Origin of the sequence: Longimicrobium sp. (assembly GCF_048594345.1) — a bacterium.
In the GTDB taxonomy this organism is placed as follows: Bacteria; Gemmatimonadota; Gemmatimonadetes; order Longimicrobiales; family Longimicrobiaceae; genus Longimicrobium.
This window is the reverse complement of sequence record NZ_JBMDXM010000109.1, coordinates 1-115,343: the sequence shown is the minus strand read 5'-3', so window position 1 is coordinate 115,343 and position 115,343 is coordinate 1. Positions and strand designations below refer to the sequence as shown.

Genomic DNA, 115,343 nt, shown 5'->3' with positions numbered 1-115,343 from the left:
CTCCGCGCGGCGCATCTCCTCTACGCGTACGGCCAGCCTCGCCACCGTGGGCCCCTCGAATAGCGCCCGCAGCGGCAGCTCCACCCCGAACAGCTCGCGCACCCGCGACACCACCCGCGTGGCCAGCAGCGAGTGTCCGCCCAGGTTGAAGAAGCTTTCCTCCACGCCCACGCGGTCCAGCCGCAGCACCTCTGCCCAGATCCCCGCCAGCACCTCTTCCACCGGCGTGCGGGGCGCTACGTACGCCTCCTCCGCCGGCGCGAAGTCCGGTGCCGGCAGCGCCTTGCGGTCCAGCTTTCCGTTCGGCGTCAGCGGCAGCGCGTCCAGCGGAACGAAGGCGGACGGCACCATGTAATCCGGCAGACCACGGCCCACGTGCGCCCGCAGCGCGTCCGCGTCCGCCGCGCCCACGACGTACGCCACCAGGCGCGTGTCCCCCGCCCCGGCCGTGCGCGCGACGACCGCGCAGTCCGCGACGCCGGGCGCCTGGCGCAGCACCGCCTCGATCTCACCCGGCTCGATGCGGAAGCCGCGCACCTTTACCTGGACGTCCAGGCGGCCCAGGTACTCCAGCACACCCTCCGCCGTCCACCGAGCGCGGTCGCCCGTGCGGTACAGCCGCGCGCCCGGTCGCGCCGAGAACGCGTCCGGCACGAAGCGCTCTGCCGTCAGGCCGGGCCGCCCCAGGTAGCCCCGCGTCACGCCGTGGCCGCCGATGAACAGCTCGCCCGGCACGCCCACCGGCTGCGGGCGCAGGGCCGCATCCAGCACGTACACGCGTGTGTTCGCGATCGGGCGGCCGATGGGGATCAGCCCGTCCGCGGCTTCGACCGCGTGGGTGGTGGACCAGACCGTCGTCTCCGTCGGCCCGTACATGTTGACCAGGCCGTCCGGCAGCGCGGCCGTGATCTGCGCCGCCAGGTCCGAGGGCAGCGCCTCGCCGCCCAGCAGGATGCGCTGCAGGCCCGACAGCGCTCCGATCCCGCTTTCCGCGATCAGCATCGCCGCGAGTGACGGCGTGCACTGCAGGTGCGTGACCGCATGGCGGCGGATCTGCTCCGCAATGGACTCTCCGTCACGCGCCTGCTCCACCTCCGGCTGGACGACGACCTTGAAGCCGCGCGCCAGCGTCCACAGCAACTCCAGCACGTGGATGTCGAAGGAGATGCGCGTCACCGCCAGCCAGGTGCCCGGCATCGGCCCGCCCACCCGCTCGTCCATCCCGGCGAAGAAGCTCACCGCGTTTCCGTGCGTCACCTGCACGCCCTTGGGCCGGCCCGTGGAGCCGGAGGTATAGATGACGTATGCCGCGTTCGCCGCATCCACCGGGGTCTGCGGCGCAGCGGCGGAACGGGATGCGATCGCGGCCGCGTCCTCATCCACCGAGACGATCCGCACGCCGTCCGCCGGCAGCAGGCCGCGCAGCGAATCCTGCGTCACCAGCAGCGGCGCGCCGGAATCCATCAGCATGTACGCCAGGCGATCCGCCGGATACGACGGATCCAGCGGCAGGTACGCGGCGCCGGACTTCAGAACGGCCAGCATCGCCACCACCATCTCCGCCGAGCGATGGACGCAGATGCCCACGCGCGCCTCCGGCCCGGCGCCCAACTCCAACAGGTGGTGCGCCAGGCGATTGGCCCGCGCATCCAGCTCCCCGTAGGTCAGCGACGCGTCCGCAAAGACGACGGCCACAGCGTCCGGCGTCCGCGCGGCCTGCGCCTCGACCAGCTGGTGAATGCAGCGGTCCGCCGGATATTCCGCCTCCGTGCGGTTCCAGGCCTCCACCACCAGGCCGCGCTCGTCCCCCGAGAGCAGGTCCAGCTCCGAAAGCCGCACGTCCGCATCCGCGGCGGCCTGCTGCAGCACCCGCTCCAGGTGCCCCAGCATCCGCGCGATCGTGGCGCGGTCGAAGAGGTCGGTGCTGTACTCCAGTACGCCGCCGACGCCGCCGTCGTGCGGGATAGCGGTAAGCGACAGGTCGAACCGGGTGGTCTCCACCTCCGCCGCCACCCCCTCCATCCGCAGCCCCGCCAGGCCGGAGCTGGAGCGGTCGGCGTTCTGCAGCGCGAACATCACCTGAAAGACCGGCGCGTGGCTCAGGGAGCGCTCCGGCTGCAGCTCGGCCACCAGCCGCTCGAACGGCACCTCCTGGTGCTCGTACGCCCCCAGCGTCCCCTCGCGCACCCGCCCCAGCAGCTGGCGGAAAGTGGGATCGGCCGAAAGGTCGGTGCGCAGGACGAGCGTGTTGGCAAAGAAGCCAATCAGCTCCTCCACCTCCTTCCGCGTGCGTCCCGCGATCGGTGATCCGACGACCACGTCCTCGCTCCCGCTGTACTTCGACAGCAGCAGCTGAAAGGCAGAGAGCATCACCATGTACAGCGTGGCGCCCTCGCCGCGGCCCAGCGCCTGGAGCCTGTCCAGCAGCGCGCGCGGCAGGGTGAACATCTCGCGCGCGCCGCGGTGTGACTGTACGGGCGGCCGGGGACGGTCCGTCGGCAGCTCCAGCAGCACCGGCGCGTCCGCAAGCCGCGCCTTCCAGTACGCCAGCTGCCGATCCAGGACCTCGCCTTCCAGCTGCTCGCGCTGCCACACGGCGAAATCCGCGTACTGCACCGCCAGCTCGGAGAGCGGAGACTCCTCGCCCTGGTGGTACGCCGCGTACAGCGCGCCCAGCTCGCGAAAGAGCACGCCCGACGACCAGCCGTCAAAGACGATGTGGTGGATGCACAGCAGCAGGACGTGCTCCTCGTCCGCCAGCCGCAGCAGCGCGGCGCGGATGAGCGGCCCCCCGGTGAGATCGAACGGACGCGCCGCATCCTCCCGCGCGCGCCGCCGCACCGCCGCCTCGCGCGCCGTCTCGTCCAGCCCCGTCAGGTCGTCGAGCGGGAGCGCAAAGCCGGCGAAGGGGGCGATCACCTGCACCGCCCTTTCATCCACCTCGCGGAACACGGTCCGCAGCGACTCGTGACGGCGCACGATCTCGCCGAACGCACGCTCCAGCGCCGCGGCGTCCAGCGCGCCGGTCAGGCGCAGCGCGGCGGCCAGGTTGTACGCGCTTCCGCCCTCCAGCCGGTCCAGGAACCAGAGGCGCTCCTGGGCGAACGAGAGCGGAAGGGGACGATCACGATCCACGCGCACGACGGGCGGCAGCGCCGGCAGCCCCGCGCGGCGTACCTCCTCCACGCGCGCGGCCAGCTCCGCCACCGTGGGCCCCTCGAACAGCGCGCGCAGCGGAAGGACCACGCCCAGTGCGTTCTGCACCCGCGCCAGCAGCCGCGTCGCCAGCAGCGAGTGCCCGCCCAGCGCGAAGAAGTCGTCGTCCACCCCGACGGTTTCCGTGCGGAGGACCTCGGCCCAGATCTGCGCCAGGATCTCCTCCGTCGGCGTGCGCGGCGCGGCGGGGCGGGTTTCCTCCGCCGAGATCACCGGCTCCGGCAGCGCCCGGCGGTCCAGCTTGCCGTTGGCCGTAAGCGGAAGCCCGTCCAAGCGCACGTAGGCGGACGGAACCATGTACTCCGGCAGCAGCGCCTTCAGGTGCGTCCGCAGCTCGGCGGGATCCGGGCGCGCGGCGTTGTCCGCCGGGACCCAGTACGCCACCAGCCGCCGGTCGCCCGCGTCCGCCTCGCGCGCCAGCACGGCGGCTTCCTTGATGGCCGGATGCGACGCCAGGGCGCTTTCCACCTCGCCCAGCTCCACGCGAAAGCCGCGCACCTTGACCTGCTGGTCGGCGCGGCCCATGGGCTCCACCTCGCCGTCCGGGCGGTAGCGGCCCAGGTCACCGGTGCGGTACAGCCGGTCGCGCGGCGCGCCCGTCCACGGGTTGACGAGGAACCGCTCGGCCGAGAGCACAGGGTCGTTCAGGTAGCCGGCGGCCAGGTGCGGCGAGCGCATCCAGATCTCGCCCACTTCGCCGATACCGGCCCGCTCGCCCGCGGCGTTGCGGACGAGGAGCTGCACCCCGGGAATGCCGCGTCCCAGGGGGATGATCTCCTTCTGCTCGGCGTCGGGATCGACCACGTGGTACGAGACGGCGCGCTGCGTCTCGGTGGACCCGTAGTAGTTGAAGACGCGCAGGTTGGGCGCGAGCGCGACGAGCCGCTGCACGTCCGCGCGACGCAGCACGTCGCCCACAAAGAAGGCGCGGCGCAGTGAATCGATCCGCTCACCCTCGGCCGCGTCGGCCAGCAGCTGGCCCATGGCCGGGGTCAGGTGCGCCACGGTAACGCCTGCCTCGCGCATCCACCGCGCAAGGTAGCCAGGCGTCCCCGTCTCGTCCGGCAGCGGCGCCACGACGGCGGCGCCCAGCTGAAGCGGGGTGAATACGTCGCGGTGCAGCGGGTCGTGCGCCAGGCCGCTCAGCAGGCTGAAGCGGTCACCCGCCCCCAGCCCGAAGCTGCTCGCCAGCCACGGCGTAAAGTGCGTGAGCGCGGAGTGGCGCCCCATCACCGCCTTGGGCGTCCCCGTGGTCCCCGAGGTAAAGGAGAGATAGGCCAGCGTATCCGGCCCCACTTCCACAGCCACGGGGGATGTGGACGCCGCGATGCCGTCCACCTCCTCCGCCGCCGCGTCGCCACGCGGGTGGAGGACGATGCGCGTACGGATCGTCTCCGCCAGCAGCGCCGCCACCTCGCCGGGCAGATCGGCCGCGGCGGCGAGGTGCAGGTGCGCGGCGGGGCGGGCGATGCGGACGTAATCGCCCAGGCGCGCGGAGGGATACGACGGATCCAGCACCAGAAAGGCGGCGCCGCTCTTCATCGTCCCCAGCAGCGCGCGGACCAGCGCCGCGCTCCGGTGGCCGGTGATGGCGACGACATCCCCCACGCCCACCCCGGCATCCGCCAGCGCGCGGGCCAGGCGGTCCGTCGCCGCGTCCAGCTCGGCGTACGTCCACCGCTCGCGCGGGTCCTCGACGGCCAGCGCGTCCGGCGTCTCCATCGCCCGCGCGGCGAACACCTCGTGCACGGCGCCGCGCCAGCTTTCGTCCAGCGGCTCGGCCGGATCGGGAAGGACGCCGTGCGCCGCTTCCGTGGTCAGCGACAGCGCGCCCACACGGGTTTCCGGCGCGGCCGCGGCCTGGCGCAGCACGCCTTCCAGCTGCGCCAGGAGAACGCGCATCCGCGGCGCGTCATAGAGGTCGGCGGCGTAGACCAGGTTGACGAAGATCTCCCCGCCCCGCTCCCCCACGTAGAGCGTCAGGTCGAACTTGCTGGACACCTCGCCGCCCGGACCGGCCCCCGCCACCTCCAGCCCCTCACCGCGAAAGGCGCCGCCCTGGAAGTTGAGGAGGTTGAGCATCACCTGGAACACGGGCGCGTGCGCCAGGCTGCGCTCGGGACGCACTTCCTCCCGCACCCGCTCGAACGGAAGCTCCTGGTGCGCGTACGCGGCCAGCGTGGTCTCGCGCACCCGCCCCAGCAGCTCGCGGAACGACGGATCGCCCGAAAGGTCGGTCCGCAGCGCCAGCGAGTTGAGGAACAGGCCCACCATCCGGTCCGTCTCCGCCCGCGTGCGCCCCGCGATCGGGGTCCCGATGACCACGTCTTCCTGCCCGGCGAGCCGGCCCAGGACTACGTCCAGCGCGGCCAGGAGCACCATGAACAGCGTGGCGCCTTCGCGGCGCGCCAGCGCCTGCACGTCCGCCGTCAGCCCGGACGAAACGACCAGGTGCTCCACCGCGCCGCGGTGCGTTTCCACCGGCGGACGCGGACGGTCCGTCGGCAGTTCCAGCAGCGCCGGCGCGCCGTCCAGCGCCTGCCGCCAGAACTCCACCTGCCGCTCCAGCGCGGCGCCGGACAGCTGCTCGCGCTGCCACACAGCGTAGTCCGCGTACTGCAGCGCCGGCTGGGCCAGCGGCGACGGCTCGCCGCGCGAAAAGGCGCCGTAGAGCGTGGAAAGCTCCTCCAGCAGCACCCCCAGCGCCCACCCGTCACCGATGGCGTGATGGAGGTTGAGCAGGAGCTGGTGCTCGTCGTCGGCGACACGGACCAGCGACGCGCGGAAGAGCGGCCCGGCCGCCAGGTCAAAGCGGTGCTGCGAGGCTTCGGCCGCCAGCCGGCCCGCTTCGGCCGGGCGCTCGTCCTCCGGCAGGTGCCGCAGGTCGGCGACGGTCAGGTCAAAGTCGGCCGGGGGCGCGGCGATGCGCTGCACGGGGACGCCGTCCACGGAGGGCAGCGTGGTGCGCAGCGGCTCGTGGCGGCGCACCAGCTCGGCCAGCGCGCGGCGCAGCGCGTCGTCGTCCAGGGCGCCGGCGATGCGGTAGGAGAACGGGATGGCGTACGCCGGGCTTCCCGGATCCAGCGCATCCACGAACCACAGCCGCTCCTGCGCAAACGTCACCGGCAGGTCGCCCTCGCGCGCCGCGGGGACGATGGCGTCGGCGCCGACGGCGCCGGTGCCGCGCAGACGGTCGATCTCGGCCGCGAGCTGGGAGAGGAGCGGCCGCTCGAACACGGAGCGGAGCGGAAGGTCCACGCCCAGCACCTCGCGGACGCGCGCGGCGACGCGAGTCGCGAGCAGCGAGTGCCCGCCCAGCTCGAAGAAGCTGTCCTCCGCGCCCACCCGCTCGCGTCCCAGCATCTCCCCCCATACGCCCGCCAGCATCTCCTCCGACGGCGTGCGCGGCGCGATGTACGACGCTTCGGGCGGCGCCAGATCCGGCGCGGGAAGCGCCTTGCGGTCCAGCTTGCCGTTGGGCGTCAGCGGCAGCGCGTCCAGCGGGACGAACGCGGTCGGCACCATGTACTCCGGCAGGCTCCGCCGCAGCTGCTCCCGCAGCGCGTCCGCTTCGGCACCGCCGACCACGTACGCCACCAGCCGCCGGTCACCCGTCCCGTCCTCGCGCGCGAGCACGGCGCTGTCCACCACGCCGGGCGCCCCGCGCAGCGCCGCCTCGATCTCCCCCAGCTCGATGCGGAAGCCGCGCACCTTCACCTGCTCGTCAAGCCGGCCCAGGTACTCGATCGTCCCATCCGCCAGCCACCGCACCTTGTCGCCCGAGCGGTACAGCCGCGCGCCGCCTTCCGCCGAGAACGGATCGGGGACGAAGCGCTCCGCCGTCAGTCCAGGGCGGTTCAGGTATCCGCGCGCCACCTGCGCCCCGCCGATGCACAGTTCGCCGGGCACGCCAACCGGCAGCGGCCGCAGCCCCGCGTCCAGCACGTAGACGCGGGTGCTCTCGATCGGCCCGCCGATGGATGGCGCCCGCGCGCCCTCCGCCTCCACCACGCCCGACGTGGCGACGACCGTGCATTCGGTGGGTCCGTAGTTGTTGGCGAGCGCGAACGGCATCCCCGCGCGGGGGCGCGCCCGCAGCCGGTCGCCGCCCGTCAGCATCCACCGCAGCGCCGTGTCCGCCGGCCACTCCAGCGCCAGCATGGGCTCCGCGACGGGGGTGGGGATAAAGGAGACGGTGATCGCGTGCTGCACCAGCCAGTCCCGCAGCGCCGGAGGATCGGCGCGCACCTCCTCGGAGACCACGTGCACCGACGCGCCGCAGGTGAGGTACGGCCACACCTCCCACACCGCCGCGTCAAAGCCCGGGCTAGCCACCTGCGTCGCGCGGTCCGCCGCGGTCACGCCAAAGGCGCGCACGTGCCAGGCGCACAGGGCGCCCAGCGACGCGTGCTCCACCGCCACGCCCTTGGGTGTCCCCGTGCTCCCGGAGGTGTAGACCACGTAGGCCGCGTTGCGCGCCGCCGCGCGGCCCGGCAGGTCGTCCGCGCTCTCCGCCGCCCACGCGTGGGCGTCCCGGTCTACCCGCACCACGTGCACGCCGTCCTGCTCCACCGGCGCGGCGCCCCGTCCGTCCGTCAGCAGCACCGCCGCGCCGGAATCGCGCAGCATCAGCTCCAGCCGCGCGGGGGGATAGGCGGGGTCCATGGCCACGTACGCCCCGCCGGCCTTGAGGGTCGCCAGGGTGCAGACCATCAGCTCCGGCCCGCGCTCCAGGCACACGCCCACGCGCGTCTCCGGGCCCACGCCCAGGCGCACCAGGTGGCGCGCCAGGCGGTTGGCACGCGCGTTCAGCTCGGCGTAGGTCAGGGTGACGGTCCCGCCCGTGGCCGCGACCGCCTCCGGGGCCCGCGCGGCCTGCTCCTGGAACAGCTCGTGGATGCTGTGGTCCGCCGGGTACTCGGCCTCCGTACGGTTCCACGCCTCCAGCACCCGCGCGCGCTCCGCATCCCCGATCAGCCCCAGCCGCGAAAGCCGCACGTCCGCGTCCTCGGCGACCTGCTCCAGCACGCGCTCCAGGTGGCCGAGCATCCGCTCCACCGTGCCGCGCTCAAAGAGGTCCGTGCTGTAGTTCAGTCCGCCGCGCAGGCCGTGGGGCGTCGGCGCGAGCACCAGGGAAAGATCGAAGTTGGCGCTCGCGCGCTCGGCACCGGCTCCGCGCACGCTCAACCCCGGCAGCGGTTCTCCCCCGCCTCCGCCGCCGCCTCGGCCCGCGGCGTCCTGCACCGTGAACATCACCTGAAACAGGGGCGAGTGGCTCAGGCTGCGCTCCGGCCGCAGCTCGGCCACCAGCTTTTCGAACGGAAGCTCCTGGTGCGCGTAGGCGCCCAGCGTCGCTTCCCGCACCCGCCGCAGGGTTTCGCGGAACGACGGATCTCCCGAAAGGTCCGTCCGCAGCACCAGCGTGTTGACGAAAAAGCCGATCAGCTCCTCCACCTCGCCACGCGTGCGCCCGGCGATCGGGCTGCCCACCACCACGTCCTCGCTCCCCCCATACTTCGCGAGCAGCACCTGGAACGCGGAAAGCAGCACCATGTACAGCGTCGCCCCCTCGCCGCGTCCCAGCGCCTGCAGCCGCTCCAGCAGATCGAGGGAGAACTCCACCGGCGCCATCGCGCCCCGGAACGTCTGCACCGGCGGGCGGGGATGGTCCGTCGGCAGTTCAAGCAGCTCCGGCGCACCCGCCAGCCGCTCGCGCCAGTACGCCAGCTGCTTCTCCAGCGCCTCACCCGACAGCTGCGCGCGCTGCCACACCGCGAAATCCGCGTACTGCACCGGCAGCTCGGCGAGCGGCGACTCACGCCCCTCGCGGTACGCCGTGTCCAGCGCCGACAGCTCGCGCAACAGCACCCCCGTGCTCCACTCGTCGCCGACGATGTGGTGCATCGTCAGCAGCAGCACGTGGTCTTCCTGGCCCAGCCGCAGCAGCGTGGCGCGGAAAAGGGGTCCCGCGGCAAGGTCGAACCCGCGCCGCGCCTCTTCCCCAACCCGGCGCCCGACCGCTGCCTCGCGATCCGCCTCGCCCAGCCCCGACAGGTCCTCCACCGGCAGGGCGAACCCGTCGAAGGGCGCGATCGCCTGAACCGGCGAGCCGTCCACCTCCGCGAAGACCGTCCGCAGCGCCTCGTGGCGCCGGACGATCTCGCCCAGCGCCCGCTGCAGCGCCACCTGGTGCAGGGTCCCTTCCAGGCGCCATGCGATGGGGATGTTGTAGACGGCGGCTCCCGGCTCCAGCCGGTCGATGAACCACAGCCGCTCCTGCGCAAAGGAAAGCGGCAGCCGCCCGCCCCGCTCCACCGGCACGATCGCAGAGATCCTGGGCGCGCTCCGCTGCAGCCTCGCGGCGCGCGCCATCTCCAGGATCCGTTCGCGTTCGGCGTTCGACAGCGTGGTGCTCATTGGCTCTGCGGGCAGTTCATTGCGGCGATGGAAAGCGGCTGATGGGTCATCCCATCTCGGCGGCGCGGGCCAGCGCAAGCAGCTCCTGGATCTCGTCCGGATCGAACTCGGCGAGCTGTGCGTCCAGAAGGTGCTGGGCCAGCAGGGAAAGCTCGGACTTTTCGAAAATGTCGCGCACCGAAAGCTCCACGTCCATCTCCCTCCTGATCTGGAACACCAGACGGGTGGCCAGCAGGGAGTTGCCGCCCAGTTGAAAGAAGTCGTCGTGGCGGCCCACCCGCTCCACCCCCAGAAGGCCGGCCCAGATGGCCGCGACCGCCTCCTCCGTGGCACCGGCGGGCGCCTCGTACCCGCGCGCGGCGAACGCGTCACCACCCGGGGCGGGCAGCGCCCGGCGGTCGGTCTTGCCGCTGGGCGTAAGCGGATAGGCCTGCATCCACACGTACGCCGCCGGCACCATGTACCCCGGCAGGCGATCGGCAAGGTGCGCCTTCAGCGTGTCCACGGCGACCGCCTCGTCCGCCAGGTAGTACGCCACCAGCCGCCGGTCGCCCGGCGCGTCCTCGCGCGCCATGACCAGCGCATCGCGCACCGCGTCGTGGCTCCCGAGCGCCGCCTCGATCTCGCCCAGCTCGATGCGGAAGCCGCGGATCTTTACCTGGAAGTCGGTGCGTCCCATGAACTCCAGCGTTCCGTCCGCCTTCCAGCGGCCCAGGTCGCCGGTGCGGTACATCCGCGCGCCGCCTTCCGTCGAGAACGGATCGGGGACGAAGCGCTCTGCCGTCAGCGCGGCGCGCCCCAGGTAGCCGCGCGCCACACCGGCCCCGCCCACGTACATCTCGCCCGCCACCCCCACCGGCGCCGCCGAGCCGCGCGCGTCCAGCACGTAGATCCGCGCGTTGGCGATCGGCCGCCCGATGGCGGGCGCGCGGCCGTCCACGGCGCACACGTGCGAGGTGGAATCGATGGTCGCTTCGGTGGGACCGTACAGGTTCACCACCTCACCCACACCCGCCGCGCGGGCTTCCTCCACCAGCGCCGCCGAAAGCGCCTCGCCGCCGCAGAAGAGGATACGGCAGGGAAGCGACCCGCCCTCCGGGAGCGCGCCGAGCACCGCCTGCAGAAGGGTCGGGACGAACTGGGCGATGGTGACCCCGCCCTCCGCGACGGCGCGCCCCATGGCCTCCGGATCCTTTGCCGCGTCGGAGGAAAGAAGCAGCATCCGCGCGCCGGTGGACAGCGGCGTCCACAGCTCCCACACCGACGCGTCGAACGAGATGGACGTGCGCTGCAGCACCGTATCACCCGCGCCGATGCCGAATGCCGTGGCCTGCCACGCAGTGTGGTTCACCAGGCTGCGGTGCGCGACCATCACGCCCTTGGGTCGGCCCGTGGAGCCGGAGGTGTAGATGACGTACGCCAGGTGGCCAGGCGTGAGCCCCGCGCGCACGGGGTTCGTATCCGGCCCCTCCGTCCAGGCGCGGGCGTCGAGGTCCACCACCGGGACGTCCAGCCCCGCGAACGTGCCGGCCAGCGACGACTGCGTGATGAGCGCCGCCGGGGCGCTATCCTCCAGCATGTAACGCAGCCGGTCGGCGGGGTACGCCGGATCCAGCGGCACGTAGGCACCGCCCGCCTTGAGGATGGCCAGCAGGGCGGCGACCATTTCCGGCCCCCGCTCCACGCAGACCCCCACTCGCGCATCCGGGCCGACGCCCAGCGAGCGGAGGTGGTGCGCCAGCCGGTTGGCCCGCGCGTTCAGCTCCGCGTAGGTGAGACGATCCTCTTCGAACGACACCGCCACCGCATCGGGCGTGCGCTCCACCTGGGCTTCGAACAGCTGGTGGATGCACAGGTCTGCGGGAACCTCCGCGTCCGTGCGGTTCCACGCCTCCAGCACCAGCGCGCGCTCCGTCTGCGGAAGCACTTCGATGGTTTCCAGTGTCCGCTCGGGCGCGTTCTCCAGCGCCTCGATCAAGCCGGCGAGCGCCGTGTGCATCAGCGCGCACACCCGCTCCGCCCCCACCTCGGCCTCCACCTGCACCGACAGGGAGAACTCATCCCCCCAGTCGTTCACGGCCAGGTTGAGCGGGTAGTTCGAACGCTCCATCACCTGCAAGGCCTGGCTGGGCCCGCGCGCGCCGCTTCTTCCGCCCCCACCGCCCACATGCCGGTAGTTGAAGAGCGATGAGAACAGCGGCTCCGGCGCCGGCACCCCGCTCATCTGCTGCGCCAGCGCCAGGGAGGCGTGCTCGTGCCGCACCAGGCTGGCCAGCAGCGCCTGGGCCTGACGCACGCTCGCCGCCGCGCCTTCGTCCGCCACGCGAATGCGCACCGGCAGCGTGTTGATGAACGGCCCCAGCACCCGGTCCGCGCCCTCCGCCCCCTGCATGCGTCCGAACAGCACGGTGCCAAAGACCACGTCGCTGCGGCCCGAAACCCGCGCCAGCACCTGCGCCCACGCCACGTGGCACACGGCCGCCACGCTCACGCCCAGCGTCCGCGCCCGTTCCCGCAGCCGCACGCCCAGGCCTTCCTCCACCCGCAGCATTCCCGGCTCCAGCCCCAGCCCGTCTCCCCGCACCTCGCGCAGCCCGAACGGAGCCGTCGGCTCGTCCACGTCGCCCAGCAACTCGCGGAAGAACGTCTCGTGCTCCGCGCGGCTCACCCCCAGCCGCGCCTGCGCCACGTAGTTGCGAAACGGCAGCGGGGCCGGCAGCTGCGCCGCGCGACCTTCCAGGTGCGCCTCCATCTCCTCGCGCAGCACGTCGGCCGTGGTATGGTCGCTCACCATGTGGTGCAGCAGCAGCAGCAACCCCCAGCGCCCCGCCACGGCCTCACGGCCCACGTATGCGCGCAGCATGGGAGCGCGGCTCAGGTCGACCCGCTGATTCAGTGGATCGACGCGCTCGTACAGGTGCCACGCCGCATCGCTCGCGGCCGCGTCCACCTCCACCTCTTCGATGGAGAGCGGAGCGTGGCGCCAGACCACCTGCACCGCCTCGGCAAGCCCATCCCACACCACCGACGTGCGCAGGATGTCGTGCCGCGCGATGACCGCCTGCAGCGCGGCCAGGTAGGCATCCCGCTGCTTGCGGCTCTCGAAGGAGAACGGCTGCGGGAGCAGATACGGGTCGTTCTCCGGGTTGAGGAGGTGATGGAAAAGGATTCCCTCCTGCAGCGGCGCCAGCGGATAGATGTCCTGCACGTTCTCCGCGCCACCCGGCACGCCGGCGACGATGCCGTCGATCTCCGCCTGCGTAAGCTCCACCAGCGGCAGCATCTGCGGCGTAATGGCCACGGCACCGGCCGAAATCCGGTTCGGCGGGACCTGCACCTCGGACCCGGGACCTTCCACCGCGGCGGCAAGCTCCGCCACCGTGGGCGTGGTGAACAGGGCACGCACGTCCGCGCGCACGCCGCGCCGCCGCATCCGCTCGACGAGGGCGACCGCCAGCAGGGAGTGGCCGCCCAGGGTGAAGAAATTGTCGTGCACCCCCACCCGGTCGACCTTGAGCACCTCCGCCCAGATCCCCGCAATCTGCTCCTCGGCAGGCGTGCGCGGCGCCACGTAGCGGTCCGCGTCCGCCGCGTACTCCGGCGCGGGAAGCGCCTTGCGGTCCAGCTTTCCGTTCGGCGTCAGCGGCAGTGCCTCCAGCGCGACGAACGCCGCCGGGACCATGTACTCCGGCAGGCTCCCCCGCAGGTGCTCCCGCAGCTCTTCCGCCTCCACGTCACCGACGACGTACGCCACCAGCCGCCGGTCGCCGGGCACGTCCTCGCGGGCCACGACCACGCAGTCGGTGACGCTCTCATGGCCGCGCAGCAGGGCCTCGATCTCGCCGGGCTCGATGCGGAAGCCGCGGATCTTCACCTGCGCGTCCACCCGGCCCAGGAACTCCAGCGTTCCGTCCGCCCGCCAGCGCGCCCGGTCGCCCGTCCGATACAGCCGCGCGCCGGGCTCCGCGCCAAACGCATCGGGAACGAACCGCTCCGCCGTCAGCTCCGGCCGTCCCAGATAGCCGCGCGCCACCCCCGCCCCGCCGATCAGCAGCTCGCCCGGGACGCCCGCCGGCTGCGCGTTCCCGATCGCATCGCAGACGTACAGGCGCACGTTGCCCAGCGGCCGGCCGATCGGGTGCCCGTCCACCATCCCGTCCGCCGGCACCGGGTGCGTGGAGGCCAGGATGGTCCCTTCGGTGGGGCCGTACAGGACGTGCGATTCCGCCTCGGAAAGCGTCTCCCGCATCTCCGCCAGCAGATCGGCCGCGACCTGATCGCCGCCCACAAAGGCGCGCCGCAGCCGCCCCAGTCGGGGCGTCTCGCGCTCCGACTCGACGATCTGCCGCATCAGCGCGGGGACGGCGTGGACGAGCGTGGCGTCGGCAATCTCCTCCGCCAGCGCGGGTACATCCATCACCCGCTCGCGCTCCACCAGGCGCACTGCGGCCCCGGAAGTGAGCGGCAGCAGCGCCTCGAAGAGCCAGATGTCGAACGCGTACGACGCCAGCGCCGGCATCACGTCGTCCGCGACGACACCAAACGCCTCGCGCGTGGCCGCCAGCAGGTTCGACAGTGATCCGTGCTGCACCTGCACGCCCTTAGGCCGGCCGGTAGAGCCGGAGGTGTAGATGACGTACGCCAGGCTCGCGTGGGATGCCGGCAGCTCCGGTGCCGCATCCGCCGCGTCCGGAAGCTGGTCCACCCGCACGAGGGTCGCCCCGTGCTCCGGCAGCACCCCGGCCGTGCTCTCCGCGACAACCACCACCGGAAGCGCCGCGTCGCTGATCATCCACCCCAGCCGCTCCGCCGGGTAACCCGGATCCAGCGGGACGTACGCGCCACCCGCCTTCCAGATCCCCAGGACGCCGACCAGCAGTTCGGGCGTGCGCTCCATGCACAGCCCAACCGGCGTCTCGGATCCGACACCCAAGTCGCGCAGGTGCCGGGCGAGGATGGATGCACGCCGATCCAACTCTCCGTACGTCACCGCTTCGATGCCGGCCAGGAGAGCGGTCGCCTGCGGAGCGCGGCGCGCCCAGTGGGCGAAGAGCACGTGGGCCGGGGGATCGGAGTATCCGCGCTCCGTCTGGTTCCACGTCCCCAGCACCTGCTCGCGCTCCGCCGCGCCTAACAGGTCCAGGTGCGACAGGCGAACGTCCACGTCCGCGGCGACCTGCTCCAGCACCCGCTCCAGGTGGCCCAGCATCCGCGCGATCGTGCCGGGCTCAAAAAGGTCGGTGCTGTAGTTAAGCCCCCCGCGCAGGCCCTGCCGCGTCGCAATGAAGGTGAGCGACAGGTCGAACTTGGCCTGGGCGAAATCCGGGGTGGCGACCCCTTCGGTGCTCAGCTCGGCCAGACCACTCCCCGGCTCCTCCACGTCCTGCAGCGTGAACGACACCTGAAAGAGGGGCGAGTGGCTGAGGCTGCGCTCCGGCTGCAGCTCCGCTACCAGCCGCTCGAACGGCACCTCCTGGTGCTCGTAGGCGCCCAGCGTAGCCGCCCGCACCCGCCGCAGGGTCTCGCGAAAGCTCGGGTTTCCGGAAAGATCGGTCCGCAGCACCAGCGTGTTGACGAAGAAGCCGATCAGGTTCTCCACCTCGCGCCGCGTGCGCCCCGCGATCGGGCTGCCGACGACCACGTCCTCGCTCCCGCTGTACCTGGACAGCAGCAGCTGAAAGGCACCCAGCACCACCATGTACAGCGTCGCGCCCTCGTTGCGTCCCAGCGCCTGCAGCCGCTCCAGCAGCGCACCGGAAAGCTCGATCCGCTCGACCGCCCCCCGGAACGACTGCACGGCCGGCCGCGCGTGGTCGGTGGGCAGCTCCAGCAGCCCCGGCGCTCCCGAAAGGCGCTGCTTCCAGTACGCCAGCTGCCGGTCCAGCACCTCGCCCTCCAGCTGCGCGCGCTGCCACACCGCATAGTCAGCGTACTGCACCGCCAGCTCCGGCAGCGGCGATTCGCGCCCCTCGCGGTACGCCGCGTAGAGCGCCGAAAGCTCCCGGAAGAGCACCCCCATGCTCCATCCGTCGCTGACGATGTGGTGCATCGACAGCAGCAGCACGTGGTCTTCGTCACCCAGCCGCAGCAGCGCCGCGCGGAAGAGCGGGCCCGCCGCCAGGTCGAACCCCCGCCCGGCTTCCTCCCCGGCGCGCCGGCTGACCGCCGCCTCGCGATCCGCCTCGTCCAGCCCCGACAGGTCCTCCACCGGTAGCGCGAACCCGCCAAAGGGCACGATCACCTGCACCGGCGAGCCGCCCGCCTGGGCGAAGACCGTCCGCAGCGCCTCGTGGCGCCGGACGATCTCGCCCAGCGCACGCTCCAGCGCCCTCTGGTCCAGCGCGCCCGCCAGGCGCAGCGCGGCGGGGATGTTGTACGTGGCGCTCCCCGGCTCCAGCTGGTCGATGAACCAGAGCCGCTCCTGCGCAAACGACAGCGGCAGCGCCCCCGTGCGCTCCACCGGCACCACGGCGGGGAGCGCGGGCGCCCCGGCGCGGCGCATCTCCTCCACGCGCCCGGCCAGCTTGGCCACCGTAGGTGCCTCAAAGAGCACCCGCAGCGGCAGCTCCACGCCAAACAGCTCGCGCACCTGCGACACCACCCGCGTGGCCAGCAGCGAGTGCCCGCCCAGGTCAAAGAAGTTGTCGTTCGCGCCCACCCGCTCCAGGCGCAGCACCTCGGCCCAGATCCCCGCCAGCACCTCCTCCACCGGGGTGCGCGGCGCTACGTACCTGTCGCGCGCCGACGCAAGCTCCGGCGCCGGCAGCGCCTTGCGGTCCACCTTGCCGTTGGGGGTAAGCGGAAGCGCGTCCAGAAAGACGAACGCGGACGGGACCATGTGCTCCGGCAGCCGCTCGCGCCCCAGCTCGCGCAGGTCGCGCGTAAAGGCCGACGGGGTGCTCCAGCGCCGCGCCGGGGCTGCCTCCACGGCCGGCTCCACGGCCGCCGCCCCGGGCCGCACCGCGTAGACGGCGTGCAGCCCGGTTCCCTTCAGATCGTGCTCCTGCTCGACCGCCACCGCAAAGCCGTGCCGGGCCAGCAGCTCCGTCACCCGCTCCAGGTCCTGGTCGTGGGCTTCGGCCACCACCTGCGAGATCCTGTCCCAGTGCTCGGCTTCGATCCCGGCGAGCACGTCGTACTCGCCCCCTTCCACGTCCACCTTCAGCAGGTCGATCCGCTGCACCCCCTGCTCGCGGATCACCTGGGAGAGGGTGCGGATCTCGGCGGTCACCTGTTCGGTGTCCAGGCGCGCCTCCAGCATTTCCTCGAGCATCGCCCCGTCCATCCCCGCGGCATCCCCGGCGCCGGGGTCCTGCTCGTTGAGCACGTAGGAGCGCACCACCGAGCGTGCTTCGTCGGCGTCCACCTGCCGCCCCGACAGCACCGACGCGTGGGGGTAGTAGGTGAACGTTTCCGTGCCGGCCGTGCTCCCCACGCCGCAGTTGAACAGCCGCGCGTCCACGCCGTGGATGCGCGCGTTGGTCTCCAGCGCCTGGAACACGGGGGGGATCGGCTCGAACGCGTATACCGTCACGTCCGGTCGCAGCGTGCCGGCAAAGAGGGTAAAGAGGCCGATGTTGGCGCCCACGTCAAACACGCAGGCGCCGTCGCCCAGCGCCACCCCGTGCCGCAGGTAGCTGCGCTCCTCGAAGATTTCGCGGTACAGGAACCGGGTTTCGGCCGCGTTCAGGTGCGCGATCCCCATCCCGTTGGGAAGCTCGAACGCGCGTGGCCCCGCCTCCGCGGCTTCCCGCTCCAGGCGCTGGAGCTCCAGCACCCCCGCCGCGTGGGTCCGGTCGGGGACCAGGTACGCCACCAGCCGCGGATCACCCGAAACGTCCTCGCGCGCCAGCACCACGCCGTCGCGCACGCCCGGGTGGCCCAGGAGCACGGTCTCGATCTCGCCCAGCTCGATGCGGAAGCCGCGCACCTTGACCTGAAAGTCCAGCCGCCCCAGGTACTCGATGGCGCCGTCCGCCCGCCAGCGCGCCCGGTCGCCCGTGCGGTACAGCCGTGCGCCCGGCTCCGTCGAGAACGGATCGGGGATGAAGCGCTCCGCCGTGAGCCCCGCACGTCCCTGGTAGCCGCGCGCCACTTGCACGCCGCCGATGTACAGCTCGCCCGGCACGCCCACGGGTACGGGCTTGAGCGCCGCGTCCAGCACGTACAGCTGCGTGTTCCACACCGGCCGGCCGATCGGCACCACGTCCGCTGCTTCGTCGCGCGGGCAGGTCCACCAGCTCACGTCCACGGCCGCTTCCGTCGGTCCGTAGAGGTTCGTGAGCACCACCGGACCGGCGAACCGGTCGTAGAAGCGCCGCACCAGCGCCGGCGGCAGCGCCTCGCCGCTGCAGACCACGTGGCGGAGCGAGCCGCAGCGGCCGGCCTCCACCGCCTCCACGAACGGCTGCAGCATGGAGGGGACAAAGTGCAGCGTCGTCACGCCCTCGCGCTCGATCACGTCGCGCAGGTAGGCGGGATCGCGGTGCCCGTCCGGGCGCGCCATCACCAGTCGCGCACCCTGCTGCAGCGGCCAGAAGAACTCCCACACCGACACGTCAAAGGAGGACGGCGTCTTCTGCAGCACCACGTCGTCCGGGCCGATGCCGAAGTGCGCCTGCATCCACACCAGCCGGTTCACCACGCCCCGGTGCTGGTTCATCACCCCCTTGGGACGGCCCGTGGAGCCGGAGGTGTAGATGACGTACGCCACGTTCGACGGCGTCACGGCAGGCGCGAGGTTCTCCGCGCTCTCCCCCGCGACCGAATCCCACGCCCCATCCACGTCCAGCACCGGCACTTCGGAGGCGGGGAGGATGCCGCGCAGCCGCTCCTGGGTAAGCAGCACGGCCACGCCCGAATCCTCCAGCATGTACGCCAGCCGCTCGGCGGGGAGGCCCGGGTCCAGCGGCACGTAGCCGCCCCCGGCCTTGAGGATGGCCAGGAGGGAAACCATCATCTCCAGGCTGCGCTCCATCAGCACGCCCACGCGGACCTCCGGCCCCACACCGCGGCCGCGCAGGTGGTGGGCGAGCTGGTTGGCGCGGGCGTTCAGCTGCGCGTACGTGAGCGACGCGTCCTCGAAGACGACGGCGACAGCCTCCGGCGTGCGCGCCGCCTGCGCCTCGAACAGCTGGTGGATGCACCGGTCCGCCGGAACCCCCGCCCCCGTCCGGTTCCATTCCTCCACCACCAGGCCGCGCTCGTCCGCCGAGAGCAGGTCCAGCTCCGAGAGCCGCGCCTCCGGCCGGGCCGCGGCCTGTTCCAGCACCCGCTCCAGGTGCCCCAGCATCCGCCGGACGGTGGCGCGGTCAAAGAGGTCGGTGCTGTACTCCACCACGCCGCTGACGCCGCCGTCATGCGGGACGGCGGTGAGCGCCATGTCGAAGCGGGTGGTCTCCGACTCCGCGGCCACCCCCTCCATCCGCAGCCCCTCCAGGCCAACGCCGGAGCGGTCGGCGTTCTGCAGCACGAACATCACCTGGACCAGCGGCGCGTGGCTCAGCGAGCGCTGGGGCTGCAGCTCGGCCACCAGCCGCTCGAACGGCACTTCCTGGTGCTCGTACGCGCCCAGCGTCCCCTCGCGCACCCGGGCCAGCAGCTCGCGGAAGGTGGGGTCGGCCGAAAGGTCGGTGCGCAGGACGAGGGTGTTGGCGAAGAAGCCGATCAGATCCTCCACCTCGCGCCGCGTGCGCCCGGCGATGGGGCTGCCCACGACGACGTCGTCGCTGCCGCTGTACCTGGACAGCAGCAGCTGAAAGGCGGCCAGCATCACCATGTACAGCGTGGCCCCCTCGCCGCGGCCCAGCGCCTGAAGGCGGTCCAGCAGCGCGCGCGGCAGCTCGAACGTCTCCCGCGCGCCGCGGTTGGACTGCACCGGCGGCCGGGGCCGGTCGGTGGGCAGCTCCAGCAGCGCCGGCGCCCCCGCCAGCCGCGCCTTCCAGTAGCCGATCTGGCGGTCCAGCGTTTCGCCCCGCAGCTGCTCGCGCTGCCACGCGGCGAAATCCGCGTACTGCACGGGCAGCTCCGGCAGCGGCGACTCCCCGCCCTCCCGGTACGCCGCGTACAGCGCCGACAGCTCGCGCAAAAGGACGCCGCTGCTCCACCCGTCGCTGACGATGTGGTGGATGCACAGCAGCAGGACGTGCTCCTCGTCCGCCAGCCGCAGCAGCGCGGCGCGGAACAGCGGGCCCACGGTGAGGTTGAACGGACGCGCCGCATCCTCCCGCGCGCGCCGCCGCGCCTCCGTCTCGCGATCCGCCTCGCCCAGCCCCGAAAGGTCGTCCACCGGCAGCGCGAAGCCGGCGAAGGGCGCGATCACCTGCACCGTGCCTTCGTCCAACTCGCGGAACACGGTCCGCAGCGACTCGTGGCGGCGGACGATCTCGCCCAGGCTCCGCTCCAGCGCGCCCACGTCCAGCGCGCCGGAAAGGCGCATCGCGGCGGGAATGTTGTACGCCGCGCTCCCGCCTTCCAGCCGGTCCAGGAACCAGAGGCGTTCCTGGGCGAACGACAGCGGGAGGGGACGATGACGATCCACACGAACGATCGGCGCCAGCACGCGCGCGCCGCCCCGCCGCAGCGCATCCACCCGCGCGGCCAGCTCCGCCACCGTGGGTCCCTCGAACAGCGCGCGCAGCGGAAGCACGACGGCCAGCGCGTTCTGCACCCGCGCCAGCAGCCGCGTCGCCAGCAGCGAATGGCCACCCAGCGCGAAGAAGTCGTCGTCCACGCCCACGGCTTCCGTGCGCAGGACCTCGGCCCAGATCCCCGCCAGGATCTCCTCCGTCTGCGTGCGCGGCGCGGTGCGGCGGGCCGCGTCCGCCGAGATCTCCGGCTCCGGCAGCGCCCGGCGGTCCAGCTTGCCGTTCTGCGTCAGCGGCAGGCGGTCCAGCCGCACGTAGGCGGACGGGACCATGTACTCCGGCAGCAGCCCCTTCAGGTGCGCCCGCAGCGCGGCCGCGTCGGGCACGGCCGACCCCTCCACGGGAACCCAGTACGCGACGAGGCGGCGGTCGCCGCCTTCCATCTCCCGCGCCAGCACGGCGGCTTCCTTGATGGCCGGATGCGACGCCAGGGCGCTCTCCACCTCGCCCAGCTCCACGCGAAAGCCACGCACCTGTACCTGCTGGTCGGCGCGGCCCATGGGCTCCACCTCGCCGTCGGGCCGGTAGCGGCCCAGGTCGCCGGTGCGGTACAGCCGGTCGCGCGCCTGGCCCGTCCACGGGTTCACCAGGAACCGCTCCGCCGCCAGCGCCGGGTCGTTCAGGTACCCGGCGGCAAGGTGCGGCGAGCGCATCCAGATCTCGCCCACCTCGCCGATGCCCGCCAGCGCGCCCGCGGCGTTGCACACCAGCAGCTGCACCCCGGGAATGCCGCGGCCCAGGGGGATGATCTCCTTCTGCTCGGCGTCGGGGTCGACCACGTGATACGAGACGGCGCGCTGTGTCTCGGTAGACCCGTAGTAGTTGATGACACGGAGGTTGGGCGCGAGCGCCGCCAGCCGCTGCACGTCGCCGCGGCGCAGCACGTCGCCCACGAAGAAGGCGCGGCGCAGGGAGTCGATGCGCTCGCCCTCGGCCGCGTCGGCCAGCACCTGGCCCATCGCCGGCGTAAGGTGCGCCACCGTGATCCCCGCCTCGCGCATCCACCGCGCCAGGTAGCCGGGCGTCCCCGTCTCGTCCGGCAGCGGCGCCACGACGGCGGCGCCCAGCTGCAGCGGCGTAAAGACGTCGCGGTGCAGCGGGTCGTGCGCCAGGCCGCTCAGCAGGCTGAAGCGGTCCGCCGCGGAAAGCTCGAACTCCGACGCCAGCCAGGGCGTAAAGTGCGTGAGCGCGGAGTGGCGCCCCATCACCGCCTTGGGCACCCCCGTGGTCCCCGAGGTGAACGACAGGTACGCCAGCGTGTCCGGCCCCACCGTGACGCCGAGCGGATCGCCGGAATCCTCCAGCGCCTCCGCGGACTCTTCGCTCCGCGGGTGGATGACGACGGTGGTGCGGATGGATTCCGCGAGCCCGTCCATCGCCTCGCGCGGCAGGCCGCCCGCGGCGGACAGGTGGAGGTGCGCGGCGGGGCGCGCGATGCGGACGTACTCCGCCAGGCGCGCCGCGGGATACGACGGATCCAGCACCAGGAAGGCCGCGCCGCTCTTCATCGTCCCCAGCAGCGCGCGGACCAGCGCGGCGCCGCGGTGTCCGGTGATGGCGACGACATCCCCCGCGCCCACGCCGTGCGCCACCAGCCGGCGCGCGATGGCGTCCGTGGCGGCGTGCAGCTCCGCGTACGTCCAGCGCTCGCGCGGGTCCTCCACGGCCAGCGCATCCGGCGTCGCCATCGCGCGCGCGGCGAACACCTCGTGCACGGCGCCGCGCCAGGTGTCGTCCAGCGGCGCGGCGGGGTCGGGGAGCACGGCGCGGGCGGCGTCCGTGGCCAGCGCCAGCGCGCCGATGCGGGTTTCCGGCGCCTCCGCCGCCTGGCGCAGCACGCCCTGCAGCTGCGCCAGCATCTCGCGCATCCGCGGCGCGTCGAACAGGTCCGCGGCGTAGGCCAGCTGGATGTCGATCCCGCCGTCCCGCTCGGCCACGTACAGCGTCAGGTCGAACTTGCTGGTCAGCTCGCCGCCGCCGCCCAGCTCCGTCACCTCGAGCCCGCCGGCCTGGAGCGCGGCGACCTCGAAGTTCAGCAGGTTGAGCATCACCTGGAACACGGGCGCGTGCGCCATGCTGCGCTCCGGCCGCACCTCTTCCAGCACCCGCTCGAAGGGAAGGTCCTGGTGTGCGTACGCGGCCAGCGTGGTCTCGCGAACCCGCGCCAGCAGCTCGCGGAACGACGGATCGCCGGAAAGGTCGGTCCGCAGCGCCAGCGAGTTCAGGAACAGGCCCACCATGCGGTCGGTCTCGGCCCGCGTGCGCCCGGCGATCGGGGTGCCGACGACGACGTCCTCCTGCCCGGCGAGGCGTCCGAGCACCACGTCCAGCGCGGCGAGCAGGACCATGAACAGCGTGGCGCCCTCGCGCCGGGCCAGCGCGTGGATCCCCTTCGCCAGCTCCGCGGGAACGGCCAGCTGCTCCACGGCGCCGCGGTGCGACTCCACCGGCGGACGGGGACGGTCGGTGGGCAGCTCCAGCAGCGCGGGGGCGCCGTCCAGGGTGCGCCGCCAGAACTCCACCTGCCCCTCCAGCGCCGTGCCGGACAGGCGCGCGCGCTGCCACATGGCGAAGTCGGCGTACTGCAGCGCCGGCTGTGGCAGCGGCGACGCTTCACCGCGCGCAAAGGCGCCGTACAGCGCGGAAAGCTCCTCCAGCAGCACCCCCACCGACCAGCCGTCGCCCACGGCGTGGTGCATGTTCAGCAGCAGCAGGTGCTCGGCGTCGCCCACGCGCACCAGCTCCGCGCGAAAGAGCGGCCCGCGCGCCAGGTCAAAGCGGTGCCCGGCGGCGGCGGCCATCCGGCGCGCGGCTTCCGCGGGGCGCGCGTCGTCGGGCAGGTGCCGCAGGTCGGCGACGGGCAGATCGACCTCCGCCGGGGGCGGGGCGATGCGCTGCACGGGAACGCCGTCCACGGCCGGCAGCGTGGTGCGCAGGGGCTCGTGGCGGCGCACCAGCTCGGCGAGCGCGCGGCGGAGCGCGTCTTCATCCAGCGCGCCGGTGAGGCGGTAGGAGAAGGGGATGGCGTACGCCGGGCTTCCCGGGTCCAGCGCGTCCACGAACCAGAGCCGCTCCTGCGCGAACGTCATCGGCAGGTCGCCCTCGCGCGCGGCGGGGGCGATGGCGTCGGCGCCGGCGGCCGCACCGGTGCCGCGGAGACGGTCGATCTCGGCCGCCAGCGCGGAAAGGACCGACCGCTCGAAGACGGCGCGGATCGGCAGGTCCACGCCAAACACCTCGCGGACGCGCGCGGCCACGCGGGTCGCCAGCAGCGAGTGCCCGCCCAGGTCAAAGAAGCTCGCCTCCGCGCCCACCCGCTCCAGCCGCAGCATCTCCGCCCACAGCCCCGCCAGCACCTCCTCCGTGGGCGTGCGCGGCGCCACGTAGCGGTCCGCGTCGGCCGCGTACTCCGGCGCGGGGAGCGCCTTGCGGTCCAGCTTGCCGTTGGGCGTCAGCGGCAGCGCCTCAAGCACCACGAACGCCGACGGAACCATGTACTCCGGCAGGCTGCGCCGCACGTGCGCGCGCAGCTCCTCCGCCTCCACGCCGCCGGCCACGTACGCCACCAGCCGCGGCTCGCCGGACGCATCCGCCCAGACGATCACCCGCGCCTCCCGCACCTCCGCGTGCGCCGACAGCACGGCCTCGATCTCGCCCGGCTCGATGCGGAAGCCGCGCACCTTCACCTGCTCATCCACCCGCCCCAGGAACTCCAGCTCGCCCCGCGCCGACCACCGCACCCGGTCGCCCGTGCGATACAGCCGCGCCCCCGTCTCGCCGCCGAAGGGATCGGGGACGAACCGCTCCGCCGTCAGCCCCGGCCGGCCCAGGTAGCCGCGTGCGACGCCTACGCCGCCCACGTACAGCTCGCCGGGGATGCCGACCGGCGCCGGCCGGCCGGCCGCATCCAGCACGTACACCCGCACGTTCTCCAGCGGGCGGCCGATCGTCGGCCCACGCCCGTCCGCCTCGCACGACGCGGAGGTCGCGCAGACCGTCGTCTCCGTGGGCCCGTACGCGTTCACGAAGGTGCGCCCCGCGCTCCACCGCTGCACCGTGGCGGCGTCCACCGCCTCGCCCGCGCTCACCACCGTGCGCAGCTCCGGCAGGTCCTCCGGCGAAAGCACGGCCAGCACCGACGGCGGCAGCGTGGCCACGGTGACGCGCCCGCGGCGCAGCGTCTCCAGCAGCCCCGCGCCGGGCAGCAGCGCATCGCGCGGCGCCATCACCAGCGTGGCCCCGGCCAGCAGCGTGTCGAACAGCTCCGCCACCGCCGCGTCGAAGGAAAACGAAGCGAACTGCAGGACGCGGCTGCTGCCGTCGATGCCGAAGCGGCGGGCCTGCGCGTACGCCAGGTTCGGCACGCCCCGGTGCGGGACCATTACGCCCTTGGGGCGGCCCGTGCTTCCGGACGTGTAGATGACGTACGCCAACTGGTCCGGCGAAACGCGGCGCGCCGGGTTCTCCGCGGACTCGGCCGCGATCCGCGCGCCGTCTCCGTCCACGCTCACCAGGGCGACGCCGTCGCCGGCGGGGAGCGCCGCGCGCAACGACTCCTGCGTCACAAGCACGGGCACGGCCGCGTCCGCCAGCATGAAGGCCAGCCGCTCCGCGGGATAGGCGGGGTCCAGCGGTACGTACCCGCCGCCGGCCTTGAGCACGGCCAGGGCGGAGACGACCATCTCCGGCCCCCGCTCCAGGCAGATCCCCACCCGCACCTCCGGCCCGACACCCAGCCCGGCGAGGTGGTGCGCCAGCCGGTTCGCCCGCTCGTTCAGCGCACGGTAGCTGAAGGTTTTGCCGTCGAACTCAACCGCCGCGGCGTCCGGCGTCCGCGCCGCCTGGGCTTCGAACAGTTCGTGGATGCAGCGGTCCGCCGGATACGCGGCCTCCGTCTGGTTCCACTCCTCCAGCACCCGCGCGCGCTCCGTCTCGCCGACCAGCTCCAGCTGCGAAAGCCGCACGTCCGCGTCCGCGGCCACCTGCTCCAGCACCCGCTCCAGGTGGCCCAGCATCCGCTCGATGGTGTCCCGCTCGAACAGGTCCGTGACGTAGCCCAGGGCTCCCCGCAGGCCCTGCGGGGTCGGCCCAAGGCCCAGGGAAAGGTCGAACTTGGCGCTCGCGAGCTCCATGTCGACACCGCCCACGCTCAGCCCCGGCAGCGTGGCTTCGCCGCCCTCGGCGTCCTGCACCAGGAACACCACCTGGAACAGGGGCGAGTGGCTCAGGCTGCGCTCCGGCCGCAGCTCGGCCACCAGCGTCTCGAACGGAAGCTCCTGGTGCGCGTACGCGCCCAGCGTCGTCTCCCGCACCCGCCGCAGGGTTTCGCGGAACGACGGATCTCCCGAAAGGTCCGTGCGCAGCACCAGCGTGTTGACAAAGAAGCCGATCAGCTCCTCCGCCTCCGCGCGCGTGCGCCCGGCGATGGGGCTGCCCACGACGATGTCGTCGCTGCCGCTGTACTTCGACAGCAGCACCTGGAACGCGGCCAGCAGCACCATGTACAGCGTCGCGCCTTCGCTGCGTCCCAGCGCCTGCAGCCGCTCCTGGATCTCGAGGGAGAATTCCACCGCGACCGTCGAGCCCCGGAACGTCTGCACCGCCGGGCGCGGACGGTCCGTCGGCAGCTCCAGCAGCTCCGGCGCGCCGGCCAGCCGCTCGCGCCAGTACGCCAGCTGCTTGTCCAGCGCCTCGCCCGACAGCTGCTCGCGCTGCCATACCGCGAAATCCGCGTACTGCACCGGCAGTTCCGGCAGCGGCGACTCACGCCCCTCGCGGTACGCCGCGTACAGCGCCGACAGCTCGCGGAACAGCACGCCCGTGCTCCACTCGTCGCCGACAATGTGGTGCATCGACAGCAGCAGCACGTGATCCTCGGCGCCCAGCCGCAGCAGCGCCGCGCGAAAGAGCGGTCCCGCCGCTAGGTCGAACGCCCGTGATGCTTCCTCTTCGACGCGCCGCCTGACCGCCGCTTCGCGATCCGCCTCACCCAGCCCCGAAAGGTCCTCCACCGGCAGGGCAAAGCCGCTGAACGGCGCGATCACCTGCACCGGCGAGCCGTCCACCTCGGCAAAGACGGTCCGCAGCACCTCGTGGCGCCGGACGATCTCGCCCACGCTCCGCTCCAGCGCCGCAACGTCCAGGGCACCAGCCAGGCGCCAGGGGATGGGCATGTTGTAGACGGCGCTTCCCGGCTCCAGCCGGTCGATGAACCACAGCCGCTGCTGCGCAAACGACAGCGGCAGCGGCCCGCCCCGCTCCACCGGCACGATGGGAGAGCGCTTCGGCGTGCTACGCTCCAGGCTGGCGGCGCGCGCCAGCTTGAGGAGGCGTTCACGTTCCGTGGCAGACAGCGTCGGGTTCATCGGCTCTGCGGGCGGTTCATTGCGACGATGGAAAACGGCTGATCGTTCATCCCGCGTCCGTGGCGCGGGCCAGCGCGAGCAGCTCCTGCAGCTGCTCCGGATCGAAATCGGCCAGCTGCACCTCGACCAGGTGCTGGGCCAGCAGGAAAAGCTCAGGCTTTGCGAAGACGTCGCTCACGGAGAGCTCCACGTCCATCTCCCGCCTGATGCGGAACACCAGCCGGGTGGCCAGCAAGGAGTTGCCGCCCAGCTGGAAGAAGTCGTCGTGGCGGCCTACCCGCTCCACCCGAAGGAGGTCGGCCCAGATCGCCGCGACCGCCTCTTCGGTCTCGCCGTCGGGCGCCTCGTAGCCGCGCGCGGCGAACGCGTCGCCCCCCGGCGCGGGAAGCGCTCTGCGGTCAAGCTTTCCGTTCGGCGTCTGTGGATACTCAGCCATCCACACGTACGCCGCCGGCACCATGTACCCCGGCAGGCGATCGGCGAGGTGCGATTTCAAGGCGTCCACCGCGACCGGCTCATCCGACTGGTAGTACGCCACCAGCCGCCGGTCGCCGGGCACATCCTCGCGCACCAGGACGACCGGGGCGCGCACGCCCGGATGCTCCGCGAGCCGCGCCTCGATCTCACCCAGTTCGATGCGGTAGCCGCGCACCTTTACCTGGAAGTCGGTGCGGCCCAGGTACTCCAGCACGGCGGTGCGGGAGTCCGCGGGCACGGAATCAACGCCCCGACTCTCCCGCCAGCGGATGCGGTCCATCACCCGGTACATCCGCGCTCCCGGCGCGCCGAACGGGCAGGGGACAAAGCGCTCCGCCGTCATCGCCGGACGGTTCGCGTACCCGCGCGACAGCCCGGCGCCCGACAGGTAGAGTTCGCCTACCGCACCGGCCGGCACGGGCTGCAGATGGTGATCGAGGACGTACGCCTGCGTGTTCGCCACCGGCGTGCCGACCAGCACCTGGTCCGCGCCGCGCGGAACGACGTAATAGGTCGAGTACGTCGTGTCTTCCGTCGGTCCGTACAGGTTGCCGACCTTCTCCACCGTCCCCAGTTCGTACAGCCCCTGCGCCAGCGCGTTCGGCAGTGCCTCGCCACCCAGGTTCAGCGTCTTTACGCTCGCCGGAATGCCGCCGCTGCGCAGCAGCTCCGCCGCCGCGCTGGGCACCATGCTGACGTGCACCACGGGTTCGTCCAGCGTCGCCAGCTCCAGCGCGTTCTCGGCGATCACCAGCTTTCCGCCCCACGCCAGCGTGCCGAACACCTCGGCTATGGAGACGTCGAAGTTGATGGAGGTGGAAAATAACACCGATGAGCGCTCCTCGTCCGTAACGTTCTCCCGCAGCCAGTGCAGAAGGACGACGGTCGAGGAGTGGCGGATCATTACCCCCTTGGGCCGGCCGGTAGACCCGGAGGTGAAGATGACGTGCGACAGGTTCTCCGGCAGCACGCCACTTTCCGGCGCAGCGGCGGATTCCGTTGCGATCGCGTCGCGCTCACGGTCGAGCAGCAGCACCCCGGCCACGTTTTCGGGCAGGCGATCCGCCAGGCTCGACTCGGTGATGACGAGAGTGACCCCCGCATCCTCGAGCATGTAGCCCAGACGCTCGCGCGGGTACGCCGGGTCCAGCGGCACGTATGCGCCACCGGCCTTCAGCACGCCCAGCATCGCGGCCGCCAGCTCCGGCGTGCGCGGCAGGCAGATGCCCACGCGCACCTCCGGCCCCACGCCGCGCCGCCGCAGCGCGTTCGCCAACTGGTTCGCCCGCGCCTCCAGCTGCGCGTACGTCCATCGTTCGTCGTGCCAGGAGAGCGCGACGGACTCCGGCGTCCGCGCCGCCTGCGCGCCGAACAGGTCGTGGACGCAGGCGCCAGCGGGGTACCCGGCGTCGGTGTCGTTCCACGCCTCCACCACCATGCGCCGCTCGGCCGCGGAAAGCAGGTCCAGCCGGTCCACGGGCGTGGAGTCGTCGGCGGCCATCTCTTCCAACACGCGGCGCAGGTAACCCACGTGCCGCTCCACTGTCGCCCGCTCAAACAGGGCAGTGGCGTACTCCACCACCCCGTCAATCCGCCCGCCATCCTCCCAGAGCGTCAGCGACAGGTCGAACTTCGAGGTCGCCCGCGACGACGCGTCCTCGGAATCCAGGTCGTCCAGGGGAGCCAGTGCCAGCCCCGGCAGCTCCAGGCCGTCCCCAGGCGCGTTCTGCCAGGCGAACAGCACCTGAAAAATCGGGGTGTGCGCCATGCTGCGCGCCGGCTGCACCCGATCCACCACCTGCTCGAAGGGGATGTCCTGGTTCTGCTGCGCTTCCATCGCGCGCGCTTTCACGCGCCCCAGCACCTCCGCCACCGTCGGCGCGCCGGAAAGGTCCACGCGCACCGGCAGCGTGTTGATGAAGAAGCCAATTAGATCCTCCACCTCCGCGCGGCCACGGTTGGCGCTCGGTGTGCCGATCACCACGTCGTCCTGCCCCGAAAGCCGCGCGAGCACCGCCGCCCAGCCGGCGAGCAGCGTCATGTAGAGCGTGGTGCCGTGCCGCTGCGACAGCGTCCGGAGCGCCGCCGCCAGCCCCTCGTCCAGATCCACGCCGACCAGCCCGCCGGCAAAGTCCTGCTTCGCCGGGCGCGCATGATCCGTCGGCAGCTCCAGCAGCTCGGGGGCGCCCGCCAGCGTCTGGGTCCAGTATTCCGCCTGGGCTTCCAGCACGGGGCCTTCCACCCAGCGGCGGTGCCACACGGCGTAGTCCGCGTACTGGATGGGAAGCGGCGGCAGCGGATCGGGCTCGCCACGCGCAAAGGCGGCGTACAGCATACCAACCTCGCGGTGCAGCACGCCGGCCGACCAGCCGTCGCTGACGATGTGGTGCATCGTCAGCAGCAGCACGTTGTCGTCCGCCGCCATCCGGATCAGGCGGCCGCGGAACAGCGGCCCCCGCGCCAGGTCGAAGGGCGCGTTCGTCTCCTCCTGCACCAGGCGCCGCAGTTCGTCCTCTGCGTCCGGCGAGGCGCGGAGGTCATGCTCCACCAGACGGAACCCGCTCTCCCCCGCCGGGGCGATGTGCTGCACCGGCTCCTCATCCACCGTGGGGAAGGAGGTGCGCAGCGCCTCGTGGCGGGCGACGATGCGATCCAGCGCGCGGACCAGAGCACCGCGGTCCAGCTCGCCCCGCAACCGCAGGCGCAGCGGCATGTGGTAGGTGCTGCCCAGGTTCCCCAGCTGCTCCAGGAACCACAGACGCTGCTGCGCGAACGACAGCGGAATCGGCGCGGTCCGATCTACCTGTGTGATCGCCGTCGCGTCCGCGCGCGCGGCCGTCTCCAACCCACGCGCGAAGTCCGCCAGCACCGGCCGCTCGAACACGTCGCGCGCCGAGACCTCCACGCCCAGCGCCTGACGAACGCGCGAGATGACGCGCACCGCCAGCAGCGAGTGTCCGCCCAACTCGAAGAAGTGGTCACGCCTACCCACGCGCTCCGTGCCCAGCAGCTCCGACCAGATCGCCGCGACCGCCTGCTCGGCCTGGCCCACCGGGGCTTCGTACTCGTGGGCCGCGTACGCGTCACCTTCCGGCGCGGGGAGCGCCTTGCGATCAACCTTGCCGTTCGGCGTCAGCGGCAGCGCGTCCAGCCGCACGTAGGCGGCGGGGACCATGTACTCGGGAAGGCGTTCCGAGAGATGTGCCCGCAGCACGTCCGCTGCGGCCGTCTCGTCACCCGCCACGTATGCCACCAGCCGCTTCTCGCCCGGCGCGTCTTCGCGCACCAGCACCACCGCTTCGCGCACGCCGGGGTGCTCCGCCAGCCGCGCCTCGATCTCGCCGGGTTCGATGCGGAAGCCGCGCACTTTCACCTGGAAATCGGTCCGGCCCAGGAACTCCAGCGACCCGTCCGCCAGCCAGCGCACCCGGTCGCCCGTCCGATAGAGCCGCGCCCCTGGCTGGGCCGAGAAGGGATCGGGGGCGAAGCGCTCCGCCGTCAGCTCCGGCCGACCCAGGTAGTCGCGCGCCACGCTGGCGCCGCCCAGCCACAACTCGCCAGCGACGCCGACCGGCGCCACATGCCCGCCAGTATCCACCACGTACAGCGCGGCGTTGCCCAGCGGCCGTCCCACCATCTGCCGCGCCGCAGTTTCGCCACCCAGCCGGTGCGAGGCGCAGATGATCGCCGCCTCCGTAGGCCCGTACAGCACGTGGATCGCGGCCGCCGGGAAGGCGATGCGCATCTCCTCCAGCAGGTCGGGCGCGACCGCGTCACCGCCCACGAAGGCGTGGCGCAGGCTGCCCAGCACTCCCTGCGGCGTGGCGCGCACTTCTTCCACGATGCGGCGCATCAGCGCAGGCACCGCGTGCACCGTGGTGCAGGACGCCAGGTCCTCCACCAGCCGCGGCACGTCCACGACGCGGTCGCGCGGGACCAGCCGCACGGTGCCGCCCCTCAGCAGCGGGAGCAGCGTCTCGAAGATCCAGATGTCGAAGGCGAACGAAGCCAGCGAGGGCACGCGGTCGTCTGCATCGAACCCAAACGCATCACCCGCAACGGCCAGCGTCGCGGCAACGCTCCCGTGCGGCACGCGTACGCCCTTGGGGCGGCCGGTGGAGCCAGAGGTGTAGATCACGTACGCCAGGTGATCCGCCGTCAGCCCATCGCGGCCTGGGTTCGTCGCGGGGAGCGAAGCCCACGCGTGCGACGCGGCGTCCAGTTCGACTACCGGCACGTCTGCACTCTCGACACGATCACGCAGATGCGTCTGCACGAGCACCGCCGCGGGGGCGCTGTCCGCAAGCATGTACGCCAGGCGCTCCGCCGGGTAGCCCGGATCAAGCGGCACGTACGCGCCGCCTGCCTTCAGGATGCCCAACACCCCCACCACCATCTCGGGGCTCCGCTCCACGCAGAGCCCCACCCGCGTCTCCAGCCCGATGCCGAGCGAGCGCAGGTGGTGCGCGAGGCGGTTCGCGCGGGCGTTCAGCTCCGCGTACGTGAGCGACTCCTCCTCGAAGCGCACGGCCACCGCGTTCGGTGTACGCGCAGCCTGGGATTCGAACCGCTCATGGATGCACCGGTCGGCCGGAGCTTCGGCCGCCGTCCGGTTCCACGCCTCAAGTATCTGCCGCCGCTCGGCCTCCGGAAGCACCTCGATGCGCGCCACCGGCCTCTCCGGCGCCGTCTCCAGTGCCTCGACCAGTCCCGCCAGCGCCGTGTTCATCAGCGCGCACACCCGCTCCGCGCCCACACCGGGCTGCACCTGCACCGTCAGGGAGAACCGGTCTTCCAGGTCGTTCACCGAGAGAATGAGCGGGTAGTTCGACCGCTCCCTTACCTCGACTTCCAGGGCGGCGCCGCTGGACGCTGGCCGCTGCTCTTCGCGATCCACGCCGTGCCGGTAGTTCAGAACCGCCGAAAACAGCGGCTCCGGGGCCTGAACCCCGCTCATCTGCTGCGCCAGCGCGAGCGAGGCGTGCTCGTGGCGCACCAGACTGGCCAGCAGCGCCTGCGCGCGGCGCACATTCGTCACCGCGCCCTCCTCCGCCACCTGGATGCGAACGGGCAACGTGTTGATGAACGGCCCCAGCACCTGGTCCGCGCCCTCCCCGCCCTGCATCCGCCCCAAGAGCACGGTGCCGAAAACCACGTCGCTCCGGCCAGAGACCCGCGCCAGCACCTGCGCCCACGCCACGTGGCACACGGCCGCCGCGCTCACCCCCAGCGCCCGCGCACGATCCCGCAGACGGACGCCCAGCCCCTCCTCCAGCTCCAGCGTCCCTTCCTCCAGCCCCAGCCCATCCCCGTGCACGTCGCGCAATCCGAACGGCGCCGTCGGCTCGTCGACGTCGCCCAGCAGCTCGCCGAAGAACGCCTCGTGCTCCGCGCGGCTCGCCCCCAGCCGCGCCTGCGCCACGTAGTTGCGGAAGGGCAGCGGCGCCGGCAGCTGGTCCGCGCGCCCCTCCAGGTGCGCGTCGATCTCGGCCCGCAGCACGTCCAGCGAAGTGTGGTCGCTCGTCATGTGGTGCTGCAGCAGCAACAGCACCCAGCGATCCTCGGCCACGTCACGGGTGACATACGCCCGCAGCATGGGCGCGCGGCCCAGATCGATCCGGTGATGCCGCGGATCGAAGCGCTCGTACAGCTGCCGCGCCGCATCGCCCGCCGCGGGGTCCGTCTCCACCTCCTCGACGGAGAGCGGAGCCTGACGCCAGACCACCTGCACCGGCTCCGACAGCCCCTCCCACACCACTGCGGTACGCAGGACGTCGTGCCGCGCGATCACCGCCTGCAAAGCAGCCAGGTAGGCATCCACCTGCTCGCGGCGCTCGAACGCGAACGGCATGTAGAGCAGGTAGGGGTCGCCCTCCCGCGTGAGCAGGTGGTGGAAGAGAATCCCCTCCTGCAAGGGCGCCAGGGGATAGATGTCCTGCACGTTCGCCGCGCCACCGGGCACCGCACCCACGATGCGGTCGATCCCCGCCTGCGTAAGCTCCACCAGCGGAAGCATCTGCGGCGTGATGGCATCGCAGCCGGCCAAGATGCGGTTCGGCGGGATGGCGATCTCGTTGAAGCGTCCGCCCGCCGCCGCGGCGAGCTCCGCCACCGTTGGCGTGGCGAACAGGGCACGTACGTCCGCACGCACACCGCGGCGCCGCATCCGTTCCACGAGGGTGACCGCCAGCAGCGAGTGTCCGCCCAGGGTGAAGAAGTTGTCCTGCACCCCCACCCGGTCGACCTTCAGCACCTCCGCCCAGACCGCCGCAATCACCTCCTCGGCCGGCGTGCGCGGCGCCACGTAGCTGTCCGCGTCCGCCGCGTACTCCGGCGCAGGCAGCGCCTTGCGGTCCAGCTTGCCGTTGGTCGTCAGCGGCAGCTCGTCCAGGAACACGAACGCGGACGGGATCATGTACTCCGGCAGGCCCTGGCGCACGTGCGCGCGCAACGCATCCGCCTCCACCTCGCCCACGACGTACGCCACCAGCCGCTGATCGCCCGCGTCCTCGCGCGCCAGCACCGCGCAGTCGGCGACGCCCTCGTGCTGGCGCAGCACCGCCTCGATCTCGCCCAGCTCGATGCGGAAGCCGCGCACCTTTACCTGGAAATCCGTGCGGCCCAGATACTCCAGCGTGCCGTCCACACGCCAACGCCCCAGGTCCCCGGTACGGTACATCCGCGCGCCACCTTGGGGCGAGAACGGATCCGGGACGAAGCGCTCCGCCGTAAGCCCCGGCCGCCCCAGGTAGCCACGCGTAACCTGCGCGCCGCCCACGTACAGTTCGCCGGCGATGCCGACGGGGGCAGGCTCGCCGCGCGGGTCCAGCGCGTAGATCCGCGTGTTGGCCACGGGCCGGCCGATCGATACCTGCCCGGCGCCGGTCTCGGCGAGCCGCTGCGAATGGATGGAGCACCCCACCACCGTCTCCGTGGGGCCGTACTCGTTGACAATCACCGTCTCGGGCAGATTTCGGATCCACCAGCCGATCTGCCCCCCGATCAGCGGCTCACCGCCCACCACCAGGCACGCCGCCCCGCCCACGGCGCCCCGCTCCGCCAGCCGCTCGCCCAGTACGCGAAGGTGCGCAGGGGTCAGCTTCAGCATCTCGCGCCCCCCGCGCTCCAGCACACGCGCCAGGCCTTCGACCGCATCGTCCTCCTCCACCAGCTCCACCGCCCCGCCACCCAGCAGCGGCACGAAGAGGCTGGTGACGGTCAGGTCGAAGGAAAGCGACGAGTGCAGCGCCGAGCCGCCACCGGGATAGGTGCGCGTCGCCCACGCCAGGTAGGCGGCCAGCTGCGCGTGCTCCACGGCCACGCCCTTCGGACGCCCGGTGCTCCCCGAGGTGTAGAGGACGTACGCCAGGCTCCGCGGGTCCACCGCGATTTCCGGAGCCGCCGCGTCCGCCCTCTCCATCTCCCCCCAGCGCGCATCGAGCGCAACGACCTCGACGCCTGCGTCAAAGGGAAGGCGGCCCAGAAGGCGCTCCTGCGTCAGCACAACGGGGAGGGCGGAATGCTCGGCCATGTACGCCAGACGCTCGGCCGGATACGACGGATCCAGCGGGACGTAGGCGCCGCCTGCCTTCAGCACGCCCAGCACGGCAACCACCATCTCCAGCGACCGCTCCAGGCTCAGCCCCACACGTACCTCAGCGCCCACCCCGCGCCCGCGCAGCCAACGCGCCAGCCAGTTGGCGCGCGCGTCCAGCTCGGCGTAGGTGAGCGAATCCGCACGGAAGACGACGGCTGTCGCGTCCGGCGTGCGCGCCACCTGCGCCTCGAACAGCTGGTGGGCGGGCACGGCGGGGAGATCCGCCCCGGTCCGATTCCACTCGTCGACGACGAGTCGCCGCTCGGCGTCGGGAAGCATCTCCAACGCGTGCACGGCCCGCGCGTGATCGGCCACCATCTGTTCCAGCAGGCAGCGCAGATACTCCACGTGCCGCTCCACCGTTGTCCGGTCGAAGAGCACGGTGGCGTACTCCAATTCTCCTTGGATGCGCCCGTCAACCTCCCACAGCGCCAACGACAGGTCGAACTTTGCGCTCACCTGGGCCGGCGAGCCCCCGGAACCCGCCAGATCCAGCGGGCCCACGGCCAGCCCGGGCAGCTCCGGGCTTTCTCCCGGCGCGTTCTGCCAGGCGAACATCACCTGGAAGAGCGGACTGTGCGCCAGACTGCGCACCGGCTGCACCAGCTCCACCACCTGTTCAAAGGGGATGTCCTGGTTCTGCTGCGCCTCCAGCACCCGCGCCTTTACACGATCGATCAGCTCCCCCACACGCGGCCCATCCGACAGGTCGATACGGACGGGGAGCGTGTTGACGAAGAAGCCGATCAGCTCCTCCACCTCCGGGCGGCTGCGGTTGGCGGTGGGGGTGCCCACGACGACGTCGCCCTGCCCCGAGAGGCGGGCAAGCACGGCTGCCCATCCGGCCAGCAGCGTCATGTACAGGGTGGTGCCGTGCCGCTGCGACAGCGTCCTGAGCGCCGCGGCCAGCGCCTCGTCCAGCTCCACACTGACCGACGCGCCGGTAAAGTCCTGCTTCGCCGGGCGCGGACGGTCCGCCGGCATTTCCAGCAGCTCCGGCGCGCCCGCAAGCGTCCCGCGCCAGTAGTCCGCCTGCCGCTGCAGGACCTCGCCCTCTACCCAGCTGCGGTGCCACACGGCGTAGTCGGCGTACTGCACCGGCAGCGGCGGCAGCGGATCGGGCTCGCCGCGCGCGAAGGCGGCGTACAGCGCGGCCAGCTCGCGGAACAGCACGCCCGCCGACCAGCCGTCGCTGACGATGTGGTGCATGGTCAGCAGCAGCACGTGGTCGTCCGCCGCCATGCGAATCAGCCGCCCGCGGAACAGCGGCCCCCGCGCCAGGTCGAACGGCGCGCTCGCCTCGTCAGACACGAGGCGGCGCAGTTCGTCCTCTGCATCGTGTGAGGCGCGGAGATCGTGCTCCGCCAGCCGGAACCCGCTCTCCTGGACCGGGGCGATGCGCTGCACCGGCTCGCCCTCCACCATCGCGAAAGATGTGCGCAGCGCCTCGTGGCGCGCGACGATGCGATCCAGCGCGCGGACCAGCGCGCCGGGGTCAAGATGGCCCCGCAGCCGCAGGCCCAGGGGGATGTGATAGGTGCCGCCCAGGTCCCCCAGCTGCTCCAGGAACCACAGCCGCTGCTGCGCGAACGAGAGCGGGATGTTGCCGGTGCGATCCACACGCTCGATCGCGTCCGCCTCCGCGCGCGCGGCGGTTTCCAGCCCGCGCGCGAAATCCGCCAGCACCGGCCGCTCGAACACGTCGCGTGGCGATACCTCCACACCCAGCGCCTGCCGCACCCGCGAGACGACGCGCACCGCCAGCAGCGAGTGCCCGCCCCGCTCGAAGAAATGGTCGCGCCGGCCCACCCGTTCCGCACCCAGCAGCTCCGCCCAGATCGCCGCGACCGCCTCTTCCACCCGGCCCGACGGCGCCTCGTACCCGCGCGCGGCGAACGCATCACCTTCCGGCGCGGGAAGCGCCTTGCGATCCACCTTGCCGTTCGGCGTCAGCGGAAGCGTGTCGAGCCGCACGTACGCCGCCGGAACCATGTACTCGGGGAGGCGCTCCGAGAGATGCGCTCGCAGCACGTCGGCACCGGCCGTCTCGTCGGCCGCCACGTACGCCACCAGCCGCTTCTCGCCCGGTGCGTCCTCGCGCACCAGCACCACCGCCTCGCGTACGCCCGGGTGCTCCGCCAGCCGCGCCTCGATCTCGCCCGGCTCGATGCGGAAGCCGCGCACCTTCACCTGGTGATCGGTCCGCCCCAGGAACTCGAGCGCGAACGTGCGAGAGTGCGAAAGTGCGAGAGGGGAACCAGCCTCGCGCGAATCGTTGTCACCGCCAAACTCCCGCACCTCCGCCCACCGCACCCGGTCGCCGGTGCGGTAGAGCCGCGCCCCCGGCTGGGCCGAGAACGGATCGGGGATGAACCGCTCCGCCGTCAGCCCCGGCCGCCCCAGGTAGTCGCGCGCCACGCTGGCGCCGCCCAGCCACAGCTCGCCCGCGACACCGAGCGGCGCCACCCCGCCACCGGGCTCCACCACGTACAGCGCGGCGTTCCCCAGCGGCCGCCCCACCATCTGCCGCGCCGCCGATTCCCCGCCCAGCCGGTGCGAGGCGCAGATGATCGCCGCCTCCGTCGGGCCGTACAGCACGCGGATCTCCGCCGCCGGGAACGCCCCCCGCATCTCCTCCAGCAGGTCCGGCGCAACGGCATCGCCGCCCACGAACGCGTGGCGAAGCGTGCGCAGCACCCCCTCTGGCCTGGCGCGGACCTCCTCCACAATGCGGCGCATCAGCGCCGGCACGGCGTGCACCGCGGTGCACCCGGCCAGATCCTCCACCAGCCGCGGCACGTCCAGCACGCGCTCGCGCGCCACCAGGCGGACGCTGCCGCCACCCAGCAGGGGAAGCAGCGTCTCGAAGATCCAGATATCGAAGGCGAACGAGGCCAGCGAGGGCACGCGGTCGTCTGCATCGAACCCGAACGCTTCACCCGCAACCGCCAGCGTGGCGGCAACGCTGCCGTGCGGCACGCGTACACCCTTGGGACGGCCGGTGGAGCCGGAGGTGTAGATGACGTAGGCCAGGTGCTCCGCCGTCAGCCCCTCGCGGCCTGGGTCCGTCGCGGGGAGCGAAGCCCAGTTCGGCGACGCGGCGTCCAGCTCGACCACCGGCACGTCTGCGCCCTCAACACGATCACGCAGATGCGTCTGCACGAGCACCGCCGCGGGGGCGCTGTCGTCCAGCATGTACGCCAGGCGCTCCGACGGGTAGCCCGGGTCCAGCGGCACGTACGCGCCGCCGGCCTTGAGGATGCCCAGCACCCCCATCACCATCTCCAGGCTACGCTCCGCGCAGATCCCCACCCGCGTCTCCGGGCCCACACCCAGGTCGCGGAGGTGGTGCGCCAGCCGGTTGGCCCGCGCGTTCAGCTCGCCATAGCTCAGCGATTCGTCTTCAAAGACGAGCGCCACCGCGTCCGGCGTGCGCGCCGCCTGCGCGGCGAACTGCTCGTGCACGAACGCTTCGCCCGGGGACTCGGCTGCCGTGGCGTTGAACTCCTCCACCACTCGGCGGCGCTCGGCGGCGGAGAGCAGATCCAGCCGGTCCAACGGCCTCGCATCGTCCGCGACCATCTCTTCCAGCAGGCGGCGCAGGTAGCCGAACCAGCGCTCCACCGTCTCCCGCTGGAACAGGGCGGTGGCGTACTCCACGAAACCGTGGATCCGCCCGTCATCCTCCCATAGCGCCAACGACAGGTCGAACTTCGCGGCCGTCCGCGACGACGCGTCCCCGGCATCCAGGGAATCCGCCGAACTCACCGCCAGCCCCGGCAGCTCCAGGCGGCTCTCGGGTGCGTTCTGCCAGGCAAACATCACCTGGAACAGCGGGGTGTGCGCCAGGCTACGCGCCGGCTGCACCAGCTCCACCACCTGCTCGAAGGGGATGTCCTGGTGGTGCTGCGCGCCCAGGGAGCGCTCCTTCACCCGCCCCAGAAGCTCCGCCGCGCTGGGCGAGCCCGCCAGGTCCACGCGCAGCGCCAGCGTGTTGACAAAGAAGCCGATCAGACCCTCGACCTCGCTCTGCCCGCGGTTGGCGCTGGGCGTGCCGATCACCACGTCGTCCTGGCCCGACAGCCGTGCGAGCACGGCCGCCCACCCGGCCAGCAGCGTCATGAACAGCGTGGCGCCGTGCCGCTGTCCCAGCGTCCTGAGCGCGGTGGTCAGCGACTCGTCCAGCTGCACCGGCAGCCAGGCGCCCGCGAAGTCCTGGCGGGCCGGGCGCGCGTGGTCCGTCGGCAGCTCCAGCAGTTCCGGCGCGCCGGCCAGCGTCTCGCGCCAGTAGCCCGCCTGCCGCCGCAGCACCTCGCCCTCCACCCAGCGCCGCTGCCACGCCGCGTAGTCCGCGTACTGCACCGGCAGCGGCGGCAGCGGATCGGGCTGGCCGGCCGCGAACGCCGTGTACAGCGCGCTCAGCTCGCGGCTGAAAATCTCCAGGCTCCACCCGTCCGAGACGATGTGGTGCATGGTGACCAGCAGCACGTGGTCATCCGCCGCCATGCGCACCAGGCGCCCGCGGACCAGCGGCCCCCGCGCCAGGTCGAACGGCGCGCTCGCCTCCTCCGCCATCAGCCGGTCCAGCTCCCGCGGGGCGTGGGGCCGGCCTTCCAGGTCGTGCTCCGCCAGGTGGAACGGGCTTTCGTCCACCGGGAAGATTCGCTGCGCGGGGACGCCGTCCGCCTCCGGAAAGCGGGTGCGCAGCGCCACGTGCCGCGCCACGATCCGCTGCAGCGCGCGCGTCAGCGCCTCGCGGTCCAGCTCGCCCCGCAGCCGCAGGCTCATGGGGAGGTGGTAGGCCGCGCCCGATCCCTCCATCTGCTCGATGAACCACAGCCGCTGCTGCGCGAACGAGAGGGCGAGCGGACGGGAGCGATCCACCGGCACGATGGTCGTCCCCTCCGCCCCCGCGGCCGTCTGCAGCGCGCGCGCAAAGTCCGCCAGCACGGGCCGGATAAAGAGGTCGCCGATCGACGCCTCCACGCCCAGCGCCTGCCGCACCCGCGAGACCACGCGCACCGCCAGCAGCGAATGCCCGCCCAGCGCGAAGAAGTTGTCCCGCCGTCCAATGGGCTCGATGCCCAGCAGTTCCGACCAGATCTCCGCCAGCGCGATCTCCGTCTCGCCCAGCGGAGGCTCGTGATCGCGCGAGGCGAACGCGTCCGCGTCGGGCGCGGGGAGGGCGCGGCGGTCCAGCTTGCCGTTGGGGGTGACGGGGAACGCGGTCAGCCGCACGAACGCCGCCGGGACCATATACTCCGGCAGCTGTTCGGACAGGTGCGCGCGCAGCGCTTCGCTCTCCAGCGCCTCGCCCACAAAGTACGCCACCAGCCGCTTGCCGCCCGGCCCGTCGTCCAGCGCGAGCACCACCGCCTCGCGCACGCCCGAGTGCGAGACCAGCCGCGCCTCGATCTCACCCAGCTCCACGCGGAAGCCGCGCACCTTCACCTGAAAGTCGGTGCGTCCCAGGTACTCCACCGTGCCGTCCGACATCCACCGGCACAGGTCGCCGGTGCGGTACATCCGCGCTCCCGGCTCGCCAAAGGGATCGGGGACGAACCGCTCCGCCGTCAGCCGCGGCCGGCCCAGGTACCCGCGCGCCACGGCAACGCCGCCGATGAACAGCTCGCCCGCCACGCCGACGGGTACCGGCTCGCCCGCACGGTCCAGCACGTAGACCGCCGAGTTGTGGATGGCGCGGCCGATGGAAACGCGCTCCGCGTCCGGGTTGCACGCCCACTCGGTCACCTCACCGGATTCCGTCGGGCCGTACTGGTTGTACAGGCCGACGGAGGGAAGCCGCTCGTGGAACTGCCGCACCAGCGCCGCGGATACGGCCTCGCCGCTCACCGGGACGCGCAGAAGGCCCGTGCACGTCTCCGCCTCCGGATGCTCCAGGAACGCCTGCAGCATGGAGGGGACGAAGTGCGCAACCGTGATCCCCTCGCGGCGGATGACGTCCGCCAGGTACGCCGGGTCGCGGTGGCCGCCGGGGCGCGCCATCACCAGCCGCGCACCCACCATCAGCGGCCAGAAGAACTCCCAGAACGATACGTCGAAGGAGAACGGCGTCTTTTGCAGCAGCGCCTCGTCCGGCGTCATCCCGTAGCGTTCCTGCATCCACGCCAGCCGGTTTACCAGGCTGCCGTGCTCCAGCATCACCCCCTTGGGGCGCCCGGTCGATCCCGAGGTGAAGAGCACGTGCGCCAGATTCCGCGGCCCCAGCCCGTCACGCTCCGGGTTCTCCGCGGATCGATCCGCCCACACCGCGTCGGCGGCGAGATCGAGGACGGGGATGGCGGATCCGGACGACAGGGCCGCGGCGGTGGCGGCCTGCGGCGGGTGCGTCAGCAGAACGGCCGGAGCGCTGTCTTCGACCATGTTGCGGAGGCGTTCCACCGGGTAGCTGGCATCGAGCGGAACGTAGGCGCCGCCGGACTTGAGGATGCCCAGCAGCCCCACCACCATCTCCACGCTGCGCTCCACGCAGATCCCCACCCGCACGTCCGGCCCGACGCCCAGCGCGCGGAGGTGGTGCGCCAGCCGGTTGGCCCGCGCGTTCAGCTGCGCGTACGTCACCGGCTCGCCCTCGAACACCACCGCCACCGCGCCGGGGGTGTGCTCCACCTGGGCTTCGACGAGTTCGTGGACGCACGCCTCGCGGGGGTACGCGGCTTCCGTGGCGTTGAACTCGCGCAGCACCAGCCGGCGCTCGGACTCGGCGAGCATCGGCAGACGGTCGATGGCGAGCGCATCGTCCGCGGCCATCGCCTTCAGCACCCGGCGCAGGTAGCCCACCCAGCGCTCCACCGTCTCCCGCTCGAACAGTGACGTGGCGTACTCCACATCGCCGGTGATGCGGCCGCCGTCCTCCCACAGCGCCAGCAGCAGGTCGAACTTGGCGGTCACGCGCGGTCCGGCGTCCGCGGTGGCCAGGGTGAGCCCCGGCAGCTCCACGCTCCCCCCGGGCGTGTTCTGCCAGGCGAACATCACCTGAAACAGCGGGCTGTGCGCCATGCTGCGCGCCGGCTGCACCCGCTCCACCACCTGCTCGAACGGGATGTCCTGGTTGCGCTGCGCCTCAAGCGCGCCCGCCTTTACCTGCGCCAGCAGCTCGGCCACGGTGGGCCGGGCGGAGAGGTCCACCCGCAGCGCCAGGGTGTTGACGAAGAAGCCGATCAGCGCCTCTACCTCGGGCCGCGCGCGGTTCGCCGACGGCGTGCCGACGACCACGTCGTCCTGCCCCGAAAGCCGGGCGAGCACGGTCGCCCAGCCGGCCAGCAGCGTCATGTACAGGGTGGTGCCGTGCCGCTGCGACAGCATTTTGAGCGACGCCGTCAACGCCTCGTCCAGATCGACCTGCAGCGACGCACCGGCAAAGTCCTGCCTGGCCGGTCGCGGATGGTCGGTGGGCAGCTCCAGCAGCTCCGGCGCACCGGAAAGCGTTTGCGTCCAGTACTCCGCCTGCGCCTCCAGCACCGGCCCTTCTACCCAGCGTCGGTGCCACGCGGCGTAATCGGCGTACTGCACCGGCAGCGGCGGCAGCGGATCGGGCTTGCCGCGCACGAAGGCGGCGTACAGCGCGCCCAGCTCGTGGAACAGCACGCCCACCGACCAGCCGTCGGAGACGATGTGGTGGACGGTCAGCAGCAACACGTGGTCGTCCGCCGCCACACGCACCAGCCGTCCGCGGAACAGCGGGCCGTGCACCAGGTCGAACGGCGCGTTCGCCTCGTCCGACGCCAGGCGGAGCAGCGCATCTTCCGCGTCCGGCGCGGCGCGGAGATCGTGGTCCTCCAGCCGGAACGCGCCCTCCTGGGCGGGGGCGATGCGCTGCACCGGCGCGCCATCCACCGCGGGGAAGGTGGTCCGCAGCGCCTCGTGACGCGCGACGATACGGTTCAGCGCGCGGACCAGCGCATCGCGGTCCAGATCGCCCCGCAGCCGCAGGCCCATGGGGATGTGGTAGGTGCTGCCCAGGTTGCCCAGCTGCTCCAGGAACCACAGCCGCTGCTGCGCGAACGACAGCGCGAGCGGGCCCGAGCGCTCCACCGGCACAATCGCCGTCGCCTCGGCGCGCGCGGCCGTCTGCAGCCCGCGCGCAAAATCTGCCAGCACGGGCCGCTCGAACAGGTCGCCCGGCAGCGTCTCCACGCCCAGCGCCTGGCGCACGCGCGAGACCACGCGCACCGCCACCAGCGAGTGTCCGCCCAGGCCAAAGAAGTCGTCCCCGCGGCCCACCCGCTCGGCGCCAAGCACCTCCGCCCAGATGGCGGCCACCGCCTGCTCCGTCTCGCCCACCGGGGCCTGGTACTCCCGGGCCGCATACGCGTCACCTTCGGGAGCGGGGAGCGCCCTGCGGTCCGTCTTGCCGTTTGGCGTCTGTGGATAGGCCTCCATCCACACGTACGCCGCCGGCACCATGTAGCCAGGCAGGCGATCGGAGAGATGCGACTTAAGCGCGTCCACGGCGACCGGCTCGTCGCCCAGGTAGTACGCCACCAGCCGACGGTCGCCGGGCACGTCCTCGCGCACCAGGACGACCGGGGCGCGCACGCCGGGATGCTCCGCGAGCCGCGCCTCGATCTCGCCCAGCTCGATGCGGTAGCCGCGCACCTTTACCTGGAAGTCGGTGCGCCCCAGGTACTCCAGAACGGCGGTGCGTGCGTGCGTCGGTGCGTGCGTGCGGGAGGCCGCGGAATCCACCTCCGCGCTCTCCCGCCAGCGGATGCGGTCCATCACCCGGTACATCCGCGCTCCCGGCGCGCCAAACGGGCAGGGGACAAAGCGCTCCGCCGTCATCGCCGGGCGATTGGCGTACCCGCGCGAGAGGCCATCGCCCGCCAGATAAAGCTCGCCGACCACACCGGGCGGCACGGGCTGCAGATGGTGATCGAGGACGTATGCCTGTGTGTTGGCCACCGGCGTGCCCACCAGCACCTGCTCCGCGCCGCGCGGAACGACGAAGTACGTCGAATAGGTGGTGTCTTCCGTCGGCCCGTACAGGTTGCCGACCTTCTCCACCGTATCCAGCGCGTACAGCCCCTGCGCCAGCGCGTTCGGCAGCGCTTCACCACCCAGGTTCAGCGTCTTTACGCTCGCCGGGATGCCCCCGCTGCGCAGCAGCTCCGCCGCCGCGCTGGGCACCATGCTGACGTGCACCACGGGCTCGTCCAGCGTCGCCAGCTCCAGTGCGTTCTCGGCGATCACCAGCTTTCCGCCCCACGCCAGCGTGCCGAACACCTCGGCGATGGAGACGTCGAAGTTGATCGACGTCGAAAACAGCACCGACGAGCGCTCCTCGTCCGTCACGTTCTCCCGCAGCCAGTGCAGCAGCACGACGGTCGAGACGTGGCGGATCATCACCCCCTTGGGCCGGCCCGTGGACCCGGAGGTGAAGATGACGTGCGACAGGTTCTCAGGAAGGACGCCGCTCTCCAGCGCATCGGTGGATTCCGCCGCGATCGCGTCACGCTCGCGGTCCAGCAGCAGCACCCCGGCCACGCCTTCCGGCAGGCGATCCGCGAGGACGGAATCGGTGATGACGAGCGTGACGCCCGCGTCCTCGAGCATGTAGCCCAGCCGCTCCCGCGGGTACGCCGGGTCCAGCGGCACGTATGCGCCACCAGCCTTCAGCACGCCCAGCATCGCGGCCACCAGCTCCGGCGTGCGCGGCAGGCAGATGCCCACGCGCACCTCCGGCCCCACGCCGCGACGGCGGAGCGCGTTGGAGACCTGGTTCGCCCGCGCCTCCAGCTGCGCGTATGTCCATCGCTCGCCGCGCCAGGAGAGCGCGACGGCTTCCGGAGTGCGCGCCGCCTGCGCGCGGAACAGGTCGTGGACGCACGCGCCACGGGGGTAACCCGCGTCGGTATCATTCCACTCCTCCAGAACCAGCCGGCGCTCCGTCTCTGGGAGCAGCGGCAGCAGGTCCACGGCCTGATTCTCGTCCGCCGCCATCGCCTGCAGCGCTCGCCGCAGGTAAGCGACGTGCCGCTCGACCGTCGTCCGGTCGAACAGCGCGGTGGCGTACGTCAGGGTGCCGGCGATCCGTCCGCCGCGCGGCGCGATGCTCAGCGTCAGGTCAAACGGCGCCGCACTTTCCCCAAGCCCGTCCAGCGGCGCGGAGTTGATGCCCGGCAGCTCCAGCTCGCCGCCAGACATCTCCTGCCACGCCAGCATCGCCTGAAAGAGCGGCGTGTGCGACAGGCTGCGCGCCGGCCGCACCCGCTCCACCACCTGCTCGAAGGGGATGTCCTGGTTCCGCTGCGCCTCCAGCGCCCGCTCGCGCACGCGCCGCAGCAGCTCTGCCACCGCCGGCGCGCCGGAAAGGTCCACCCGCACCGCCAGCGTGTTGACGAAGAAGCCGATCAGCCCCTCGATCTCCCGGCTTCCGCGGCCCGCCAGCGGCGTCCCCACCACCACGTCGTCCTGCCCCGAAAGCCGGGCGAGCACGGCTGCCCAGCCAGCCAGCAGCGTCATGTACAGGGTGGTGCCGTGCCGCTGCGACAGCGTCTTGAGCGCCGCGGTCAGCGCCTCGTCCAGATCCACCTCCAGCGACGCACCGGCAAAATCCTGCTTGGCCGGACGGGGACGGTCGGACGGCAGTTCCAGCAGTTCCGGCGCACCGACGAGCGTTCGGGTCCAGTACTCCGCCTGCGCCTCCAGCACCGGCCCTTCCACCCAGCGTCGGTGCCACACCGCATAGTCGGCGTACTGCACCGGCAGCGGGGGAAGAGGATCGGCATCGCCGCACACAAAGGCGGTGTACAGCGCGCCCAGCTCGCGGAAGAGTACGCCCACCGACCAGCCGTCGCTGACGATGTGGTGCATCGTCAGCAGCAGCACGTGGTCGTCCGCCGCCATCCTCACCAGCCGGCCACGGAACAGCGGGCCGTGCACCAGGTCAAACGGCGCCTCCGCCTCCTCCGACAGGATGAGGAGAAGCCGATCCTCCGCGTCCGGCGCGGCATGGAGATCGTGCTCCACCAGCCGGAACCCGCTCTCCTCCGCCGGGGTGATGCGCTGGACCGGCTCGCCATCCACCGCGGGAAAGCTCGTCCGCAGCGCCTCGTGCCGCGCGACGATGCGGTCAAGGGCGCGGACCAGCGCGCCGCGGTCCAGGTCGCCCCGCAGCCGCATCCGCATGGGGATGTGGTACGTGCTGCCCAGGTTCCCCAGCTGCTCCAGGAACCACAGCCGCTGCTGCGCGAACGACAGCGCGAGAGGGCCCGAGCGCTCCACCGGCACAATCGCCGTCGCCTCGGCACGCGCGGCCGTCTGCAGCCCGCGCGCAAAGTCCGCCAGCACGGGCCGCTCGAACAGGTCGCCCGGCAAGGTTTCCACGCCCAGCGCCTGCCGCACGCGCGAAACCACGCGCATGGCGATGAGCGAGTGCCCGCCCAGCTCGAAGAAGTTGTCCCCGCGGCCCACCCGGCCGGCGCCCAGCACCTCGGCCCAGATGGCGGCCAGTGCCTGCTCGGTCGCGCCAACGGGCGCCGCGTACGCCTGCGCCGCATAGGCATCCCCCTCCGGGGCCGGGAGCGCCTTGCGGTCGGTCTTTCCGTTCGGCGTCTGTGGATATTCCTCCATCCACACGTACGCCGCCGGCACCATGTACCCCGGCAGGCGGCTGGCCAGGTGCGACTTCAGCGCGTCCACGGCGACCGGCTCGTCCGCCAGGTAGTACGCCACCAGCCGCCGGTTGCCGGGCACGTCCTCCCGGACGAGGACGACCGGCGCGCGCAGACCCGGGTGCTCCGCCAGCCGCGCCTCGATCTCGCCCAGCTCGATGCGGTAGCCGCGCACCTTTACCTGGAAGTCGGTGCGGCCCAGGTACTCCAGTTCCCCGTCCGCGCGCCGCCGCACCCGGTCCATCACCCGGTACATCCGGCTCCCCGGCGCGCCGAACGGGCAGGGGACAAAGCGCTCCGCCGTCATCGCCGGACGGTTCGCGTACCCGCGCGAGAGGCCGTCGCCCGCCAGATAGAGCTCGCCGACCACACCGGCCGGTACCGGCTGCAGGTGGTGATCGAGGACGTACGCCTGCGTGTTGGCCACCGGCGTGCCCACCAGCACCTGCTCCGCGCCGCGCGGCACGACGTAATAGGTCGAATACGTCGTGTCCTCCGTCGGCCCGTACAGGTTGCCGACCTTCTCCACCGTGCCCAGCGCGTACAGCCCCTGCGCCAGCGCGTTGGGCAGCGCCTCGCCACCCAGGTTCAGCGTCCGCACGCTCACCGGGATGCCGCCGCTGCGCAGCAGTTCCTCCGCCGCGCTGGGAACCATGCTGGCGTAGACCACGTCTTCATCCAGCGTCGCCAGTTCCAGCGCGTTCTCGGCGACCACCAGCTTTCCGCCCCACGCCAGCGTGCCGAACACCTCGGCGATGGAGACGTCGAAGTTGATCGACGTCGAGAACAGCACCGACGAGCGCTCCTCGTCCGTGACGTTCTCCCGCAGCCAGTGCAGCAGCACGACCGTCGAGGAATGGCGGATCATCACCCCCTTGGGCCGGCCCGTGGACCCGGAGGTGAAGATGACGTGCGACAGGTTCTCGGGAAGGACGCCGCTCTCCCGCGCATCAACCGATTCCGCCACGATCGCGTCGCGCTCGCGGTCGAGCAGGAGCAGCGCGGATGCGTCCTCAGGCAGGCGATCCGCGAGGACGGAGTCGGTGATGACGAGGGTGACGCCCGCGTCCTCGAGCATGTAGCCCAGCCGCTCGCGCGGGTACGCGGGGTCCAGCGGCACGTACGCGCCACCTGCCTTCAGCACGCCCAGCATGGCGGCGACCAGTTCCGGCGTGCGCGGCAGGCAGATGCCCACACGCACCTCCGGCCCCACGCCGCGCCGGCGCAGCGCGTTGGATATCTGGTTCGCGCGCGCCTCCAGCTGCGCGTACGTCCACCGTTCGCCGGGCCAGGAGAGCGCGACGGACCCCGGCGTCCGCGCCGCCTGCGCGCCGAACAGGTCGTGGACACACGCGCCGCGGGGGTAACCCGCGTCGGTATCATTCCACTCCTGCAGAACCAGGCGGCGCTCCGCCTCCGGGAGCAGCGGCAGCCGGTCCACGGCCTGGTTCTCGTCCGCCGCCCTCGCCTGCAGCGCCCGCCGCAGGTAGGCGACGTGCCGCTCCACCGTGGCCCGGTCGAAGAGCGCGGTGGCGTACGTCAGGGTGCCGGCGATGCGGCCGCCGTGGGGCGCGATGCTCAGCGTCAGGTCGAACCCCGCCCCGCCCTCCTCCACCCCGTCCAGCGGCACGGCGGCGATCCCCGGCAGCTCCAGCTCGGTGCCGGGCATCTCCTGCCACGCCAGCATCACCTGAAAGAAGGGCGTGTGCGACAGGGTGCGCGCCGGCCGCACCCGCTCCACCACCTGCTCGAAGGGGATGTCCTGATTTCGCTGCGCCTCCAGCGCCCGCTCGCGCACGCGCCGCAGCAGCTCCGCCACCGTGGGCGTTCCCGACACGTCCACCCGCAGCGCCACCGGGTTGCCGAAGAACCCGATCAGCCCCTCGATCTCCCGGCTCCCGCGGCTCGCCAGCGGCGTCCCCACCACCACGTCGTCCTGGCCCGACAGCCGGGCGAGCACCGCCGCCCAGCCGGCCAGCACCGTCATGTACAGCGTGTTGCCGTGCCGCTGGCCCAGCGTCCTGAGCGCCGCCGTCAATGCCTCGTCCAGGTCAATCTGCAGCGACGCGCCGGCAAAGTCCTGCCGCGGCGGGCGGGGACGGTCGGACGGAAGCTCCAGCAGCTCCGGCGCGCCGGCCAGCGTCCGCGCCCAGTACTCCGCCTGCGCCTCCACGGCGTGGCCGCTCGCCCAGCGGCGGTGCCACACGGCGTAGTCCACGTACTGCACCGGCAGCGGCGGCAGCGGATCGGCATCGCCGCGGGCAAACGCGTCGTACAGCGCGCCCAGCTCGCGGCGCAGCACGCCCATCGACCAGCCGTCGGAGACGATGTGGTGGATGGTCAGCAGCAGCGCGTGGTCGTCCGCCGCCATGTGCACCAGCCGTCCGCGGAGCAGCGGCCCGCCCGCCAGGTCGATCGGCGCGCTGGCCTCGTCCAGCGCCAGGCGGCGCAGCGCGTCTTCCGCGTCCGGCGCGGCACGAAGATCGTGCTCCACAAGCCGGAACGTGCCCTCGTTGGCGGGAACGATGCGCTGGACGGGCTCGCCATCCACCACGGGAAAGGTCGTCCGCAGCGCCTCGTGCCGCGCGACGATGCGGTCCAGGGCGCGGACCAGCGCATCGCGGTCCAGCGCGCCGCGCAGACGCAGGCGCATGGGGATGTGGTACGCCGCGCCGGTGCCGCCCAGCTGCTCCAGGAACCACAGCCGCTGCTGCGCAAAGGACGCCGGGATCGCCGCGGTCCGGTCCGCGGGCGCGATCGCCGTGGTCCCGGCCCGCGCGGCGGTCTCCAGCCCGCGTGCCAGGTCCGCCAGCACCGGCCGCTCGAACAGCGCCTCCAGCGGCACCTCTACCCCGAGCGCGTCCCGCATCCGCGAGATCACCTGCATTGCCCGCAGCGAGTGCCCGCCCAGCTCGAAGAAGTTGTCCCCGCGGCCTACCGGCCCCATCCCCAGCACCTCGGCCCAGCTCTCCGCCAGCGCCTCCTCGACCGGGCCCGCGGGCGCCTCGTAGCTCCGTGCGGGGAACGCATCACCGGCCGTGGCGGGGAGCGCCGCGCGGTCCACCTTGCCGCTGGGCGTACGGGGGAGCGCGTCGACCCGCGCGTACGCCGCCGGAACCATGTACGCCGGGAGCGACGCGGCAAGGTGCGCCCGCAGCGCCTGGGCGGACGCGTCGCCGGCGTAGTGAGCGATCAGGTACCGGTCGCCCGTCGCGTCTTCGCGCGCCGTTACCACCGCCTCGCGCACACCCGCGTGCTCCAGCAGCCGCGCCTCGATCTCCCCCGGCTCGATGCGAAAGCCGCGGAGCTTTACCTGAAAGTCAGCCCGGCCCAGGAACTCGAGCTGTCCGTCCGCGTTCCAGCGCGCCTGGTCGCCCGTGCGGTACCGCCGGGCGCCCGCGCCGCCCGACGGGTCGGGGACGAACCGCTCCGCCGTGAGCCCCGGGCGGCGCAGGTAGCCGCGCGCCAGCAGACCGCCCAGGTACAGCTCCCCCGCCTCGCCCTCGCCCGCCGGTGCTCCCTGCGCGTCCAGCACGTACGCCGCGTGCCCGGGGAGCGGACTGCCGATCGGCACCGCCTCCCCGGCAAAGTCCGCCGCCACGTCGTAGACCGTGGCGGTGACCACCGCCTCCGTGGGCCCGTAGCCGTTGAGCAGACGCATCTCCCCGGCGCGCGCGTCGCCGGCGTGGAGAACGTCGCCGCCCACCAGCAGCAGCCGCACGCCCGGCAGCGCGGCCTCTGCCCCCGCCGCGGCCCGCACCTCGCGCCAGTACGCCGGGGGAAGGTTGGCGACGGTGATGCCCAGCGACCGCACCCGCGACCGCAGCTCTTCGGCGCTCCACGGCTCGGCCCCCCGCAGCACCAGGGTGGCGCCGCGAAGGAGGGGAAGGAACACCTGCTCCAGGGAAACGTCGAAGCCGCTCGAGGCGAACTGGAGGACGCGGTCGCCGGGGACGATCTCCAGCCGGTCCGCCATCACCGGCAGGTGCGCGGCCGCCGCGCGGTGCTCCACCGCCACGCCCTTGGGCCGGCCGGTGGTGCCCGACGTGTAGATCACGTACGCAAGGTGCTCCGGGCGGCAGCCGGCCTGGGGCGCGTTCTCCGGCTCCGCCGCGATCCGCTCCGCGTCGGCATCCACCCGCACCGCCACGCCGTGGGGGACGCGCCCGGCCAGCGCCTCGCGCGTGACGATCGCGTACGCGCGAGAGTCCTCCGCCAGGTACGCCAGCCGCTCCGCGGGGAGCGCGGGATCCAGCGGAACGTAGACCCCGCCGGCCTTGAGCGCCGCGAGGAGCGCCACCACCAGCTCCGGGCTCCACTCCAGGCACACCCCCACCGCCATCTCGGGCCCCACCCCCAGGCGTCGCAGGTGGTGCGCGAGGCGGTTGGCCCGCGCGTCCAGCTGCGCGTACGTCAGCGACTCGCCCCCGCAGACCACCGCCTCGGCGTGCGGCGTGCGCGCCGCCTGCGCCGCGAACAGCTCGTGAAGGCACGCATCAGGGAGGACGCCGGCGACGCGGAGGTGAAGCGCGGGATCAGCAAACCCGGGCACGGAGATGGCTCCCGTGCCCGGGATTGCGTCCCGTCCTTCCATCATGGGCGTCGACATCCGCGGGGCATGCCAGGAAACGGGTGACGCGAAAGCGAAGACGCTTCCGCGGGATTCGAGAACCGGAGGGATCTCGGCCGCTGTCCGCCCAGCGTCCGCGGTCTGCGGGAAGGAGGGACAGCTTCTGTCCGAGCAACCAGGATCGACGACCAATATGCGCCATCGTGCATGCCACGCACTGATCAGGCACTAGAACGAAAGGGCGTTAAGTCCCGGAAGACTCCCGAAATCTACCATCATAAGCCGCCTTCGGGAATACGTCCGCCCCCCTTCGGCCAAGGCCCGCATTCATCGCGTGCGTGCGGCGGCGGACCGGTGACAAACAGGAACCGGAGCCACGCGCGGTCTTCATGCTACCGACGCGCGTGGCTCCGGTCCGGCCGGAGATCCCATCCTATCCTATCAGTCCCGGTCGATGGCGGCCCGGATGGCGGCGGCGTGCACGTGCGGCTCGTGGATCACGATGAGGTGCGAGCCCGGGACGCGACCACCACCGCTACTTCGCCGCTGATGAACGGCTTTTACCAAACCCGGAAAAACACCTCACCTCAATCCGGTCTACGGGAAACTGAGGTCAGGGTACAGAGGAACAGACACAGCCAGAGGAACAGAGGACGGAATGCGGATCACCTCTGTTCCTCTCGCTGTTCTCGGTCCCTCGGTACCTTCCGACGGTTGTTTTCCGGATTACACGGCGCGGCAAGGTCCGCCTTCCCACAACCTCCTGGCGTGCGCCAGCTTGAGGAGGCGTTTCGTAGACGACGGCGTCGTGCGCATCGGCTCTGCGGGCAGTTCATCGTGGCGATGGAAAACGGCTGACGGGTCATCCTCCGTCCGCGGCGCGGGCCAGCGCGAGCAACTCCTGCAGCAGCTCCGGATCAAAATCGGCCAGCTGCACCTCGACCAGGTGCTGGGCCAGCAGGGAAAGCTCGGACTTTTCGAAAACGTCGCTTACCGAAAGCTCCACGTCCATCTCTCGCCTGATGCGGAACACCAGCCGCGTGGCCAGGAGGGAGTTGCCGCCCAGCTGAAAGAAGTCGTCGTGGCGGCCCACCCGCTCCACACCAAGGAGGCCGGTCCAGATCGCCGCGACCGCCTCCTCGGTCTCGCCCTCGGGTGCTTCGTAACCGCGCGCGGCGAACGCGTCGCCACCCGGCGCCGGGAGCGCCCGGCGATCGGTCTTTCCGTTCGGCGTCCGTGGAAACGCCTCCATCCACACGTGCGCCGCCGGTACCATGTGCTCCGGCAGACGCCCGGCAAGGTGCGCCTTCAGTGCGTCCACGGCGACCGGCTGGTCCGACAGGTAGTACGCCACCAGCCGCCGGTCGCCCGGCGCGTCCTCGCGCGCCAGGACCAGCGCGTCGCGAATCGCGTCGTGGCTGCGAAGCGCGGCCTCGATCTCGCCCAGCTCGATGCGGAAGCCACGCACCTTCACCTGGAAATCGGTGCGCCCCATGAACTCCAGCGTTCCGTCCGCCCTCCAGCGGCCCAGGTCGCCAGTGCGGTACATCCGCGCGCCGCCTTCCGTCGAGAACGGATCGGGAACGAAGCGCTCCGCCGTCAGCCCGGCGCGGCTCAGATACCCGCGGGCCACGCCGGCCCCGCCCACGTACAGCTCGCCAGCCACCCCCACGGGAGCCAGCGCGCCACGCGCGTCCAGGACGTACATCCGCGCATTGGCGATCGGCTGCCCAATAGCGGGCGCGCGGCCGTCCACGGCGCACACGTGCGAGGTGGAGTCGATGGTCGCTTCGGTGGGACCGTACAGGTTCACCACCTCACCCACGCCCGCCGAGCGCGCCTCCTCCACAAGTTCGGCGGAAAGCGCCTCGCCGCCGCAGAAGAGGATGCGGCAGGGAAGCGACCCGCCCTCCGGGAGCGCGCCGAGCACCGCCTGCAGAAGGGTCGGGACGAACTGGGCGATGGTGACTCCGCCCTCCTCGACGGCGCGCCCCATCGCCTCCGGATCCTTCGCCACGTCGGACGAAAGGAGCAGCATCCGCGCGCCGCTGGCCAGCGGCGTCCACAGCACCCACACCGACGCGTCGAACGAGATGGACGTGCGCTGCAGCACCGTGTCGTTCGCGCCGATGCCAAACGCGGCGGCCTGCCACGCGGTGTGGTTCACCAGGCTGCGGTGCGCGACCATCACGCCCTTGGGACGCCCCGTAGAGCCGGACGTGTAGATGACGTACGCCAGGTGGTCGGGCGTGAGCCCCGCGCGCATGGGGTTCGTATCCGGCCCCGCCGCCCACGCCGCAGCATCGAGCTCCACCACCGGGACGTCTAGCCCCGCGAACGTGTCAGCCAGCGACGACTGCGTGATGAGCGCCGCCGGCGCGCTATCCTCCAGCATGTAGCGCAGCCGGTCGGCGGGGTACGCCGGGTCTAGCGGCACGTACGCACCGCCCGACTTGAGAATGGCCAGCAGGCTGACGACCATCTCCGCGCCGCGCTCCACGCAGACCCCTACTCGCGCATCCGGCCCCACGCCCAGCGCGCGGAGGTGGTGCGCCAGCCGGTTTGCCCGCGCGTTCAGCTCCGCGTAGGTGAGACGCTCGCCCTGGAACGACACCGCCACCGCGCCCGGCGCGCGCGCCGCCTGGGCTTCGAACAGTTCGTGGATGCAGGCGCCGGCGGAGAACGTGGCGTCGGTGTCGTTCCACGCCTCCACCACCGTGCGTCGCTCGGCGGCGGAAAGCAGGTCCAGCCCATGGACCGGCTTCGCGTCGTCTGCAGCCATCTCTTCCAGCACGCGGCGCAGGTAGCCAGCGTGCCGCTCGACCGTCGCCCGGTCAAAGAGCGCCGTGGCGTACTCCACCACCCCGTCGATCCGCCCGCCATTCTCCCAGAGCGTCAGCGACAGGTCGAACTTCGAGGTCGCCCGCGACGACGTGTCCTCGGAATCCAGGTCGTCCAGCGGACCCAGTGCCAGCCCCGGCAGCTCCAGGCCGTCCCCAGGCGCGTTCTGCCAGGCAAACATCACCTGGAAGATCGGGGTGTGCGCCATGCTGCGCGCCGGCTGCACCCGATCCACCACCTGTTCGAACGGGATGTCCTGGTTCTGCTGCGCCTCCAGCACCCGCGCTTTCACGCGATCGATCAGCTCCCCCACACGCGGCCCATCCGACAGGTCGATACGGACTGGCAGCGTGTTGACAAAGAAGCCGATCAGATCCTCCACCTCCGCGCGGCCGCGGTTGGCGCTCGGCGTGCCGATCACCACGTCGTCCTGCCCCGACAGCCGGGCGAGCACGGCGGCCCAGCCGGCCAGCAGCGTCATGAACAGCGTGGTGCCGTGCCGCTGCGACAGCGTCCGGAGCGCCGCCGCCAGCCCTTCATCCAGCTCCACGCCGACCAGGCCGCCGGCGAAGTCCTGCTTCGCCGGGCGCGGGTGGTCCGTCGGCAGCTCCAGCAGCTCGGGGGCGCCCGCCAGCGTCTGGGTCCAGTACTCCGCCTGGGCTTCCAGCACCGGTCCTTCCACCCACTGGCGGTGCCACACGGCGTAGTCCGCGTACTGAATGGGGAGCGGCGGCAGCGGATCGGGCTCGCCGCGCGCAAAGGCGGCGTACAGCAGGCCCACTTCGCGGTGCAGCACGCCGGCCGACCAGCCGTCGCTGACGATGTGGTGCATCGTCAGCAGCAGCACGTTGTCGTCCGCCGCCATCCGAATCAGGCGGCCGCGGAACAGCGGCCCCCGCGCCAGATCGAAGGGCGCGTTCGTCTCCTCCTGCACGATGCCCCGCAGCTCGTCCTCCGCGTCCGCGGAAGCGCGGAGATCGTGCTCCACCAGACGGAATCCGCTCTCCTCGGCCGGGGCGATGTGCTGAACCGGCTCCTCATCCACCGTGGGGAAGGAGGTGCGCAGCGCCTCGTGGCGGGCGACAATGCGGTCCAGCGCGCGGACGAGGGCGCCGCGGTCCAGCTCGCCCCGCAGCCGCAGCCGCAGGGGCATGTGGTAGGTGCTGCCCAGGTTCCCCAGCTGCTCCAGGAACCACAGCCGCTGCTGCGCGAAGGAGAGCGGAATCGGCGCGGTCCGATCTACCTGTGTGATCGCCGTCGCATCCGCACGCGCGGCGGTTTCCAGCCCACGCGCGAAGTCCGCCAGCACCGGCCGCTCGAACACGTCGCGGGGCGAGACCTCCACGCCCAGCGCCTGACGAACGCGCGAAATCACGCGCACCGCCAGCAGCGAGTGCCCGCCCAGGTCGAAGAAGTGGTCACGCCTACCCACGCGCTCCGCGCCCAGCAGCTCCGACCAGATCGCCGCGACCGCCTGCTCGGCCTGGCCCACCGGAGCTTCATACTCGTGGGCCGAGTACGCGTTGCCTTCCGGCGCGGGAAGCGCCTTGCGATCAACCTTGCCGTTCGGGGTAAGCGGAAGCGCATCCAGGCGGACGTAGGCGGCGGGGACCATGTACTCGGGCAACCTCTCGCCCAGGTGCGCACGCAGCACGTCCGCTCCGGCCGTCTCATCGCCAGCCACGTACGCCACCAGCCGCTTCTCGCCCCGCGCGTCTTCGCGCACCAGCACCACCGCCTCGCGCACGCCCGGGTGCTCCGCGAGCCGCGCCTCGATCTCGCCCGGCTCAATGCGGAAGCCGCGCACCTTCACCTGTAAGTCCGTGCGTCCCAGGAACTCCAGCGACCCGTCCGCCAGCCAGCGCACCCGGTCGCCCGTCCGATAGAGCCGCGCGCCCGGCTGGGCCGAGAACGGATCGGGGGCGAAGCGCTCCGCCGTCAGCCCAGGCCGACCCAGGTAGTCGCGCGCCACGCTGGCGCCGCCTAGCCACAGCTCCCCGGCGACGCCGACCGGCGCCACTCGACCCTCAGGATCCACCACGTAGAGCGCGGCGTTGCCCAGCGGCCGCCCAACCATCTGCCGCGCCGCAGTTTCCCCACCCAAGCGGTGTGAGGCGCAGATGATCGCCGCCTCGGTCGGTCCGTACAGCACGTGGATCTCGGCCGCCGGGAAAGCTGTCCGCATCTCCTCCAGCAAGTCCGGCGCGACCGCGTCGCCGCCCACGAAGGCGTGGCGCAGCGTGCCCAACACCCCCTCCGGCGTGGTGCGCACCTCCTCCACGATGCGCCGCATCAGCGCCGGCACAGCGTGCACCGCGGTACAGGAGGCCAGGTCCTCCACCAGCCGCGGCACGTCGACGACGCGGTCGCGCGGCACCAGCTGCACGCTGCCGCCGCCCAGCAAGGGGAGCAGCGTCTCGAAGATCCAGATGTCGAAGGCGAACGAGGCCAGCGAGGGCACGCGGTCGTCTGCATCGAACCCGAACGCTTCACCCGCCACGGCCAGTGTGGCGGCAACGCTCGCGTGCGGCACGCGCACACCTTTCGGACGGCCGGTGGAGCCCGACGTGTAGATCACGTACGCCAGGTGATCCGCCGTCAGCCCGTCGCGGCCTGGGTCCGTCGCGGGCAGCGAGGCCCACCCCGTCCCGGCTGCGTCCAACTCGACTACCGGCACGCCCGCGGCCTCGACACGATCACGTAGATGCGTCTGCACCAGCACCGCCGCCGGGGCGCTGTCCGCAAGCATGTACGCCAGGCGCTCCGCCGGGTAGCCCGGATCAAGCGGCACATACGCCCCGCCCGCCTTGAGCACCGCCAGCACCCCCACCACCATCTCGGGGCTCCGCTCCACGCAGAGCCCCACCCGCGTCTCCGGCCCGACGCCCAGCGAGCGGAGGTAGTGCGCGAGACGGTTCGCGCGGGCGTTCAACTCGCCGTAGCTCAGCGCTTCGTCTTCAAAGACGAGCGCGGCCGCGCCGCGCGTGCGCTCCGCCTGGGCCGCGAACAGTTCGTGCACGAAAGCTTCGCCCGGAGACTCGGCTCGCGTGGCGTTGAACTCCTCCAGCACCTGACGCCGCTCGGCCTCCGGCAGCACCTCGATGGTTTCCAGCGGCCGCTCCGGCGCCGTATCCAGCGTCTCAACCAGTCCCGCAAGCGCCGTGTTCATGAGCGCGCACACCCGCTCCGCGCCGATCCCGGGCTGCACCTGCACCGTCAGGGAGAATCGGTCTTCCTGGTCGTTCACCGAGAGAATGAGCGGGTAGTTCGACCGCTCACGCACGACGGTTTCCAGGGCGATTCCGCTGGACGCCGGCCGCAGCTCTTCGTCATCCACACCGTGCCGGTAGTTCAGGACCGCGGAGAAAAGAGGCTCCGGGGCCTGCACCCCGCTCATCTGCTGCGCCAGCACGAGGGATGCGTGCTCGTGGCGCACCAGGCTGGCCAGCAGCGCCTGCGTCCGGCGCACGCTCGTCACCGCACCTGCCTCCGCCACCTGGATGCGTACGGGCAGCGTGTTGATGAACGGCCCCAGCACCTGGTCCGCTCCTTCCCCGCCCTGCATCCGCCCCAAGAGCACGGTGCCGAAAACCACGTCGCTCCGGCCAGAAACCCGCGCCAGCACCTGCGCCCACGCCACGTGGCACACGCTCGCCGCGCTCACCCCCAGCGCCCGCGCACGCTCCCGCAGCCGGATCCCCAGCCCCTCCTCCACCTCCAGCGTTCCTTCCTCCAGCCCCAGCCCGTCCCCGTGCACGTCCCGCAATCCGAACGGCGCCGTCGGCTCGTCGACGTCGCCCAGCAACTCGCCGAAGAACGCCTCGTGCTCCGCGCGGCTCGCCCCCAGCCGCGCCTGCGCCACGTAGTTGCGGAAGGGCAGCGGCGCCGGCAGTTGGTCCGCGCGACCCTCCAGGTGTGCGTCGATCTCGGCCCGCAGCACGTCCAGCGACGTGTGATCGCTCGTCATGTGGTGCTGCAGCAGGAGCAGCACCCACCGATCCTCAGCCACGTCATGGGTGACGCAGGCGCGCAGCAGGGGAGCGCGGCCCAGGTCGATCCGGTGATGCCGCGGATCGAAGCGCTCGTACAGCTGCCGCGCCGCATCGCCCGCCGGGTCGACCTCCACTTCTTCGACGGAGAGCGGAGCCTGGCGCCAGACCACCTGCACCGGTTCCGGCAGGCCTTCCCACACCACTGCCGTGCGCAGGACGTCGTGCCGCGCGATCACCGCCTGCAGCGCGGCCAGGTAGGCATCCACCTGCTCGCGGCTTTCGAACGCGAACGGCATGGAGAGCAGATAGGGATCGCCCTCCCGCGTGAGCAGGTGGTGGAAGAGGATTCCCTCCTGCAGGGGCGCCAGCGGGTAGATGTCCTGCACGTTCGCCGCGCCACCCGGCACGCCGGCCACGATGCGGTCGATCTCCGCCTGCGTAAGCTCCACCAGCGGGAGCATTTCCGGCGTGATGGCATCGCAGCCGGCCGGGATGCGGTTGGGCGGGATGGCGATCTCGTTGAAGCCACCGCCTGCCGCCGCGGCGAGCTCCGCGACCGTGGGCGTGGCGAACAGCGCACGCACGTCCGCGCGCACGCCGCGGCGCCGCATCCGCTCGATCAGGGTGACCGCCAGCAGCGAGTGCCCGCCCAGGGTAAAGAAGTTGTCGTGCACCCCCACCCGGTCGACCTTCAGCACCTCCGCCCAGATCGCGGCAATCACCTCCTCGGCCGGCGTGCGCGGCGCCACGTACTGGTCCGCGTCGGCCACGTACTCCGGCGCCGGCAGCGCCTTGCGGTCCAGCTTGCCATTCGTGGTCAGCGGCAGCTCGCTCAGGAACACGAACGCGGACGGAACCATGTACTCCGGCAAGGCCCGGCGCACGTGCGCGCGCAACGCATCCGCCTCCACCTCGCCCACGACGTACGCGACCAGCCGCTGATCGCCCGCGTCTTCGCGCGCCATCACCGCACAATCGGCGACGCCCTCGTGCTGGCGCAGCACCGCCTCGATCTCGCCCAGTTCGATGCGGAAGCCGCGCACCTTTACCTGGAAGTCCGTGCGCCCCAGGTACTCCAGCGTTCCGTCCGCACGCCAGCGGCCCAGGTCGCCGGTGCGGTACATCCGCGCGCCACCTTGGAGCGAGAACGGATCCGGGACGAAGCGCTCCGCCGTCAGCCCCGGCCGCCCCAGGTAACCGCGCGTCACCTGCGCGCCTCCAACGTACAACTCGCCGGGAACGCCGATGGGCGCCGGCTCGCCGCGCGCGTCCAGCGTGTAAATCCGCGTGTTGGCCACGGGCCGGCCGATCGACACCTGCCCGGCGCCGGTTTCGGCCAGACGCTGGGAGTGGATGGAGCACCCCACCACCGTCTCGGTGGGGCCGTACTCGTTGACGATCACCGTCTCGGGCAGATTTCGGATCCACCAGCCGATCTGCTCCCCGATCAACGGCTCACCGCCCACCACCAGGCACGCAGCCCCGCCCACGGCGCCCCGCTCTGACAGCCGCTCGCCCAGCACGCGCAGGTGCGCGGGGGTCAGCTTCAGCATCTCGCGGCCGCCGCGCTCCAGCACGCGCGCCAGCCCCTCGACCGCATTCTCCTCCTCCACCAGCTCCACCGCGCCGCCACCCAGCAGCGGGACAAAGAGACTGGTGACAGTCAGGTCAAAGGAAAGCGACGAGTGCAGCGCCGACCCGCCACCCGGATAGGTGCGAGTCGCCCACGCCAGGTAGGCGGCCAACTGCGCGTGCTCCACGGCCACGCCCTTCGGACGGCCGGTGCTCCCGGAGGTGTAAAGCACGTACGCCAGGCTCCGCGGATCCACCGCCACGCTCGGATCCGCCGCGTCCGCCGCGTCTTCCCTCTCGATCTCCCCCCACCGCGCATCCAGCGCGACCACCTCGACGCCTGCGTCAAAGGGAAGGCGGCCCAGAAGGCGCTCCTGCGTCAGTACGACGGGGAGGGCGGAGTGCGTGGCCATATACGCCAACCGCTCGGCCGGATACGACGGATCCAGCGGGACGTAGGCGCCACCTGCCTTCAGCACGCCCAGCACGGCAACCACCATCTCTGGCGCCCGCTCCAGGCTCAGCCCCACACGTACCTCGGCGCCCACCCCGCGCCCGCGCAGCCAGCGTGCGAGCCGGTTGGCGCGCGCGTTCAGCTCGGCGTAGGTGAGCGAATCCGCACCGAAGACGACCGCCGTCGCGTCCGGCGTCTTCTCCACCTGCGCCTCGAACAGCTGGTGGGCGGGCACGGCGGGGAGATCCGCCCCGGTCCGATTCCACTCGTCGACGACCAGGCGCCGCTCGGCGGCCGGAAGCATCTCCAGCGCGTGCGCGGCCCGCGCGTCATCGGCCACCATCTCTTCCAGCACGCGGCGCAGGCACTCCACGTGCCGCTCGACGGTCGCCCGGTCGAAGAGCGCGGTGGCGTAGTCCATCGTCCCTACAATCCGCCCCCCGTCTTCCTGCAGTGACAGCGAGAGGTCGAACTTCGCGCGCACCTGGGCCGGCGAGCCCTGGGAGTCCGCCGGGTCCAGCACCAGCCCCGGCAGCTCCAGGCTTTCTTCCGCCGCGTTCTGCCAGGTGAACATCACCTGAAAGAGCGGGCTGTGGGCCAGGCTGCGCGTGGGGTGCACGCGCTCCACCACCTGCTCGAAGGGGATGTCCTGATTGCGCTGCGCCTCCAGCGCCAGCGATCGGACGCGGTCCAGCAGCCCGGCCGCCGTGGGCGCGCCCGACAGGTCCACCCGCAACGGCAGCGTGTTGACGAAGAAGCCGATCAACTCCTCCACCTCGGCGCGGCCGCGGTTGGCGGTGGGGGTGCCGATGACCACGTCGTCCTGCCCCGAAAGCCGCGCGAGCACGGCCGCCCATCCCGCCAGCAGCGTCATGAACAGCGTTGTGCCGTGCCGCTGCGACAGCGTCCGGAGCGCCGCGGCCAGCGCTTCGTCCAGCTCCACGTCGACCGACGCACCGGCGAACTCCTGCTTGGCCGGGCGCGGATGGTCCGTGGGCAGCTCCAGCAGCTCGGGCGCGCCGGCCAGCGTCCGGGTCCAGTACTCCGCCTGCGCTTCCAGCACCGGTCCTTCCACCCAGCGGCGGTGCCACACGGCATAGTCCGCGTACTGGATGGGAAGCGGCGGCAGCGGATCGGGCTCGCCGCGGGCGAAAGCGGTGTACAGCGCGGCCAACTCGCGGAACAGCACGCCGGCCGACCAGCCGTCGCTGACGATGTGGTGCATGGTCAGCAGCAGCATGTGGTCGTCCGCCGCCATGCGAATCAGCCGTCCGCGGAACAGCGGCCCCCGCGCCAGGTCGAACGGCGCGCTCGCCTCGTCCTGCACCAGGCGGCGCAGCGCGTCCTCCGCGTCCGGCGAGGCGCGAAGATCGTGCTCCGCCAGCCGGAACCCGCTCTCCTGAACCGGGGCGATGTGCTGCACCGGCTCGCCCTCCACCATCGCGAAGGAGGTGCGCAGCGCCTCGTGGCGCGCGACGATGCGGTCCAGCGACCGCACCAGCGCGCCGTGGTCCAGAGTGCCGCGCAGCCGCAGGCCCATCGGGATGTGGTAGGTGTCGCCCAGGTCTCCCAGCTGCTCCAGAAACCACAGCCGCTGCTGCGCAAAGGACAGCGGAATCGGGCCTGTGCGATCCACCGGCATGATTGCCGTCGCGTCGGCACGGGCGGCGGTCTCCAGCCCGCGCGCGAAGTCCGCCAGCACGGGCCGCTCGAACATGTCGCGGGGCATGGCCTCAACGCCCAGCGCCTGGCGCACCCGCGACACGGCGCGCACCGCAAGCAGCGAGTGCCCGCCCAGGTCAAAGAAGTGGTCGCGCCTGCCCACGCGCCTCGCGCCCAGCAGCTCCGCCCAGATGCCCGCGACCGTCTCCTCCGTGCTGCTGGACGGCGCCTCGTACCCACGCGCGGCGAACGCGTCGCCTCCCGGCGCGGGGAGCGCACGGCGGTCCACCTTGCCGCTGGGGGTAAGCGGCATCGCGTCCAGGCGCACGTACGCCGCAGGGACCATGTGCTCAACAAGGCGCTCGGCGAGGTGCACCTTCAGCGCCTCGACGGCGACCGGCTCGTCCGCCCGATAGTACGCGACCAGCCGCTTGTCGCCCGGCGCGTCCTCCCGCGCCACGACGACGGCCTCCCGCACCGCCGGGTGCTCCGCCAGCCGCGCCTCGATCTCGCCCGGCTCCACGCGGTAGCCGCGCACCTTGACCTGCGCGTCGGTGCGGCCGGCGAACGCCAGCGCCCCCTCCGGCAGCCAGCGGCCCAGGTCGCCCGTGCGGTACAGCCGCGCCCCCGGCTCGCCCGAGAGCGGGTCGGGGACAAAGCGCTCCGCGGTCAGCGCCGGGCGGTCCAGGTATCCGCGCGCCACGCCCACGCCGCCCACGTACAGCTCGCCCACGACGCCGACCGGGACCGGCTGCATCCGCGCATCCACCACAAACACGCGGGTGTTGGCCGCTGGCGGGCCGATCGGCGTCACCCGCTCGCCACGTGCCGTGTCGGGCACGTCGTGAAGGGTGGCGCAGATGGTGGTTTCCGTGGGCCCGTAGCCGTTGATGATCCGCAGCCCGGGGACGCTCTGCCGGATCTCCGCCAGCAGCGGCTCCGGGATCGGCTCCACCCCCACCAGCAGGCGGTGCAAGCGGGTTCGCCCGGGCGACCGAACGACGCGGTCACGCAGCTCGGCCAGGAAGTACGGCGGCAGGTAGGCGCTGTGGACGTCGCGCGCCTCCATCCAGTCCAGAAACGCCCCTGCCTCCAGCCGCACGTCGTCGCGTGGGATGCAGAGCCGCCCGCCGGCCAGCAGCGCGGAGAAGATCTCGTAGACCGATACGTCGAAGCTGGTGCTGGTCCACAGGCTGCACCCGTCACCCTCGCCGATGGGCGCGCGGCGCTGCATGTCGGCCAGCAGGCTCGCCACGCCGCGGTGCGGCACCGCCACGCCCTTGGGACGTCCGGTGCTGCCGGAGGTGTAGATGACGTAGCACAGGTGGTCGGGCGAGAGCCCCGCCAGCCGCGGATCGGTGTCCGGATAATGTGCCCAGCCCGATTCGTCCGCGGGGTCGAGCACCGGCACCTCAGCCGCGGCGAACCGCGCCGCCTGGGATCGCGACGCCAGCAGCACCGCGGGGCGGCTGTCGGCCAGCATGTAGCGCAGCCGCTCGTCCGGGTACGAGGGGTCCAGCGGGACGTACGCGCCGCCGGCCTTGAGCACGGCCAGCATCGCCACGATCATCTCCACCCCGCGCTCCACGCAGAGCGCCACCCGGGCGTCCGGACCCACACCCAGGGCGCGGAGGTGGTGCGCCAGGCGGTTGGCGCGCGCGTTCAGCTCCGCGTACGACAGCGCATGGCCTTCGTATTCCACGGCGACGGCGTCCGGCGTCCGCGCCGCCTGGGCCTCGAACAGCGTGTGGATGCACGACTCGCGTGGATACGCCGCCGCCGTGCGGTTCCACTCCACCACCACCCGCGCGCGCTCGGCCGCGGACAGCAGTTCCAGCTGGTCGATGGGCTGTGTATCGTCCGCGGCCATCTCCTGCAGCACGCGGCGCAGGTAGCCGGCGTACCGCTCCACCGTGGCCCGGTCAAAGAGCGCGGTGGCGTACGTGAGCTCCCCCGCGATGCGCCCGCCGCGCGGCGCCAGGCTCAGCATCAGGTCAAACCCGGCCGCCTCCTCCTCAACGCCGTCGAGCGGCGCAGCGTCGATGCCCGGCAGCTTCAGTTCGCCGCCCGTCATCTCCTGCCACGCCAGCACCACCTGAAAGAGCGGCGTGTGCGACAGGCTGCGCGCAGGCTGCACCCGCTCCACCACCTGCTCGAAGGGGAAGTCCTGGTTGCGCTGCGCCTCCAGCGCCCGCTCGCGCACGTGTCCCAGCAGCTCCGCCACCGTGGGCGCGCCCGACAGCTCCACCCGCAGCGCCAGCGTGTTGACGAAAAAGCCGATCAGCCCCTCGATCTCGCTGCTCCCGCGGCCCGCCGACGGTGCCCCCACCACCACGTCGTTCTGGCCGGACAGCCGGGCGAGCACCACCGCCCACCCCGCCAGCAGCGTCATGAACGGCGTGGTCCCGTGCCGCTGCGACAGCGCCTTGAGCGCCGCGGTCAGCGCCTCGTCCAGTTCCACCTTTACCGACGCGCCGCCGAAGTCCTGCCGGGCCGGGCGAGGGCGGTCCGCCGGCACCTCCAGCAGTTCAGGCGCGCCCGCCAGCGTCCGGGTCCAGTACTCCGCCTGCGCCTCCATGACGGGACTGGTAGCCCAGCGCCGGTGCCAGACGGCGAAGTCGGCGTACTGCACCGGCAGCGGCGGCAGCGGGTCGGCCTCGCCGCGCAGGAACGCGGGGTACAGCACCTCCAGTTCCCGCACCAGCACGCCGACCGACCACCCGTCGCTCACGGCGTGGTGCATCGTCAGCATCAGCGCGTGGTCATCCGCCGCAATCCGCACCAGCCGGGCACGCACCAGCGGCCCCACCGCCAGGTCGAACGGCGCGGCAAGCTCCTCCGCGGCCAGGCGACGCAGCTCACTCTCCACGTCCGCGCACGCGGCGAGGTCTTGGTCCAGCAGGGCGAAGCCGTGCTCGTCCGCCGGGGCGATCCGCTGCCGCGGCTCGCCCTGCACCGCGGGAAAGGTCGTACGCAGCGACTCGTGGCGCGCCACGATCCGCTGCAGCGCGCGCTCCAGCACGCGCGGATCCAGCGGCCCGCGCAGCCGCACCCGCCACGCCACGTGGTACGCCGCGCCCGCGCCTTCCATCTGGTCGATGAACCACTGCCGCTGCTGCGCAAAGGAAAGCGGCAGCGGTGAGCCGTCGCGCGGCACCGGCACCAGCGGCGGAGCCGCGGCATCCCCGGGCGTCCCCGTCCGAAGCGCCTCCACGCGGCCCACCAGCGCCGCCAGCGCGGGCGCCTCGAACACTGCCCGCAGCGGCAGCTCGGCCCCGAACGCCTCGCGCACCCGCGACACCAACTGCGTGGCGAGCAGCGAATGGCCGCCCAGGTCGAAGAAGTGGTCTTCGGCGCCTACGCGCTCCACCCCCAGCACCTCCGCCCAGATCCCGGCCATCCGCTCCTCGGCCGGCGTGCGGGGCGCTACGTACGTCCCCCGGGCGGCGCCCGTGTCGGGCGCGGGGAGCGCCCCGCGGTCCACCTTGCCGTTGGGCGTGACGGGGAACGACTCCAGCACCACGAAGGCGCTCGGCACCATGTACTCCGGCAGCCGGGCGCGCGCGGCCTCGCGAAGTGCGGGGACCAGTGTGCGCATGCGGCGGCCCCATTGCGGATCGTTCGCGTACGTCTCCCACGGCCGCTCCGGGTCCACCTGCGCGGGGAACTGCGCGACGCCGCCTGCGGGGTGGAAGAGCACGTCCAGCGTGCCGGCCGCGCCGGGGCGCACCTCAATTCCTCTCGCCAACTCGTCGCCAAGCGCAAACAGCGCCTCGGGGGCGACTCCGCCCACGTCCGCAGCCGCGCGTGCACGCACCATCGCCGCGTCGCCCGCACCGCCGGCGGATACCAGCTCGTATGCGCGGACGTGCTCCCGCACCCGCGCGTCCGGCACGCCGCGGACGAGCGTCGACGCGCTCCCCTCCGCCAGGGCGCGAAGCCCGGCCGCGTCTTCCCCGCCCCACTCACGAACGACGGGTGCCGCAGCGTCGGCTCTGTCGGTGTCGAGGTGCAGCACGACGTCGTAGCGGAAGCGGGAGACCTCGTTGTCGTACTCACCGCGCTTCACCTGCACTTCGACGCGGCCCAGGCGTGGCATCCGCGCCCGCACCGCTTCGAACAGCGCCGGATCCAGCAGCAGCTCCTGCTCTTCCGCTACCCCGCGCCGCACCCGGTCCCGCAGTCGCTCGACGGACAGATCGTCGGAGGCGCGCGCCAGCTCTACCGACGCGTGGAAGGCGCCCGCCAGCGGCAGGCTGCGCACGTCGCCCAGGAAGATGCGCCCGCCCGGCCGCAGCGCCGCCGCAGCGCCGTCAAGCACGCGCAGCAGGTAGCCCAGGTCCGGGAAGTACTGGGCGACCGAGTTGACGATCACCACGTCGAAATCCGCACCCGCGTACTCGTCCAGCTGATCACCCTCGCGCTGCGCCAGCGACACCTGCGGCAGTCCCCCGGCATGGCGGCGGATGTGCTCCAGCGCCACCGCGGAGAAGTCGGTTCCGACGTAGGCCTGCGTGTGCGGCGCCACGCGGAACAGCAGCAGACCCGTTCCGGCGCCGACCTCCAGCACCCGCTCCGGACGCAGCGCAAGGATGCGATCCACGGTGTCCTCGACCCACCCGCGCATCTCTTCGGCGGGGATCGGCTCGCCGGTGTAGCTGCTGTTCCACCCCTTCAGCGCCAGGGTGGGATCTTCTCCCTCTTCCTGCGCATAGGTGTCGTCGAAGAGCGTTTCCCACTCCGACACCTGCTCCTTGCCGGCGGCGTCGGCAACCTCGACGACCTCGTCCGCGCCGGGGACCACGTAGGCGACCAGGCGCCGATCACCGGGCGCGTCCTCCCGCGCCAGCACCACGGCTTCGCGAACGCCGGGCTGCTCGCGCAGCACGGCCTCCACCTCGCCGGGCTCGATGCGGAAGCCGCGCACCTTCACCTGCTCGTCACCGCGCCCCAGGAACTCCAGCACGCCGTCCGCGCGCCAGCGCGCGCGGTCGCCCGTGCGGTACGCCCGCTCCGTCCCGGCACCGACGAATTTGTCGGCGTTCAGTTCCGGACGGCCCAGGTAGCCTCGTGCCACCCCTGCGCCCGAGATCCACAGCTCCCCAGGCACCCCCAGCGGCGCCATCTCACCGCGCGGACCGCGAACGGCCAGGTGCACGCCCGGCAACGGTCGGCCCAGCGGATGGCCGACGACCGCGCCCTCCGCGGGGACGGCGTAGGTGGCGCAGATGATCGTCGCCTCGGTGGGACCGTACAGGACCACGGTCCTGGCGCCGGGAAAGACCTCGCGCATGTCCTCCAGCAGGTCGGGCGGCACCGAGTCGCCGCCTACCAGCAGGAGCCGCAGCGAGGGAAGCGCCACCCCGCCGCGCGCGGCCTCCACCACCTGCCGCATCAGCGCCGGCACGGCGTGCAGCACGGTCACGTCCGCCACAGCCTCGACCAGCGTCTCCGGGTCGCGCACAACCGCGTGGGGAACGATGCGCACGGCGCCGCCGGCCATCAGCGGCGTGACCAGCTCCAGCAGCGAGATGTCGAACGAGGTCGACGCGAGCGCCGCCACCACGTCACCGGACGCGAAGCCGAGCGTTTCCAGGCTGCCGCGCAGGGTGTGGGTGAGCTGCGCGTGCTCCACCATCACCGCCTTGGGCGTGCCCGTGGACCCCGACGTGTAGATCAGGTACGCCAGGTCACCCGGCAGGACGTCCGCCGCCGCACCGGTCTCGTCTTCGCTCTGCGAAGTGGTGATCCCGTCCAGCAGCACCACCTCAACGTTCCGCTCCGCCAGCCGACCGGCCAGCGCCGTCTCGGTGACCACCAGCTTCGCGCCCGAGTCGCCGAGCAGAAACGACAGCCGCTCCGCCGGATGGGCGGGATCCAGCGGCAGGTAGACGCCGCCCGCCTTCCACACGGCCAGCAGCGCCACCAGCACCCCGGGGCCGCGCTCCAGGCTCACGGCAACCGTCGTCCCGACGCCAACGCCCAGACCACGCAGGCGCACGGCAAGCGACTCGGCCCGCGCGTCCAGCTCCGCGTACGTGAGCGAATCGCTTTCGAACCGGATGGCCGGAGCCTGCGGCGTGCGGGCGGCCTGCGCCGCGAACAGGTGGTGCACCGGGATGCCCGCGTCCTCGCGGGCGGGACCGCTTCCGTACGCCAGTAGCGTCCGCGCCTCGTCCGCGGGCAGCAGCGCCAGGCGCGACAGGCGCTCCTCCGGCGACGCGCCGGCCGCGGCGAGCACGACCCCGTACTGCGCCGCGAAGCGCTCCATGGTGGCGGCGTCGAACAGGTCGGTCCGGTAGCGCAGGCTCCCGACCAGCTCTTCGCCCGCCTCCGTGATGTCCAGCTCCAGGTCGAAGCGTACCGTCCCGCTCTCGCTCCCGAACGTCCGGACCTCGCTCCCAAACGGCTCCAGCCGAAGCCCGGCGATGGCGGGGCCCTCGCCATAACCCAGGTTCTGGAGCGCGAACATCACCTGGAAAAGCGGCGTATGCGACAGCCCCCGGTCCGGAGCGACCTCCTCAACCAGCCGCTCGAACGGCAGCTCCTGGTGGGCGTACGCGCCCAGCGCCGTCTCGCGCACCCGGCCCATGAGCTCCCGGAACGACGGGTCGCCGGAAAGATCGATGCGCAGCGCGAGCGTGTTGACGAAAAAGCCGATCAGCCCCTCCGTCCCTCCCTGCGTGCGTCCCGCGATCGGAGACCCGACGACAAGGTCCTCCTGCCCCGACCAGCGCGAGAGCAGCAGGTCAAAGGCGGCGTGCGCCACCATGTAGAGCGTCGCCCCTTCCCGCCGGGCGAGCGCGCGAAGCCCGCGTGTGGTCTGCGCGGGGATGCGGAACACGTGGGCGGCGCCGCGCGAGCTGGCCACCGCCGGGCGCGGTCGGTCGGTCGGCAGCTCCAGCGCGGGGGGCGCGCCGCCCAGCCGCTCCCGCCACCAGTCGATCTGGCGGCGAAGCACCTCGCCCCGCAGCCAGCCGCGCTGCCACACGGCGAAGTCCGCGTACTGCACCGCCAGCGGCGGCAGCGGCGATGCCGCCCCCGCCGCGTCAGAGGGCCCCGAGAACCATTCGTAGAGGGTGAACAGCTCGCGAAAGAGCACGTCCATGCTCCATCCGTCGCTGACGATGTGGTGCATCGTCAGCAGCAGCACGTGCTCGTCGTCGGCGAGGCGCACCAGCGTGGCGCGGAGCAGCGGACCGCGCTCCAGGTCGAACAGGCGCTCCGCGTCCTCCCGCGCCAGACGGCGCGCCTCATCCTCGCGGTCCCGCGGCGCGAGCCCGGTGAGGTCCACCACGGGCAGGTGAGCGGGCGCGGCCGGGTGGACGATCTGGACGGCACCCCGCTCCACCGGCCGGAACGTGGTGCGCAGCGCCTCGTGGCGGCGCACCAGCTCGTCCAGTGCACGTTCCAGGGCGCTCGCGTCGAGGTGCCCCCGCAGCCGGCTGGGCCAGGGCCCGTTGTAGCGGGTGCCCTCCGGCTCCATCTGGTGCAGAAACCAGAGCCGCTCCTGCGCAAAGGAGAGCGGCAGCGGCCCCGTGCGCTCAACCGGCACCACCGGCGGCACCACCGGCAGCTCCGCCTGGCGCACTTCCTCCACACGCCCGGCCAGCTCCGCCACCGTGGGCCCCTCAAAGAGCGCGCTCAGCGGCAGCTCCACCCCGAACCGCTCGCGGACCCGCGACACAACCTGCGTGGCCAGCAGCGAGTGCCCGCCCAGATCCAGGAAGCCGTCGTGCCGGCCCACCCGCTCCGCGCCCAGCACCGCGGCCCAGATCGCGGCCACCGCCTGCTCCGTCTCGCCCACCGGAGCCTCGTACTCCCGGGCCGCATACGCATCACCCGTGGGCGCGGGGAGCGCGTTGCGGTCCACCTTTCCGTTCGGCGTCAGCGGAAGCGCCTCCAGGCGCACGTACGCCGCCGGCACCATGTACTCCGGAAGCCGCTCGGCCAGATGCGACTTCAGCGCGTCCACGGCGACCGGCTCGTCCGCCAGGTAGTACGCCACCAGCCGCCGGTCACCCGGCGCGTCCTCACGCGCCAGGACGACCGGAGCCCGCACGCCCGGGTGCTCCGCGAGGCGCGCCTCGATCTCACCCAGCTCGATGCGGAACCCGCGCACCTTCACCTGGTGATCGGTCCGGCCCAGGAACTCGAGTGCGAAAGTGCGAGAGTGCGAAAGTGCGAGAGTGGGATCAGCCTCGCGCGAATCGTCGTCACCGTCACACTCCCGCACCTCCGCCCAGCGCACCCGGTCGCCGGTGCGGTAGAGCCGCGCCCCCGGCTGCGCCGAGAACGGATCGGGGATGAAGCGCTCCGCCGTCAGCCCCGGCCGACCCAGGTAGTCGCGCGCCACGCTGGCGCCGCCCAGCCATAGCTCCCCGGCGACACCGACCGGCGCGACACCGCCCCCAGGCTCCACCACGTAGAACGCGGCGTTGCCCAGCGGCCGTCCCACCATCTGCCGCGCCGCCGCTTCCTCGCCCAGCCGGTGCGTCGCGCAGATGATCGCCGCCTCCGTCGGGCCGTACAGCACGTGGATCTCCGCCGCCGGGAACGCCGTCCGCATCTCCTCCAACAGGTCCGGCGCGACCGCGTCGCCGCCCACAAAGGCGTGGCGCAACACGCCCAGCACCCCCTCCGGCGTAGCGCGCACCTCTTCCACGATGCGGCGCATCAGCGCCGGCACGGCGTGCACGGAGGTGCACCGGGCCAGGTCTTCCACCAACCGAGGCACGTCCACGACGCGGTCGCGCGGGACCAGGCGGACGCTGCCGCCGCCCAGCAAGGGGAGCAGCGTCTCGAAGATCCAGATGTCGAACGCGAACGAAGCCAGCGAGGGCACGCGATCGTTTGCATCGAACCCGAACGCGTCACCCGCCACCGCCAGCGTCGCGGCAACGCTCCCGTGCGGCACGCGCACACCCTTCGGACGGCCGGTGGAGCCGGAGGTGTAGATGACGTACGCCAGGTGCTCCGCCGTCAACCCGCCGCGCTCCGGATCCGTCGCGGGGAGCGAAGCCCACGCCGGCGCCGCGGCGTCCAGTTCGACCACCGGCACGCCCGCGCTCTCGACACGATCACGCAGATGCGTCTGTACGAGCACCGCCGCCGGGGCGCTGTCGTCCAGCATGTACGACAGGCGCTCCGACGGGTAGCCTGGGTCCAGCGGCACGTACGCGCCGCCTGCCTTCAGGATGCCCAGCACCCCCACCACCATCTCCGGACTCCGTTCCACGCAGATCCCCACCCGCGTCTCCGGGCCCACGCCGAGCGAGCGGAGGTGGTGCGCGAGACGGTTGGTCCGCGCATTCAACTCGCCGTAGCTCAGCGTCTCGCCTTCAAAGACGAGCGCCACCGCGTGCGGTGTGCGCGCCGCCTGCGCCGCAAACCGTTCGTGGAGGCATGGATCGGGAGGGACGTCGGCGTCGCGGGGGGGAAGCGCCGGATCAGCAAACGCGGGCACGTAGATGGCTCCCGCGCCCGGGATCGCCTCCTGTCCTTCCATCATGGGCGTCGACATCCGCAGGGCAAGCTTTGAAACGGTGACGCGGAAGCCGGAAGGCCTCCGCGGGATTCGAGAGCAGGACGGGACGTTGGTCGGGTCGGGTCACCAGACCGCGGTTCCCCGCCGGGCTTCGGGGAAAGGAGGAACACGATTTCTCCGCACGACGGAGCCGTGCGGCCAGTATACGCCATCACGCACACTGCATTGCGCGTATGCGCTGTAACAAGATGACGTTAGCTACCGGGAGAATCCCGGAATCTACCATCAGCTTCCGTCTTCGGGAATACGTCCGCCCCCGTCCGGCCAGGGCACGCATTCCTTCGCTCCAGCGCGTGTGCGCGGCGATTTGCGCTGCCAGCACGATGATCGCCGCGCGGGCGCGGAGAACGCGTCGTGCTGTCCACGGCCGCGCCCGCCGCACGAGGAGCGGAGCACGCTTGCTTGATGGCCGATTTGTAGCGCACGAGGTGCGGCGCAACCGAAGCCGCGCTCGCGCCGACGCCGGCCCCGGCGCTATGGCGCGCCGGGGCCGGCAAACGCGGAAACCGCCGAAAAACACGAACCGGAGCCACGCGCGGTCTCATCCTTCCGACGCGCGTGGCTCCGGTCCAGCCGGGAAGATCAGCTCCGGTCGATGGCGGCCTGGATGGCGGCGGCAACGTCGGCCACGTGCGGCTCGTTGACCATGGTGACGTGCGAGCCCGGCACGACCACCATGTCCAGCTCGCCGCTGACGAACGGCTTCCACAGCCCGGCAAGGTCCGCCTTTTCCCACCCTTCGCCGCGCGCCTGCTCCGCGCAGAACAGGGTCACGCGGCCGGGATACGGGGCCAGGGGATGCCGGCGCGTCGCCGTGACGATGGCGCGGAACACCTCCACCACCGGCTTGAGCCCGTCCAGCTCGTGCACCCGCGACTCGGCGCCGTGCTCCCCCAGCCACCGCGCCAGGTACGCAAGGCGGTCGTCGATGGGAAGCCCGCGAATCCCGGCCTCGAGCTCGTCCAGGTCGGCGGGCGTGGCGCGGGCCAGGCCGGCGGCCAGGCGCCGGTACAGCTGCACCGGGTCCGGGATGGGCTTTTCGGCGTTGGGCGGGCTGGAGTCCAGCATCCCCACCAGCGCCACCTGGTGCCCCGCCGCGCGCAGCCGCTGCGCCATCTCCATGACGATCACCCCGCCCGCCGACCACGCGGCCAGGTAGTACGGCCCCTGCGGCTGCAGCCGCAGCACCTCTTCCAGGTAGGCCTGGGCCATCAGGTCCACCGTGCGCAGCGGCTCTCCGCCGTCGGTCAGGCCGGCGGCCTGGATGGCGTACACCGGGCGGCCGGGCCCCAGGTGCCGCGCCAGGTCGGCGTACTTGAAGACGGTGCCGCCCGCCGGGTGGACCAGGAAAAGCGGCTCCAGCGTGCTCTGCTCCCCGCCCATCGGCACCAGGTGCGCAAAGCCCAGCCCCTCGCCCGTGTCGTCCACCTTGGCCGCCAGGGCGGCCGGGGTAGAGGCGCCAAAGAGCACCGGCAGCGCGAGCGTGCGCCCCAGCCGCTTTTTGACCAGCGCCAGCAGGCGCACCCCCAGCAGCGAGTGTCCGCCCAGCTCAAAGAAGTCGTCGTGCAGCTCCACGGGCTCGTCCAGCACCTCCTCCCAGATCTCCAGCATCTCCCGCTCGGTCTCCGTCAGCGCCACCCCGGCGTCCGTCGCGGGCGATGCCGTCGCCGCCGCCGGCTCCGCCGATGCCTCCGCCGCGGGCGTGGAGGACAGCGCGGCGATGGAGCCGTCCGGAAGCAAGCGGCCGCGCTCGCCGGTGGCGGCCCAGCGGCCGTCGCGGCGCTCCCACACCTCGCCCGGCTCGCCCACGCCGGCGGCGAGGCCGGCCGCGGTGCGCAGCTCGCGGTCCGCGCCGGACGGTGCGCATCCATCCGCCAGCACAAAGCGGCTCACCGGACGGTCCGCATCCTCCACGGCCTGCTCCAGCACGGCCACCAGCTGCGCCAGCAGGGCGGCCATCCGCCCGGCGTCATAAAGGTCGGGGTTGTAGACCAGGTTCAGGCCAATCCCTTCCCGTCCCTCGCCCACGTACAGGGTAAAGTCGAACTTGGCGGCCAGCGCGTTGGCGCCGCGATCCACCGGGCGCACCCGCAGCCCGGCAAAGCCGGACGGGGTGTCCGCCGCCTCCGCCAGCTCGCCCGCGCCGGCAAAGTTGGCCAGGTTGAGCATCACCTGGAACACCGGGGTGCGGTCCAGGGTGCGCTCGGGCTGGATCTCCTCCAGCACCGCCTCGAAGGGCGCGTCCTGGTGGGCGTACGCGTCCAGCGTGGTGTCGCGGACCCGGCGCAGCAGGTCGCGGAACGCCGGGTCGCCCGCCAGGCTCACCCGCAGCGCCAGCGTGTTCAGGAACAGCCCCACCACGCGATCGGTTTCTTCGCGGGTGCGGCCGGCGATGGGGGTGCCCACCACCACGTCCTCCTGCCCGGACTGGCGCGCAAGCACCAGGTCCAGGGCGGCCAGCAGGACCATGAACAGGGTGGCGCCCTCCTGCCGCGCCAGCGCCAGCACGGCGTCGGCGGCGTCGCGCCGCAGGAACACGCCCTCCAGCGCGCCGTTGTGCGTCTGCACCGCCGGACGGGGGCGGTCGGCGGGAAGGGCCAGCAGCGGCGGGGCGCCGTCCAGCGCGCGCCGCCAGAAGTCCACCTGCCGATCCAGCATCTCGCCCTGCAGCCACGCGCGCTGCCAGACCGAAAAATCGCCGTACTGAATGCGGGGCTCGGAAAGGGGCGACGGCTCGCCGCGCGAAAAGGCGCCGTACAGGGCCGACAGCTCGTGCCACAGCACGTCCAGCGACCAGCCGTCGGCGATCACGTGGTGCACGGTGATCAGGAGCAGGTGCTCGCCCTCGCGCAGCTTGACCAGCTCCGCGCGAAAGAGGGGACCCGTCTCCAGCCAGAAGGGGATGCGCGCCTGCTCGCGCACCAGGCGGGCCGCCTCGTCCTCGCGCTCGTCGTCGCGCAGGTCGCCCAGGTCGTGAACCGTCAGCTCGGCGGGCGCGGGCGGGGCCACGCGCTGCACGGGAGCGCCGTCCACCAGCGGAAACGAGGTGCGCAGCGACTCGTGGCGCCGCACCAGCTCGTCCAGGGCGCGGGTGAGCGCGTCTGCGTCCAGCGCCCCCTCCAGCCGGACAAAGTGGGGGATGTGATAGGTGTCGCTGTCCGGCTCCATCCGGTGCACGAACCAGAGCCGCTCCTGCGCAAACGAAAGCGGAAGGTCGCCGTCGCGGGGGACGGGGACCATGGGCGGCGCCTGCACCCCCGCCGCGCCGCGGCGCAGCCGGTCCACCTCGGCGGCCAGCGCGCCCAGGGTGGAGTGCTCGAAGATGGCGCGGATGGGAAGCTCCACCCGCAGGTCGGCGCGCACCCGCGACGCCAGGCGCGTGGCCAGCAGCGAGTGCCCGCCCAGCGTAAAGAAGTCGTCCGTGGCGCCCACGCGCCCGGCGCCCAGCAGCTGCGCCCACAGGTTCGCCAGCACCTCCTCGGTGGGCGTGCCGGGCGCCACGAAGTCCGTTCCGGCCAGGTCGCCGGCGTCCGGCTCGGGGAGCGCCCGGCGGTCCACCTTGCCGTTGCGCGTAAGCGGCAGCGCGTCCAGCCGCACGAACGCGGAGGGCACCATGTGCCCCGGCAGGTGCGCCTGCAGGTGCGCGCGCAGCTCCGCCGCGTCGATCTCGCCCGCCGCCACGATCCAGGCCACGAGCCGCTTGTCCTCCCCTTCCCCGCGCGTCAGCACCACGGCCTCGCGCACCGCGGGGTGGTCCAGCAGCACGGCTTCGATCTCCCGCAGCTCGATGCGGAAGCCGCGCACCTTTACCTGGTCGTCCGCGCGCCCCATGAACTCCAGCGACCCGTCCATCCTGCGCCGCGCCAGGTCACCGGAGCGGTACAGGCGCGCGGCGGGGTCCGCCGAGAACGGATCGCGGACAAAGCGCTCCGCCGTCAGTTCCGGGCGGTGCAGGTAGCCGCGCGCGACGCCGCCGCCGCCCACGTACATCTCCCCCACCATCCCCGTAAGCACCAGCTGCCCGTCGCGGTCCAGCAGGTGAACGGCCAGGTCGGGGATGGGAATGCCGATGGGCGACGACGATCCGCCGCGCACGTCCGCCTCGCGCACCACGCGGTAGGTGACGTGCACCGTGGTTTCGGTGATGCCGTACATGTTGACCAGGAACGGGCGGTCATCCCCCCGCCGCTCCACCCAGCCGCGCAGGATCGCCGGATCCAGCGCCTCGCCGCCAAAGACCACGTAGCGCAGCGCCAGCTCCCGCGGCTCGCCGCGCCCGGCCGCCTCCTCGTCCGCGCGCATCAGCTGGCGGAAGGCGGAAGGCGTCTGGTTCAGTACGGTCACGCGCTCCGCCTCCAGCAGCGCGTAGAACTCCTCAGGCGAGCGCGACACCGCGTGCGGCACCACGACCAGGCGGCCGCCGTACAGCAGCGCGCCCCAGATCTCCCACACGGAAAAGTCGAACGCGTACGAGTGGAACAGCGTCCACACGTCCTCCGCCCCAAAGCCGAACCAGTGATCGGTCGCGGTGAACAGGCGCACCACGTTGGCGTGCGTGACCTGCACCCCCTTGGGTTTGCCGGTGGATCCGGAGGTGTAGATGACGTACGCCAGCGAATCGGGGGCGATCTGGACGGCGGGGGCTTCGGATGATTCCGCCACGCCGGCATCCAGGCGGACGATCTCCACCCCCGCGACGTCGAGACGCGGGGCCAGGGCGGAGGAGGTGACGACGAGGGGAGCGCCGGAATCTTCCAGCACCCAGGCCAGGCGGCTGTCCGGATCCGCCGGATCCAGCGGAAGGTAGCCGGCGCCCGCCTTGAGGATCCCCAGGATGCCGACGACCGTCTCGGCCGAGCGCTCCACCATCAGGCCCACGAGCGAGTCCGGCCGCACGCCACGCTCCAGCAGGTGGTGCGCAAGTCCGTTGGCGCGTGCGTCCAGCTGCGCGTACGTCACGTGCTCCGCGCCAAAGGTGACCGCGACGGCGTTCGGCGTGCGCGCCGCCTGCGCCCCGAACACCTCGTGGATGCAGTGCTCCACCGGAACCCGGGCCGCCGGCCGGCTCCACGCCTCCAGCACCTGCGCGCGCTCCGCCTCGCCCAGCAGCTCCAGCCGATGGACCGGCTGCGAGTCGTCCGCGGCCATGGCTTGCAGCGCGCGGCGCAGGTAGCCCACGTACCGCTCCACCGTGGCCCGGTCGAACAGCGCGGTGGCGTAGATCACCTCGCCCGTGATCCGCCCGCCGCCGGGCGTAAGGCCCAGCGTCAGGTCGGTCAGGGCCGCCGCCTCCGCCGCCGTGTCCAGCTGGTCGCCGTTCAGCCCCGGCATCTCCAGCTCGCCGCCGGGCATGTCCTGCCACGAAAGCAGGGCCTGGAAGATGGGCGTGTGCGCCAGGCTGCGTACCGGCTGCACCCGCTCCACCACCTGCTCGAAGGGGATGTCCTGGTTTTGCTGGGCCTCCATCGCCCGCTCACGCACGCGGCCCAGCAGCTGCGCCACCGTGGGCGCGCCGGAAAGGTCCACCCGCAGCGAGAGCGTGTTGACGAAGAACCCGATCAGCCCCTCTACCTGGCCGTTCCCGCGGCCCGCCGACGGCGTTCCCACCACCACGTCGTCCTGCCCGGACAGCCGGCCGAGCACGGCCGCCCACGCGGCCAGCACGGTCATGAACGGCGTGGTCCCGTGCCGCCGCGACAGCGCCTCCACCCCCGCCACCACGGCTTCGTCCAGCTCCACCCGCACGGTCGAACCCGTGAAGTCCTGCCGTGCCGGGCGCGGGCGGTCCGCCGGCAGCTCCAGCAGCTCCGGCGCGCCGGCCAGCGTCTCGCGCCAGTACTCCGCCTGCGCCTCCAGGACGGGCCCTTCCATCCAGCGCCGCTGCCACACGGCGTAGTCCACGTACTGCACCGGCAGCGGCGGCAGCGGATCGGGCTGGCCCGCCGCGAAGGCCGTGTACAGCGCGCTCAGCTCGCGGCTGAAGATTCCCAGGCTCCACCCGTCCGAGACGATGTGGTGCATGGTGACGGCCAGCACGTAATCGTCCGCCGCCATGCGCACCAGCCGCCCGCGCACCAGCGGCCCCCGCGCCAGGTCGAACGGCGCGCCCACCGCGTCGCGCATCAGGCGGCGCAGCGCATCCCCCGCGTCCGGCAGGTCGGCAAGGTCGTGCTCCGCCAGGTGGAACGGGCTCTCCTCCGCCGGGGCGATCCGCTGGGCAGGGACGCCGTCCGTCACCGGAAAGCTGGTGCGCAGCGCCTCGTGCCGCGCCACGATGCGGTCCAGCGCGCGCCGCAGCGCCTCGCGGTCCAGCTCGCCCTTCAGCCGCAGGCGCAGGGGGAGGTGGTACGACACGCCCACGTCCTCCATCTGCCCGATGAACCACAGCCGCTGCTGCGCGAACGAAAGCGGCAGCGGCCCGTCGCGGTCCACGGGCACGATCGCCGTTCCCTCGCCCCCCGTGGCCGTCTGCAGCCCGCGCGCAAAGTCCGCCAGCACGGGCCGTTCGAACACGTCGCGCGGCGAAACCTCCGCGCCCAGCGCCCGCCGCACGCGCGAGACAAAACGCACCGCCAGCAGCGAGTGCCCGCCCAGCGCGAAGAAGTCGTCGCCGCGCCCCACGCGCTCGGTGCCCAGCAGCTCCGACCAGATCTCCGCCAGCGCCTGCTCGGTCTCCCCCACCGGCGCCTCGTACGCACGCGCGGCGAACGCATCCGCGTCGGGCGACGGCAGCGCGCGGCGATCCAGCTTGCCGTTGGGGGTGACGGGGAACGCGTCCAGCCGCACGAACGCGGCGGGAACCATGTACTCGGGAAGGCGTTCGGAGAGATGCGCCCGCAGCACGTCCGCGCCCGCCGCCTCGTCGCCCACGACGTACGCCACCAGCCGCTTGCCGCCCGCGCCGTCGTCCAGCGCGAGCACCACCGCCTCGCGCACACCGGGATGCGAGACCAGCCGCGCCTCGATCTCACCCAGCTCCACGCGGAAGCCACGCACCTTCACCTGAAAGTCGGTGCGCCCCAGGTATTCCACGGTGCCGGCCGACAGCCACCGGCACAGGTCGCCGGTGCGGTACATGCGCGCACCAGGCTCGCCAAAGGGATCGGGGACGAACCGCTCCGCCGTCAGCGCCGGCCGACCCAGGTACCCGCGCGCCACGGCGACGCCGCCGATGAACAGCTCGCCCGCCACGCCGACGGGTACAGGCTCGCCCGCACGGTCCAGCACGTAGACGGCCGAGTTGTGGATGGCCCGGCCGATGGAAACGCGCTCCGCCGCGGGGTCGCACGCCCACTCGGTCACCTCACCGGATTCCGTCGGGCCGTACTGGTTGTACATCCCCACGCCGGGGAGCCGTTCGTGGAACTGTCGCACCAGCGCAGCGGATACCGCCTCGCCGCTCACGGGGACGCGGAGGAGCCCAGTGCACGTCTCCGCGTCCGGATGCTCCAGGAACGCCTGCAGCATGGAGGGGACGAAGTGCGCCACCGTGACCCCCTCGCGGCGGATGACGTCCGCCAGGTACGCCGGGTCGCGGTGGCCGCCGGGGCGCGCCATCACCAGCCGCGCACCCACCATCAGCGGCCAGAAGAACTCCCAGAACGACACGTCGAACGAGAACGGCGTCTTCTGCAGCAGCGCCTCGTCCGGCGTCATCCCGTACCGGTCCTGCATCCACGCCAGCCGGTTTACCAGGCTGCCGTGCTCCAGCATCACTCCCTTGGGGCGCCCCGTGGAACCCGAGGTGAAGAGCACGTGCGCCAGGTTGCGCGGCCCCAGCCCGTCGCGATTCGGGTTCTCCGCGGACCGGTCCGCCCACGCCGCCTCATCCGCCAGGTCGAGCACCGGGATGCCGGAGCCCGCCGACAGCGCCGCGGCGGTGGTGGCCTGCGGCGGGTGCGTCAGAAGGACGGCAGGCGCGCTGTCCTCGACCATGTTGCGCAGCCGCTCCACCGGATAGCTGGCATCCAGCGGAACGTAGGCGCCGCCGGCCTTGAGGATGCCCAGCAGCCCCACCACCATCTCCACGCTGCGCTCCACGCAGATCCCCACCCGCACGTCCGGCCCGACGCCGAGCGCGCGGAGGTGGTGCGCCAGCCGGTTGGCCCGCGCGTTCAGCTGCGCGTACGTCACCGGCTCGCCCTCGAATACCACCGCCACCGCACCGGGTTTGCGTGCCGCCTGGGCTTCGACCAGCTCGTGGACGCACGCTTCGCGCGGGTACGCGGCTTCCGTCGCGTTGAACTCGCGCAGAACCAGCCGGCGCTCGGCCTCGGCGAGCATCGGCAGACGGTCGATGGCGAGCGCATCGTCCGACGCCATCGCCTGCAGCACCGCGCGCAGGTAGCCCATCCACCGCTCCACCGTCTCCCGCTCGAACAGCGACGTGGCGTACTCCACGTCGCCGCCCAGGCGGCCGTCAAATTCCCACAGCGACAGCAGCAGGTCGAACTTGGCCGTGGCGCGCGGGCCGGCGTCCGCGTGGGACAGCGTCAGCCCCGGCAGCTCCAGGCCTCCCCCCGGCGCGTTCTGCAGGGCGAACATCACCTGGAACAGGGGGCTGTGCGCCATGCTGCGCGCCGGCTGCACCAGGTCCACCACCTGTTCGAACGGGATGTCCTGGTTCTGCTGGGCCTCCAGTGTGCGCGCTTTCACGCGCCCCAGCACCTCCGCCACCGTCGGCTCGCCGGAAAGGTCCACACGCACCGGCAGCGTGTTGACAAAGAAGCCGATCATCCCCTCGATCTCGCTCCGCCCGCGGTTGGCCGAGGGGGTGCCGATGACGACCTGGTCCTGCCCCGACAGCCGGGCGAGCACGGCCGCCCAGCCAGCCAGCAGCGTCATGTACAGCGTGGTGCCGTGCCGCTGCGACAGCGTCTTGAGCGCCGTGGTCAACCCCGCGTTCAGTTCCACCCGCAGCGCCGCACCGGCAAAATCCTGCCGCGCCGGGCGCGGGTGGTCGGTGGGCAGCGCCAGCAGCTCCGGCACGCCGCCCAGCGTCTCGCGCCAGTAGTCGGCCTGCCGCTGCAGAACCTCGCCTTCAACCCAGCGCCGCTGCCACGCGGTGTAGTCCGCGTACTGCACCGGCAGCGGCGGAAGCGGATCGGCATCGCCCCGCGCAAAGGCGGCGTACAGGGTGCCCATCTCGCGGTGCAGCACGCCCATGGACCAGCCGTCGCTGACGATGTGGTGCATCGTCAGCAGCAGCACGTGGTCGTCCTGGGCCAGGCGCAGCAGCCGCATACGCAGCAGCGGCCCCGCGCGCAGGTCGAACGGACGCCGCGACTCTTCCCGGAGTAGCCGACGGACCTCGTCCTCGCGCTCCGCGGCGGCCAGGTGCGACAGGTCGGCCACCTCCAGCCGCGCCTCGCCCGCGGGGTGCACCACCTGGAAAGGCACGCCCTCGGTTTCGCCAAACGTGGTGCGCAGCGACTCATGCCGGCGAATCACCTCGCCCAGCGCGCGCTCCAGCACGCCCGCATCCAGCGGCCCGCGCAGCCGCAGCGGCGACGGCATGTTGTAGGCGCTGCTCCCCGGCTCCAGCTGGTCGATGAACCACAGCCGCTGCTGCGCAAACGAGAGTGGCAGCGGCGAGCCGTCGCGCGGCACCGGCACCAGCGGCGGGGCTCCCGCGCCGCCCAGCGTCTCGGCCCGCAGCGCGTCCAGGCGGCCCACCAGCTCCGCCAGCGTGGGCGCCTCGAACACCACGCGCAGCGGCAGCTCGGTCTGGAACGCCTCGCGCACCCGCGACACCAGCTGCGTGGCGAGCAGCGAGTGCCCGCCCAGGTCGAAGAAGTGGTCCTCCGCCCCCACCCGCTCCACGCCCAGCACCTCGGCCCAGATCCCGGCCATCCGCTCCTCGGCCGGCGTGCGCGGCGCCACGTACGTCCCCGCTGCCGAGCCGGTGTCCGGCGCGGGGAGCGCAGCGCGGTCCACCTTGCCGTTGGGGGTGACGGGGAACGCCTCCAGCACCACGAAGGCGCTGGGCACCATGTACTCCGGCAGCCGGGCGCGCGCCGCCTCACGCAGCGTGGGGACCAGCGCACGCATGCGGCGGCCCCACTGCGGATCGTTGGCGTACGTATCCCACGGCCGCTCCGCATCCACCTCCGCAGGGAACTGCGCGACGTCGCCGACGGGGTGGAAGAGCACGTCCAGCGTGCCGGGCGCGCCAGGGCGCACCTCCACGGCACGGCTCAGCTCGTCACCCAGCGCGAACAGCGCCTCGGGCGCGATCCCGCCCGCGTCCTTAGCCGCAAGCGCCTGCACGGATGCCGCGTCCGTCGCTTCACCGCCGGCGGATATCAGTTCGTACGCACGGGCGTGCTCCCGCACCCGCGCGTCGGGCACGCTGCGGACGAGCAGCGCCGATGCGCTCCCCTCCGCCAAGGCGCGCAAGCCGCCGGCGTCTTCCCCGCCCCACTCGCGGACGACGGGCTCCGCTGCGCCAGCGGCGTCGGCGTCGAGGTGCAGCACGACGTCGTAGCGGAAGCGGGAGACCTCGTTGTCGTACTCGCCCCGCTTTACCTGCACCTCGACGCGGCCCAGGCGCGGCATCCGCGCCCGCACCGCTTCGAAGAGCGCCGGATCCAGCAGCAGCTCCTGCTCCTCCGCTACCCCCCGCCGCACCCGGTCCCGCAGCCGCTCGACAGGAAGGTCGTCGGACGCGCGCATCAGTTCCACCGACGCGTGGAACGCGCCCGCCAGCGGCAGGCTGCGCACGTCACCCAGGAAGATGCGCCCGCCCGGCCGCAGCGCCGCCGCCGCACCGTCAAGTACGCGCAGCAGGTAATCCAGGTCAGGGAAGTACTGCGCGACCGAGTTGACGATCACCACGTCGAATCCGGCACCCGCGTAGTCGCCCAGCTGATCGCCTTCGCGCTGGGCAAGCGACACCTGCGGCAAGCCCCCGGCATGGCGACGGATGTGCTCCAGCGCCACGCCGGAGAAATCGGTTCCGACGTACGCCTGCGTGTGCGGCGCGATGCGGAACAGCAGCAGACCCGTTCCGGCGCCGACCTCCAGCACACGCTCCGGACGCAGCGCCAGGATGCGATCAACCGTGTCCTCCACCCACCCGCGCATCTCCTCGGCGGGGATCGGCTCGCCCGTGTAGCTGCTGTTCCACCCCTTCAGCGCCAGCGTGGGATCTTCACCCTCTTCCTGCGCGTAGGTCTCGTCGAACAGCGTTTCCCACTCCGACACCTGCTCCTTGCCGGCGTCGGCGTCGATCTCGATGACCTCCTCCGCACCGGGAATCACGTAGGCGACCAGCCGCCGATCCCCGGGCGCGTCCTCCCGCGCCAGCACCACGGCCTCACGCACGCCGGGGTGCTCGCGCAGCACGGCCTCCACCTCGCCTGGTTCGATGCGGAAGCCGCGCACCTTGACCTGCTCGTCACCGCGCCCCAGGAACTCCAGCACGCCGTCCGCACGCCAGCGCGCGCGGTCGCCCGTGCGGTACGCCCGCTCCGCCCCGTCGCCGACAAACTTCTCGGCGTTCAACTCCGGACGGCCCAGGTAGCCCCGCGCCACCCCTGCGCCCGAGATCCACAGCTCCCCGGGTACTCCCACCGGCGCCAGCTCGCCGCGCGGGCCGCGCACGGCCAGGTGCACGCCCGGCAGCGGCCGGCCCAGCGGGTGGCCAACCACCGCGCCATCGGCTGGCACAGCATAGGTGGCGCAGATGATCGTCGCCTCGGTGGGGCCGTAGAGAACGCGCGTCTCGGCAGACGGGAGCAGCGCGCGCATGTCTTCCAGAAGGTCCGGCGGCACCGAGTCACCACCCACCAGCAGGAGCCGCAGCGAGGGAAGCTTCGCTCCACCGCGCACCGCCTCCACAACCTGACGCATCAGCGCCGGGACGGCGTGCAACACCGTCACGTCCGCCACGACCTCCACCAGCGTCTCCGGGTCGCGCGCGACCGCGTGCGGGACGATGCGCACCGCGCCGCCGGCCAGCAGCGGCGTGATTAGCTCCAGCAGCGAGATGTCGAACGAGGTCGACGCCAACGCAGCCACCACGTCGCCAGCGGCAAAGCCGAGCGTTTCCAGGCTGCCGCGCAGGGTGTGGGTGAGCTGCCCGTGCTCCACCATCACCGCCTTGGGCGTGCCCGTGGAGCCCGACGTGTAGATGAGGTAAGCCAGCTCGCCAGGCAGGACTTCCGCCGCCGCGTCGCCCTCCTCCTCGCTCCGCGGAATGGTGATCCCGTCCAGCAGCACCACCTCCGCGTCGTGCTTCGGGAGCACGCTGGCGACGGCGGACTCGGTCAGCACGTGCGACGCACTGGAGTCGCCGAGCAGAAAGGACAGCCGCTCCGCCGGATGGGCGGGATCAAGCGGCAGGTAGACGCCGCCCGCTTTCCACACGCCCAGCAGCGCCACCAGCACGCCCGGGCCGCGCTGCAGGCACACAGCGACCGTGGTCCCCGCCGTGACGCCGCGGCTCCGAAGCTCCGTCGCCAGACGGCCGGCCTGCGCGTCCAGCTCCGCGTAGGAGAGCGATTCGCCTTCGAACAGGATGGCCGGAGCCTGCGGCGTGCGAATGGCCTGCGCCGCGAACAGGCGGTGCACCGGGACGCCGCCCACGTCCTCGCGGACGGGGCCGCTACCGTACGCCAGGAGCGTCCGCGCCTCCTCGTCGGGAAGGATGGCCAGACGTGACAGACGCTCCTCGGGCGTGGCCGCGGCCGCGGTGAGCACGGCCCGGTACTGCGCCGCGAAGCGCTCCATCGTCGCGGTGTCGAACAGGTCGGTCCGGAAACGAAGGTTCCCGACCAGCTCCTCGCCCATCTCCTTGAGGTCCAGCTCCAGGTCGAAGCGCACCGTCCGGATTTCGCCCCCCATGGGCTCCACCCGAAGCCCGCTGCCGGCGGAGCCTCCGCTGGCGTCCATGTTCTGGAGCGCAAACATCACCTGGAACAGTGGCGTGTGCGACAGGCCCCGCTCGGGAGCGACCTCCTCCACCAGCCGCTCGAACGGCAGCTCCTGGTGGGCGTACGATCCCAGCGCCGCCTCCCGCACCCGTCCCAGAAGCCCCTGGAACGACGGATCGCCGGAGAGATCGATCCGCAGCGCGAGCGTGTTGACGAAGAAGCCAATCAGCCCCTCCGTCCCCATCTGCGTGCGTCCCGCGATCGGCGAGCCGACGACCACGTCCTCCTGCCCCGACCAGCGCGCGAGCAGCAGGTCCAGCGCGGCGTGCGTCACCATGTAGAGCGTGGCACCCTCGCGCCGGGCGAGAGAGCGCAGCTCGCGGGTGATCTCCGCGGGAAGGCGGAACATGAGTGAAGCACCGCGCGAGCTGGCCACCGACGCGCGCGGGCGGTCGGTGGGCAGCTCCAGCGCCGGGGGCGCGCCGCCCAGCCGCTCCCGCCACCAGTCCAGCTGGCGCTGCAGCACCTCGCCCTGAAGCCAGCCGCGCTGCCACACGGCGAAGTCCGCGTACTGCACGGGCAGCGGCGGCAGCGGCCGTGCCGCATCGGAGGGGCGCGAGAACGACTGGTAGAGGGTGAACAGCTCGCGGAAAAGGATGCCCATGCTCCATCCGTCGCTGACGATGTGGTGCATCGTCAGCATCAGCACGTGCTCCTCGTCCGAGAGGCGCATGAGCGTCGCACGGAGCAGCGGGCCGCGCTCCAGGTCGAAGGGGCGCTCCGCGTCTTCCCGCACCAGACGGCGCGCCTCGTGCTCGCGGTCCCGCGGCGCGAGTTCCGTGAGGTCCAGCACCGGCAGGCCGACGGGCGCGGGCGGGTGGACAACCTGCACGGCGCCCTGCTCCGTAGGGCTGAAGGTGGTGCGCAGCGCCTCGTGGCGGCTCACCAGCTCGCCCAGCGCCTGCTCCAGGGCGGACGCGTCGAGGGCCCCCCGCAGCCGGCTGGGCCACGGCATGTTGTAGCCGATGTCCTGCGGATCCATCTGGTGCAGGAACCACAGCCGCTCCTGCGCAAACGACAGCGGCAGCGCCCCCGTGCGCTCGATCGGCACCACGGGCGACAGCACGGGCAGATCCGCGCGGCGCATCTCCTCCACGCGCCCGGCCATCTCCGCCACCGTGGGCCCCTCGAACAGCGCGCGCAGCGGCAGCTCCACGCCAAACAGCTCGCGCACCCGCGACACCACGCGCGTGGCCAGCAGCGAGTGCCCGCCCAGTTCGAAGAAGCTTTCCTCCACGCCCACCCGCTCCAGGCGCAGCACCTCCGCCCAGACCCCCGCCAGCACCTCCTCGGCCGGCGTCCGCGGCGCCACGTAGCGGTCCTCCGCCGACGCCAGGTCCGGCGCCGGCAGTGCCTTGCGGTCCACCTTTCCGTTCGCCGTCAGCGGCAGCGCGTCCAGCAGCACGAACGCGGCCGGGACCATGTACTCCGGCAGGCTCTGGCGCAGATGCGTGCGCAGCGCGTCGGTTTCCACGTCGCCCACCACGTACGCCACCAGCCGCACGTCCCCCGGCACGTCCTCGCGCGCCAGGACGACGGCCTCGCGCACCGCCGGGTGCTCGGCCAGCCGCACCTCGATCTCGCCCAGCTCGATGCGGAACCCGCGGATCTTCACCTGCTCGTCAAGCCGGCCCAGGTACTCCAGCGTCCCGTCCGCCATCCACCGCACCCGGTCGCCCGTCCGGTACAGCCGGCCGGGGGCGAACGGATCGTCCACGAAGCGCTCGGCCGTCAGCTCCGGGCGGTTCAGGTAGCCGCGCGCCACGCCCGCACCCCCTACGTACAGCTCGCCCGGGACCCCGACCGGCATCGGGCGCCGCGCCGGATCCAGCACGTACAGCCGCAAGTCGGGGATGCGGACGCCGATGGGGCTGCCGGAGCCGCCGAACACGTCCTCCCGGCTCAGCGGCCGATAGGTCACGTGGACGGTGGTCTCGGTGATCCCGTACATGTTCACCAGCCGCGGCGCGTCTACCCCGTGGCGCTCCACCCAGTCACGCAGGGACGCCGGCTCCAGCGCCTCGCCGCCGAAGATCACGTTGCGCAGCGCCAGCTCGCCCCCGCGCTCCGCATCCACCCGCATGAACTGGCGGAAGGCCGACGGCGTCTGGTTGAGCACCGTCACGCCCTCACGCTGCACCAGCGCGTGGAACGCCTCCGGATCGCGGCTCACGTCGAACGGGACGACGACCAGGCGTCCGCCGTACAGCAGCGCGCCCCACAGCTCCCAGACGGAGAAGTCGAACGCGTACGAGTGGAAGAGCGTCCACACGTCGCTTTCGCCGAATCCGAACCAGGCGTTGGTGGCGCTGAACAGGCGCGCGACGTTGCGGTGCTCGATCAGCGCTCCCTTGGGCGTGCCGGTCGATCCGGACGTGTAGATGACGTACGCCAGCGAATCCGGCCCGGCACCGCTCGCGGGGTTCTCCGCGCTCTCCGCGCCGATCTCGGCCGCCGCGCCGTCCAGGCTCACCACCTCCACGCCGTCCAGCGCCGGGAGCGCGCCGCGCAGATCCTCGCGCGTGAGCAGCACCGGGATGGCGGAGTCGGCCAGGATGAACGCCAGACGGTCGGCGGGATAGGCAGGATCCAGGGGCACGTAGGCGCCGCCTGCCTTGAGCACGGCCAGAATGCCGACCACCATCTCCAGGCTGCGCTCCAGGCAGATCCCCACCCGCACCTCCGGCCCCACCCCGCGCCGGATCAGGTGGTGCGCCAGGCGGTTCGCCCGCTCGTTCAGCTCGCCGTAGCTCAGCGACTCCGCCTCGAAGCTCACGGCCACCGCCGCCGGCGTGCGCTCTGCCTGCGCCTCGAACAAGTCGTGGATGGAACGGTCCGCGGGATACGCCGCGTCGGTGCGGTTCCACTCCTCCAGCACCCGCGCGCGCTCCACCTCGCCCAGCAGCTCCAGCTCCGACAGCCGCACGTCCGCGTCGGCCGCGACCTGCTCCAGCACCCGCGCCAGGTGGCCCAGCATCCGGTCGACCGTGTCGCGCTCGAACAGGTCGGTGCTGTAGCTCAGCACGCCGCGCAGGCCGTGAGCGGTGGCCGCGAGCTCAAGGGAAAGGTCGAACTTGGCGCTCGCCATCTCCGCGCCGGCTCCGCTCACGCTCAGCCCCGGCAGCGCGTCGCCCCCGCCCTCGGCGTTCTGCAGCGCGAACATCACCTGAAAGAGCGGCGCGTGGCTCAGGCTGCGCTCCGGCTGCAGCTCGGCCACCAGCTTTTCGAACGGAACCTCCTGGTGCTCGTACGCCTTGAGCGTGACCTCCCGCGCCCGCCGCAGCACCTCGCGAAAGCTCGGGTCGCCGGAAAGGTCGGTGCGCAGCACCAGCGTGTTGACGAAAAAGCCGATCAGCGCCTCCACCTCGCCGCGCGTGCGCCCCGCGATCGGGCTTCCCACGACGATGTCGTCGCTTCCGCTGTACTTGCTAAGCAGCACCTGAAAGGCGCCCAGCAGCACCATGTACAGCGTCGCCTCCTCGCCGCGCCCCAGCGCCTGCAGCCGCTCCAGCAGCTCGGAGGGGAGCTGCACCTGAACCGACGCGCCGCGGTACGTCTGCACCGCCGGGCGCGGATGGTCGGTGGGCAGCTCCAGCAGCTCCGGCGCACCCCCCAGCTGCTCCCGCCAGTACGCCAGGTGCCGCTCCAGCACCTCGCCCGCCAGATGCTCGCGCTGCCACACCGCGTAGTCGGCGTACTGCACCGGCAGCTCCGGAAGCGGCGACTCACGCCCCTCGCGATACGCCGCGTACAGCGCCGTGAGCTCGCGGAGGAGCACGCCCATGCTCCACCCGTCGCTGACGATGTGGTGCATCGACAGCAGCAGCACGTGATCTTCGGCACCCAGCCGCAGCAGGGTCGCACGGACGAGCGGCCCCGCGGCCAGGTCGAACGCGCGCCGTGCTTCTTCCCCGGTCCGGCGCCGGAGCTCCGCCTCGCGATCCGCATCGCCCAACCCCGACAGGTCTTCCACCGGCAGAGAGAAACCGCCAAAGGGCGCCACCACCTGCACCGGCGAGCCGTCCACCTCGGCAAAGACCGTCCGCAGCGCCTCGTGGCGCCGGACGATCTCGCTCAGGCTGCGCTCCAGCGCCGCCTGGTCCAGGGCACCGCCCAGGCGCCATGCCGTGGGGATGTTGTACGTGTCGCTTCCCGGCTCCAGCCGGTCGATGAACCAGAGCCGTTCCTGCGCGAAGGACAGCGGCGCGGGGCCGCCACCCGCGCGGGGGCGGATGGCGTCCGGCTCGTTCGCCGGGCCGGCCTGCTGCCGCAGGATCTTCTGCAGCAGGGCCCGGCGCTCCGGTGACAGCTTGTCCACGCGTCCGAGTACTTCGCTCATCGGGGCTTCTACGTCTCCAGTAGGATGACCGCGGCGGCAGCCACGGCGGCTAACGATTGGAACGGGGAAATCACTCTGCGCCCAGAAGCGCCATCACCTCTTCGTCGGACAGCCCCTCCAGCTGCGCCAGCGCGTCGGCGAGCTCCGACTCTTCCACCCGCGCCAGCACCAGCGTTTCCACCTGCGGCGCCAGGCCGGCCACCGTGGGGCTTTCGAACAGCGCACGAAGCGGCAGCTCGATGGCGAACGCGTCGCGGACGCGCGAAACCACGCGCGTGGCCAGCAGCGAGTGCCCGCCCAGCTCGAAGAAGCTTTCCTCCACGCCCACCCGCTCCAGGCGCAGCACCTCGGCCCAGATCCCCGCCAGCACCTCCTCCACCGGGTTGCGCGGCGCCACGTATCGGTCCGCGCCGGCCGCGTACTCCGGCGCCGGCAGCGCCTTGCGGTCCAGCTTGCCGTTGGGCGTCAGCGGCAGCGCCTCCAGCGGCACGAACGCGGACGGCACCATGTACTCCGGCAGGCTCTTCCGCAGATGCTCCCGCAGCTCGTCCGCCTCCGTGCCGCCGACGACGTAGGCCACCAGCCGCTTCTCGCCCGGCGCATCTTCCCACACGATCACGCGCGCTTCCCGCACCTCCGCGTGCGTCGACAGCGCGGTTTCGATCTCCCCTGGCTCGATGCGGAAGCCGCGGATCTTTACCTGGAAGTCGGTGCGCCCCAGGAACTCCAGCGTCCCGTCCGCCGCCCAGCGCACCCGGTCGCCCGTGCGGTACAGCCGTGCGCCCGGCTCCCCACCGAACGGATCGGGGACAAAGCGCTCCGCCGTCATCGCGAAGCGGCCCAGGTAGCCGCGCGCCACCCCCGCCCCGCCGATCAGCAGCTCGCCCGCGACGCCCGCCGGCTGCGGACTGCCAAGCGGGTCGCACACGTACAGGCGCACGTTCCCCAGCGGCCGGCCGATCGGGTGCCCCGCCACCATCCCGTCCGCCGGCACCGGGTGCGTGGAGGCCAGGACGGTTCCTTCCGTGGGGCCGTAGAGCACGTGCGTCTCCGCCCCGCGGAACGTCTCCCGCATCTCCCCCAGCAGGTCCGCCGCTACCTGGTCGCCGCCCACGAACGCGCGACGCAGCCGGGCCAGCCGGGGCGTCTCACGCTCCGTATGGACGATCTGCCGCATCAGCGCGGGGACGGCGTGGACGAGCGTGGCGTCCGCGATCTCTTCCACCAGCGCGGGCACGTCCATCACCCGCTCGCGCTCCACCAGGCGCACCGCGGCGCCAGAGGTGAGCGGCAGCAGCGCCTCGAAGAGCCAGATGTCGAACGCGTACGACGCCAGCGCCGGCATCACGTCGCCCTCGCCGACCCCGAACGCCTCGCGCGTGGCCGCCAGCAGGTTCGCGAGCGAACCGTGCTGCACCTGCACGCCCTTGGGGCGCCCGGTAGAGCCGGAGGTGTAGATGACGTACGCCAGATGTCCGGGCGAGACGCCACGTTCCGGGTTCTCGGCGGACCGCGACGCGATCGAATCCCCGTCCCCGTCCACGCTCACGGCCACGACACCGTCGCCGAGGGGGAGCGCCGCGCGCAGGGATCCCTGCGTCACCAGCACCGCCACTCCGGCGTCGGAGAGGGTAAAGGCCAGGCGATCCGCGGGATAAACGGGGTCCAGCGGAACGTACGCACCGCCCGCCTTGAGCACGGCCAGGACCGAGACGACCATCTGCGGCCCCCGCTCCAGGCAGATCGCCACCCGCGTCTCCGGCCCGACACCGAGGCCGGCGAGATGGTGCGCCAGCCGGTTGGCACGCGCGTTCAGCTCGCCGTAGGTGAGCGATTCATCCTTGAAGCGCACGGCCACCGCCTCCGGCGTCCGCGCCGCCTGCGCCTCAAACAGCTGGTGGATGCACCGGTCCGCCGGGTACGCGGCCGCCGTCCGGTTCCACGCCTCCAGCACCTGCCGCCGCTCACCCTCCGGAAGCACCTCGATGTTCCGCAGCGGCCGCTCCGGCGCCTGCTCCAGCGCGCCAACCAGCCCCGCCAGCGCCGTGTGCATCAGCGCGCACACCCGCTCCGCGCCTACCTCCGCCTCCACCTGCACCGTCAGCGAGAATCCCTCTCCCAGGTCGTTCACGGAAAGGGTGAGCGGGTAGTTGGAACGCTCCGCCACCCGCAGGGCCTGTTTGGGCCCGGGCACGGAGCTTTTCCGTCCTCCACCCACGTGCCGATAGTTGAAGAGCGCGGAGAACAGCGGCTCCGGCGCCGGCACCCCGCTCATCTGCTGCGCCAGCGCCAGCGGCGCGTGCTCGTGCCGCACCAGGTTGGCCAGCAGCACCTGCGTGCGGCGGACGCTCGCCTCCGCGCCCTCGTCCCCCAGCCGGATGCGCACCGGCAGCGTGTTGATGAACGGCCCCAGCACCCGGTCCGCTCCCTCGCCGCCCTCCATCCGCCCAAAGAGCACGGTGCCGAAGACCACGTCGTCGCGGCCGGAGGTCCGCGCCAGCACCTGCGCCCACGCCACGTGGCACACGCTGGCCGCGCTCACCCCCAGCGTCCGCGCCCGCGCCCGCAGCCGCGCGCTGAGCACATCGTCCACCCGCAGCGTCCCCTCCTGCAGGCCCAGCCCGTCGCCGTGCACCTGGCGCAGCCCGAACGGCACCGTCGGCTCGTCGACGTCGCCCAGCAGCTCGCCGAAGAACGCCTCGTGCTCCGCGCGGCTCACCCCCAGCCTCGCCTGCGCCACGTAGTTGCGGAACGGCAGCGGGGCCGGCAGCTGATCCGCGCGCCCCTCCAGGTGCGCGTCGATCTCCGCCCGCAGCACGTCCATCGCGGTGTGGTCGCTCACCAGGTGGTGCAGCAGCAGCAGCAGTCCCCAGCGCCCGCCCACGGCCTCAGCGCCGACGTAGGTACGCAGCAGGGGAGCCCGGGTCAGGTCCATCCGGTAATGCCGCGGGTCGAAGCGCTCGTACAGCTGCTTCGCCGCATCGCCCGCGGCCGGATCCACCTCCACCTCTTCGACGGCGAGCGGCGCGTGGCGCAAGACCACCTGCACCGGCTCGGACAGTCCCTCCCACACCACGCCCGTGCGCAGCACGTCGTGCCGCGCGACCACCCCCTGCAGCGCGGCCACGTAGGCGTCCAGCCGCTCGCGGCTCTCAAAAGTGAGCGGCACCGAGAGCAGGTAGGGATCGCCCTCCGGCGTGAGCAGGTGGTGGAAAAGGATCCCCTCCTGCAGGGGCGCCAGGGGATAGATGTCCTGCACGTTCCCCGCGCCCCCCGGCACCGCACCCACAATGCGGTCGATCTCGCCTTGCGTGAGCTCCACCAGCGGCAGCATGTCCGGCGTGATGGCGTCGCAGCCGGCCGGAATGCGGTTGGGCGGCACCGCGACCTCGGTGACGTCGCCCCCCGCCGCCGCGGCCAGCTCCGCCACCGTGGGCGTGGTGAACAGGGCGCGTACGTCCGCGCGCACGCCGCGGCGACGCATGCGCTCCACGAGGGTGACCGCCAGCAGGGAGTGCCCGCCCAGCTCAAAGAAGTTGTCGTGCACCCCCACCCGCTCCACCTTCAGCACCTCGGCCCAGATCCCCGCCAGCACCTCCTCGGTCGGCGTGCTCGGCGCCACGTACCGGTCCGCGGCGCCCGCGTACTCCGGCGCCGGCAACGCCTTGCGGTCCAGCTTGCCATTCGGCGTAAGCGGCAGCGCGTCCAGCACGACGAACGCGGAGGGGACCATGTACTCCGGCAGGCCGTGGCGCACGTGCGCGCGCAGCGCATCCGTCTCCACGTCGCCCACCACGTACGCCACCAGCCGCCGGTCGCCCGAAACGTCCTCGCGCGCCAGCACCACGGCCTCGCGTACGCCCGGGTGGTCCAGGAGCGCGGCCTCGATCTCGCCCAGCTCGATGCGGAAGCCGCGCACCTTGACCTGGAAGTCCAGCCGACCCAGGTACTCGATGGCGCCGTCCGCCCGCCACCGCGCCCGGTCGCCCGTGCGGTAGAGGCGTGCACCTGAATCGGTCGAGAACGGGTCGGGGACGAAGCGCTCCGCGGTCATCGCCGCGCGGCCCTGGTAGCCGCGCGCCACCTGCACCCCGCCGATGTACAGCTCGCCGGGGGTGCCCACGGGCACCGGCTGCAGCGCGGCGTCCAGCACGTACAGCGCGGTGTTCCACACCGGCCGGCCGATCGGCACCACGTCGTCCGTTCCGTCGCGCGGACAGGTCCACCAGCTCACGTCCACGGCCGCTTCCGTGGGGCCGTACAGGTTGGTGAGCTCCACCGGGCCGGCGAACCGGTCGTAGAAGCGCCGCACCAGCGCCGGCGGCAGCGCCTCGCCGCTGCAGACCACGCGCAGCAGGCTGCCGCACCGCGCCGGGTCCGCCGTTTCCACGAACTGCTGCAGCATGGAGGGGACAAAGTGCAGCGTGGTCACCCCGCGCTGTTCGATGGTCTCCTGCAGGTACAGCGGGTCGCGGTGGCCCTCCGGCCGCGCCATCACCAGGGTTGCGCCCTGCTGCAGCGGCCAGAAGAACTCCCACACCGACACGTCGAATCCGAACGGCGTCTTCTGCAGCACCACGTCGTCCGCGCCGATACCGAAGTGCGCCTGCATCCACACCAGCCGGTTCACCACGCCCCGGTGCTGGTTCATCACGCCCTTGGGACGGCCCGTGGAGCCGGAGGTGTAGATGACGTACGCCAGTGAATCCGCCCGCGCTCCGCCCGCCGGATTCTCCACCGCCTCCGCCGCCAGCCGCTCCGCCAGAGCGTCCACCGCCAGCACCGCGATGCCCTCGCGCGCGGGGACCGCGTCGCGCAGGGCAGACTGCACCAGCACCAGCGGCACGGCGGAATCTTCCAGCATATACGCCAGCCGTTCGGCGGGGAGGCCGGGATCCAGCGGCACGTAGCCGCCGCCAGCCTTCAGCACCGCCAGGAGCGAGACCACCATCTCCAGGCTGCGCTCCATCAGCACACCCACGCGCACCTCCGGCCCCACGCCGTGGCCGCGCAGATGGTGGGCGAGCTGGTTGGCGCGGGCGTTCAGCTGCGCGTACGTGAGAGAAGCGTCCTCGAAGACGACGGCGACACCATCCGGCGTGCGCGCCGCCTGGGCCTCGAACAGCTGGTGGATGCAGCGGTCCGCCGGAACCTCGGCCTCCGTCCGGTTCCACGCTTCCAGCACCTGCCGCCGCTCGGCCCGCGGAAGCACCTCGATGGTTTCCAGCGGCCGCTCCGGCGACGCTTCCAGCGCCTCGACCAGTCCCTCCAGCGCCGTGTGCATCAGTGCACACACCCGCTCCGCGCCCACCCCGGCCTGCACCTGCACCGTCAGGTGGAACCCGTCTCCCAGGTCGTCCACCGAGAGCGTGAGCGGGTAGTTGGACCGCTCCATCGTACGGATCCCCGTGCCGACGCCGCCCGCCGCCGGCCGCTTGCCGCCACGCACGCTGTGCCGGTAGTTGAACAGCGCCGAGAACAGCGGCTCCGGCGCCGGCACCCCGCTCATCTGCTGCGCCAGCGTGAGCGAGGCGTGCTCGTGGCGCACCAGGCTGGCCAGCAGCGCCTGCGTGCGGCGAACGCTCGTCACCGCGCCCGCCTCCGCCACCGGAATGCGCACCGGCAGCGTGTTGATGAACGGCCCCAGCACCCGGTCCGCGCCCTCGCCGCCCTGCATGCGTCCAAAGAGCACGGTGCCGAACACCACGTCGCGCCGCCCCGAGGTCCGTGCCAGCACCTGCGCCCACGCCACGTGGCACACGCTGGCCGCGCTCACCCCCAGCGCCCGTGCCCGCGCCCGCAGCCGCGTGCCCAGCCCCTCCTCCACCTCCAGCGCCCCCTGCTCCAGCCCCAGCCCGTCGCCGTGCACCTCGCGCAGCCCGAACGGCGCCGTCGGCTCGTCCACGTCCCCCAGCAGCTCGCCGAAGAACGCTTCGTGCTCCGCCCGGCTCACCCCCAGACGTGCCTGCGCCACGTAGTTGCGGAAGGGCAGCGGGGGCGGCAGCTGATCCGCGCGACCCTCGAGGTGCGCGTCGATCTCCGCCCGCAGCACCTCCATGGCGGTGTGGTCGCTGGTCAGGTGGTGATGCAGCAGCAGCATCACCCAGCGATCCCGCGCCACGTCATGGCTGACGCAGGCCCGCAGCATGGGCGCGCGGCCCAGGTCCATCCGGTAGTGCCGCGGGTCGAAGCGATCGTACAGCTGCCGCGCCGCATCACCCGCCGCCGGGTCGGTCTCCACCTCTTCGACGGTGAGCGGGGCGTGGCGCCAGACCACCTGCACCGGCTCCGGCAGCCCTTCCCACACCACCGAGGTGCGCAGGATGTCGTGCCGCGCGACCACCGCCTGCAGCGCGGCCAGGTAGGCATCCAGCCGCTCGCGGCTCTCGAACGCGAACGGCAGGGAGAGCAGATAGGGATCGCCCTCGTGCGTGAGCAGGTGGTGGAAGAGGATCCCCTCCTGCAGGGGCGCCAGGGGATACACGTCCTGCACGTTCGCCGCGCCGCCGGGCACGCCGGCCACGATGCCGTCGATCTCCGCCTGCGTGAGCGCCACCAGCGGAAGCATCTCCGGCACCAGGACTTCGGAGCCGGCGGGGATGCGGTTGGGCGGGATGGCCACCTCGTTGAAGTCACCGCCCGCCGCCGCGGCCAGCTCCGCCACCGTGGGCGTGGTGAACAGGGCGCGCACGTCCGCGCGCACGCCGCGGCGCCGCATCCGCTCCACGAGGGTGACCGCCAGCAGGGAGTGGCCGCCCAACTGGAAGAAGTTGTCGTGCACCCCCACCCGCTCCAGCCGCAGCACCTCGGCCCAGACCCCCGCAATCACCTCCTCGGCCGGCGTCCGCGGCGCCACGTACCGGTCCGGCTCGGCCGCGTACTCCGGCCTCGGCAGCGCCTTGCGGTCCAGCTTGCCGTTGGGCGTCAGCGGCAGCGCGTCCAGAAAGACGAACGCGGAGGGCACCATGTACTCCGGCAGGCTTTCCCGCACGTGCTCGCGCAGCTCGTCCGCCTCCACGCCGCCGGCCACGTACGCCACCAGCCGCCGGTCGCCAGGCACGTCTTCGCGCGCCACGACCACGCAGTCGGTCACGCTGTCGTGGACCCGCAGGACGGCCTCGATCTCACCCGGCTCGATCCGGAAGCCCCGGATCTTCACCTGGAAGTCGGTGCGCCCCAGGTACTCCAGCGTCCCGTCCTCGCGCCAGCGCGCCCGGTCGCCCGTCCGGTACAGCCGTGCGCCTCCTTCCGTCGAGAACGGATCGGGGACAAAGCGCTCCGCCGTCAGGGCGGCACGCCCCAGGTAGCCGCGCGTCACCCCCGCCCCTCCGATCAGCAGCTCGCCGGGCACCCCCGCCGGCTGCGGGCTCCCGAGCACGTCGCACACGTACAGGCGCACGTTCCCCAGCGGCCGGCCGATCGGGTGCCCCTCCACCACGCCTTCCGCCGGCACCGGGTAGGTGGAGGCCAGGATGGTGCCCTCGGTGGGGCCGTACAGGACGTGCGACTCGGCCCCGGAAAGCGCCTGCCGCATCTCCTCCAGCAGGTCGGCCGGCACCCGGTCGCCGCCCACAAAGGCACCCCGCAGCCGCGCCAGCCGGGGCGTTTCGCGCTCTGCCTGCACCATCTGCCGCATCAGCGCGGGGACGGCGTGCACCAGCGTGGCGTCCGCGATCTCCTCCACCAGCGCGGGCACGTCCAGCACCCGGTCGCGCGCCACCAGGCGCACCGCGCCACCCGAGGTGAGCGGCAGCAGCACCTCGAAGAGCCAGATGTCGAACGAGTACGAGGCCAGCGCCGGCATCACGTCACCCTCGCCGACGCCGAACGCCTCACGCGTGGCGGCCAGCAGGTTGGACAGGGAGCCGTGCTGAACCTGCACGCCCTTGGGCCGGCCGGTAGAGCCGGACGTGTAGATGACGTACGCCAGGCTCGCGGCGGATACCGGCACCTCCGGCGCATCCGCCGCCATCTCCGCCGCCGTGTCCGGAAGCTGGTCCACCCGCACAAGGGTGGCTCCATGCCTGGGCAGCGCCGCGGCCGTGCCCCCCGTGGCGACCACCACCGGAAGCGCCGCGTTGGTGAGGATCCATCCCAGGCGATCCGCCGGGTACGTCGGATCCAGGGGAACGTAGGCGCCACCCGCCTTCCAGATCCCCAGCACCCCCACCAGCAGGTCGGGCGTGCGCTCCATGCACAGGCCCACCGGCGTCTCGGGCCCCACACCCAGGTCGCGCAGCTGCCGGGCGAGGATCGACGCGCGGCGGTCCAGCGCGCCATACGTCACGGCTTCGGCGCAGTCCAGCAGGGCGATCGCCTGCGGAGCGCGGCGCGCCCATTCGGCGAACAGGGCGTGGGCCGGCGGGTCGGCGTATTCGCGCTGCGTGTGGTTCCACGTCCCCAGCACCTGCTCGCGCTCCGCCTCGCCCAGCAGCTCCAGTTGCGACAGGCGCACGTCCGCGTTCTCCGCCACCTGCTCCAGCACCCGGTGCAGACGCTCCAGCATCCGCTCGACGGTGCCGCGCGCGAACAGGTCGGTGCTGTAGGCCATTCCGCCACGCAGGACCTGCCCGTGCACGGCGAAGCTCAGCTCCAGGTCGAACTTGGTGGTCCCGATCTCCGCCTGCACCGCGCCGGCCTGCAGACCGGCCAGACCGTCCGCCGGCGGGTTGCGGTCCTGCAGCGAGAACGCGACCTGGAACAGCGGCGAGTGGCTGAGGCTGCGCTCCGGCTGAAGCTCGGCCACCAGCTTCTCGAACGGCACCTCCTGGTGCTCGTACGCACCCAGCGTCGCCTCGCGCACCCGCCCCAGCACCTCGCGAAAGCTGGGGTCTTCGGAAAGGTCCGTCCGCAGCACCAGCGTGTTGACGAAGAAGCCGATCAGATCCTCGGTCTCCTTTCTCGTCCGCCCCGCGATCGGGCTGCCCACGACGATGTCGTCGCTTCCGCTGTACTTGCCCAGCAGCACCTGAAAGGCGGCCAGCAGCGTCATGTACAGCGTGGTGCCTTCGCTGCGGCCCAGCGCCCGCAGCCGCTCCAGCAGCTCGCCGGGAAGCTCCCTCCGCTCGAACGCCCCGCGGAACGACTGCACCGCCGGGCGGGGATGGTCCGTGGGCACCTCCAGCAGGTCCGGCGCGCCCGCCAGCCGCTCCTTCCAGTACGCCAGCTGCCGGTCCAGCACCTCGCCCGCCAGCTGCTCGCGCTGCCACACCGCGTAGTCGGCGTACTGCACCGCCGGCGGGGAGAGCGGCGACTCACGCCCCTCCAGGTACGCCGCGTACAGCGCCGACAGCTCGCGGAAGAGCACCCCCATGCTCCACCCGTCGCTGACGATGTGGTGCATGGTGAGCAGCAGCACGTGATCTTCCTCGCCCAGCCGCAGCAGCGCCGCGCGAAAGAGCGGGCCCGCCGCCAGGTCGAACGGCCGTGCAGTCTCCTCGCTGACGCGGAGCCTGACCGCCGCCTCGCGATCCGCCTCGCCCAGCGCCGACAGGTCCTCCACGGGCAGGGTGAAGCCGCCGAAGGGCGCGATCACCTGCACCGGCCGGCCGTCCGCCTCGGCGAAGACGGTGCGCAGCGCCTCGTGGCGGCGCACCAGCTCGCCCAGCGCCCGCTCCAGCGCCCCCGCGTCCATGGCACCGCCCAGGCGCCGGGCGACGGGGATGTTGTAGGTGGCGCTCCCCGGCTCCAGGCGGTCCAGGAACCACAGCCGCTCCTGCGCGAACGACAGCGGCAGCGGCCCCATGCGCTCGGCCGGCACCACCGGCGGCAGCATGGGCACCTCCGCGCGGCGCACCTCCTCCACGCGCTCGGCCAGCTGCGCCACCGTGGGCCCCTCGAACAGCGCACGCAGCGGCAGCTCGATGGCGAACACCTCCCGGACGCGCGAGGCCACGCGCGTGGCCAGCAGCGAGTGCCCGCCCAGGTCGAAAAAGCTTTCTTCCACGCCCACGCGGTCGAGGCGCAGCACCTCCGCCCAGATCCCCGCCAGCACCTCTTCCACCGGCGTCCGCGGCGCCACGTACCGGTCCGCCGCCGCCAGCTCCGGCGCCGGCAGCGCCTTGCGGTCCAGCTTGCCGTTCGCGGTCAGCGGCAGCGCGTCCAGAAAGACGATCGCGGACGGGACCATGTACTCCGGCAGGCTCCGCCGCACGCCCGCACGCAGCGACTCCGCCTCCGCTTCGCCGACGACGTACGCCACCAGCCGCATGTCCCCCGGCTGGTCCTGGCGCACGACGACGGCGCAGTCCCTGACGCCGGACGTCTGGCGCAGCGCGGCCTCGATCTCGCCCAGCTCGATGCGGAAGCCCCGGATCTTTACCTGCTCGTCCAGGCGGCCCAGGTACTCCAGCGTGCCGTCCACCAGCCAGCGCACCCGGTCGCCGGTCCGGTAGAGCCGGCCCTCACCGAACGGGTTGTCGATGAAGCGCTCCGCCGTCAGCTCCGGGCGGTTCAGGTACCCGCGCGCCACTCCGGCGCCGCCCACGTACAGCTCGCCCGGCACGCCGACCGGCACCGGCCGCCGCGCCGGGTTCAGCACGTACAGCCGCAGGTCGGGGATCGCGCGACCGATCGGGCTTCCCGAGCCGCCGAAGACATCCTCCCGGCTCAGCTGCCGGTAGGTGACGTGGACGGTGGTCTCAGTGATCCCGTACATGTTCACCAGCCGCGGCGTCTCCGTGCCGTGGCGGTCCACCCACTCGCGGAGAGACGCCGGCTCCAGCGCCTCGCCGCCGAAGATCACGTTGCGCAGCGCCAGGTCGCCGCCGCGCTCGCCGTCCACGCGGATGAACTGGCGGAAGGCGGAGGGCGTCTGGTTGAGCACGGTGACGCCCTCGCGCTGCACCAGCGCGTGGAACGCTTCCGGATCGCGGCTCACCTCGAAGGGGACGACGATTACGCGGCCGCCGTAGAGCAGCGCGCCCCAGATCTCCCAGACGGAGAAATCGAAGGCGTAGGAGTGGAACAGCGTCCACACGTCGTCCGCGCCGAAGCCGAACCAGGCGTCCGTGGCGCTGAACAGGCGCGCGACGTTGCGATGCTCGATCAGCGCGCCCTTGGGCGTACCCGTGGAGCCGGAGGTGTAGATGACGTACGCCAGGCTCTCCGGCGTGGCCCCGCTCTGTGGATTCTCCGCGCTCTCGGCCGCGATCTCTGCCTGCGCGGCATCGAGGCTGATCAGCTCCACGCCGTCCGGCACCGCGAGCGTCGCGCGCACCGTCTCCTGCGCGAGCACGATGGGGACGCCTGCGTCGGAGAGGGTAAAGGCCAGACGATCCGCCGGATAGGCTGGATCCAGGGGCACGTACGCGCCGCCCGCCTTGAACACGGCCAGGATGGAGACGATCATCTCCAGCCCGCGCTCCAGGCAGAGTCCCACGCGCACCTCCGGCCCCACACCGCGCCGGATCAGGTGGTGCGCCAGCCGGTTGGCACGCGTGTTCAACTCGCGGTAGGTAAGCGACTCCGCTTCGAAGCGCGCGGCCACCGCCTCCGGCGTGCGCGCCGCCTGTGCCTGGAACAGCTCGTGGATGCACCGGTCCGCCGGAACCTCCGCTTCGGTGCGGTTCCACTCCTCCAGCACCAGCTCGCGCTCTGCCGGGCCCAGCAGCTCCAACTCCGAAAGCCGCAGGTCCGCGTCCGCGGCGACCTGATCCAGCACCCGGCCCAGGTGGCCCAGCATCCGCTCCACCGTGCGGCGCTCGAAGAGGTCGGTGCTGTAGTTCAGCCCGCCGCGCAGGCCCTCGGCGGTCACGGTGAGCGTCAGGGAAAGGTCGAACTTGGCGGTCGCGAGCCCCGCACCCACGCCGCTCATGCTAAGCCCCGGCAGCGAGGCTCCCCCGTCCCCGGCGTTCTGCACCGTGAACATCACCTGGAACAGGGGCGAGTGGCTCAGGCTGCGCTCCGGCTGCAGCTCGGCCACCAGCTTTTCGAACGGAAGCTCCTGGTGCGCGTACGCGCCCAGCGTGGCCTCGCGCACCCGCCCCAGCACCTCGCGAAAGGAGGGGTCTCCCGACAGGTCGGTGCGCAGCACCAGCGTGTTGACGAAGAAGCCGATCAGCTCCTCCACCTCACGGTGCGTGCGCCCGGCGATCGGGCTGCCCACGACGATGTCGTCGCTCCCGGCGTACTCCGACAGCAGCACCTGGAAGGCGGCCAGCAGCGTCATGTACAGCGTCGCGCCCTCGCTGCGTCCCAGCGCCTGCACCCGCTCCAGCAGATGGAGGGGAAGCTGCACCGGAACCGACGCGCCCCGGTACGTCTGCACCGCCGGGCGGGGACGGTCCGTGGGCAGCTCCAGCAGCTCCGGCGCATCCGCCAGCCGCCCGCGCCAGTACGCCATCTGCCGGTCCAGCACCTCGCCCGCCAGCTGCTCGCGCTGCCAGACCGCGTAGTCGGCGTACTGCACGGCAGGCTCGCGGAGCGGCGACTCACGCCCCGCCAGGTACGCCGCGTACAGCGCCCCCAGCTCGCGGAAGAACACCCCGATGCTCCACCCGTCGCTGACGATGTGGTGCATGGAGAGCAGCAGCACGTGGTTCTCGGCGTCCAGCCGCAGCAGCGCCGCGCGGAACAGCGGACCCGCCGAGAGGTCGAACGCTCGCCGCGCCTCCTCGCTCACCCGGCGCCCGACCGCCGCGTCGCGATCGGCCTCGCCCAGCGCCGACAGGTCCTCCACCGGCAGCGTGAAGCCGCCGAAGGGCGTGATCACCTGCACTGGCGCGCCGTCCGCCTCGGCGAAGACCGTGCGCAGCGAGTCGTGGCGGCGCACCAGGTCACCCAGCGCGCGCTCCAGCGCCGCCGCATCCAGGGCACCGCCCAGGCGCCGCGCCACGGGGATGTTGTAGGTGGTGCTCCCCGGCTCCAGCCGGTCCAGAAACCACAGCCGCTCCTGCGCAAACGACAGCGGCAGCGGCCCCGTGCGCCCGGTCGGCACCACGGGCGGCAGCACCGGAAGCCCGCCGCGGCGCATCTCCTCCACGCGCCCGGCCAGCTCCGCCACCGTGGGCCCCTCGAACAGCGCCCGCAGCGGCACCTCGACCCCGAACACCTGCCGCACCCGCGACACCACGCGCGTGGCCAGCAGCGAGTGCCCGCCCAGCTCAAAGAAGCTTTCCGTCACCCCCACCCGGTCCAGGCTCAGCGTCTCCGCCCAGATCTCCGTCAGCACCTCCTCCACCGGCGTGCGCGGAGCCACGTAGCGCTCCGCCGCCGGGGCAAAGTCCGGCGCAGGCAGCGCCTTGCGGTCCACCTTGCCATTCGGCGTCAGCGGCAGCGCGTCGAGGAAGACGAACGCCGCCGGGAGCATGTACTCCGGCAGCTCCCGGCGCAGGTTGTCGCGCAGTGCTCCGGCGTCCACGTCGCCCACCAGGTACGCCACCAGCCGCGTCTCACCAGGCACGTCCTCGCGAGCCACCACCACGCAGTCGGTGACGCCTTCACTCCGCCGCAGCGCACCCTCGATCTCGCCGGGTTCGATGCGGAAGCCGCGGACCTTCACCTGCTCGTCGGTCCGCCCCAGGAACTCCAGCTCGCCCGCGGCCGACCACCGCACCCGGTCGCCCGTGCGGTACAGCCGCTCTCCCGCCGCGCCGGACGCGTCCGGGACAAAGCGTTCGGCCGTCAGCCCCGGCCGTCCCAGGTAGCCGCGCGCCACGCCCACGCCGCCGACGTACAGCTCGCCGGGAACACCCACCGGCACCGGCCGGCCGGCCCCGTCCAGCACGTACGCCCGCACGTTCTCCAGCGGGCGGCCGATCGCCAGCGCACGCCCGTCCGCCTCAAGGCGGGCGGCGGTCGCGCAGACCGTCGTCTCCGTCGGCCCGTAGGCGTTCACGAAGACGCGCCCGGCGCTCCACCGCTCCACCGTGGCGGCGTCCACCGCCTCGCCCGCGCTCACCACCGTGCGCAGCTCCGGCAGGTCGTCCGGCGGAAGGATGGCCAGCACCGACGGCGGCAGGGTGGCCACCGTGACGCGCCCGCGCCGCAGCGTCTCCAGCAGCCCCGCGCCGGGGAGCAGCGCCTCGCGCGGCGCCATCACCAGCGTGGCCCCGGCCAGCAGCGTGTCGAACACTTCCGCCACCGCCGCGTCGAACGAGAACGAGGCGAACTGCAGGACGCGGCTGCTGCCGTCGATGCCGAAGCGGCGCGCCTGTGCGTACGCCAGGTTCGGGACGCCACGGTGCGGCACCAGCACCCCCTTGGGGCGGCCGGTAGAGCCGGAGGTGTAGATGACGTACGCCAGGTTCTCCGGCAGCACGCCGGCGCCCGGCGCCTGCGCGCTTTCGGCCGCGATGCGCTCGCGGTCCGCGTCCAGGCAGACGACCTCCGCGGCGTGGGGCGTAAGCCCCTCCGGCAGCGGCAGGCGGGTGAGCAGAAGCGGCGCGCCCGAGTCGGCGAGCATAAAGGCCAGCCGCTCGGCGGGATACGACGGATCCAGCGGCACGTAGCCGCCGCCAGCCTTGAGCACGGCCAGGATGGAGATGACCATCTCCGGGCCGCGCTCCAGGCAGATGCCCACGCGAGTCTCCGCGCGGACGCCGCGGCGGCGCAGGTAGTGGGCGAGCTGGTTGGCGCGGGCGTTCAGCTCGGCATACGTGAGGGATTCTTCCTCGAAGACGACGACCACCGCCCCCGGCGTGCGCTCCGCCTGCGCCTCGAAGAGTTCGTGGATGCACCGGTCCGCCGGAACCTCCGCTTCGGTCCGGTTCCACTCCTCCACCACCAGCGCGCGCTCCGCCTCCGGCAGCACGTCGATGCTCCCGATCGCCCGTCCGGGAGCAACTTCCAGCGCCTCGACCAGCCGCTCCAGCGCCGTGTGCATCATCCGGCACAGCCGCTCCGCGTCCGCCGGGGCCGCCACCTGCGCCACCAGCGAGAACTCATCCCCCCGGTCGTCCACCGCCAGCGCCACGGGGTAGTTCGTCCGCTCCTGCGCGCGAATGCCCCGCACGCCCTCCGCCGCCTGCCCCTGCTGCCTGGTGCCGCCGCCGTAGCGATAGTTCAGCAGCGAGGTGAACAGCGGCGCCGGCGCCGCCACGCCGCTGCTGCGCTGCGCAAGCGCCAATGAGGCGTGCTCGTGCCGCAGCAGGTCGGCCAGCAGCGCGTGCGTACGCCGCACCGCGGCCTCGGCGCCTTCCTCGCCCACGCTGATCCGCACCGGCAGCGTGTTGATGAGCGGCCCCATCACCCGGTCTGCCCCTTCCCCGCCCTGCATGCGGCCAAAGAGCAGCGTCCCGAACACCACGTCGCTGCGGCCCGAGACCCGCGCCAGCACCTGCGCCCAGGCCAGGTGGCACAGGCTGGCCGCGCTTACCCCCAGCGCCCGCGCCCGGCGCCGCAGCCGCACGCCCAGCTCGCCCGCCACCGGAACCCGCGCCTCGCCGATCCCGCGCCCGTCCCCCCACACGTCCAGCAGGCCGTACGGCGCCGTCGGCTCCTCCACGTCGCCCAGCATCGCACGAAAGAACCGCTCGTGCTCCTCCCGGCTTACGCCCAGGCGCGCCTGGGCCACGTAGTTGCGAAAGGCCAGCGGCGCGGGCAGCTCCGACTCGCGGCCCAGCAGGTGTGCGGCGATCTCCTCGCGCAGCACCTCTACCGATTCGTGGTCGCCCGTTACGTGGTGCTTCAGCGTCAGCAGCAGCCACCGGCCGCGCGCGCGGTCCTCGGCAATGCACGCCTGCAGCAGCGGCGCCCGGCCCAGTTCCATGCGGTATCGCCGCGGGTCGTAGCGCCGCCACAGCTGCTCGGCCGCATCCCCCGCGTCCGCCTCCAGCCGCACCTCTTCCACCCGCAGCGGCGCGTGCCGCCAGACGACCTGCACCGGCTCGCGCAGCCCTTCCCAGGCCAGCGCCGTACGCAGGATGTCGTGGCGGTCGATCACCGCCTGCAGTGCCGTCAGGTACTGGTCCAGACGCGCGCGGCTGTCGAACTCGGTCGTGCTCGACAGCAGGTACGGATCGCCCTCTTCCGCAAGCAGATGGTGGAAGAGGATGCCCTCCTGCAGCGGGGCCAGCGGGTAGATGTCCTGCACGTTCGCGGCTCCGCCCGCCACCCCCGCCACGATCCGGTCGATCTCCGACTGGTTCAGCTCCACCAGCGGCAGCATCTCCGGCGTGATGGACCCGCTCCCCTCCGGGATGCCGTTCGCGGGGATCTCCATCTCCGAAGCCGCCCGGGTCACGGCGAGGGCGAGCTCGGCCAGCACCGGCGTGGTGAACAGGGCCCGCACGTCCGTGTACAGCCCCGCGCTCCGCATCCGCCCGATCAGCCGGATCGCCAGGAGCGAGTGCCCGCCCAGCTCAAAAAAGTGGTCCCACCGCCCCACCCGCTCCACGCCCAGCACCTCGCCCCAGATCTCCGCCAGCGCCGTCTCCACCTCGCCCAGCGGGGCCTCGTAGCTGCGCCGCGCGTACGCATCGCCTTCCGGCGCCGGGAGCGCCTTGCGGTCCAGCTTGCCGTTCGCGGTCAGCGGCAGCGCGTCCAGCGCGACGAACGCGGCCGGCACCATGTACTCCGGCAGGCTCTGGCGCAGTAGGTCGCGCAGCGCCTCCGCCTCCGCTTCGCCGACGACGTACGCCACCAGCCGCCGGTCGCCCGGCTCGTCCTCGCGCACGATGACGGTGCAGTCCCGGACGTCCGGCGCCTGGCGCAGCGCGGCCTCGATCTCGCCCAGCTCGATGCGGAAGCCCCGGATCTTTACCTGCTCGTCCAGGCGGCCCAGGTACTCCAGCGTCCCGTCCGCCAGCCAGCGCACCCGGTCGCCGGTCCGGTAGAGGCGGCCCTCACCAAACGGGTTGTCGATGAAGCGCTGTGCCGTAAGCTCCGGGCGATTCAAGTACCCGCGTGCCACCCCGGCGCCGCCCACGTACAGTTCGCCCGGCACCCCGACCGGCACCGGCCGCCGTGACGGATCCAGCACGTACAGCCGCAGGTCGGGGATCGCCCGGCCGATGGGGCTCCCCGATCCGCCGAAAACGTCCTCCCGGCTCAGCAGCCGGTAGGTCACGTGTACGGTGGTCTCGGTGATCCCGTACATGTTCACCAGCCGCGGCGTTTCAGCGCCGCGGCGCTCCACCCACTCGCGCAGGGAGGCCGGCTCCAGCGCCTCGCCGCCGAAGATCACGTTGCGCAGCGCCAGCTCGCCCCCGCGCTCGCCGTCCACGCGGATGAACTGGCGGAAGGCGGAGGGCGTCTGGCTCAGCACCGTCACGCCCTCGCGCTGCACCAGCGCGTGGAACGCTTCCGGGTCGCGGCTCACCTCGAACGGGACGACCACCACGCGGCCGCCGTACAGCAGCGCGCCCCAGATCTCCCAGACGGAGAAATCGAAGGCGTAGGAGTGGAAGAGCGTCCACACGTCGCTTTCGCCGAAGCCGAACCAGGCGTCCGTGGCGCTGAACAGGCGCGCGACGTTGCGATGCTCGATCAGCGCGCCCTTGGGCGTGCCGGTAGAGCCGGAGGTGTAGATGACGTACGCCAGCGTCTCCGGCCCGGCGCCGCTCGCGGGGTTCTCCGCGCTCTCGGCCGCGATCTGCGCCTGCGCCGCGTCCAGGGTGATCAGCTCGACGCCTTCGGGCACCGGCAGCGCGCCGCGCAGCGTCTCGCGCGTGAGCAGCACCGGAGTGGCGGAGTCGCCCAGGATGAAGGCCAGACGATCGGCGGGATAGGTGGGATCCAGCGGCACGTACGCGCCGCCCGCCTTGAGCACGGCCAGGATGGAGACGACCATCTCCAGGCTGCGCTCCAGGCAGATCCCCACCCGCACCTCCGGCCCCACACCGCGCCGGATCAGGTGGTGCGCCAGGCGGTTCGCCCGCTCGTTCAGTTCGCCGTACGTGAACGACCCGGCTTCGAAGCGCACGGCCACCGCCTCCGGTGCGCGCGCCGCCTGGGTTTCGAAGAGCTGGTGGATGCACCGGTCCGCCGGATACTCGGCGTCCGTCCGGTTCCATCCCTCCAGCACCAGCTCGCGCTCCGCCTCGCCCAGAAGCTCCAGCTGCGAGAGCCGCACGTCCGCGTCGGCCGCGGCCTGCTCCAGCACCCGCGCCAGGTGGCCGAGCATCCGCTCCACCGTGCCGCGCTCAAAGAGGTCGGTGCTGTAGTTCAGTCCCACACGCAGGCCCTGATCGGTCGCCTTGACCATCAGGGAAAGGTCGAACTTGGCGCTCGCGAGCTCGCCTCCGGCTTCGCTTACCTCAACCCCCGGCAGGGCGACGCCGCGCTCCACCGCGTTCTGCTGCGCGAACGTCACCTGAAAGAGCGGGGTGTGGCTCAGGGACCGCTCCGGCTCCAGCTCGGCCACCAGCTTTTCGAACGGCACCTCCTGGTGCTCGTACGCGCCCAGCGTCGCCTCCCGCGCCCGTCCCACCACCTCGCGAAAGGTGGGGTCGCCCGAGAGATCGGTCCGCAGCACCACGGTGTTGACGAAAAAGCCGATCGTCTCCTCGATCTCCTTTCTCGTCCGCCCCGCGATCGGGCTGCCCACGACGATGTCGTCGCTGCCGCTGTACTTGCCCAGCAGCACCTGGAACGCGGCCAGCAGCACCATGTACAGCGTCGCCCCCTCGCCGCGTCCCAGCGCCTGCAGCCGCTCCAGCAGATCGAGGGGAAGCTCGATTCGCTCGTGCGCGCCCCGGAACGTCTGCACCGGCGGGCGCGGATGGTCGGTGGGCAGTTCCAGCAGCGCGGGTGCGCCCGCAAGCCGCTGCCGCCAGTACGCCAGCTGCCGCTCCAGGGTCTCGCCCGCCAGGTACCCGCGCTGCCACGCGGCAAAATCGGCGTACTGCACCCCCAGCTCGGGCAGCGGCGACTCACGCCCGTCGCCATACGCCTCGTACAGCGCCGACAGCTCGCGGTACAGCACCCCCATGCTCCACCCGTCGCTGACGATGTGGTGCACCGAGAGCAGCAGCACGTGCTCCTGCGCCCCCAGACGCAGCAGCGCCGCGCGGAAAAGCGGGCCCGCCGAGAGGTCGAACGCCCACCGCGCTTCCTCCCCCGCCCGCCGACGCACCGCCGCCTCGCGATCCCCCTCGCTCAGCTCCGACAGGTCCTCCACCGGCAGGGTGAAGCCGGCATGGGGCGCGATCACCTGCACCGGCGCCCCGTCCACTTCGCCGAACGTCGTCCGAAGCGCGTCCTGTCGCCTTACGATCTCGCCCAGCGCACGCTCGAGCACCGCCGGGTCCAGCGCACCCTTCAGGCGCCAGGCCACGGGGATGTTGTAGACGGCGTTGCCCGGCTCCAGACGGTCGATGAACCACAGCCGCTCCTGCGCGAACGACAGCGGCAGCGGACCCTCCCGGAGCGCCCGCTGGATGGGCGGAAGCTCCGACCGGTTCCCCACCAGGTCGCGGGCCCGCGCCAGCTTCAGGAGCTCCCGGCGCTCGGCCAGTGTCAGTTCGGTGAGTGCCGCGACGGGATTCATGACTTGGGGACGCCGGTGGATCAGGTTTGTGAAACGCGCATGGCTCCCCTCGCGCCCGGCAGCCAGGCCGGACGAGGGAAGACGTCGATGCCGCGGGTTGATTCCGCGCGCCGGGGGCGGCCGGGCGAGCCGGCAACCCGCCCGCTCGCCCGCACTGCCGGCGAGCCGCCCCGCTCCATGCGCGGCGCGCGGGGAAAGCGGAAAGTCATGCGACCGTGGACGCGCGTATGCGCGCGAGCAGCGCCACCAGCTCGTCCGGGCTCACGCGGACGAGCTGGGTGTCCATCACGGATTGGGCAAGGCCCGCACGCCAGGCAGCTCCGCGACCGTGGCTCCTTCGAAGAGCGCGCCGCAGCCCCGAAGAGGCCCTAACGTGATGCGCCAGTATCCGTTGATTGCCGAACGTTAACCTGTTCGTTTTCCCCGCGTCAACCGGCTCCCCTCCCCAACCTGCCGCCAGTCAGGGACCACGGCTGAGCCGGCCGTTCCCCGGGAACTCGCTGCCCCACGCCCCCGAGCGCCCTGGAAGCCCGGGCGGACCGAAGCGACTGGATAGCGCGAGGGCTGCGTGGGGATCCGCGGCACGCGGCGCCGCGGGCAGGGGTCTCCGCTGCCTGCCGCGGCCAGTCAGCCCGCCTTTGGGGCCGCCACGAAAACATGAGCAGAGAGTCATCCTCGATCACGCTGGCAAGCGGTTGATCGCTGATTAACTGTCCGCAAAACTAATCTCTTTTTCCCAACCTCGCTACGCCGCTCCCGAGCGTCCGGCGAACGTGCACACAGGCGAAATCGCCGTTGCCGCCGGAATCGCGGGACACCCCCCCACGCTCCAGCTCGCCGGACGATCCGTAGCAGGCGGCACGACCGGAGAGAGCGCACGCGATTCACGGACAAGCATGGCCCCGCGTCGCCCGCGACGCCCTTGTCCACGCTGCGGTGACCTGGACAGGGCGCCGCGGTGCACCCATGCCGGGAAACGACTCCCCAAACCGAGGTTCCCGGAAGGTGTGCGGCAGGGTGGCGGGTTGAAGCAAACGCTGTCCGGGGCTATACTCTCGCGCCCATTCCATCCCTCTTCCGGCAGCGGAGCTCCCCCGGCGTGAGTTCCCGGTCGGTGGCCGGTTTTGCGCGGTACGTCGGCGCTCCCAACGACGCGGGCGCCTGTCGCGCGCGTCCGGGCTCCCGGCCAGCGGCGGGGGGAGCAGCCGGGGTGAACCGCGGACCGCGAGCACCTCGTCTGCCGCGGGGGCGCTCGAACTACGCCGAACGTTCGAGCCGTCCCGGCTGTCCCGCGGCGGGCGCGCCGTTGCGCAAGGACCTGTCGTATCCACGCATCCTGGTGCGTATGCCGTTCGATGGATGTAGCCGCTCCGCGTCCGAAGCACCTGTCCCGAAACGAACACGCTGATGACCATCGACCTTGCCCGCACGCCGGACCTTTCTCCCAAGGATGGCGGGCCGCTGCGGCAGCAGGCGGAGTACTGGCAGGCAACGCTGGCGGCCGCGCCGGAGCCGCTGGAGGTGCCGGCGGACCGCCCACGTCCCGCGTTGCCGGACCACGCCGGTGCCGCCGTCCGGCTGGAGCTGGACGAGCAGGTCGCCGCGGGACTCCGGGCGCTCGGCGGCCGCCACGGCGCGTCGCTGTCCACGACGCTGCTGGCGGGCTGGGCCGCGGTGCTGGGCCGGCTGTCGGGGCAGACGGACCTGGTGATCGGCACCTCCATGGGCGGCGTGAACCCGCTGCCGGTGCGGGTGGACCTGTCGGGCTCGCCCACGGCCGCGGAGCTTCCTGGCCGAGTGGAGGCGCGGGTGCGGGAAGCGCTGCGGAACGGAGACCTTGTCCTCGAGCAGCTGGTGGAGCTCGTGCGGCCGGACGGCGCCGACGCTTCCGCCACGCCGCTGTTCCGCGCGGCGTTCGCGTGGGGTGACGCGCAGGAAAGCGGGCCGGAGCCGCGCTCGACCGCCGGGCTGGACCTGTCGATCAAGCTCCGGGAGGTGGAGGGCCGGATTGTGGGCGAGGTGGTCTTCTCGACGGCGCTGTTCGACCGGGAGACGGTGGAGCGCTACGCGGGCTACCTTCTTCGGATGCTGGCGGGGATGGCGGCGGACGAGACGCGGCCGGTGGACCGGCTGGCGCTGCTGTCGGACGAGGAGCGCCGGCGCGTGACGGAGGAGTGGAACCGCACCGAGGCGCCGTATGCCGGCACGTTCATCCACGACATGTTCCAGGCGCAGGCCTGGCGCACGCCGGACCGGGTGGCGGTGGTCTACGAAGACCGGCAGCTGACGTACGGGGAGCTGAACGCCCGCGCCAACCGGCTGGCGCACCACCTCCGCGGCCTCGGCGTCGGTCCCGACGTGCGCGTGGGGATCTGCCTGGAGCGGGAGCCCGAGCTGGTGGTCGCCGTGTTTGGGGTGTTGAAGGCGGGGGGCGCGTACCTGCCGCTGGATCCCGGCTACCCGCGCGAGCGGCTGCTGGACATGGTGCAGGACTGCGCCCCTGTGGTGATGCTGACGCAGGGCTCGCTGGCTGACCGGCTCGCCGGGCTGAATCTCCCCCTGCTGGTGCTGGATGAAGACGCGGCCTGGTGGGCCGAACAGCCGGACACGGACCCGGAGCGTGCCGCGCTGACGCCGGAGAACCTGACGTACGTGATCTACACCTCCGGCTCCACGGGGCGCCCCAAGGGGGTGGAGATGACGCACCAGGGCGCATCGAACCTGCTGCACTGGTACCTGGGTGCCACGGAGATGTCGGAGCGCGACGCGGTGCTCGTCGTCACCTCGTTCAGCTTCCACCTGACGCAGCGCAACCTGATGGCCCCGCTGTTTGTGGGCGGGCAGGTGCACCTGGCGCGCGAGCCGTTCGAGCCGCAGCGGCTCGCGGCGCAGATCATCGCGTCCGGCATCACCATGATGAACGTCACGCCCACCGGCTTTCAGGCGCTGGTCGAGGTGGACGGGGGACGGGCGATCGGCGGGCTGCGGATCGTGGTCTTTGGCGGGGAGCCGCTGTACCCGCGGCAGCTGGCGCGGGTGCCGGAGCCCCGTCCCGTGTTCCTGAACCCGTACGGATCCACCGAGGCGACCGGGATCACCTGCCACCACTACGCCCGTGCGAACCTGTCGAGCTACTCCAGCCGCTCCATGCCGCCGGGCCGCCCCATCGCCAACGCCCAGATCTACGTGCTGGACGGGGCGGGCGAGCCGGTGCCGGTGGGGGTGACGGGGGAGCTGTACCTGGGCGGCGCCGGGGTGACGCGCGGGTACCGGAAGCTCGCGGCGCAGACGGCGGAGCGCTACCTCCCCGATCCCTTCGGCGCCACGCCCGGCGCGCGGATGTACCGGACGGGCGACCTGGGACGGTGGCTGCCGGACGGAACCATCGAGTTCATGGGTCGCGGCGACTCGCAGGTAAAGGTGCGCGGATTCCGCATCGAGCTGGGCGAGATCGAGGCGCGGCTGGCGGAGCACGCGGCCGTGCACGAGGTGGTGGTGGTGGCGCGGGCGCGCGACGGCGAGGCCGGCGACCCGCGGCTGGTGGCCTACTACACGGGCGACGGGGCGGGCGCGGCGGCACTGCGCGCGCACCTGGCGGAGCGGCTGCCGGAGTACATGGTGCCGGCCGCGTTCGTCCATCTGGACGTGCTGCCGGTAAACCCCAACGGCAAGCTGGACCGCAAGGCGCTGCCGGAGCCGGAGATCGCTTCGGAGGACGAGAGCTACGTGGCGCCGCGGACGCCGGTGGAAGAGGTGCTGGCGGGGATCTGGGCAGAGGTGCTGGGCGTGGAGCGGGTGGGCGTGGACGACCCGTTCTTCAGCCTGGGCGGGCATTCGCTGCTGGCCACGCGGGTGGTGTCGTGGGTGCGCGAAGTGTTCGGCGTGGAGCTGCCGCTGCGGGCGCTGTTCGAAGGGCCCACGGTGGCGGAGATGGCCGGGCGCGTGGAGGAGATGCGCCGCGCGGAGCTGGCGGTGCTGCCGCCGGTGGTGCCGGCCGGGCGCACGGACGCCCTGCCGCTCTCCTTTGCGCAGGAACGGCTGTGGTTCCTGGACCAGCTGGAGCCGGGAAGTGCCTTCTACAACCTCCCCTTCGCCCTGCGCCTGCGCGGCGCGCTGAACGTGGACGCGCTGGAGCGGGGCCTGGGCGAGATCGTGCGGCGCCACGACGCGCTGCGGACGGTCTTCGTGGAGCAGGGCGGCACCACCCGGCAGGTGATCGCGCCGTTCGCCGGCTTTCGCCTGACGATCAAAGACCTTGCCCATCTCCCCGGGGAAGCGCGCGAGGCGGAGGTGCAGCGGGAGCTCATCGCGGAGAGCCTGGAGCGGCCGTTCGACCTTTCGGCGGGGCCGCTTTTCCGGGCGAGCCTGCTGCGCCTGGGCGCGGAGGAGCACGTGCTGCTGCTCGGGCAGCACCACATCGTCAGCGACGGGTGGAGCATGGGGGTGCTCTACCGGGAACTGGCGGCGCTGTACGAGGCGTATCGCGACGGGCGTGAGCCGCCGCTGCCGGAGCTGGCGGTGCAGTACGCCGACTACGCGGTATGGCAGCGCGAGCAGCTGGAGGGCGCGGCCCTGGAGCGGCAGCTTTCGTACTGGAAGGAGCGCCTGGCGGGCGCGCCGGAGCTGCTGGAGCTGCCCACCGATCGTCCCCGCCCGCCGGTGCAGACCTACCGGGGCGCGACCTTGCCGGTCGAGCTCTCGCCGGAGCTGCTGGAGCGGCTGCAGGCGCTGGGGCGCGGTGAGGGCGCCACGCTGTACATGACGCTGCTGGCCGCCTTTCAGGTGCTGCTGGGCAAGTACAGCGGCAGCGACGACATCGTCGTGGGCAGCCCGATCGCGGGGCGGACCCGCAAGGAGGTCGAGGGGCTGATCGGCTTCTTCGTCAACACCCTGGTGCTGCGGACCGACCTTTCGGGAGACCCCAGCTTCCGTGAGACCCTGCGGCGGGTGCGGGATGTGACACTGGGCGCGTACGAGCACCAGGAGGTGCCCTTCGAGCGCCTGGTGGCGGAACTGCAGCCGGAACGCACCCTGAGCCACGCGCCGCTCTTTCAGGTGCTGTTGACGCTGCAGACCGCCGGCGGCGGAACCGACGCGGCCCAGCTTCCCGGACTGGAGGTGAGCGGAGTCGGGGCGGAGCGCGTGAGCGCCAAGTTCGACCTTTCCCTGGAGCTCCGTACGTCCGCCCAGGGCCTGCGCGGCGGACTGACCTACAGCACGGACCTCTTCGACCGCGGCACGGTGGAGCGGATGCTGGACCACCTGTCGCGCGTGCTGGAGCAGGCCGCCGCCGACGCAGACGTGCCGCTTTCGCGGCTGGCGCTCGCCGGGCCGGAGGAGCGTGCCCGCGTCGTCGTGGAGTGGAACCGGACGGAGCGGCCGTTCCCGGAAGCCTGCATCCACCAGCTCTTCCAGGCGCAGGCCGGGCGCACGCCCGACGCGGTCGCCCTCGTCTGGGGCGCGGAGAAGCTGACGTACGGAGAGCTGGACGCGCGGGCCAACCGGCTGGCGCACCACCTGGCCGGGCTGGGCGTGGGGCCGGAAAGCCGCGTGGGGCTGCGCGTGGAGCGCAGTGTGGCCAACGTGGTCGCCACCCTGGCCGTGCTCAAGGCCGGCGGCTGCTGCGTCCCCGTCGACACCAGCTATCCCGCCGAGCGGATGGCGCTGATGCTGGCCGACTCCACTGTCCGCGTCCTGCTGACCGACGGCGAGCTCGACGTCCCGGGCCTTCACGTCATCCGTCTGGACCAGGTGGCGGAGCTGCTCGCCGCTCAACCGGATCATCCTCCGTCCGCGAACGCGTCGGCGGGGAACCTGGCCTACGTTTTCTACACCAGCGGCAGCACGGGACGGCCCAAGGGTGTGATGATGGGGCACCGCGAGGTGGTGCAGTACGCCGCCTGCATCCCCCATACGATGCCGATGGGCCCCGGCGACCGCGTGGCGCAGGCGTCCAACGCCAGCTTCGACGCGGCGGTGTTCGAGATCTGGGGCGCGCTGCTGAACGGCGCCACACTGGTGGGCATCGACCGCGACGTGCTCCTCTCCGCCCCGCTGCTGGGGCAGGCGCTGCGCGAGCAGGGGATTACACACCTCTACCAGACGGCCGCGCTCTTCAACCAGCACGTGCGGGAGCAGGTGGACGTCTACGCCTCCCTGCGCCAGCTGGTCTTCGGGGCCGAGGCCGTGGGGACGGAGGGCGTGCGGGCGATGCTGCGCGAGGGGAAGCCCACGCGCGTGCTGCACGAGTACGGGCCCACGGAGGCCACCGTGTGGTGCACGCTGGAGGAGGTGGACGAGGTGGAGGAGGGCGCGGCGACGGTGTCGATCGGCCGCCCGATCCCCAACGCGCGCGCCTACGTGCTGGACCCGGCGGGCCAGCCGCTCCCGGTGGGCGTGCCCGGCGAGCTGTGCATCGGGGGCGACGGCGTGGTGCGCGGCTACCTGGGCCGCCCGGGGCTGACGGCCGAACGTTTCGTCCCGGACCCGTTCGCCACGGAGCCCGGCGGGCGGATGTACCGCACCGGCGACCGGGCGCGGTGGAAGGCCGACGGAAAGCTGGAGTTCATGGGCCGCCTGGACGACCAGGTGAAGATCCGCGGCTTCCGCATCGAGCCGGGCGAGGTTGAGGCGGCGATGGCGGCGTACCCGGGCGTGCGCGAGGCCCGGGTGATGATGCGCGAGGATCAGCCGGGTGACAAGCGGCTGGTGGCGTACGTGGTGGGCGAGGTGGAGACGGACGCGCTCCGCGAGCACCTGCGCGAGAGTCTTCCGGAGTACATGGTTCCGCAGGCGTTCGTGCCGGTCGACCGGATCCCGCTTACGCCCAACGGCAAGCTGGACCGCAGGGCGCTCCCCGCGCCCGGAAGCGACGCGTACGCCGCGCGGGAGTACGAGGCGCCGGTGGACGAAACCGAGCAGGCGCTGGCGGAGATCTGGGCGGAGGTGCTGCGGGTGGACCGGGTGGGCCGCCGGGACAACTTCTTCGAACTGGGTGGGCACTCGCTGCTGGCCATGCGGGTGCTTTCGCGAGTGCGGGAGGTGCTGGAGGTGAAGGTCGCCGTCCGTCTGCTGTTCACCTGGCCGGTGCTCAAGGACTTTGCCCGGGAAGTGATGGACGCCCAGCTCGCCCAGATGGATCCGGACGAGATGGCGCAGCTGCTGGCCCTCGTCCGCGGGTCCCCCGTCGCATGACCTCCCGCTTGCCTGAAAGGTCGTCGCCAACCCGTCGAATACGTTGATTTCCTGAGGGAGGCGCCGCTCCGCAATGGGTTGATACACAACGCCCTGGCTCCGACCCAAGGATCTCGCCGGCAGCACCCGGGGGCTGGATCAGTGCCGCGTGCCCAGCCCCGCCCGATCCCGGATCATGGAAAAACTTTGTCTCACACGGGGTCAACGGGGTCAACGGTTTTGATCTTTACCGTTGACCCCGTTGACCCCGTGTGAGATGCCTGGTTCCAGAGGAACAGAGGTCAGCCGCATTCCTCCTCTGTTCCTCTGGCTGTTCTCTGTTCCTTATAGTTATTCCGGAGTTATCCACGGGCTGCGAGGAGAGTGCCCCCACGCGTTGCTCCCCGCAGCAGGTTGTGGATAACTCCGCCGGAAGCTTGTTTTTCGCACACACGCACCGCCGCGCTACGGATAA

At 72.3% G+C, this 115,343-nt stretch carries 6 protein-coding genes and 1 pseudogene (1 of these 7 running past the window's edge); 1 reads left to right on the top strand and 6 read right to left on the bottom strand.

Annotated elements, in window-relative coordinates:
• The 6 genes and pseudogenes from ACOJUJ_RS11950 to ACOJUJ_RS11925 all read right to left on the bottom strand — a co-directional run.
• Positions 1-9,633 carry the 5' portion of a non-ribosomal peptide synthase/polyketide synthase gene (locus ACOJUJ_RS11950; RefSeq protein WP_420127105.1) on the bottom strand. The gene continues 6,447 nt to the left of window position 1, outside the view, so only the first 9,633 of its 16,080 coding nucleotides appear in the window; the start codon lies at positions 9,631-9,633; its stop codon lies off the left edge, out of view.
• 46 nt (positions 9,634-9,679) lie between these two features.
• Positions 9,680-26,644 (bottom strand): non-ribosomal peptide synthase/polyketide synthase, encoded by a 16,965-nt coding sequence (locus ACOJUJ_RS11945; protein ID WP_420127104.1) that lies wholly within the window; start codon positions 26,642-26,644, stop codon positions 9,680-9,682.
• Positions 26,645-26,690: 46 nt separating this feature from the next.
• On the bottom strand, positions 26,691-50,906 hold the full coding sequence (locus tag ACOJUJ_RS11940) for a non-ribosomal peptide synthase/polyketide synthase (RefSeq protein WP_420127103.1): 24,216 nt from the start codon (positions 50,904-50,906) through the stop codon (positions 26,691-26,693).
• An 880-nt stretch (positions 50,907-51,786) separates the two neighbouring features.
• Complete coding sequence (locus tag ACOJUJ_RS11935) at positions 51,787-70,956, bottom strand: non-ribosomal peptide synthase/polyketide synthase (RefSeq protein ID WP_420127102.1); 19,170 nt, start codon at positions 70,954-70,956, stop codon at positions 51,787-51,789.
• Positions 70,957-71,574: 618 nt separating this feature from the next.
• Positions 71,575-88,203, bottom strand: a pseudogene (locus ACOJUJ_RS11930) (non-ribosomal peptide synthase/polyketide synthase); the annotation flags it as partial.
• A gap of 133 nt (positions 88,204-88,336) precedes the next feature.
• Positions 88,337-107,695, bottom strand: a complete 19,359-nt coding sequence (locus ACOJUJ_RS11925) for a non-ribosomal peptide synthase/polyketide synthase (protein ID WP_420127101.1) — start codon at positions 107,693-107,695, stop codon at positions 88,337-88,339.
• Between the two features lie 1,407 nt (positions 107,696-109,102).
• Between ACOJUJ_RS11925 and ACOJUJ_RS11920 the strand changes: the two genes are divergently transcribed.
• Complete coding sequence (locus ACOJUJ_RS11920) at positions 109,103-114,889, top strand: amino acid adenylation domain-containing protein (RefSeq protein WP_420127100.1); 5,787 nt, start codon at positions 109,103-109,105, stop codon at positions 114,887-114,889.
• Positions 114,890-115,343 lie beyond the last annotated feature (454 nt).

Bases quoted from the DNA above. Each gene is read 5' to 3' on its own strand.
- ACOJUJ_RS11920 (WP_420127100.1), top strand. From the start codon at position 109,103: ATGACCATCGACCTTGCCCGCACGCCGGACCTTTCTCCCAAGGATGGC.
- ACOJUJ_RS11945 (WP_420127104.1), bottom strand. From the start codon at position 26,644: ATGAACCCGACGCTGTCTGCCACGGAACGTGAACGCCTCCTCAAGCTG.
- ACOJUJ_RS11925 (WP_420127101.1), bottom strand. From the start codon at position 107,695: ATGAATCCCGTCGCGGCACTCACCGAACTGACACTGGCCGAGCGCCGG.
- ACOJUJ_RS11935 (WP_420127102.1), bottom strand. From the start codon at position 70,956: ATGATGGAAGGACAGGAGGCGATCCCGGGCGCGGGAGCCATCTACGTG.